General features: G+C 42.7%; 103 protein-coding genes. 15 read left to right on the top strand and 88 right to left on the bottom strand.

The window, feature by feature from the left end:
• The 23 genes from I2F76_RS07655 to I2F76_RS07545 all read right to left on the bottom strand — a co-directional run.
• On the bottom strand, positions 1 to 5,399 hold a 5,399-nt coding region (locus I2F76_RS07655; RefSeq protein ID WP_195487590.1), incomplete at its 3' end, for a CshA/CshB family fibrillar adhesin-related protein.
• A gap of 203 nt (positions 5,400 to 5,602) precedes the next feature.
• Positions 5,603 to 6,442, bottom strand: coding sequence for a thymidylate synthase (locus tag I2F76_RS07650; protein ID WP_195487589.1), 840 nt, complete (start codon positions 6,440 to 6,442; stop codon positions 5,603 to 5,605).
• Between the two features lie 78 nt (positions 6,443 to 6,520).
• Positions 6,521 to 7,480, bottom strand: a complete 960-nt coding sequence (locus I2F76_RS07645) for an ROK family glucokinase (protein ID WP_070665367.1) — start codon at positions 7,478 to 7,480, stop codon at positions 6,521 to 6,523.
• A gap of 86 nt (positions 7,481 to 7,566) precedes the next feature.
• Entirely contained in the window at positions 7,567 to 8,085 is a 519-nt protein-coding gene (locus I2F76_RS07640; protein WP_023918208.1) for a hypothetical protein, read from the bottom strand.
• A gap of 9 nt (positions 8,086 to 8,094) precedes the next feature.
• Positions 8,095 to 9,963, bottom strand: coding sequence for an ABC-F family ATP-binding cassette domain-containing protein (locus I2F76_RS07635; protein WP_195487588.1), 1,869 nt, complete (start codon positions 9,961 to 9,963; stop codon positions 8,095 to 8,097).
• Entirely contained in the window at positions 9,960 to 11,171 is a 1,212-nt protein-coding gene (locus I2F76_RS07630; RefSeq protein WP_195487587.1) for a CCA tRNA nucleotidyltransferase, read from the bottom strand. The genes I2F76_RS07635 and I2F76_RS07630 overlap by 4 nt, the downstream gene beginning before the upstream one ends.
• On the bottom strand, positions 11,168 to 11,935 hold the full coding sequence (gene dapB, locus I2F76_RS07625; RefSeq protein ID WP_195487586.1) for a 4-hydroxy-tetrahydrodipicolinate reductase: 768 nt from the start codon (positions 11,933 to 11,935) through the stop codon (positions 11,168 to 11,170). Before dapB ends, I2F76_RS07630 begins: the two co-directional genes overlap by 4 nt.
• 10 nt (positions 11,936 to 11,945) lie before the next feature.
• Positions 11,946 to 12,794 (bottom strand): DegV family protein, encoded by an 849-nt coding sequence (locus I2F76_RS07620; protein ID WP_003001611.1) that lies wholly within the window; start codon positions 12,792 to 12,794, stop codon positions 11,946 to 11,948.
• Between the two features lie 3 nt (positions 12,795 to 12,797).
• Complete coding sequence (locus I2F76_RS07615) at positions 12,798 to 13,172, bottom strand: DUF1149 family protein (RefSeq protein ID WP_003001888.1); 375 nt, start codon at positions 13,170 to 13,172, stop codon at positions 12,798 to 12,800.
• 130 nt (positions 13,173 to 13,302) lie between these two features.
• Positions 13,303 to 15,270 carry a PTS fructose transporter subunit IIABC gene (locus I2F76_RS07610; RefSeq protein WP_195487585.1) on the bottom strand — a complete coding sequence of 656 codons (1,968 nt, stop codon included), beginning with the start codon at positions 15,268 to 15,270 and terminating at the stop codon, positions 13,303 to 13,305.
• Positions 15,267 to 16,178, bottom strand: a complete 912-nt coding sequence (pfkB, locus tag I2F76_RS07605) for a 1-phosphofructokinase (RefSeq protein ID WP_195487584.1) — start codon at positions 16,176 to 16,178, stop codon at positions 15,267 to 15,269. Before pfkB ends, I2F76_RS07610 begins: the two co-directional genes overlap by 4 nt.
• Positions 16,175 to 16,918 carry a DeoR/GlpR family DNA-binding transcription regulator gene (locus I2F76_RS07600; protein ID WP_195487583.1) on the bottom strand — a complete coding sequence of 248 codons (744 nt, stop codon included), beginning with the start codon at positions 16,916 to 16,918 and terminating at the stop codon, positions 16,175 to 16,177. The genes pfkB and I2F76_RS07600 overlap by 4 nt, the downstream gene beginning before the upstream one ends.
• A 231-nt stretch (positions 16,919 to 17,149) precedes the next feature.
• On the bottom strand, positions 17,150 to 19,471 hold the full coding sequence (locus I2F76_RS07595) for a CAP domain-containing protein (protein ID WP_195487582.1): 2,322 nt from the start codon (positions 19,469 to 19,471) through the stop codon (positions 17,150 to 17,152).
• A gap of 416 nt (positions 19,472 to 19,887) precedes the next feature.
• Positions 19,888 to 20,604, bottom strand: a complete 717-nt coding sequence (gene trmD, locus I2F76_RS07590; RefSeq protein ID WP_049493041.1) for a tRNA (guanosine(37)-N1)-methyltransferase TrmD — start codon at positions 20,602 to 20,604, stop codon at positions 19,888 to 19,890.
• Entirely contained in the window at positions 20,594 to 21,112 is a 519-nt protein-coding gene (gene rimM, locus I2F76_RS07585) for a ribosome maturation factor RimM (protein ID WP_049514497.1), read from the bottom strand. Before rimM ends, trmD begins: the two co-directional genes overlap by 11 nt.
• A gap of 53 nt (positions 21,113 to 21,165) precedes the next feature.
• Entirely contained in the window at positions 21,166 to 21,498 is a 333-nt protein-coding gene (locus I2F76_RS07580; RefSeq protein WP_070505520.1) for a MazG nucleotide pyrophosphohydrolase domain-containing protein, read from the bottom strand.
• 42 nt (positions 21,499 to 21,540) lie between these two features.
• Positions 21,541 to 21,780, bottom strand: a complete 240-nt coding sequence (gene kphA, locus I2F76_RS07575) for an RNA-binding protein KphA (RefSeq protein WP_003001620.1) — start codon at positions 21,778 to 21,780, stop codon at positions 21,541 to 21,543.
• A gap of 19 nt (positions 21,781 to 21,799) precedes the next feature.
• On the bottom strand, positions 21,800 to 22,072 hold the full coding sequence (gene rpsP / locus I2F76_RS07570; RefSeq protein WP_123159150.1) for a 30S ribosomal protein S16: 273 nt from the start codon (positions 22,070 to 22,072) through the stop codon (positions 21,800 to 21,802).
• A 123-nt stretch (positions 22,073 to 22,195) separates the two neighbouring features.
• Positions 22,196 to 22,885: a YjjG family noncanonical pyrimidine nucleotidase gene (locus tag I2F76_RS07565; protein WP_195487581.1), complete on the bottom strand. Its 690-nt coding sequence runs from the start codon at positions 22,883 to 22,885 to the stop codon at positions 22,196 to 22,198.
• Positions 22,885 to 23,379 carry a YkgJ family cysteine cluster protein gene (locus I2F76_RS07560; protein ID WP_195487580.1) on the bottom strand — a complete coding sequence of 165 codons (495 nt, stop codon included), beginning with the start codon at positions 23,377 to 23,379 and terminating at the stop codon, positions 22,885 to 22,887. Before I2F76_RS07560 ends, I2F76_RS07565 begins: the two co-directional genes overlap by 1 nt.
• An 84-nt stretch (positions 23,380 to 23,463) precedes the next feature.
• The gene (locus tag I2F76_RS07555; protein WP_195487579.1) at positions 23,464 to 24,108 is read right to left on the bottom strand and encodes a hypothetical protein; all 645 of its coding nucleotides are present in this window, start codon (positions 24,106 to 24,108) and stop codon (positions 23,464 to 23,466) included.
• Between the two features lie 308 nt (positions 24,109 to 24,416).
• A complete protein-coding gene (lepA, locus tag I2F76_RS07550) occupies positions 24,417 to 26,243 on the bottom strand; it encodes a translation elongation factor 4 (RefSeq protein ID WP_195487578.1) in 1,827 nt (608 codons plus the stop codon).
• Positions 26,244 to 26,309: 66 nt separating this feature from the next.
• Positions 26,310 to 26,747 carry a GNAT family N-acetyltransferase gene (locus tag I2F76_RS07545; RefSeq protein ID WP_195487577.1) on the bottom strand — a complete coding sequence of 146 codons (438 nt, stop codon included), beginning with the start codon at positions 26,745 to 26,747 and terminating at the stop codon, positions 26,310 to 26,312.
• A 195-nt stretch (positions 26,748 to 26,942) separates the two neighbouring features.
• On the opposite strand from I2F76_RS07545, the gene I2F76_RS07540 reads away from it, so the two are divergent.
• The 3 genes from I2F76_RS07540 to pepT are packed head-to-tail and all read left to right on the top strand — an operon-like array spanning position 26,943 to position 29,739.
• Complete coding sequence (locus I2F76_RS07540; protein ID WP_195487576.1) at positions 26,943 to 27,698, top strand: LexA family transcriptional regulator; 756 nt, start codon at positions 26,943 to 26,945, stop codon at positions 27,696 to 27,698.
• Positions 27,695 to 28,516, top strand: coding sequence for a Cof-type HAD-IIB family hydrolase (locus tag I2F76_RS07535; RefSeq protein ID WP_195487575.1), 822 nt, complete (start codon positions 27,695 to 27,697; stop codon positions 28,514 to 28,516). The genes I2F76_RS07540 and I2F76_RS07535 overlap by 4 nt, the downstream gene beginning before the upstream one ends.
• 2 nt (positions 28,517 to 28,518) lie before the next feature.
• Positions 28,519 to 29,739, top strand: a complete 1,221-nt coding sequence (gene pepT / locus I2F76_RS07530; protein WP_195487574.1) for a peptidase T — start codon at positions 28,519 to 28,521, stop codon at positions 29,737 to 29,739.
• 36 nt (positions 29,740 to 29,775) lie between these two features.
• On the opposite strand, the gene I2F76_RS07525 is transcribed toward pepT, so the two are convergent.
• The 18 genes from I2F76_RS07525 to I2F76_RS07440 form a co-directional block, all read right to left on the bottom strand.
• A complete protein-coding gene (locus I2F76_RS07525; RefSeq protein WP_195487573.1) occupies positions 29,776 to 31,515 on the bottom strand; it encodes an ATP-grasp domain-containing protein in 1,740 nt (579 codons plus the stop codon).
• On the bottom strand, positions 31,512 to 32,603 hold the full coding sequence (locus I2F76_RS07520) for a carbamoyl phosphate synthase small subunit (protein ID WP_125826939.1): 1,092 nt from the start codon (positions 32,601 to 32,603) through the stop codon (positions 31,512 to 31,514). Before I2F76_RS07520 ends, I2F76_RS07525 begins: the two co-directional genes overlap by 4 nt.
• 124 nt (positions 32,604 to 32,727) lie before the next feature.
• The gene (locus I2F76_RS07515; RefSeq protein WP_003007497.1) at positions 32,728 to 33,651 is read right to left on the bottom strand and encodes an aspartate carbamoyltransferase catalytic subunit; all 924 of its coding nucleotides are present in this window, start codon (positions 33,649 to 33,651) and stop codon (positions 32,728 to 32,730) included.
• Positions 33,652 to 33,697: 46 nt separating this feature from the next.
• A complete protein-coding gene (gene pyrR / locus I2F76_RS07510; protein ID WP_049523388.1) occupies positions 33,698 to 34,216 on the bottom strand; it encodes a bifunctional pyr operon transcriptional regulator/uracil phosphoribosyltransferase PyrR in 519 nt (172 codons plus the stop codon).
• A 262-nt stretch (positions 34,217 to 34,478) separates the two neighbouring features.
• On the bottom strand, positions 34,479 to 35,114 hold the full coding sequence (locus I2F76_RS07505) for a Pr6Pr family membrane protein (protein WP_049523391.1): 636 nt from the start codon (positions 35,112 to 35,114) through the stop codon (positions 34,479 to 34,481).
• 44 nt (positions 35,115 to 35,158) lie between these two features.
• Positions 35,159 to 35,494, bottom strand: coding sequence for a zinc ribbon domain-containing protein YjdM (locus I2F76_RS07500; RefSeq protein WP_003016288.1), 336 nt, complete (start codon positions 35,492 to 35,494; stop codon positions 35,159 to 35,161).
• A gap of 128 nt (positions 35,495 to 35,622) precedes the next feature.
• On the bottom strand, positions 35,623 to 36,375 hold the full coding sequence (locus I2F76_RS07495) for an HAD family hydrolase (protein WP_195487572.1): 753 nt from the start codon (positions 36,373 to 36,375) through the stop codon (positions 35,623 to 35,625).
• A complete protein-coding gene (locus I2F76_RS07490; protein WP_003016342.1) occupies positions 36,350 to 36,754 on the bottom strand; it encodes a PaaI family thioesterase in 405 nt (134 codons plus the stop codon). The genes I2F76_RS07495 and I2F76_RS07490 overlap by 26 nt, the downstream gene beginning before the upstream one ends.
• Positions 36,755 to 36,837: 83 nt before the next feature.
• Complete coding sequence (locus I2F76_RS07485; protein WP_195487571.1) at positions 36,838 to 37,935, bottom strand: hypothetical protein; 1,098 nt, start codon at positions 37,933 to 37,935, stop codon at positions 36,838 to 36,840.
• Positions 37,936 to 37,938: 3 nt separating this feature from the next.
• Complete coding sequence (locus I2F76_RS07480) at positions 37,939 to 38,643, bottom strand: ABC transporter ATP-binding protein (RefSeq protein ID WP_195487570.1); 705 nt, start codon at positions 38,641 to 38,643, stop codon at positions 37,939 to 37,941.
• A gap of 306 nt (positions 38,644 to 38,949) precedes the next feature.
• Entirely contained in the window at positions 38,950 to 39,417 is a 468-nt protein-coding gene (locus I2F76_RS07475; protein WP_195487569.1) for an 8-oxo-dGTP diphosphatase, read from the bottom strand.
• A 26-nt stretch (positions 39,418 to 39,443) separates the two neighbouring features.
• Positions 39,444 to 39,875, bottom strand: a complete 432-nt coding sequence (locus tag I2F76_RS07470) for a hypothetical protein (protein ID WP_195487568.1) — start codon at positions 39,873 to 39,875, stop codon at positions 39,444 to 39,446.
• A gap of 498 nt (positions 39,876 to 40,373) precedes the next feature.
• Complete coding sequence (locus tag I2F76_RS07465; RefSeq protein WP_195487567.1) at positions 40,374 to 40,997, bottom strand: NAD(P)H-dependent oxidoreductase; 624 nt, start codon at positions 40,995 to 40,997, stop codon at positions 40,374 to 40,376.
• 93 nt (positions 40,998 to 41,090) lie between these two features.
• Positions 41,091 to 41,588, bottom strand: a complete 498-nt coding sequence (locus I2F76_RS07460; RefSeq protein ID WP_195487566.1) for a GNAT family N-acetyltransferase — start codon at positions 41,586 to 41,588, stop codon at positions 41,091 to 41,093.
• A 14-nt stretch (positions 41,589 to 41,602) separates the two neighbouring features.
• Positions 41,603 to 43,591, bottom strand: coding sequence for an excinuclease ABC subunit UvrB (gene uvrB / locus I2F76_RS07455; protein ID WP_195487565.1), 1,989 nt, complete (start codon positions 43,589 to 43,591; stop codon positions 41,603 to 41,605).
• A 288-nt stretch (positions 43,592 to 43,879) separates the two neighbouring features.
• On the bottom strand, positions 43,880 to 44,569 hold the full coding sequence (locus I2F76_RS07450) for a hypothetical protein (protein WP_195487564.1): 690 nt from the start codon (positions 44,567 to 44,569) through the stop codon (positions 43,880 to 43,882).
• The gene (locus I2F76_RS07445) at positions 44,550 to 45,362 is read right to left on the bottom strand and encodes a hypothetical protein (protein ID WP_195487563.1); all 813 of its coding nucleotides are present in this window, start codon (positions 45,360 to 45,362) and stop codon (positions 44,550 to 44,552) included. The genes I2F76_RS07450 and I2F76_RS07445 overlap by 20 nt, the downstream gene beginning before the upstream one ends.
• Position 45,363: 1 nt before the next feature.
• On the bottom strand, positions 45,364 to 46,074 hold the full coding sequence (locus I2F76_RS07440) for an ABC transporter ATP-binding protein (protein ID WP_195487562.1): 711 nt from the start codon (positions 46,072 to 46,074) through the stop codon (positions 45,364 to 45,366).
• Between the two features lie 158 nt (positions 46,075 to 46,232).
• On the opposite strand from I2F76_RS07440, the gene I2F76_RS07435 reads away from it, so the two are divergent.
• Positions 46,233 to 46,904 (top strand): response regulator transcription factor, encoded by a 672-nt coding sequence (locus I2F76_RS07435; RefSeq protein WP_195487561.1) that lies wholly within the window; start codon positions 46,233 to 46,235, stop codon positions 46,902 to 46,904.
• Positions 46,889 to 47,965 carry a sensor histidine kinase gene (locus I2F76_RS07430; protein WP_195487560.1) on the top strand — a complete coding sequence of 359 codons (1,077 nt, stop codon included), beginning with the start codon at positions 46,889 to 46,891 and terminating at the stop codon, positions 47,963 to 47,965. Before I2F76_RS07435 ends, I2F76_RS07430 begins: the two co-directional genes overlap by 16 nt.
• Before the next feature lie 102 nt (positions 47,966 to 48,067).
• On the opposite strand, the gene I2F76_RS07425 is transcribed toward I2F76_RS07430, so the two are convergent.
• Positions 48,068 to 49,006 carry a CPBP family intramembrane glutamic endopeptidase gene (locus tag I2F76_RS07425; RefSeq protein ID WP_195487559.1) on the bottom strand — a complete coding sequence of 313 codons (939 nt, stop codon included), beginning with the start codon at positions 49,004 to 49,006 and terminating at the stop codon, positions 48,068 to 48,070.
• A gap of 262 nt (positions 49,007 to 49,268) precedes the next feature.
• On the opposite strand from I2F76_RS07425, the gene I2F76_RS07420 reads away from it, so the two are divergent.
• Together I2F76_RS07420 and I2F76_RS07415 are read left to right on the top strand one after the other, a co-directional pair.
• Positions 49,269 to 51,452 (top strand): amino acid ABC transporter substrate-binding protein/permease, encoded by a 2,184-nt coding sequence (locus I2F76_RS07420; RefSeq protein WP_195487558.1) that lies wholly within the window; start codon positions 49,269 to 49,271, stop codon positions 51,450 to 51,452.
• Entirely contained in the window at positions 51,452 to 52,192 is a 741-nt protein-coding gene (locus tag I2F76_RS07415) for an amino acid ABC transporter ATP-binding protein (RefSeq protein WP_195487557.1), read from the top strand. The genes I2F76_RS07420 and I2F76_RS07415 overlap by 1 nt, the downstream gene beginning before the upstream one ends.
• A gap of 241 nt (positions 52,193 to 52,433) precedes the next feature.
• Here the strand turns inward: I2F76_RS07415 and I2F76_RS07410 are convergent, their stop codons facing one another.
• The 7 genes from I2F76_RS07410 to I2F76_RS07380 all read right to left on the bottom strand — a co-directional run bounded on the left by I2F76_RS07410 (position 52,434) and on the right by I2F76_RS07380 (position 61,183).
• Positions 52,434 to 54,176 (bottom strand): ABC transporter ATP-binding protein, encoded by a 1,743-nt coding sequence (locus I2F76_RS07410; RefSeq protein ID WP_195487556.1) that lies wholly within the window; start codon positions 54,174 to 54,176, stop codon positions 52,434 to 52,436.
• Complete coding sequence (locus tag I2F76_RS07405; RefSeq protein WP_195487555.1) at positions 54,173 to 55,900, bottom strand: ABC transporter ATP-binding protein; 1,728 nt, start codon at positions 55,898 to 55,900, stop codon at positions 54,173 to 54,175. The genes I2F76_RS07410 and I2F76_RS07405 overlap by 4 nt, the downstream gene beginning before the upstream one ends.
• 116 nt (positions 55,901 to 56,016) lie before the next feature.
• The gene (locus I2F76_RS07400) at positions 56,017 to 57,216 is read right to left on the bottom strand and encodes an MFS transporter (RefSeq protein ID WP_195487554.1); all 1,200 of its coding nucleotides are present in this window, start codon (positions 57,214 to 57,216) and stop codon (positions 56,017 to 56,019) included.
• A 78-nt stretch (positions 57,217 to 57,294) separates the two neighbouring features.
• Positions 57,295 to 58,011, bottom strand: a complete 717-nt coding sequence (locus tag I2F76_RS07395; RefSeq protein ID WP_195487553.1) for a DUF1003 domain-containing protein — start codon at positions 58,009 to 58,011, stop codon at positions 57,295 to 57,297.
• Positions 58,012 to 58,079: 68 nt separating this feature from the next.
• Positions 58,080 to 59,426 (bottom strand): asparagine--tRNA ligase, encoded by a 1,347-nt coding sequence (gene asnS / locus I2F76_RS07390; protein ID WP_195487552.1) that lies wholly within the window; start codon positions 59,424 to 59,426, stop codon positions 58,080 to 58,082.
• Between the two features lie 148 nt (positions 59,427 to 59,574).
• Positions 59,575 to 60,753, bottom strand: coding sequence for a pyridoxal phosphate-dependent aminotransferase (locus tag I2F76_RS07385; protein WP_003007583.1), 1,179 nt, complete (start codon positions 60,751 to 60,753; stop codon positions 59,575 to 59,577).
• Positions 60,754 to 60,769: 16 nt separating this feature from the next.
• The gene (locus I2F76_RS07380) at positions 60,770 to 61,183 is read right to left on the bottom strand and encodes a DUF5590 domain-containing protein (RefSeq protein WP_070675582.1); all 414 of its coding nucleotides are present in this window, start codon (positions 61,181 to 61,183) and stop codon (positions 60,770 to 60,772) included.
• Between the two features lie 291 nt (positions 61,184 to 61,474).
• Between I2F76_RS07380 and I2F76_RS07375 the strand changes: the two genes are divergently transcribed.
• The gene (locus I2F76_RS07375; RefSeq protein WP_003001765.1) at positions 61,475 to 61,921 is read left to right on the top strand and encodes a MarR family winged helix-turn-helix transcriptional regulator; all 447 of its coding nucleotides are present in this window, start codon (positions 61,475 to 61,477) and stop codon (positions 61,919 to 61,921) included.
• 118 nt (positions 61,922 to 62,039) lie between these two features.
• On the opposite strand, the gene yaaA is transcribed toward I2F76_RS07375, so the two are convergent.
• Positions 62,040 to 62,765, bottom strand: a complete 726-nt coding sequence (yaaA, locus tag I2F76_RS07370; protein WP_151191193.1) for a peroxide stress protein YaaA — start codon at positions 62,763 to 62,765, stop codon at positions 62,040 to 62,042.
• 66 nt (positions 62,766 to 62,831) lie between these two features.
• On the opposite strand from yaaA, the gene I2F76_RS07365 reads away from it, so the two are divergent.
• From I2F76_RS07365 to I2F76_RS07355, 3 genes are all read left to right on the top strand, one after another.
• The gene (locus I2F76_RS07365; protein ID WP_195487551.1) at positions 62,832 to 63,332 is read left to right on the top strand and encodes a DUF1836 domain-containing protein; all 501 of its coding nucleotides are present in this window, start codon (positions 62,832 to 62,834) and stop codon (positions 63,330 to 63,332) included.
• Positions 63,307 to 63,954 (top strand): PAQR family membrane homeostasis protein TrhA, encoded by a 648-nt coding sequence (gene trhA / locus I2F76_RS07360; protein ID WP_049498292.1) that lies wholly within the window; start codon positions 63,307 to 63,309, stop codon positions 63,952 to 63,954. The genes I2F76_RS07365 and trhA overlap by 26 nt, the downstream gene beginning before the upstream one ends.
• A 63-nt stretch (positions 63,955 to 64,017) precedes the next feature.
• Positions 64,018 to 65,322 (top strand): PLP-dependent aminotransferase family protein, encoded by a 1,305-nt coding sequence (locus I2F76_RS07355; protein ID WP_195487550.1) that lies wholly within the window; start codon positions 64,018 to 64,020, stop codon positions 65,320 to 65,322.
• Between the two features lie 17 nt (positions 65,323 to 65,339).
• Here I2F76_RS07355 and I2F76_RS07350 read toward each other — a convergent pair whose 3' ends face one another.
• The 14 genes from I2F76_RS07350 to I2F76_RS07285 all read right to left on the bottom strand — a co-directional run bounded on the left by I2F76_RS07350 (position 65,340) and on the right by I2F76_RS07285 (position 79,215).
• The gene (locus tag I2F76_RS07350; RefSeq protein ID WP_195487549.1) at positions 65,340 to 65,588 is read right to left on the bottom strand and encodes a hypothetical protein; all 249 of its coding nucleotides are present in this window, start codon (positions 65,586 to 65,588) and stop codon (positions 65,340 to 65,342) included.
• A gap of 92 nt (positions 65,589 to 65,680) precedes the next feature.
• A complete protein-coding gene (locus I2F76_RS07345) occupies positions 65,681 to 67,435 on the bottom strand; it encodes an ABC transporter ATP-binding protein (RefSeq protein WP_195487548.1) in 1,755 nt (584 codons plus the stop codon).
• Positions 67,422 to 69,176: an ABC transporter ATP-binding protein gene (locus tag I2F76_RS07340; protein WP_118397670.1), complete on the bottom strand. Its 1,755-nt coding sequence runs from the start codon at positions 69,174 to 69,176 to the stop codon at positions 67,422 to 67,424. The genes I2F76_RS07345 and I2F76_RS07340 overlap by 14 nt, the downstream gene beginning before the upstream one ends.
• A gap of 1 nt (position 69,177) precedes the next feature.
• Positions 69,178 to 69,843, bottom strand: a complete 666-nt coding sequence (locus tag I2F76_RS07335) for an MmcQ/YjbR family DNA-binding protein (protein WP_195487547.1) — start codon at positions 69,841 to 69,843, stop codon at positions 69,178 to 69,180.
• A gap of 103 nt (positions 69,844 to 69,946) precedes the next feature.
• Positions 69,947 to 70,582: a copper homeostasis protein CutC gene (locus I2F76_RS07330; protein WP_155198884.1), complete on the bottom strand. Its 636-nt coding sequence runs from the start codon at positions 70,580 to 70,582 to the stop codon at positions 69,947 to 69,949.
• Between the two features lie 21 nt (positions 70,583 to 70,603).
• Positions 70,604 to 71,206, bottom strand: a complete 603-nt coding sequence (locus I2F76_RS07325) for a hypothetical protein (RefSeq protein WP_195487546.1) — start codon at positions 71,204 to 71,206, stop codon at positions 70,604 to 70,606.
• A gap of 275 nt (positions 71,207 to 71,481) precedes the next feature.
• Positions 71,482 to 72,438 (bottom strand): ABC transporter permease, encoded by a 957-nt coding sequence (locus I2F76_RS07320; protein ID WP_021153355.1) that lies wholly within the window; start codon positions 72,436 to 72,438, stop codon positions 71,482 to 71,484.
• Positions 72,438 to 73,499: an ABC transporter permease gene (locus tag I2F76_RS07315; protein ID WP_195487545.1), complete on the bottom strand. Its 1,062-nt coding sequence runs from the start codon at positions 73,497 to 73,499 to the stop codon at positions 72,438 to 72,440. The genes I2F76_RS07320 and I2F76_RS07315 overlap by 1 nt, the downstream gene beginning before the upstream one ends.
• Entirely contained in the window at positions 73,492 to 75,027 is a 1,536-nt protein-coding gene (locus I2F76_RS07310; protein ID WP_195487544.1) for an ABC transporter ATP-binding protein, read from the bottom strand. The genes I2F76_RS07315 and I2F76_RS07310 overlap by 8 nt, the downstream gene beginning before the upstream one ends.
• 127 nt (positions 75,028 to 75,154) lie before the next feature.
• Positions 75,155 to 76,216: a BMP family lipoprotein gene (locus tag I2F76_RS07305; protein ID WP_195487543.1), complete on the bottom strand. Its 1,062-nt coding sequence runs from the start codon at positions 76,214 to 76,216 to the stop codon at positions 75,155 to 75,157.
• A gap of 75 nt (positions 76,217 to 76,291) precedes the next feature.
• Positions 76,292 to 76,681 carry a cytidine deaminase gene (locus I2F76_RS07300; RefSeq protein WP_003007631.1) on the bottom strand — a complete coding sequence of 130 codons (390 nt, stop codon included), beginning with the start codon at positions 76,679 to 76,681 and terminating at the stop codon, positions 76,292 to 76,294.
• A complete protein-coding gene (deoC, locus tag I2F76_RS07295) occupies positions 76,668 to 77,330 on the bottom strand; it encodes a deoxyribose-phosphate aldolase (RefSeq protein WP_049506548.1) in 663 nt (220 codons plus the stop codon). Before deoC ends, I2F76_RS07300 begins: the two co-directional genes overlap by 14 nt.
• 17 nt (positions 77,331 to 77,347) lie before the next feature.
• Positions 77,348 to 78,625 (bottom strand): pyrimidine-nucleoside phosphorylase, encoded by a 1,278-nt coding sequence (locus I2F76_RS07290; RefSeq protein ID WP_125826916.1) that lies wholly within the window; start codon positions 78,623 to 78,625, stop codon positions 77,348 to 77,350.
• On the bottom strand, positions 78,622 to 79,215 hold the full coding sequence (locus tag I2F76_RS07285) for a class I SAM-dependent methyltransferase (RefSeq protein ID WP_037615364.1): 594 nt from the start codon (positions 79,213 to 79,215) through the stop codon (positions 78,622 to 78,624). The genes I2F76_RS07290 and I2F76_RS07285 overlap by 4 nt, the downstream gene beginning before the upstream one ends.
• A 90-nt stretch (positions 79,216 to 79,305) precedes the next feature.
• On the opposite strand from I2F76_RS07285, the gene coaA reads away from it, so the two are divergent.
• From coaA to I2F76_RS07270, 3 genes are all read left to right on the top strand, one after another.
• A complete protein-coding gene (gene coaA / locus I2F76_RS07280; protein WP_003007638.1) occupies positions 79,306 to 80,226 on the top strand; it encodes a type I pantothenate kinase in 921 nt (306 codons plus the stop codon).
• A 96-nt stretch (positions 80,227 to 80,322) separates the two neighbouring features.
• A complete protein-coding gene (gene rpsT / locus I2F76_RS07275; RefSeq protein WP_003007640.1) occupies positions 80,323 to 80,571 on the top strand; it encodes a 30S ribosomal protein S20 in 249 nt (82 codons plus the stop codon).
• A gap of 66 nt (positions 80,572 to 80,637) precedes the next feature.
• Complete coding sequence (locus tag I2F76_RS07270) at positions 80,638 to 81,192, top strand: DNA topology modulation protein (protein WP_195487542.1); 555 nt, start codon at positions 80,638 to 80,640, stop codon at positions 81,190 to 81,192.
• Between the two features lie 88 nt (positions 81,193 to 81,280).
• Here the strand turns inward: I2F76_RS07270 and tnpA are convergent, their stop codons facing one another.
• From tnpA to hemW, 17 genes are all read right to left on the bottom strand, one after another.
• Positions 81,281 to 81,745, bottom strand: a complete 465-nt coding sequence (gene tnpA, locus I2F76_RS07265) for an IS200/IS605 family transposase (RefSeq protein WP_195487541.1) — start codon at positions 81,743 to 81,745, stop codon at positions 81,281 to 81,283.
• Positions 81,746 to 81,934: 189 nt separating this feature from the next.
• Positions 81,935 to 82,714 (bottom strand): LD-carboxypeptidase LdcB/DacB, encoded by a 780-nt coding sequence (gene ldcB / locus I2F76_RS07260; RefSeq protein ID WP_155169638.1) that lies wholly within the window; start codon positions 82,712 to 82,714, stop codon positions 81,935 to 81,937.
• Between the two features lie 10 nt (positions 82,715 to 82,724).
• Positions 82,725 to 84,512, bottom strand: coding sequence for a TcaA second domain-containing protein (locus I2F76_RS07255; RefSeq protein WP_176745944.1), 1,788 nt, complete (start codon positions 84,510 to 84,512; stop codon positions 82,725 to 82,727).
• Between the two features lie 66 nt (positions 84,513 to 84,578).
• Positions 84,579 to 85,805, bottom strand: a complete 1,227-nt coding sequence (locus tag I2F76_RS07250) for a DUF6574 domain-containing protein (protein ID WP_155172031.1) — start codon at positions 85,803 to 85,805, stop codon at positions 84,579 to 84,581.
• Positions 85,806 to 86,198: 393 nt separating this feature from the next.
• Entirely contained in the window at positions 86,199 to 86,483 is a 285-nt protein-coding gene (locus I2F76_RS07245; RefSeq protein WP_070449063.1) for a rhodanese-like domain-containing protein, read from the bottom strand.
• Between the two features lie 20 nt (positions 86,484 to 86,503).
• On the bottom strand, positions 86,504 to 86,995 hold the full coding sequence (locus I2F76_RS07240; RefSeq protein WP_045759543.1) for a prolyl-tRNA synthetase associated domain-containing protein: 492 nt from the start codon (positions 86,993 to 86,995) through the stop codon (positions 86,504 to 86,506).
• A gap of 12 nt (positions 86,996 to 87,007) precedes the next feature.
• Positions 87,008 to 87,592 carry a uracil-DNA glycosylase family protein gene (locus tag I2F76_RS07235; RefSeq protein ID WP_045759544.1) on the bottom strand — a complete coding sequence of 195 codons (585 nt, stop codon included), beginning with the start codon at positions 87,590 to 87,592 and terminating at the stop codon, positions 87,008 to 87,010.
• A 52-nt stretch (positions 87,593 to 87,644) separates the two neighbouring features.
• Positions 87,645 to 89,051 (bottom strand): dipeptidase PepV, encoded by a 1,407-nt coding sequence (gene pepV, locus I2F76_RS07230; RefSeq protein WP_031573670.1) that lies wholly within the window; start codon positions 89,049 to 89,051, stop codon positions 87,645 to 87,647.
• Positions 89,052 to 89,085: 34 nt separating this feature from the next.
• Positions 89,086 to 89,691 (bottom strand): nitroreductase family protein, encoded by a 606-nt coding sequence (locus I2F76_RS07225; protein ID WP_003001591.1) that lies wholly within the window; start codon positions 89,689 to 89,691, stop codon positions 89,086 to 89,088.
• Positions 89,692 to 89,839: 148 nt separating this feature from the next.
• A complete protein-coding gene (locus I2F76_RS07220; protein ID WP_045759546.1) occupies positions 89,840 to 90,682 on the bottom strand; it encodes a metallophosphoesterase family protein in 843 nt (280 codons plus the stop codon).
• Between the two features lie 10 nt (positions 90,683 to 90,692).
• Positions 90,693 to 92,528 (bottom strand): excinuclease ABC subunit UvrC, encoded by a 1,836-nt coding sequence (gene uvrC / locus I2F76_RS07215; protein WP_031573664.1) that lies wholly within the window; start codon positions 92,526 to 92,528, stop codon positions 90,693 to 90,695.
• Positions 92,529 to 92,729: 201 nt separating this feature from the next.
• Entirely contained in the window at positions 92,730 to 93,713 is a 984-nt protein-coding gene (locus I2F76_RS07210) for a CPBP family intramembrane glutamic endopeptidase (protein ID WP_049485450.1), read from the bottom strand.
• Positions 93,710 to 94,330: a TIGR01906 family membrane protein gene (locus I2F76_RS07205; protein ID WP_031573659.1), complete on the bottom strand. Its 621-nt coding sequence runs from the start codon at positions 94,328 to 94,330 to the stop codon at positions 93,710 to 93,712. The genes I2F76_RS07210 and I2F76_RS07205 overlap by 4 nt, the downstream gene beginning before the upstream one ends.
• A complete protein-coding gene (locus tag I2F76_RS07200; RefSeq protein WP_031573657.1) occupies positions 94,323 to 95,093 on the bottom strand; it encodes a TIGR01457 family HAD-type hydrolase in 771 nt (256 codons plus the stop codon). Before I2F76_RS07200 ends, I2F76_RS07205 begins: the two co-directional genes overlap by 8 nt.
• Positions 95,094 to 95,780, bottom strand: coding sequence for a hypothetical protein (locus tag I2F76_RS07195; RefSeq protein WP_195487540.1), 687 nt, complete (start codon positions 95,778 to 95,780; stop codon positions 95,094 to 95,096).
• Entirely contained in the window at positions 95,770 to 96,525 is a 756-nt protein-coding gene (locus I2F76_RS07190) for an acyl-ACP thioesterase domain-containing protein (protein ID WP_195487539.1), read from the bottom strand. The genes I2F76_RS07195 and I2F76_RS07190 overlap by 11 nt, the downstream gene beginning before the upstream one ends.
• A 3-nt stretch (positions 96,526 to 96,528) precedes the next feature.
• Positions 96,529 to 97,659: a radical SAM family heme chaperone HemW gene (hemW, locus tag I2F76_RS07185; RefSeq protein WP_070588909.1), complete on the bottom strand. Its 1,131-nt coding sequence runs from the start codon at positions 97,657 to 97,659 to the stop codon at positions 96,529 to 96,531.
• Positions 97,660 to 97,977: 318 nt separating this feature from the next.
• Between hemW and I2F76_RS07180 the strand changes: the two genes are divergently transcribed.
• Positions 97,978 to 99,501 carry an ATP-binding cassette domain-containing protein gene (locus tag I2F76_RS07180; RefSeq protein WP_195487538.1) on the top strand — a complete coding sequence of 508 codons (1,524 nt, stop codon included), beginning with the start codon at positions 97,978 to 97,980 and terminating at the stop codon, positions 99,499 to 99,501.
• 285 nt (positions 99,502 to 99,786) lie between these two features.
• Here the strand turns inward: I2F76_RS07180 and proC are convergent, their stop codons facing one another.
• The 7 genes from proC to I2F76_RS07145 all read right to left on the bottom strand — a co-directional run.
• The gene (gene proC, locus I2F76_RS07175) at positions 99,787 to 100,602 is read right to left on the bottom strand and encodes a pyrroline-5-carboxylate reductase (protein WP_070588907.1); all 816 of its coding nucleotides are present in this window, start codon (positions 100,600 to 100,602) and stop codon (positions 99,787 to 99,789) included.
• A gap of 3 nt (positions 100,603 to 100,605) precedes the next feature.
• Positions 100,606 to 101,853 (bottom strand): glutamate-5-semialdehyde dehydrogenase, encoded by a 1,248-nt coding sequence (locus I2F76_RS07170; RefSeq protein ID WP_031573643.1) that lies wholly within the window; start codon positions 101,851 to 101,853, stop codon positions 100,606 to 100,608.
• Between the two features lie 10 nt (positions 101,854 to 101,863).
• Complete coding sequence (proB, locus tag I2F76_RS07165) at positions 101,864 to 102,973, bottom strand: glutamate 5-kinase (RefSeq protein WP_031573640.1); 1,110 nt, start codon at positions 102,971 to 102,973, stop codon at positions 101,864 to 101,866.
• A gap of 73 nt (positions 102,974 to 103,046) precedes the next feature.
• Positions 103,047 to 103,937: an RluA family pseudouridine synthase gene (locus tag I2F76_RS07160; RefSeq protein ID WP_195487537.1), complete on the bottom strand. Its 891-nt coding sequence runs from the start codon at positions 103,935 to 103,937 to the stop codon at positions 103,047 to 103,049.
• Positions 103,927 to 104,388: a signal peptidase II gene (gene lspA, locus I2F76_RS07155; RefSeq protein ID WP_031573634.1), complete on the bottom strand. Its 462-nt coding sequence runs from the start codon at positions 104,386 to 104,388 to the stop codon at positions 103,927 to 103,929. Before lspA ends, I2F76_RS07160 begins: the two co-directional genes overlap by 11 nt.
• Before the next feature lie 3 nt (positions 104,389 to 104,391).
• Complete coding sequence (locus I2F76_RS07150) at positions 104,392 to 105,294, bottom strand: LysR family transcriptional regulator (protein ID WP_003001728.1); 903 nt, start codon at positions 105,292 to 105,294, stop codon at positions 104,392 to 104,394.
• Positions 105,295 to 105,421: 127 nt separating this feature from the next.
• Positions 105,422 to 106,285 (bottom strand): family 1 glycosylhydrolase (locus I2F76_RS07145; protein WP_195487536.1); only part of this gene is annotated, 864 nt, incomplete at its 5' end.

Here is a 106,285-nt window from a genome sequence, read left to right as displayed (position 1 = left end):
TTCATTGGCACACGGCTATCGCCTTCAGTAAATACAGGTTTGCCAGTTTGTGTAGCACCTTGGATATCTGTAGTTTCAACTGGTTTTGCAGTTGGAGTGACTGGAGTCACAGTTGGTGTATAAGTTGCAGAAGCTTTGGTTCCGTTCTTATCTTCGCGGACAACGGTCACGGCTGGTGCAGTTCCGACGAATGATTTTTCTGGTACAAATGTAACAGTACCGTCTGCTGCTACTGTGTAAGTACCCACACCGTCAACAGTCTTGGTTGTTGAACCATCATCGAAGGTTGCTGGAACGGCTTCATTGATAGCTACAGTTTTCTCAACACCATCAACAGTTACTGTTCCACCCTTGAATTCAGGTTTACCAGTTTGTGTAGCACCTTGAATATCTTCTGTTTCAGCTGGAGTTGCTGTCGGTGTGACAGGAACGATTTCAGGTGTGTAGGTTGTATCTACCTTGATACCGTTAGAACTTTCAGCTTGAACCTTGGCTGGTGTCACTGCACCAGTGTAAGATTTATCAGTCGGTGTGAAGGTCACTTGACCAGTTGTAGGATCGATTGAGTAAGTACCGATTTCAGTCGTACCATCAGCAGCATAAGCTGGTGTGCTTGTTACTTCATTGCCATCATTATCCAAAAGCGTGTAGCTATTATCTTTGATTGTAATAGCCTTATCTTCACCGTTGACTTGAACAGTTGTTCCAGCAAAGGTTGGTGTACCTGTTTGAGTCGCACCTTGGATATCTTTTGAAGTTGCAGGACTTGCTGTTGGAACAGCCGCTACAACTGTTGGTGTGTAACTTGCATCTGAAGTGATGGTTGCAGTCTTACCGTCTGCATTGGTAATTGTTGCAGTCGCTTGGACTTTCACACCAGTTGCAGTTCCGACAAAGTCTTTTTCAGGTGTGAAGGTTACTGCTCCTGTAGTAGGATCGATTGTGTAAGTTCCTTCACCTGCTACTGTTACAGTTGTTTCATCAGTCGGTTGACCTGTTGCAGGGTCAATCAATTTCTTACTTGTAATTTGAGCAGTTTCATCATCACTCAATGCAAATGTAGGAGTTTCTGTTTGAGGAACATTTTGAATGTCTTCAGAAACTTTATTTGTTGGAGTAAGGGTGACTGGATTTACAGTTGGTGTGTAAGTTGCAGAAGCTTTGCTTCCGTTCATGTCTTCACGAACAACGGTTACGGCTGGTGCAGTACCAGTAAAGCTTGGGTCTGGAACAAATGTAACAGTACCGTCTGCTGCTACTGTATAAGTACCAACGCCATCTACTGTCTTAGTAGTTGAGCCATCGTCAAATGTTGCAGCAACATCATCGTTCATTGGAACACGACTGTTACCTGCAGTAAATTCAGGTTTACCAGTTTGTGTAGCACCTTGAACACCTGTTGTTTCAGCTGGTGTTGCTGTTGGGGTTACTGGTGTTACGGTTGGTGTGTAAGTCGCTGAAGCCTTAGATCCATTCATGTCTTCACGAACAACCGTTACAGCTGGCGCAGTTCCGACAAATGATTTCTCAGGAACGAAGGTTACGGTTCCATCTGCAGCTACTGTGAAAGTACCTACACCGTCTACAGTCTTGGTTGTTGAACCATCTTCGAAAGTTGCTGGAACATTTTCATTGATGGCTACTGTCTTCTCAACCCCATCAATGGTTACTGTTCCACCCTTGAATTCAGGTTTACCTGTTTGAGTAGCACCTTGGATATCTTCTGTTTCAACTGGGGTTGCTGTCGGTGTTACAGGAACGATTTCAGGTGTGTAAGTTGTGTCCACCTTGATACCGTTTGAGCTTTCAGCTTGAACCTTGGCTGGTGTCACTGCACCAGTGTAAGATTTATCAGTCGGTGTGAAGGTTACTTGTCCAGTTGTAGGATCGATTGAGTAAGTACCGATTTCAGTCGTACCATCAGCAGCATAAGCTGGTGTCGTTGAAACTTCGTTACCATCTTTATCTAGCAATGTGTAGCTATTGTCTTTAATGGTAATAGCTTTATCTTCACCATTTACTTGAACAGTTGTACCAGCAAAGGTTGGTGTACCTGTTTGAGTCGCACCTTGAATATCTTTTGAAGTTGCAGGGTTTGCTGTTGGAACAGCCGCTACAACAGTTGGTGTGTAAGTTGCATCAGATGTGATGGTTGCTGTCTTACCGTTCGCATTGGTAATCGTTGCAGTCGCTTGAACTGTCACACCAGTTGCAGTACCAACGAAGTCTTTTTCAGGTGTGAAGGTCACCGCTCCTGTAGTTGGATCGATTGTATATGTACCTTCCCCTGCTACTGTCACCGTTGTTTCGTCAGTCGGTTGACCAGTTGCTGGATCCACCAATTTCTTGCTAGTGATTTCAGCAGTCTTGTCGTTACTCAAATCAAATGTTGGTGTTTGAGTTTGAGGAACGTTTTGAATATCCGTAGAAACCTTGTCTGTAGGAGTCACTGTGATAGGTGTTACAGTTGGTGTGTACTTAGCTGTCGCAGTCTTGAGGTATTCATCACGAACTGTACCATCTTTATCTCTTCCGACAGGAGCTGTCACTGATACGGTAACACCTTGAGCTGTACCTGTGAATCCTGGTTCTGGAACAAAGGTTACTTTACCAGTAGCATCATCAATGCTGTATGTTCCTTCACCTGCTACTGTTACAGAGGTTGCATTGGTTACTTGACCAGTCGCTGGGTCCACCAATTTAGCAGGGTATTCCAAGCTTGGAGTGACAGAGATCTTGTCGCCATTAGCATTCGTTGTAGTTGTGTTAAAGGTTGGTGTACCAGTTTGAGTCGCACCTTGGACATCTGTCGAAGTCTTATCTACCCCTTCAATATCCGTTGGTGTAACAGTTGGGATATAAAGACCGTCCATGGTATTCAAAACAGTATCTACATTGGCTTCATCAGCTGGGAATTTTGTTGACCAACCAGTATCGTAGCCATTGCTATCTGTACGACGGATAGAGATACCGTCAGCTGTTCCAAGGAAGTGATCTTCAGGAATGAACTCAACATCCACAGAAGTTCCGTTTGGAGTGATCTTGTACTTCCCTTGACCAGCTACAGCATAGTAGCCATCTGCGCCAGGTGTAACGACTTGCCCTGTACGGTTATCTATCATTTGTGGAGCTACTGTTTCATCAATTTTTGCTGGCTCAGTTAGGCTATAGCCTTGCAAACCACGAGCGGTAAAGGCTACAGTTGCAGTTTGCTTCGCACCTTGAAGGCCAGTTGTTTCTTTAAATTCCCCTTTTGGTGGGTGGGTGATTTGAGTCTTAAAGTCCTCCACTTCCCCTGAGAAGGCCATTCCTGTCGGGCTTTCAATTTGATCAGCATCCTTAGCAATCCGGACACGAACACCTAATTCATTGACACTAGGATCAATATAGGTTTTACTCTTTGTAAATCTTAACGTAGCCGTTCCATCTTGGGTAATGGTTGTTAAATCAGACCGTTCATCTTCATCGAAGGTTCCGTTTTGGTTGAAATCTACCCAACCATAGATGTTAGCTTTTTCTGCTCCATCCGTATGAGCTTCCACTGAAATGGTGTAATTACCTGGACGTGTCCGGTCCATCTTGATCAGCTCATTGGTTTTCCCTTTAAGATCACCTGGAAGCAATTGGTCGATGCCTTCATCCGCAGTGGTCGCCTTGTCATCACCAGTCCAATCAAGGGTATTGTTTTCATCCATATCGGGACTCAAGTGACCAAGATAAGGTTGGTTCACTTTCTTACCTGTAATTCCATCTACAGTTGCGATCGAATGAATCGCCTTACCGTATGATTCAGGCGCATCTCCTTCATCAAGTGGGAAGAATCCTAGCATAGCAGACTGTTTACCACCTGAAGCAATGTAAAGACCAATCTCAGAAGCCCCTTTGGTCATAACAAGAGGAACAGCAACATCAGCAGCAGAAATATTTGGCCCGAAGACTCCAGTTCCGAGGCCCCCAGTTATTAAATCAGCACTTCCATAATATTTCCAAGCAACTGCTTTTTTGTCTGGTCCGACTTGAGTACTATTACGAAGTTGATTAAGGTTAATACTGTAGAAATTTTTACCACTTATATTAGTAGTAGGTGAAGGTCCAAACAAGTTATCTGTATTTTGAGGAATATAAGGTACGGTATTTCCATTCTTTTTCCATTCCCCAATATGTTGCCAGCCTTCACCATTGGTGGTGAACATAACCAATTCACCAGGGTTAGCTGACTCGCCATCGGCCATCACAACGGCTGGTTTGACAGCTTTACCACGAAAGGTAGCGGAAACTTCAAACTGGATCCCGATGTTTCCACCATTCAAGGCCGCACTTATTGTTGTGGATTTTGTACCTGTATTAATCCCCTCTTTACGTATTTCTGTATAATTATTTTGAGGGTCAGCAACGATCATTGCCTCTTCACCATTGCTTATAGCTAACTTCGAAGCCAGTGAAGAAGTACCATTCACATAACCATTTTTAGCATTTGGATCATAGGTAGCTTTCTCTGCTTCTGTAGCTCCACGCTCTTCTAAGCGCTTTTTGTAGATTTCTGTCGCTTGGAAAGGTTTCAAAGATTTAACACTGATTTTTACTACATAACCAGGCATGATTTCCTTGGTATAGGTAGACCCAACTTGAAGAGCCAATTTTTCTTCTAAGTTCTCAGTTGGTTTAGCTTCACTTTTAGGAACTAATACTGTAGTAGTTCCTGTCCAGTTATCTACATCTCCAAAGTCCAGCCAAGAGATTTGACTAGCAAGGTCTGAAGCTTTTACATTTGTTGTAAAGCCAGGTTTTTCAACTTTTGGTGTTGAAGTTGCATCTTCAACATCATCCCCGATTAAGCTTGGATCATTGGCATCACCAAGGGCACGACGAGTACGACGTTTAGGACCAGAAGTTTCTGCTGTCACAGCAGGAGTTTCAGTAGCTGGTGCTTCGACACCTGCAGCCACTTCTTCTTTCTTATCTGCACTTGTTGAAGCTGCTTCTCCTGCCTTGTTTACTGGTGTAGTAGCTTCCAAGCTTGGTGTTTCAGAAGTAGCTGCAGCAGTTGATGTTGCTGATGCTGCTGTACTTGTGCTACTTGCTTCACTAGTTGAAGCAGGTGCTGTTGATGTTGCTGGTGCAGTAACAGCTGGGTTTGCTTCATACGTTGTCGCTGCTGTACTCGTTGTTGCAGCTGTTGATGCTGCTGAAGTTGCTGTGGCTGTTGAAGTTGCGGGTGCTTCTGACGCTGTTGCAACTGCTGCTACATTTTCACTTGTCGTATCTGTCTTTTCTTCTGCGGCTGCACTTGCGGCTGTCCCAACCATAACAAGTGTTCCCAATAGTACAGAGCAAACACCCACATTCAATTTACGAATTGAGAATCTGCTAATACGATCATTAAATAAGTCTTTCCCCATCTAATGGACCTCCATATTTATCTATAAATTAACATTCTTTTTAAAATTGTTTAGTTTTTACAAATCTTATCTATTTTAACAAAAACCGAACGATTTTCAAAACATATTGACTCAAAAATGAGTAAAAATTTTTAGCTAAAATTGTTTTAATTCTAAAAGGATTTTACCAATTGATCAAGGTATCAAAAAACCTTGATTTATTACTAAATGGCAAGATCGAACTTCAATTGTGGCTTCACTGGATCATAATCGACCAGTTCAAAATCTTCTGGTTTGATGTCAAAGAAATTGGTTCCATCTGGTACATTCAAAACCAAGTGTGGCCGACAATCTGAAGGCTCCCGACGGAGTAACTCTTCAGCCTGTTCAAATTGATTATCATAAATGTGAAGATTATTAATGAAGTAAAAGAACTTTCCGACCTTCCAGCCAAAGTGCTTGGCAATCATCATCTGTAGCGCTACATACTGCATGGCGTTGATATGGTGGGCCACCAACATATCATTAGAACGCTGGGTTAAGGTCGCATCTAGATAGATTTCTCCATCCACGCGACGCACGTCAAACATGGTTTGAAAAGCACATGGCAGAAGACCTTCTGTCTCTTCAAAGGCATCATAATCCCAAAGCGAGATAATATTGCGGCGATTCCAAGGATTGGCCTCTAATTGTTTGAGGATTTTATTGGTAAGGTCATGCTTTTTGACCACAGCACCATAGCGTTGACCGATGGTGCGACTATCCCCTACTTCCCAGTCATTCCAGTAGTGGACATTGTATTTATCTTCTAACAGGTCTAAGCTATTCGATTGATCCTGGTAGATCCAGAGCATCTCTTTGATGGCTGATTTAATCGCGATGGGACGAAGGGTCGTGATAGGAAACTCGCCTTTTGAGAGGTCAAACTCCATAAAGGCTCCTGTGATGTACTTGGAGTTGGCCGTTCTGCCATCCTTGTACTTAGGACGCGCCTGCTCTGACCAGACCCCTTCTTCCATGATTTTTCGAATATTTTCTTTAAAAATTGTATCTGCTTTTGTCATATCTCCTCCTTTAATCTACTATTGCCTTCATTATATCACAGGATAAAGAAAAAAGGAGAGGCAAATCTCCTTTTAATCTTATTGTAATACAAGAGATGCGGCACCAATGACACCAGCATCATTTCCCAAAGTAGCAAGCGCCAATTGAGTAGATTCACGTACTTGTGGGAATGAGTTTTCTTCAAAGACCTTGCGCACGCCATCCAAGAGGAAGTCTCCAGCCGCAGATACCCCACCACCGATAACGATCTTAGATGGGTTCAAGGTTGAACCAATATTGGCTGCAGCAAGTCCAAGGTAGCGTGAGAAGTTCTTATAAACGATCAAAGCAAGAGCGTCACCCTCTTTTGCTAGATCAAAGACCGTTTTAGCTGTCACTTCTTCACCATTGTCGATCAAGACTTTCAATTGAGAGTCCCCTTCGTACTCATCTGCATAACGACGAGTCAAGTTGACGATCCCAGTTGCTGAGGCAACCGTTTCAAGACAGCCTTTTTTACCACAGGTACATTGGATTGGATCATCAAAGTCAACCGTGATGTGACCAAGTTCCCCAGCAGCTCCACGCACACCGTGCAAGAGACGACCTTCAGCGACGATACCACCGCCAACACCTGTACCAAGTGTCATGAAGACAACATCTGGTTGGTTTTCACCAGCCCCTTTCCAACGTTCACCCAAAGCAGCAACGTTGGCATCGTTATCAATGAAGAATGGAATATGAAGGGCACTTTCGATTTTTTCTTTAACTGGTTGAAGGGTCTTCCAGTTCAAATTGTAGGCCCCAATAACTGTACCTTTTTCACGGTCAACAACACCAGGCGATCCCATTCCGATTCCTTGGAATTCAGAAGCATCAAGCCCAAGCATTTCCAAACGATGAGCGATCGATTCGATCATATCCTCTACAATATGACTTCCTTCATCCAAAATATTTGTTTTAATAGACCATTTTTCTTGAACTTCACCATCTAAAGTGAGGATAGCAAACTTGATGGAAGTTCCTCCAAGGTCAATACCGATAATTTTTTTAGACATCTGTAACTCCTTTCAAACTTGTAAACACTTACAGTTCTATTATATCAGACTTTCAGTTAAATGCAAAGGTTTGCACGTAACTTTTCTTAACTTTTTAGCAAGAGGCTGAAAGATTGAAGTCCTAGAAGCAGGAAAATCAAACCAATAATATTCAGGAGAATGACACTGATTGATAATGGACTAACAATTAAGAACAAGCCGATAAAGAGCTGCACCAAGGCAAAGAAAATATAGCGCTTGGAAAGCTCTTCAATCTTCTTGGAATAGAAGTTGGCTTTTCGGAAATTTAAAACGGAGCGATAGATCAGCCAAATCCCTAAGGTGACTGGGAAGACAATCGGTAAGGTCTTGTAGCCATATAGTAGCAAGTAAACCGCGAACACCAAGGCAACCATACTGTGAAAGAGCTGTTGCTGCTTGATAATACCTGACTGACGCAATCGGTAATAGCGTGAAAAACGTGAAAAAGAGATTAAAAAGAAGCCACAGGAGATCAACCAGCTAAAAGAGCCGATGTGCTCAATGGGATTAATAAACAAGACAATACCAATAATGGTAAACATAGTAGCTGAAATTCCAAGAGATATGCGATTCAATTGATTCATAGGGCCTCCTTATTCATCTAATTCACTTAGGTAATCATAACGATCATACTTTTCAAGTAGACGCTCGTTTTCCTGATCCAGTTCTTTTTGAAGGGCTGACAATTTGCCAAAGTCAGAGCCGTTTTCATTCATCTCCACTTCAATCTCTGCAATTCGATTTTCAATCGCTTCGATATCTGCCTCAATACTTGCCCACTCTTGCTTTTCCATGTAGCTCATGCGCTTCTTCTCTTCTTTTGGCTTGACAGGTTTCTCTTTTTCAACCTTGTGACTAGCCGTTACCTGGGCTGCTTCAAAGGCTTTTTCATCTAAATAATCCGTATAATTGCCAAAGAACTCACGAATGCCCCCATTTTCAAAAGCCAGGATCTTGCTAGCGACCTTATCCAGAAAATAACGGTCGTGACTAACGGTAATGACAGGACCACCAAAGTTTTGAAGGAAGTTTTCCAAAACCGTCAAGGTTGCGATATCTAAGTCATTGGTCGGCTCATCGAGGAGAAGCACATTGGGTTTTTCAATCAAGAGTTTTAAAAGAAAGAGGCGTTTCTTCTCCCCACCGGAGAGTTTTTCAATCAAGGTTCCGTGCATAGAGCGTGGGAAGAGAAATTGCTCCAAGAGATCTGCGATCGAAGTTGTTCCGACAGTCGTCTTCACTTCCTCGGCAACTTCCTGGAGGAAATTAATCACGCGCTTGCTCTCATCCAAACCTTCAATCTGTTGAGAGAAATAAGCCACTCGCACAGTTTCCCCAATGATAACTTGCCCTGACTGAGGCTGGAGTCGCTCAGCGATCAAATTGAGCAGGGTTGATTTTCCGACGCCATTATCCCCGACAATCCCGATGCGATCCTTGTTTTGCACCAAGAGGTTAAAGTCCTGTAAAATTGGTTTGTTTTCAAAAGCAAAACTCACATCTTTAAACTCGATGACTTTCTTACCGATCCGGCTGGTCTCAAAGTTCATCTCCAAATCCGTCTGGTTACTTTGACCAGACAAGTCTTGCTTGAGATCATGGAATCGATTGATCCGCGCTTGTTGCTTGGTCGCACGCGCCTGAGGTTGACGCCGCATCCAGGTCAACTCTTGCTTATAAAGTTGCTGCTTCTTATGAAGAAGGGCTGCATCACGCTCGTCTTGCTCAGCCTTTAAGCGGACATAATCCTGGTAGTTGCCCTGATACTCGATCAAGCCACCTCGATCCAACTCAAAGATCCGTGTCGAGATATTATCCAAGAAATAGCGATCGTGGGTAATGAAGAGCACGGTTTTCTTAGAGTTCTTCAAGAAATTGGTTAACCATTCGATGGTATCAATGTCCAGGTGGTTGGTCGGCTCATCTAGTAAGAGCAGGTCGTGGTGAGACAGCAAAACTTGGGCCAATTGCACCCGACGACGCAAGCCCCCAGATAGATCCCCAACTTTGGCGTTCAAATCTTCAATTCCAAGTTTGGAAAGAACCGTCTTGACCTGACTCTCGATTTCCCAAGCATTGAGCGAATCCATCTCCGCCATGACCTTTTCCAGACGTGCTTGGTTCTCTTCTCGGTAATCCGCCATCAAGAATTCGTAATCGCGAATCAGCTGCATTTCACGCAAATCACTAGACAGCACCGTATCCAGAACCGTCTTTTGATCATCAAAGTCAGGTTCCTGCGTCAAATAACCAATCGTATAATCACTCTTGGCAGAAAAAGGACTCACATCTCCATCAAAGCCAGAGCGACCCGACAACACATCTAACAGCGTGGTTTTTCCAGTCCCATTGACCCCGATCAATCCGATCCGATCCAAGTCGTGAATGATAAAGGAAATCTCACGAAAGACGGTCTTATCTCCGACAGATTTGGTTAATTTATCGACAATAAAATCGCTCATTTTTCCTCCTCTTTTGCTTGCTGGATATAGGCGATGATGGCCTCTTTCTCATTAGCCAGTTCCCCATCGACAATGGCATATTCAATTTTTGTCAACATCTCTCCCAAGTCTGGACCTGGTTGAAAACCATTTTCTTTGATCAGCATACCACCATTGACCACCACTTCATGCTTATCATGAATGGTCAAGCTATCATAGACACGCTCAATGGCCAAATAATCCACACTCAAGGCATACGCTTCCCGGAGCTCTTCAGCCACTAGCAACAAACGCTTCTCATACTTGTAGCAAGCACGCTTGTCTAGACTTCCATTTTCTCGGAGCTTTAGAATCTCCACGATCTGCTCCACCGTCTTGGCAAAGTCTCTAGACGTCTTCCATTTCTTAAAGAATTTTGGAATATCTTGAATCTCTAGTGCTAAGACCAAAGCAGCCCAGGCTTGCTCAGAAGTTGAAAAGGTATACTCCATCTCTATGTCAAACAAACGCTCGATCGCTTCTTTGCGATCCTTCATCTCTGGCAGATAGTGATAGGCTCCGCTTGCCAGCATAGCCTCCAAGCCCTGTCTCCAGAATGGAGAAAGCAAGAGTTTATCAAATTCGATGAAGGTGCGCTCTACTGAAATCTTCTCAAGTAAGGGAGCACACTCCTTCATAGCGTCAAAGGTTGCCTCTTCTAATTCAAAGCCAAGACTGGCTTGAAAACGAAATCCTCGCATGATCCGGAGTGCATCTTCGTTAAACCGTTCATGAGGAAACCCAACGGCCCGAAGGACCTTGTTTTCCAAATCTTCTAGTCCATGAAAGAGGTCAACAATTTCTCCTTTTTCATTTAAGGCAAAGGCATTAACCGTAAAATCACGACGCTTGAGGTCTTCTTCTAGCGAGCGTACAAAAGACACGGAGCTTGGACGGCGATAATCGACATAGACATCCTCTGTCCGGAAGGTCGTAATTTCATATTCTTGACCATTTTCAAGGACCAAGACGGTCCCGTGTTCGATACCGACATCTACTGTCCGATCAAAAATCGCCTTGGTCTCTTCTGGGTATGAGGAGGATGCGATATCGACATCGTGAATCGGACGATCCAAGAGGGCATCACGGACAGATCCCCCTACAAAATAGGCCTCAAAACCAGCTGCTTTAATCTTCTCTAATATTGGTAAAGCCTCCTGAAACTCAGAAGGCATCTTTTCTAATCTCATAGTAAGTGTTCCAAACCATAGACAAGCTCATGACGCTTGACAACTTCTTTAATCCCTAGATTTACTCCTGTCATGAAGGAAACACGATCATAGGAATCATGACGGAGAGTCAACCCTTCGCCTTGGCTGCCAAAAATCACCTCTTGGTGAGCGACTAGGCCAGGTAATCGAACCGAATGGATGCGCATCCCTTCAAACTCTGCCCCTCTTGCACCAGGAATCAACTCTTCTTCATCTGCTGCACCTTGCTGGATCTTCTCGCGCTTCTCAGAGATCAACTCAGCGGTCTTAATTGCTGTTCCACTCGGTGCATCTTTTTTCTTATCGTGGTGCAATTCGATAATTTCTACATTCGGGAAATACTTGGCTGCTTGCGCTGCAAATTGCATCAAGAGCACAGCTCCAATGGCAAAGTTCGGCGCGATCAAGCCACCCAAATCCTTTTCACGTGAAAGGTCTGTCAATTCTTGGATCTGCTCAGGAGTGAATCCAGTCGTTCCCACAACAGGCGCAAAGCCATTTTCAATTGCAAAGCGAGTATTCTCGTAAGCGACCTTGGGCATGGTAAAGTCCACCCAAACATCTGCCTCTAGACCCGCAACATCTTCTTTGCGGTTAAAGACAGGGACTCCTGCAACCTCTGTCTCATCAGTAAATGGATCGATCAAGCCGGCTAATTCTAGCTCAGGATCTTCAGAAACCATCTTATAGGCTGCTTGTCCCATTCTTCCCTTGAAACCTGCGATAATGACTTTAATGGACATAGAATTCTCCTTAAACGATAGGGATATACCCAACTGCTAAGCTATGGTCACCTAAGTGCGTCCCAATAACCCCTCCGAAGGTAGCAAAAGGAATGTCTCCTTCCACTCCTTCTTCGATGAGCAGTTGGCGAAGTGCTTCTGCTTTTTCAGGGACATTGGCATGGATGACAAAGACTTGGTAATGACCATCTGCGATATCTGATACAACAATCTCTACCAAGCGTTTCATGGCTTTCTTTTCCGTCCGGACTTTCTCAAAGACCTCAATCACGCCTTCATCATTAAAATGAAGAATAGGCTTGATGCTCAAGAGGTTCCCAAGAATAGCAGCCCCATTAGACAGACGGCCACCTTTAACCAAGTGGTTCAAATCATCCACCATGATATAGGCAGAGGTTCCATCAATCTGGTGTTGGACATTGGCAACAATTTCATCAAAGGAACGGCCTTCACCAGCCCATTTCAAGCAGTCTTCTGTCATCATTCCTAGAGGAGCACTGGTGATTTTTGAATCCGGAAATTCGACGGTCAAGCCTTCAAATTCGTCCTTCAAATATTGGATATTTTGGTAGAAACCAGAAATACCTGATGACAAGAAAAGACCGATAGCATGCGTATAGCCCTTAGCTGTCAAACCAGATAAGACTTCTTCTAACTCTGCCACACTCGGCTGGCTAGTCTTTGGCAATTCCTTAGAGGCAGCCATCTTTTGGTAGAACTCATCGTGTGTCAGGTTCTTCCCTTCAACATAAGACTCCCCATCGATATAGATCGGGATCTCTAAAATAAATAAGTCGTCGTGATGGAGCACGTCTTGCGTTAAATAGGCAGACGAATCCGTGATCACTGCTAATTTCATTGATTAAAACTCCAAATTAATACCCGGTAAATCGAGGGCAATTTCTGTGACTTCATAAGTCAAACGGTTGAGCATATTCAAGCAAGGGCGAGCCAATTCTTCCACTTCGTCTTTGCTGAATTCACTTGGTTCATTGACATAACGACCAAACAAGTGGTTGATTTGAGTAATGGTTCCACTGATCACAAAACCGTCAAAAACGATCATGTAGCTCAAGATGACAATCAAAGAAGTCGTGTTTTGTTCTTGATCACGATTGATCAATTGAAAGTTTACATCTACTTTTGTTTCAGGGATGCCATTTTCTTTTTCCCACTCAAAATTACGAGCATCATAGTGGTATTGGCTGACAAATTCTTTTTCACGTTGAATATCCATTTTTATTCTCCTAAAAATATGCGTTATGCTTATTATACCATAATTCAGCTTAAGATACCAACGCCGAATGAGGTGATTTTTTGCTAGTACAAGAAGAAAAGGTTGGGAGTCCCCAACCTTTTAATCATATTTAGTTTTTAGGTTTGCGAAGCAATCCGAACAAGATACCACTTACAACTGCACCGATCAATACGAACAAGATGTAAAGAAGTGGATTTGATGTTAGGGCGATAACGAAGATTCCTCCGTGAGGAGCCATGAGTTTCAAGCTTGCAAGACCAACAAGGGCACCTGTCAATGCTGAACCTGCGATGAAGCTTGGGATGGCACGAGCTGGGTCAGCTGCACCAAATGGAATGGCACCTTCTGTGATGAAAGAAAGACCCATAACAATGTTTGTCAAACCAGCATCGCGTTCTTCTTGTGTGAATTTATCTTTAAACAATACAGTTGCTACGAATACTGCCAATGGAGGAACCATACCAGCTGCCATAACAGCTGCCATAACAATAGAACCACCTGAAGCAACAGATTCAGCAAGTGTACCTGTAGCGAAGACATAAGCGGCTTTGTTAACTGGTCCACCCATATCTACAGCCATCATACCGCCGACGAGAAGTCCAAGAAGGACAGCTGAGCTACCTGACAAGCTTGAAAGGAAGTTGTTAAGACCAGTATTAATAGCAGCCATTGGAATATTGATGAGGAACATCAAGAATCCTGTCAAACCAACACCAAGCAATGGCAAGAGAAGGATTGAACGGATACCATCGAGTGAACGTGGAAGACCTGCAAGGGCTTTGCGAAGTAAGAGAACAATTCCACCTGCAAGGAAACCACCTACCAAAGCTCCAAGGAAACCTGATGATACGGCTGCTGGTAATTCACCTTTAGCAGCACCGTAGGCGATATTTCCAAATGCTGACCCTGAGCTAGCAATAGATCCAGCGATAAACCCTGCTACAAAACCAGGTTTTTCAGCGATTGAGAATCCAATGTAACCTGCAAGTACAGGAAGCATGAAGCCAAAGGCTACTCCACCAATTGTTTTAAATTGTGCTGCTAATACATGATAAGAACCAAGACTAGACAATTGATCTTGAGGCACACCCATAACTTGGTCAATCAAGAAGGCAAGGGCAATCAAGATACCACCACCGATAACGAATGGAAGCATTTGAGAAACCCCACTCATCAAGTGTTTGTAGAAAGCCCCACCCAAGCTCAATTTTTCTTGGCTAGCGCTAGCTTGTGCAGCATTTTCAGCGTGGAAGACATCTGCTTTGCCATCTAAGATGGTTTGGATCAATTCTTCTGTTTGACGAATACCAGCTGCGACTGGTTTAGAGATCAATTTTTTGCCATCGAAACGAGCGGTTTCAACTGCTTTATCTGCTGCAATGATGACCCCTTCAGCTTTGGCGATTTCTTCAGCAGTCAAGCGGTTGCCGACACCAGATGCACCGTTGGTTTCAACACGGACTGTAACACCCATTTCTTCCCCTTTTTTGATGAGGGCTTCTTCTGCCATATAAGTGTGGGCGATACCAGTTGTACATGCTGTTACAGCAACGATGAGAGGTTTATCAGATGAAGCTGCTTCTTTGACCGCTTCTGCTTTTTTCGCTTCTTCAGCTGCAGCCTCTTGCTCTTCTGCATCAAAGGCTGCGATCACTTGACCAGGAGTGCTTGCTTGGCGAAGTTTGTCCGCAAATCCTGGTTTCATCAAGTACTTAGACAATTCAGCAAGGGCTGCTAAGTGAGTGTCGTTTGCTCCTTCTGGAGCTGCGATCATGAAGAACAAGTCTGTTGGTTGACCATCAAGCGAAGCATAGTCCACACCCTTGTTTGATTTTGCAAACAAGACTGTAGCTTCTTTAACTGCTTCATTTTTGCTGTGGGGCATGGCAATTCCGTCACCCAAACCAGTTGAAGTTTGTGCTTCACGGTTCATGATTCCAGCCTTGAAGGTGTCAAAATCTGTCACCACACCATTGTCAATGAGCGATCGGACCATTTCATTGATCACGCCCTCTTTATCTGTTGCCTGAAGGTCAAACAACATCACGTTTTTATTTAAAACGTCTTGAATTTTCATAGTTTTTCTACCTCTACTTTTTCATAAGTTTCTTTTATATAGTCAGCTGTCGCCAAATCATCTGAGAAGGTGGTCGCTGTTCCACAAGCCACGCCCCATTTGAAGGCTTCGATGACATCTCCTGTTGTTGCGAGCTTCCCGGTGAAGCCTGCTACCATGGAATCTCCAGCCCCGACAGAGTTCTTCACTTGACCCTTGATTGGTTTTGCGAAGTAAGTTCCGCTTGGACTGACGAGGAGAGCACCATCACCCGCCATGGAAATAATGACGTTTTGTGCTCCTTTGGCTAAAATTTCTTTAGCATAGCGTTCAATTTCTGGCAATTCCGTCAAGGTAACGCCAAAAATAGCTCCCAACTCATGGTTGTTTGGCTTGACCAATTGGGGATTGAACTCTAAGGAATCAATCAAGGTTTGCCCTTCAAAGTCACAAACCACTTGCGCACCTGTCGCACGAGTTGCTGCGATCAATTGTTTGTAAATGGCATTTCCAAGTGAAGATGGGGCAGATCCTGCAAAGACTACCACATCATCTGCTGTTAAGCTCGATAAAATGCTGAGCAATTCTTGCAACTGAGCTTCCGTCACTTCTGGGCCATTCCCATTGATCTCTGTTTCCTCATCAGCTTTGATCTTGACATTGATCCGTGTATCTTGGTCCACTGTCACAAAGTTGGTTGAAATGGCTTCGCTAGTCAGTACGTCTTCAATGAAGCGTCCAGTGAAGCCACCGATAAATCCAGTCGCTGTGTTCTCGATATCGAGACGCTTCAAAACACGACTGACATTGATCCCTTTACCACCGGCGAATTTATCTTCTGAAGCCATCCGATTGACCGCTCCGGTCTCTACATGATCGAGACGGACAATATAGTCAATTGCTGGATTCAGTGTAACTGTATAAATCAAACCTCTATAACCTCCGTTTTTTCTTTTAAAACCTTTAATCGTTGCGGTTCACATTGATTGGTGATAATCATGGCTCGCTTGATCGGAGCCACTTTGACAAAAGACGTCACCCCAATTTTTGAATCATCCGCTAGGATATAGGTTTTTTTTGCATTTTCGATAATAGCACGCTTGACAGATCCTTCTTCCAGGTCTGGAGTGCTGTAAAATTCATCATCGATTCCATTCATTCCAAGAAAGGCCTTGTCAAAATTCAACTGACCGATTTGTTTGAGCGCGATCCCTCCGATACTAGCATCTGTAGAAGATTTTACCTTCCCACCGATGATGACCGTCGGAACATTTCGCTCGACCAACTTGGTCGCATGGTGAATCGAATTGGTCACCACAGTTACCGTTGGATTGACAATTTCTTGTACCAAGAGTTCATTAGTCGTCCCAGCATCGATAAAGATGACATCATGATCTTTGATCAACTCCGCTGCTTTTACCGCAATTTTTGACTTAACTTGAATGTTTTTGATAGATTTTTCTTTATTACTTTCTTCCTCTTGAAGAAAATGCAGGCTTTCCGCACCGCCGTGAACCCGGCGAAGTTTGCTTTCAGCTTCTAGCTCATCCAAGTCTCGCCGAACGGTTGATTCAGACGTTCCCAGCTCTTGTACAAGGGTTTCCAAGGAAACAAATTTTTCCTTTAATACCTTTTCGAGGATAAATTGTTTTCGTTCAGACTTGAGCATTTCTCCTCCTTTTGCAATCGATTACAAAAACCATTATACTCTTTCTTCAAAAAATGTCAACATTTTTTTATCAATTTCTATCACTTTCTTTCAAAAATTCCAAAAAAGTACAAAAAAAGAGCAGGAAAGAACTCATTTTGTTAAAAGAGTTCTTGTCCCACTCTCATAAATTTTCTTTTAAAGATTTTAAGCAATAAAGTGTCTAAGTATCCACTCTATTCTCAATATGTCTTAATCATTATTTGAAGATTGTTTCTTTTTCTTGAAACCAAACAATCCAGCAAGTAACCCAACGACTACACCTGTTGTTGCTGCTGCATATTTGGAAGAATCTGCACTTGCCACAGCTTGGCTGTTTTCTTTTTTGGGTTTGATTTCTTCTACTTTGGCTTCTTGTTTTGGAGCTGAAGTAGCTTTTGGTGCTTGTACCTGCGGACTATTGGTACTTGTTGGAAGGACTGTTGGTCTATCCGAAAAAGTGGTTGGATTGCTTGAGCGGATATCCATTGGCATATCTGCTGCTTCTAAAATAGCTGGATCCATTCGTGACGCAAGATCTTCATATTGAGAATTCAATAGTTCCACGACACTGTGATAAGATTGAAGAGTAGTGAATTCGGCTTCTAATTTTTCTTTTTTATTTTCTAAATTAGCCACCGCAGCTGATAAAACGGATTGGGCTTTGACCAATAATTCTGGAGCATTTTTAAAGTCAGAAAGACGTTTTTCAGCAGCAACCAAGCGTTCTTGCGCCGCCTTCAAGCCCTCATGCGCTTCTTGAACGACTTGGGCTTTTTCTGCTTCTTCTGCTTTTAAACCATCTAATTTCTCACGCGCAGCCGCTAACAAATCCTTCGCTTTTTGAAGGGCTGCTTCTTTTGGCTGGATAGCTGCTTCAATCCGACCTCGAGATACATCAAGAGTCGCCTTCGCCTTTTCAACCGCATGGTCCTTGCTAACAAGAAGAATTTTGTAATTTTGGATGGTCTTTTGGACATTGGCCATCTCTACTGCCACGTTTGAATTAGCATGGCGGGCATCTTCTAACTTGCCTTGCAGGATAATGATTTGAGACTCTTGATTGGCCTTGTCTAACTTGAGATTAGCGACTTCATCAGATTTCGCTTTCACATCTGATCTTGTCGTCGTTGCGCCAGCTCCCTGACGCAATTGGTAAGCGAGTGCACTGGTTGACACTGCTGAATGGACCGGACTATGTAAGAAAGCTGCTTCTGACATAGCATTGCTTGGGTCATAAGCGACTGATAAAGCTGTCGCTTTGTTGTCTACCATTTGGAGGTAGTGACCAACCTTCGCAAAGGCCTCAGCCCCAATTTTCATATAAATGTCATTGGCATCGATTTGTGTTTCGTCTGTTGGTAGACCATATTGAGCCGCTACTTCCTGATAAGCCGCTTTTTCATTGTACCAAAAGTCAACCGCACCAGCAGGTGAGAAGCCATAAGCGATGTTCTCGTTTGGCAAATACTTAAACATATGCCAGTTGGCTTTTTTGAAGTATTCCAACTGTACTTGACTGGCTGGAAGGGAATAGGGATCCAGTTCCAATTCAGGCAAGCCGGCATTGCGACGATAAGCGTTGATAGCATCAGCAATTTCAAGTGCTCGGAGGTTAGCTTGCAAGGATCCAGACTCTCCAACCGTTAAGCCGTCTTCTTCACGACCACGTTTGTAGAGGGCTAAAGCGCTCGCTGCAGCTTCATTGCCATTGTCTGCTAAGTGTTGCAAATAACCTTCATAAGTCGCTTGACTCAACTGAACTGGGCTATTGGCCGCTGCTTGTTCTAAGGCTGCCAATTCTGCTTCCTTGGTAGCGATGACCGCTTTCAAATCTGTTAGACGCGTTTGAGCCAGTTGAATGTCGTTCTCAATTTGAGCCACAGTATCTGAGCCAGTTTGCTGACTCGCTTGCAAGGTTGCAAGATGATTCTGAGATTCTCGGATACTTTGCTCGACTTGACTTTGCTCCAACAAAGCCTGGTTGAGTACATTCTCATCATTTGAAATCGGTGCTTTGGCTTGGTTCAATTCATTTTGTGCTACATCGACCAAAGATTCCTGAGCAGTAACCTGATTTTCCTGTTGACGAACAGCCTCTACGACTTGGTCATGAGCAGCTTCTGCTTCTCGAACCTTATTTTCTTCAATAGTCACATAGGCTTGAGCCACCTTGACGTCATTTTCTGCATTCTGAACTTGGGCATCCGAAGTCGTTGCGATGAGGTTTTCCGCATCCGTCACTTCTGCTTTCTTTTCTTCCAGTTCTTGTCCAGCAGCCTTGACTTCTGTTTGAGCATCGATCACTTTTTGCTCTTGGTAGTGGACATCTTTCACCACTTGGCCTTTTTGAGCTGTAATTTGCTTCAACTCATCGACTGTAATAGGCTTCTCAACCACCTCAGTGCTATTGGTTTCTGCATTTTCATTTTGCTTCACTTCTTCCGCACTAGCCTTATGATGAAACATTCCAGACAGTACCGTTGTCGCCGCAACTCCTGTCGTAAAAACCGATTTTCCTAATTTCTTTCCCATTAAACTCACCCCCAAAACTGAATCATTTTCTTGAAGTTTCTCTACCCCCTAGCATACCACATTTTGTTACCAATAACTAGTAGGTTTAAAAAGTTTTTTTCATAAAATTTTGAGGCAAAAGAAAAACAGCTAAGGCTGTTATAGAATGTAGACAAACTATTTTAAAGTAAAATAAGTTAAATGATTCTGTAAAAAAATTAAAATGAGTTTTAATTTTAATATCGATTCAGAGGAATACCGAAACTTTCCACTGTGAGAAAAGTGCCTGAAACAATAACGTTTCAGGCACTCGGAATTATTGAGACCTTAGGCTCAATAATTAGTCATGGAACTTCGTAGAAGTTCGCTGACGTCCGTACTCACCTAAGGAAAGTTTTTAATATGACTTTGTCTTCAATCTGAAACAGCTGACGCTGTTAGTCTTCTTGTTTAATTTGTTCCAACATCTTCACTTCTTCTGCTGTCAATTCGTAGTTTTCTAGCAGGTCAGGGCGACGCTCCAAGGTCTTTTTCAAACTCTGATAAAGGCGCCATTGACGGATATTTTCATGGTGCCCACTCATGAGAACATCTGGAACTGTCATTCCTCTGTATTCATAAGGCCGTGTGTATTGAGGGTATTCTAGAAGTCCAGAAGAGAAACTATCATCCTGGTGGCTAGACTCTTTGCCGATCACTTCTGGAATCAAGCGGACTGTCGCATCAATCATGGTCATGGCAGCAAGTTCCCCACCTGTCAGGACATAATCGCCAAGAGAAATCTCATCTGTCACCAAGGTCTTGATCCGCTCATCGTAGCCCTCATAGTGACCGCAGATAAAGATCAATTCATCTTCTTGAGCCAACTCTTCTGCGTAAGATTGATCAAAGGTCCGACCAGCAGGGTCCAGTAAGATCACGCGCGGATTCTTTTTCTCAATCGCATCAAAGGCATCAAAAATCGGTTGAGCTCGTAGAAGCATGCCTTGCCCGCCCCCATAGGGTTCATCATCCACATGGCGCGCCTTTTCCGCATTTTCACGGAAATTATGGTAGTTGATCTCGAGAAGACCCTTTTCACGGGCCTTTCCGACAATCGAGTGCTCCAAAGGCGAAAACATCTCTGGAAAGAGGGTTAAAATATCAATCTTCATCGTCTAACCCTTCTAAGATGTCCACATCCACTCGATTTCCTGGAATATCAATTTTGAGGACTACTGGTGGGATATAAGGCAAAAGAAGGTCTCGTTTGCCTTTACGTTTCACCACCCAGACATCATTGGCACCTGGTTGCAGGATCTCCTTGATCTGACCGATCAGTTGGTCATTTTCGTATACATCAAGGCCGATGATCTCATGGTAATAAAACTCGCCATCCTCCAAATCCGTCAAGTCTTCCTCAGCAACTTTGAGGCTAAAACCCTTGAACTTTTCGATAGCATTGATATGGTACATATCCTTAAACTTGATGATATCAAAGTTCTTGTGCTTGCGGTGACTAGCAATTGTCACCGTTTGGACAAAACGATCCTTTTCATCAAAGAGAGCCAACTCTGCTCCTTTTTTAAAGCGCTCTTCCGCAAAGTCTGTCACAGACAAGACCCGCATCTCTCCTTGTAAGCCTTGGGTATTGACAATTTTCCCAACATTAAAGTAATTCATGATTTCTCCAGTGTAGTTTATTCACTCTATTTTATCACGTTCAAGGGATTTTCTCAAATACTCTTTTCTGCTAGAAACTGCTCCAAATCCTTCTCGTGCTGGTATTTGACAGCTGCTGTTTTATCCTTTTCAAAGATGGTTTTAGTGAGATCGATGTCATTGATAGCTGCGATAGCGACTGTATAGTGAATGATATCAGCCAGTTCTTTGGCCAATTCCTCATTTGAGTCCTGAACCCCTTCTTTTCGTCCAGAACGACCATTTAAGACCTCGGCAACTTCCCCAACTTCTTCGACGAGCTTGATAAACAGACCTTCTTCCGTACGACTGTCTTTGTAATGTTCTTTTAAATAGGCTTGTAATTGCCGAATGGTCACTTCTTTCATAGCTTCTCCTTGTAACAAAAAAACGGGACAGAGTCCCGCCTTTTATTTTTCGTCAATAACGATTCTTACTTTTTTATCTTCAGTTGGGACAGAGTAGACAATCGTTCTTATCGCAGAAATGGTGCGACCTTTCCGACCGATCACTCGACCAACATCGCTAGGATCAAGGTCAAGGTGGTACTCCAAGAATTCAGGAGTATCTTCGATCTTGATGGTTAAGGCATCCGGTTGTGAAATCAAAGGTTTCACAATTGCAATAATAAGATTTTCAATCGTATCCATACATCAACCTACTTTTTGATTATTTTGAGAATTTAGAATCGTGGAATTTTTTCAAGACACCTTCTTTTGAAAGGATGTTGCGAACTGTATCTGAAGGTTGAGCTCCATTAGCCAACCATGCAAGAACGCGGTCTTCTTTCAAAGTTACTTGGTTTTCTTCAACAAGTGGATTGTAAGTTCCAACTGTTTCGATGAAACGACCATCACGTGGTGAACGTGAATCTGCTACGTTGATACGGTAGTAAGGTTTTTTCTTAGAACCCATACGAGTCAAACGAATTTTAACTGCCATTTTTATAAGTCTCTTTTCTATATTTTAATTTTCGGTGAAATAGACAAGCTATTTAGCACATGATCTATTATAACACATTTCATCAACCTGTCAAGAAAAAAACTTGACAGTGTTTAAAATTTTTTAATTAAGCAGTAAATCGGCGATTTCTTGATAGGTGCTAACTTCATAAGTTGGCACCACTTGGCTGGTATTTTCCTTGTGATCTGGATTATACCAGACGGTATCAATCCCCGCAGCATTTCCTCCTGCGATATCCGCCGTCAAGGAATCACCGATCATGAGGGTCTCTTCCTTGCTAAAACCTGGAATCAGTTGGCCAACTTTGTCCAAAAATGCAGGTTCTGGTTTCTGAGTATGAAGCTGCTCAGAGATAAAGACCTCTTTGAAATAAGAAGCAATTGTAGAATGAGCCAAGCGTCCTTCTTGAATGGCAGTCACTCCGTTCGTTGCACCATAGAGCTGGTAACCTGCTTTTTCAAGTCGAGCCAGTAAGTCCTCAGCACCGGGGAAAGACTGCCCTTGAAGACTGATGTAATCTTGGTAGTGAAGAGCCATCTCAGCCCCATCAACAGAAATCCCAAAGTGGGCAAACCCAATCGCAAACCGACTATCCACTAGTTCTTGCTTGGTCAATTTCTTTTGTTCCAAATCCTTCCAAAGACCTTGGTTCATGGGTTTGTAGTAATCCTTAAAGGCCTGTACATCTGGAAAATTCATGTCTTCTAACATCTGCGTCAAGGCTGTTTCTTCAGCAGATTCAAAGTCCAACAAGGTATGGTCCAAATCAAAAAGTAAAAATGTATATGCCATTACAAACGATCCTTCAATTTTTCTACAAATAAATAAGCTGCTGGGCAGGTGAGGGTATTCTTGGTGGTCAGATGGTTGATCTGATAAATCTTCTTGCGATCGGTGTGAGGGAATTCCCGACAAGCTTTTGGGCGTACATCATAAATGAAACAGAGATTGTCCCCACCAAGAAAGGGGCAAGGCATGGATTTAAAAACCTTGTCCCCATCTTCGTCAACTTGAAGAAATTCTGCCTCAAAGGCAGGAAGCTTCATCTTGAAATATTTGGCGATCCGCGTGATATCCGCTTCCTTAAAATCGGGCCCTAAGGTTTTGCAGCAATTAGCACAAGCCGTACAGTCGATTTCTTGGAAAACTTCATCGTGGATTTCCTGAGCTATTTTATCTAAATTCTTAGGTGGCTTCTTCTTGAGATTTGCCAATACCTTGCGGTGCTCCTTTTGCTTTTGGAGAGCTAACTGATGGTATTTTTCAATATCAATTTCCTGTGTCATCCTCTATTTCCTCTTCTAAACAATAGAAGCATTATACCACAAAGAACGTGAAAAAAGATAGATCCTGCGATCTATCTCACTTCATCAATCCGTTACAGCGCCTGTTCCATCTAGGCTCCAAGTGTTTTCGATGTATGGGATAAAGGTTTTCAAGGTTTCTGCATCCCCTTCAAAAGAAATGGTATAAACTTTTTCACCCTTCTGAAAAATCCAAGTAATCAAATATTGACCGGATTTCATGATGATTTGAAGCTGGTAGGCGTCCAGTCCTGCGACTTTAGTCCGCGCTCCCGTCATCTTCCCAACATCCTGGTTATCTTGCCACATTACAGCCAGTTTCTTGGCTAGAAATTCAGCATTAAACTCGATATCCGCAGGAACTTTGGCCTTTTCCCGCGTAAAGCTGTTCAAGGTGACAATATTATAGCCACTGCCATCTGTATATTGGACAGCTTCTGTCCCATCGATATCCGTGAACTTGATCCATTTACTTGGAATATCGATGTAACCATAATCTGCATTTCCAATCCGCTTGGTTTCTTGACTGGAAGTGGTTTTCTTTGTAGAAGAAGTATCCTTTGACGAAGAGCTGCTTGTTTGCTTTTCGACTTTACTGCTACTTTCTTTTGTAGAAGAAGCTGCTGTGTCCTTTTGAGTGGTGTGACTACAAGCCATGAGTGTGCAGGTAGAAAGAATCGTTAGTGATGCGGTCAATAATTTGTGTTTCATGCTCAACCTCCTTGAGAACGTTTTCTTTCTTCTAGTCTACCATGAAAGTGGGTATTTTAAAATAGGATAAGTGTCACATCTGATCCAACCTTTCTAATTCAGTCTATTTCTTTTGAACATAAAACAAAAGGCTGTGACAAAAGTCCTAGCCTCTCAATTATTTTTGGATTGTCGAGCAAGACGCAGTGGTTGAGTGGGCTCTAATACGCTGATTTCATCAGCTTTTACAGCCCTACTCAACTGTGCGGAGGTGGGACGACGAAATCGAATTCTAACGAATTACCGATTTCTGTCCCACTCTCTAAATGTTATTCTTCATCCATTGACAAGACAGATAAGAAGGCTTCCTGTGGTACTTCTACAGATCCGATGGACTTCATCCGTTTCTTACCAGCTTTTTGTTTTTCAAGAAGCTTGCGTTTCCGTGAGACGTCCCCACCATAACACTTGGCCAAGACGTTCTTACGAAGGGCCTTGATATCTGTACGGGCCACGATCTTATGACCGATGGCTGCTTGGATAGGCACTTCAAACTGTTGACGAGGGATAATCTTCTTGAGTTTCTCAACAATCAACTTACCACGCTCATAGGCAAAGTCCTTGTGAACGATAAAACTGAGGGCATCGACGGTATCGCCATTGAGAAGGATATCCATTTTAACCAATTTAGATGGACGGTATTCAGACAACTCATAGTCAAAGCTAGCATAGCCACGAGTAGAAGATTTCAATTTATCAAAGAAATCAAAGACAATTTCCGCCAGTGGGATTTGATAGATGACATTCACCCGATTTTCATCGATGTAGTCCATGGTCACAAAATCACCGCGTTTCCGTTGAGCCAATTCCATCACAGCCCCGACAAACTCTTGTGGCACCATGATTTGTGCTTTGACATACGGTTCTTCGATCGATGCGATCTTGGTTGGATCTGGAAACTCAGAAGGGTTTGAGACATCCAGTGCTTCTCCATCTGTCAAATTGACCTTGTAGATTACAGACGGCGCTGTCATGATCAAGTCAATGTTGAACTCGCGCTCCAAGCGCTCTTGGATAACGTCCATATGAAGAAGTCCCAAGAAACCACAACGGAAACCAAAACCAAGGGCTTGAGACGTTTCGGGTTCAAATTGAAGACTAGCGTCATTCAATTGCAATTTTTCCAAGGCTTCCCGAAGATCATTGTATTTGTTAGATTCAATTGGGTAAAGACCGGCAAAGACCATTGGATTCATTTGCTTGTATCCATGAAGTGGCTCACTTGCTGGATTGGTCGCTAGAGTCACCGTATCCCCGACGCGGGTATCCGCAACGGTCTTGATAGAGGCCGCAATATAGCCAACGTCTCCAGTAGCAAGAAAATCACGTCCAACTGCTTTAGGAGTAAAGATCCCAACTTCTGTGACATCAAAGGTCTTGCCATTGCTCATGAGCTGGATCTTATCGCCTGGTTTAACCATTCCATTGACCACTCGGACCTGAAGGATTACCCCACGATAGGCATCATAAACGGAGTCAAAGATCAAGGCTTGAAGAGGGGCTTCAACATCACCCGTCGGTGCTGGAACTTTCTCAACGATCTGCTCCAAAATCTCTTCAATCCCAATACCAGCCTTGGCAGAGGCTAGGACTGCCTCGCTAGCATCCAAGCCGATGACATCTTCTACTTCTGTGCGCACCCGTTCTGGATCTGCAGCTGGCAAGTCGATTTTATTGATAACTGGCAGGATTTCTAAATCATTGTCCAAAGCAAGGTAGACATTGGCTAGTGTCTGAGCTTCAATCCCTTGAGCGGCATCTACTACGAGAATGGCCCCCTCACAGGCAGCGAGCGACCGCGAAACCTCATAGGTAAAGTCCACATGTCCTGGTGTGTCAATCAAGTGGAAGATATAGGTTTCCCCATCTTTAGCCGTGTAGTTCAACTCGATGGCATTAAGCTTGATGGTAATCCCACGTTCCCGTTCCAGGTCCATGCTATCTAGGAGTTGGGCTTGCATCTCCCGACTAGACACGGTTTCGGTTTTTTCTAAGATTCGATCGGCCAAGGTTGACTTTCCATGGTCAATATGGGCGATGATCGAGAAGTTCCGAATCTTCTCTTGTCGTTTTTTTAATTCTTCAAAATTTGGCATAATCATCTTCCTAGTAAATTTAATCGTACTCTTCATTATAACAAAAAAGATAGGCCTTTGCCTATCTTAATTCATTATTTTCAAAAATCGCTTCTGCGTTTTGTTTCCCTCATATCCTATTCGTTCGTAAAAGTGATGAGCTTCTTTTCGATGAGATGCAGAATTTAAACGGATAAAAGCATAATGCTTGCTTTTGGCAAGTTCTTCAACTCGCTCCATCAATTGGCGACCGATCCCACGTCCTTGTGCAGATGGAAAAACCGCAAGACCCAAAATATTTAAACCAGCATCACTATAGAGGCTTTCATAGACTTCCGCTTCCACATAACCAAGAATATTTCCTGTTTGGTCCTCTTCATAAACAAAGCAAAAATGATCCGAATCTGGCGAATTAAATTTATCGATCTGAGCTGCCACTTTCTCAAGGGTTGAATCATACCCCAATGCTTGGTGACATAAATCTCTAATTTGACCTGCATCTTTGACTTGAACAGTACGAATCATAGCTCCACCTCCATGAACTCTTTGGTATAATCTTAGACCTTTTTCCTCAAAAAGTAAAGGAATATCTGATAAAATTTAGAAAGAAAATCCGATTTAGATCAAATTCATCTTTTTTCGCATTTCTCAGGGATTTCTATTTACTTTTTCGATTTAATTCATTATAATAGTAAGGGTAAATACAAGGAGGTGAGTACGTTGGCCAGAGGTCGTGGAAAAGCAAGCCCTCAAGACAAAGAGGCATTACGGATTATATCGGAAAAGATCAGAGAATTACTGAAAGAACAAGGAAAAAAGCAGATCGAATTATCTCGTATTACTGGAATTCCTGCAAGTACCTTGACTGGATATGTAAAAGGAACTTCTCTTCCCGTTCCCGAAAATTTAGAGAAGATTGCAGCCTTTTTCCAGGTAGCAGTTGCTGATATTGACCCTCGATTGCGCAATGATTTTGTGGTCATTGATTCAGAGATTGAACGATTATATAAACAGCTCGATGAAGGAAATCAAGAAAATCTTCTCTCTTATGGAAAAAGTCTCTTGACCCATCAAAAAGAAAGACAGAAGATTGAAAAGCAATACCACTCTTATTCTGTCTATGATTCTTTTGCAGCTTACCAAAATAAGAAGCAAGCTGATATCGTCTGGTTTGATCAAAAGATTCCTTACGATTTGGCTTTTTGGATTCATACAGATTCCCTCGAGCCTAAATACGAAAAAGGGGCTGTTGTGTTAATCAAGCAAACCTATTATGATCAGGCAGGGGCTATTTATGCCATTGATTTTGATGGACAAACGTTGATCAAACGGGTATTTCGTGAGGCCAACGGTATTCGACTGGTTTCCCTCAATAAGAAATATAGTGATCAAATCATTCCACTAGATGAGGAACCTGGGGTGATTGGAAAAGTGATTGATGGCTTTGTTCCTCTTGATTTGGAGGAAATCAAATGATTAAATTAATTGCGATTGACTTGGACGGAACTCTTTTGCATGAGGATAAGACTCTATCTAAAGGCAATATTGAAGCTCTTCACCGAGCCCATGAAGCCGGCTATGACATTGTGATCTGTACGGGGCGCCCCTTAGCAGGGGTACGGCCCATCTTTGAAGAGATTGGACTCCCTGATGGCAACTACTATATGATTATCAATAACGGGTGTACAACCTTGTCGACTCAGAATTGGGAAATCATTGGCAAGGAAGAATTGATCCTTGAGGACATGCACCGGTTGCAAGTTTTGACGGAAGATACAGACGTCCAGCTAACCTTATTTGATATGGATCACTACCTAGTGGTTGCACCTGAAGCCAGTGAACTTGTCACGATGGATGCGGGTATTGTTAATAGTAAACCGACACCTGTCTCAGAAGAAGATCTGCCCAACCTTGTTCCTATTTTTCAAGCCATGTATGTAGGAGATCCTTCTGCTATCGATGACTTCCAAGCTCAGAACGAGGCTGTATTAGAGGCCGATTTTAACACTGTACGTTCACAGGATATCTTATTTGAAATCCTTCCAAAAGGAGCGAGCAAGGCTTCTGCTCTTCAAGCATTAAGCCAAACATTAGGCTATAGCAGAGACCAGGTCATGGCTCTTGGAGATGCCAATAATGACCTTGAAATGCTACGTTTTGCTGGTTACAGCGTCGCTATGGGAAATGGTAATGCTGCTGTCAAGGAAATCGCTGACTTCATCACCCTGACTAATGATGAGGATGGCGTGGCCCATGCTATTCACAAATTAATTGAAACTGAAAAAGGAGAATGATCATGAAATACCCAAATTTGTTGGACCGTTTTATTACCTATGTAAAGGTTAACACACGTTCAGACGAAAATTCTACAACCACTCCAAGTACCCAATCACAAGTTGATTTTGCAACAAACGTCTTGATCCCTGAAATGAAACGCGTGGGTCTTCAAAACGTCTACTATTTGCCAAACGGCTATGCTATTGGGACACTTCCAGCTAATGATCCAAGCTTTACACGCAAGATTGGATTTATCTCTCACATGGATACCGCTGACTTCAATGCCGAAAATGTCAATCCACAAATCGTTGAGAATTATGATGGGGGTGTCATTGCCCTTGGTGACTCTGGTTTCACACTCGATCCAGCGGATTTTGCTCATTTGAACAACTACAAGGGACAAACCTTGATCACAACGGATGGTACTACTCTTCTGGGGGCAGACGATAAGTCAGGTATCGCTGAAATCATGACAGCTATTGAATACCTGACAGCTCATCCTGAAATCAAACATGGAGAAATCCGTGTCGGCTTTGGTCCAGATGAAGAAATTGGAGTCGGCGCAGATCAATTTGATGCAGAGGATTTTGACGTAGACTTTGCCTATACTGTCGATGGTGGTCCTCTTGGAGAGCTTCAATACGAAACCTTTTCAGCAGCTGGGGCTGAAATTACCTTCAAAGGACGCAATGTCCACCCAGGTACTGCCAAAGTTCAAATGATCAACGCTCTTCAATTGGCCATTGATTTCCATAACAAACTCCCTGAAGGAGCACGTCCAGAATTAACCGAAGGTTATGAAGGCTTCTACCACTTGATGAATATTGATGGAACTGTCGAGGAAGCAAGTGCCAGCTACATCATTCGGGACTTTGAAACTGAAAGCTTTGAGAAACGCAAAGACCTTATGAAATCTATTGCCGATCAGATGAATGCGGAGCTCGGTAGCGAACGCGTTCTCCTCACCCTCAAAGATCAGTATTACAACATGAAGCAAGTGATTGAAAAAGATATGACACCAATCACCCTTGCTAAGGAAGTCATGGAAGATCTTGGAATCACTCCAATCATTGAACCTATTCGCGGTGGTACAGATGGATCTAAAATTTCCTTTATGGGGATTCCAACACCAAATATCTTTGCCGGTGGTGAAAATATGCATGGTCGCTTTGAATACGTAAGCCTCCAAACCATGGAACGCGCAGTTGATACCATTATCGGTATTTTGACCAAAAAATAAGAAACAAAAAGGATTCGGATTGATTGTCCGGATCCTTTATTGTAGATTAGAAAGCTTGACAATTTCTTTGACCTGATCAATGGTCTGAATCAGGCGAAGGCTTGTCTCATTGATAGAAAGATAATAGACTTTATCTGCCAAAGATTCTGTAAAAGGACGATTCGTGAGTAAGATCACCTGTTGTCCTTTTTCTTTCAGCTCTTTCACCTGCTTTCTCACCTTTTGGTAAAAACGCTCATCGCAGATTTCTAGATCATCCACCAAGACACAAGCAGCGTCCAAACCCAATGATTCATTGGTTCCGTTTTGGGTCAGATAATAGGATGCGCCCGCTTTGACCTCATATAAGCCAGCTGATGGCTCAACCGGAAGGAAGGCTGGACCGGTTGCAACTTCTGCTTCTTTTTCCATTGCTACAAGATTGGCTAGGACCTGCAAATAGACAGGTGCTAATTTACTCAAATCCAAGAGTTCCTCAAACTCAAAACCACGTTTCAAAGCTTCTAAGATATAGAAGAGCCGGTGGGGCATATGACGAGCAATTTTCTGGATTAATTCATCATCGCTCATTTCTTCAGGAAAAACGGTCAGCAAGTACTTATCTTTAATGGTTTCTAGAGCTTGTTGATAAGCTTCATCGATTCTCTTCCCAAACCCATAAACTGCCCCATAAGAGTGAATTTGGGTATTGAGGCGGGCATTTTTAGCAGCATCAGAAAAAATCGGAATCTTAAAGAAGATATAGTCCAAACTCGGTTCGTAAACGGCCTTTAGATCTTTTAATAGGGGATGAGGCAAATGCTCGAGAGATCGCCCTAATTGTAGCTGTACTCCTTGCTCAAACAAGGAATAGCCCAAGCCCATAGAGGCCATCGAGATACTATCTGAAGCAAATGGATTAACTTCTAGGATATAAAAAGCATAGCTGGTCGGATCCAATGCAAACTTGATGGAAATAGCTCCTGTCAGTTTCAAATAGCGACTGATGTGGATTGCTGCTTCTCGAAGATTTTGAAACTCCCGGTCAGTCAGGGTGACCGCTGGCATAAATTGATAAGAGTCACTAGAGTGGATCCCGACAGGATCAATGCTTTCAATAGAGGCCGCCAAGTAATGATTGTCTTCGCGATCCCGCATGACCACAAAATCCAGTTCCTTAAAGCCATAGGTCGAAAATTCTAGCAAACACTGCTGACTTGGAGAGACGGCAAGTCCCGTTTCCACAGCTTCACACAAGTCATCTAGGTTATGGGCAATCTTTCGACCCTGACCTTGCTTGCTCGCTACCGGCCAGATCATAATGGGAAATTGAATGCCTTCAGAAAACTCAATGGCTTCTCGAACAGAACCAACCAGTGCGGAAGCGGGTACCTGATAGCCCAACTCTTGAAAGAGGCGTCGTTGATCCGCCTGCTGATAAAAGGTCCGGTAGCGTTGGAGGCTCGGTCCGATAATCCTAATCGATGCGTCTTTGAAAAATCCAGTTTCTTCCAAACGAAACAAGAGGTTCAAAATCTGTTTGTCCGCAAAGGCTAAGAGCAAGCGAGATCCAGTATAAGAAAGAAGAGTCGTCCTAAAAGCATCCAGCTTGAGCTTACTGACTACAACCTGTTCTCCAACTTCCTGTGTGATAGCATTTTCCTCGCCCAAGTAAAGGACAAGAGCATTCCCATCCTTGACATTGAGTTTTTGTGCTTCATTTACCGCAGCCAAAAGGCTAATATCCTGATAAGAATCTCCACACAGGAGAAGCAATTTCTGGTTTTGTTTCATCATTCCTTCTCCCTTCTACTTTCGTGAATTTTGGCATCAATCACCTCTAAAAATTCATCGTAAAAATAGAGATTTTCTCTTGGACCTGGGCTAGCATCTACTTGGAATTGAACCCCTAAAATTGGTTGGTAACGATGACGAAAAGCTTCAATACTATGGTCATTGACATTTTCATGTGTGACCAATAAATCATGGGGCAGACTGTCCCTCGCTATACTATACAAGTGATTTTGACTAGTTATCTCGATTTTTCCTGTCGCAATTTCACGCACAGGTATGTTCAAGCCGAAATGTCCGACTTCCATAGGGGCCAGCTCAGCGCCGTAAGCTTGTGCCAACAACTGAGCTCCCAAGCCCATACCCCAGATCGGAATCTGACCATTGAGCTTTTTGATCAAGCGGCAGAGTTTTTTCACCTGATGGGGATCGCCTGGCCCACTGGATAAAATAACCCCATCTGGTTGCTGCTCCATCAGTTCATCATAAGAGATATCATAGGGATAAACTGTCACATTACAATCCCTTTGGCTCAGCTGGCGTAAGACAGAGTGCTTGACCCCTAGATCAATCAAGGCAATGCTCTTTCCAAAACCAGGTACAGCATAGGCTGTTTTTGTCGAGACTTGACGCACTTGGTCTTTTGGAAGGACTGTCGCTCGCAACTGATCCAAGATATGCTCGATCGAATCCCCCTTGTTAATAACAGTTGCCTTCATCCGTCCATACTTGCGGACAATTTTTGCCACCTGGCGGGTATCAATCCCTACAATACCAGGGATTTTTTTTCGCTTCAAGAATTCATCCAAGGTCATCTGCTGCCGCCAATTGCTCGGCATCTCCACCAGATGCTGAACCACTACTGCCAGACAAGTGGGTGTAATGGATTCAGAATCATCCCGATTGATCCCTGCTGCGCCAATAACCGGGAAGGTAAAGGAGAGAATCTGGCCACTAAAAGCCTGATCCGTTAGCAATTCTTGATAACCTGTCATGGCTGTGGTAAAGACCAACTCACCAGTCACATATAGGTCTGCACCAAAGGCTTCTCCTTCAAATACAGTCCCATCCTCTAGGACCAATAATCGTTTCATCGAACCCCTCCCTTCTTTTACACTAATCCAATTTTATCATAGTTCCTCAAAAAAAGGAAAGTCAGATTCCATGTAGCTCTCTACTCTGTCCTCTTTCTTTCCTTTCAATAAATTGTCAGTTATCTTATTTTGCTCCGCGACCTTTAAGGACGGCTTCAATGATGGCCATACGGACAAAGACACCATTTGTCATTTGTTCTACGATACGTGATTTTGGTGCTTCTACCAAGTGGTCCGCAATTTCAACGTCACGGTTGACTGGTGCTGGGTGCATCAAGATCGCAGTATCTTTCATACGGTCATAACGTTCTTGTGTCAAACCGTGAAGACGGTGGTAGTTTTCTTTAGAGAAGAGTGATTCGTAATCATGACGTTCGTGTTGCACACGCAAGAACATCATCACATCTACTTCTTCAATGACTTCATCGATAGTGACGAAGGTTCCATAGTCTTCAAATTCCGCACTTCTCCATTCGTCTGGACCTGCAAAGTAGAGGGTTGCTCCCAAACGTTTCAAGATTTGCATATTTGATTTTGCCACACGTGAATGATCCAAGTCCCCAGCGATACAAACTTTCAAGCCATCAAAGTGACCGAATTCTTGGTAAATGGTCATCAAATCAAGCAAGCTTTGGCTTGGGTGTTGACCTGAACCGTCTCCACCATTGACGATAGAGGCTGTGATCGTTGGGCTTTCAACCAATTCTTTGTAGTAGTCCACTTCAGGATGACGGATGACACAGACATCTACTCCAAGAGCTGACATGGTCAAGATGGTATCGTAAAGTGTTTCCCCTTTGTTCACAGAGCTTGTCTTCACATCAAAGTCAAGGAGATCACATCCCAATTTCAACTCTGCCACTTCAAAGGCTTTGTGGGTACGAGTTGAAGGTTCAAAGAAAAGGTTTGAGATGATGTGTTGGTCTTCGTAGGATGCTTTAGCTCCGTTTTTGAACTCAATCCCACGTTTGATCAATGCCATTACTTCTTCATTGGTAAGAGTTTCCATTGAGACAAGGTTTTTAAGAGCGATTTGATTTTCAGACATGTTGATTCTCCTTTTATAATGTGAATGCAAATAGTTTACAATTTATTTAAGCTTCTCTGATGAGGACGCGGTCTTGACCGTCTAGCTCCACCATCTCGACAATGATTTCCTCTGACTTACTTGTCGGGATATTTTTCCCAACAAAGTCCGGACGAATCGGCAACTCCCGATGCCCACGGTCGACTAGAACCGCAAGACTCACTCGAGCAGGACGACCGTGACTGACCAAATTGTCAATGGCAGCGCGTATCGTGCGACCTGTATAGAGGACATCATCGATCAAAATGACTTCTCTATGAGCGATATCAACTGGTAAGACCGTTGTATCCTCAGTCGCCTTCATGTCATCTCGGAAAGGCTTGGTATCTAGTTCTGCTACAGGGACATCGATTTGTTCCAGCTGAGAGAGGCGTTCTTGGATCCGGCGAGCGATGTAAACACCACGCGTCTTGATCCCCACCAGCACAATCTGGCTCAAATCTTTGTTTCGTTCAATGATTTCGTAGGTGATCCGGGTAATGGCCCGTTTCATCGTCAAATCATCAACGACTTCTTTGGTTTTCATTCAGTCCTCCTTAATTGTAAAAGAAAAACCTCCTTTTTCAAGGAGGTTCAGCAAATGAATGGTCTAAGAGGATAGAGTCTCGCCCTATGGTCCTAGCCATTGTTTTTCACAGTCTCCTTGCCTGCCTCACGGGACAGGATTAAAGGATTTATTTAATTGAGATAACTATATCACAGTTTCAAACGACATGCAAGAAAAAACTCAACATTTTTCAAAAAAATTTAAAAACATGACTTTACGTCCGAATAATGTTCGGTTTTTACTAAGAAGCAGCCGATTTCCGCTTGATATTTTTCATCCCATAGAGCACATAGCCAGCTAAGAGGTAAGCGATAAAAATGATCACCACCCATTTGCCCACAAAGGCCCAGCCGTATTTATTAACATTGATAAAGAAATAGGCAAAGGGACTATCTTTTGCACCTGGAATCGGCCACTTCAAGACCAACCCATTGAGAAGGGCAAAGAGCATGTAAGCCAGTGGAATCGAGGTCCAAAGGAAGGGATCGAACTTACGGTATTGCTTGGCTTTATCAATCACTAGAGTATCAAAGAAGAACATCAAAGGAACGATGTAATGACAAAGGAAGTTTTCCAAACGATAAAACTTCTCTGGTGTCGCAAGAGGCGCCAACATAAAGTGGTAGATGACACAAGTGATCATAATGGACATGGTAACTGCGCCTTTCATGCGAAGGTAGCCCTGAGTCTGGGTCGAACGCCCTCGAAGCATGCGCCAAACCATGTCTCCCATAAAGAACATGACCAACATGTTAGATAAAATGGTGTAATAGAGCATCATGCCAAAGCCACCATGCTTGGTCAGTTGCAGATAAACGCCAAGTACACTCAAAATAAACAATAGAAAACGATAGCTAAATAATAGTTTGAATTTCATAGTATTCTCCTGAAAGAAAAGGGGCTAGGCCCTTATTCTCATCTTTAGATTTTCTTCACAAATTCTGATTTGAGTTTCATTGCACCAAAGCCATCAATCTTACAATCGATGTTGTGGTCTCCTTCCACGATACGGATGTTTTTCACGCGCGTACCTTGTTTCAAATCTTTCGGTGCACCCTTGACTTTTAAATCTTTGATCAATGTCACTGTATCGCCATCAGCCAATTTGTTTCCGTTGGCGTCAATCGCTACGACACCCTCTTCTTCTTCGACCTCAGCTGGGTTCCATTCATACGCACACTCTGGGCATACCAAGAGCGCTCCATCTTCATAGACGTATTCAGAGTTACATTTTGGACAGTTTGGTAAGTTATTCATTTTTATCTCCTTATTCAAATTAACTTTCATAGTATACCATGAAAGCGAAAATTTGACAAATCCTGCTCGACTGTAGCATTTTCAAGAAAAAAGGAGGCGACTTGGCCTCCCTACATAGATCATATTTTTCAATCTTCCTGCAATTCTTGAATATCTCGAATCACGCGCACGCCTGCTTGATTCTTCTCGCGCAGTTCAGTATCAGAGTATGGGAAGGTATTGATCAAGATACTCTCCATGCCGATACTTTGGGCCACAGCAACATCTGTTGTAAAGTCATTCCCCACTATAACCGTTTTCTCAGGGTTCAACTGGTGTTCTTTGATGACTTCCAAGAGGAACTCTGGCTGAGGTTTGCGAATACCTGCATCTGATGACAAGTAAATGGCATGGAAAAGTTCTCTCAAGCCTACTAAATCAATCTCAGGATTGGTAAAATCTGCTTGGGCATTGGATAAGAGGAAGATTCGGCAACCTGCAGCTTTCATATCCTCTAATACTTCTTTCGTATGAGGATAAAGCTCCAATCGCTTGCGAGAAAGGACACGGAAAGTCCGCGCAATCAAACGTCCCCACTCTTTGAGGTGGGCAACGCTATTCCCACTTGGATGACCTTCTAAATACAATTGTACAAAGATGACCGTCAGATCAATCTCTGGGTAGGCAACTTGTTTTTCCTTGGCGATTTCTGCTTCGGCTTGTTGCACCAACTCTTTATAGCGCAGGCGCAAACCTTCTCCTGTGTAGTTAGTCCCATAGGATTGGTAGATCTGGGCCATGGTATCCCATAAAATGGGACTCGACTCATCGGTTTCGATGTCGACTAAGGTTCCATAAAAATCAAAAATATAGTTTTTAAATGCGTACTTGTGCGGACTCATCTCTCACTCCCGTAACAAACATCGTAAAGGTTGCCTTGCAGACATTGGCCCCATCTTGATTGGTAATATCAACATCCACAACTCGAGTCGTCCGTCCACTGTGGACACATTCGCCATGGATGGTCAGGACATCACCCAGACGCCCTGCTTTCAAGTAATTGATTGAGGATTGCAAGGTCACCCCATCGACACCTTGAGAAACCACGACCAAACCACTGACTTGGTCACACAGGGTAAAGAGATAGCCTCCATGCGCATTTCCATAATAATTGAGCGATGATTCTACGACCTTGGTTGTCACCACTACATGGCCATCTCTCATCTTTTCGATTTCATAATTTTCAAATGCAGCAATTGCATCAAAGTGAAAATCTTTCATATACTTGCCACCTTTTCTAGCATCTTTTCAACTCCTCTATCATACTACAATTAAGGAGTAGATACAAGCGAAGGGGCAATTCCTTAGAAGCAGAAAAGGAGACTCCAACTGAGTAAGAAGACGATACTAGGCACAATATATTTTCTTGGGTGCTTCCAACATTCTCTCTTTAAATTCCATTTTCTTAAAGGGAAATAGATTTCAATCAGTAAGTGCAAAACAGCTTCCACTACTGCTAGAATCATCACTCCTAGTAAAAATAGGATCCCAAAGTCAGGCATGACCACCATTTTTAATAAAAGAGCAACAAATAGATTCACAGATAGGAAATAGGTCAGCAATACACGGTAATACATCAAGTAAAAGAACCGACTCTTAGGTAGGGACTTGACATGATCGATCAAATCTTTATCAGCGGAAATGAGGGTGGTTAATGGCGTATTGACAGAAGCAATTGTTAACAGGATGATGATTTTTAATGGAGCATCATAATCCTGTATCAAAATGAGAAAGAGGAAAATGAGAGTAAATACAAAATTGATGGAAAAATAACGCTCTTGAAACAAGGAAATCCAAAAATAATTGCCACTTCTTCTCTTTGCGACGAGCAACTGATCATGTTTTGAAATCGCGATCAAGTCCTCATTTTTAAAAATAAAGATAGCAACGAGGGCTGAAAGTAAGATCATATAGGACACTTGTTGGACCCATAAAGAAGATACTGAAAGAACAGTCGTTACAAAAATGAGCACTCCTCCTAGAAAACTAGTCCTGGTATTGAACTGGATAAAGATATAAAACACACTCAATACCACCAGTAAGGAAAGGAGGACGAGCTTAAAGGATTGTAGCAGATCTAACCTGACTCCTAAAAAGAGGATCAATAACAGCACGCGCTCTAGTAAATTGAGAAGAAAGGTTACCGCAAGAAAAGACCCTTTGAAATGATTGAGAGACAAAGGAAGTTGGTAGTAGGCCTGGACCCTGTCCATCGAAAAGTAGGAATAGAGCAATTGAAAAGTTGATAGAGCAGTAACAATAGCCGTACTGATCAGCAAGACTTGAAAGCTCGTAGAGAATTTTGCCCCAACAAGATGGTAATAAAGAGCAAAGGCTAAGGAAGTCAAGAACAAGAAGAGCCGATTTTTGGATACCAAATCTCTAAAAATTGCTAGTAGCATGCTCTACCCCCTCTGACGATTGACGTTCCGAAACCAATCTTCTAAATTTGATTCGATCGCGTCTAGGTGACCATCTTCAATAGAATAAGCTGTATCACAAACCCGAACGATACTCTCTGCGATATGCGAACTCATCAGAATAGAGCCTTCTTCTTTATACTGTAATAGTAAACCATATAGAAATTCTGTCGCATCAAAATCTAGGCCATCAAATGGTTCATCCAAAATAAGGAGGGGAGGTTTGAGATAAAAAGCTGTGATCAAGAAGACTTTCTTCTTATTTCCCGTTGACAAACTACCGATATCGGTGTTGAGAAATTCTTCAAAATGAAAGCCTGAAATCAAGTCCTGCAATACCTTTTCATCTCTCTTTCGATGATACAAACGACAGACAAAATTAAAATAGTGAACAAAATCCCAGTTTAAAAAACTGTTGTTTTCAGTAAAAACTGTATAGGTACGGCTCTTATAGAAATTCGTATGAAAAGAGGTCCCCTTGTCTTCTATGGTAACAGTCTCAACTGCATACTGCCGATGATCAAAGACACTACTTAAAGCTTTTAGCAAGGTTGTCTTCCCAGCTCCATTTCGACCAATCAACCCGACTACAGAATGATTGGGTACAAGCAAATTCACGTCTTTTATAATGGGCTTGTCTTTTTTATACCAAACATTTAGCCCCTTGATGTTTAAACACTCAGTCTTCATCGACCCACTCCTTTATAAAGGTAAGAAGCCCCAACTAAAAGCAACAGCAAAGCGTATAACCATTCCTTTTGAAAGGCAAAGACTAAGGCACCGATCAAGAAGCAAATTCCTATAAGGATTCTAAATTGTAATTTCATATCTTGCCTTCTTTCTATTCACAGTATGAAAGATTACAATTGTATTTTATGCTTATACTATAGTACTTTTTAAAAGCAGATTCAAGCACGAATGGAACATTCTCAATGTTTTAAGCAACATTTTATCTTTGAAGAGAAAAAAAGAACTAGATACCTCTAGTCCCTTTACTTAAAATCTTAATTTTTCCCAGCCATCGTCTGTCCGTTTGCGGTAATAGTACTCGGACAAATCCGGGTCTTCCATCACTTCCAGCAGAGGAAGCATGTCGTAGGACAAGTCCAACTTTTCTAAGTGGTCTTTCTCAACCCAAGAAACTTCTCCTTCTTCAGATGATCTGAGCTGGCCTGTAAATTCTGTCGCTTTGTAGCAAAAGACAATATAGCGGCCTCCCTCATCTGGCTCCCAGTCTTTGACTGCGACCAGTTTTGGATCTGCAATTGTCAGTCCTGTCTCTTCGTAGACTTCACGAATGACGGATTCTACAAGGCTTTCTCCTTCTTCGATATGGCCACCTGGAAAAGCATGGCCAGCCCAGTGAGTCTTTTCAGGTGAGCGGTATTGGAGGACTACTTTATTCGTTAAAGTGTCTTCAATCAGACATAGGTTTGTTAAAACAGTAGATGTTGCGCGTGACATATATTTCCTTTCTATGATATTGACAATTAATCAATATAAACTTTTTTCTTTATCTCTTTTTTCATCACAAAGGGATTTACCAGCTCATGGTATTCATCATAGGCATCCAAAAGAGAACCTCTCTGAAAGACAATTGACTTCTCTTTTAAATAATATTCCGAGTGAATCGTTACCGAACCGTGGCCATCGAAGCTAAAGAACAACTCAATGAAAAATACTAGGATCAGGCTAGCAAAGAGACTCAAAAGAACACTTACAAGATTCTTCCAATTTGGTGCATGTTTTCGATAGAAGCGATACCAGATGTGACATAGAATAGTCACAGCTCCTAGATACAACCAGGGATTCCAGAGGAGCGGCGTAAAGACATAACCATAGAAGTCCAAAAGGAAGTTAGCAAAAACAAAAAGCAACAAAATCAGATATAAGATCCGAAACAGGTTCCGATACTTTCTCATGTTGATCTCCCTTTCTTAGTAATTGGTTTAAGCTGGATCTCCTAAAGTAACATCAACAGAATATGATAACCTAACCGGAGCCAATGTTCTATAAGGGGCGCATCCGGATCACTTTTTTTGCTGTCTAAGAATAGACTTAGCGATAATAAAAGTAAGCTAAGTGCTATAACTATTTTAAGAACCAATCTCATACCACCAAGAGCTAAAGAAACTATTGAACCAATTAGTGGTAAAGGGGAAAATATAAATGCCACTATGCCGAAATAGATCTTAATCAATGATAAAACCAATAAACCATAAACAACAATCTTCGTAAAAAGAGAGACCCTTTTATCTTCTTTTTTCAGTTTTGAAATGAAATAGATGACATAGATTATATACATAAACAGCAACATATTTATTTCCCCTATTTCCCATGGATTTTAATTCTATTTTATCCAACATCCATTAAGAATACAACCACTTGCCTAGAAATGTCCAACAAAGACAAGGACAGGATCAGAGTTTCTTCACTTCTGCTGCTACCTTTTGGAGATGCTGTTCCCGCATGCTAGCGGTATTCACATCCCGGCCGACTTCTCCCAAGATACAGACGCGCTTGGTTTTAATCCCACAGTGGTTCAAGACGGCATTTTTCAAAACAGAGATACCATAACTATCAGGAATGTTGAGAGGGCCTGAAAAGATCTTGTACCACCAAGTTGGCGCCATGGAAGTCGCATAAATACTGGCCGTTTTCCCTTTGAGTAACTTCTTGAATTGCTTGCCTCTGAGGTAATTCCAGATAAAACTTCCCTTATCATTAGCCGAGTAGGCAATCCCCGGCGTAAAGACCCGGTCAATCCAACCTTTCAGAAGGCTCGGCATACTACTCCACCAGATGGGATAGACAAAGATCAGGTGATCCGCCCACTGGATCCATTCTTGAGAACGAAGGATAAAGGGATCTTCCTCCATCCGCTTTCGATAGCCATAGCGAAGAACCGGATCAAAGTCCTCATCATTGAGACTGATCACTTTAAGTTCATGGCGACCTGGGTCAATATTTTCTACAATGGTTTGAAAAATAGCCTGACAGTAACTTTCCTTATCCGGATGCCCATTGATGACTAGAATCTTCATTCGTCTTCTCCTTCATCTCTTTGGTTCATTCTATCTCTTTTATATTTTTACTTGATTAATTGATAATGGTTCAAAGATTGATAGATAGGTCCTTTAGGAATTTTTATTTGAAGAACATATCATCCGCAATTCCTTAACAGGTTTTCCAAGTTTAAGTATTTGTTCTTGGTCATCAAAAGTAAAACCCATTTTTTGATAGAAAGCAATGGCTCGCTTATTATCTTTCAATACCCATAAATAAATTTCAGAGAATTGATCAAGAGCAACAAATGCAGCATGCATTAACTGTTCACTCACACCTTTTCCATAGTAATCTTTTAAAACATATAAGGCAATGATTTCACCAGCTTGAATGGCCTCATCACGAAAATTTCCATAGCTGATAAACCCAACGACCTTCTTTCCATCCATCGCAATCAAGGTATTTTCTGGATACTGTTGACTAAAGAAACGACATCTATCTAATGTCATCGTCTCCTGAAATTCCGCGGGTAAAAGATCGTCATAAGCCTCTCTCCACGTTTGCCAATGAACGAGAGATTTTCCTTCTATCTCTTCAGGAGTTTCCATTGTTTTAATGATAATCTTCATTCGCTTTATCCTATCTAATCCAAAGCCTTGACTTCCAACATCATATCTCGGATTTGGGCTGCTAGTTCAAAGTCAAGCACTTCGACGGCTTCTTGCATTTGACCTTGCAGTTTCTTGACCAGTTCCTTGCGCTCTTGGCGGTTGAGACTGGTGATATCCACTTCCTTGTCCTCTTCCTTGGCCACAGCCTTGGTAACAGAAATGAGGTCACGGATTTCCTTCTTGATGGTTTGTGGTACAATGCCATGCTCTTCATTATAAGCCATCTGGATTTTCCGACGACGGGCTGTTTCATCGATGGCTTTTTGCATAGACTGGGTCATGGTGTCCGCATACATGATCACGTGACCCTCACTATTACGGGCTGCCCGTCCAATAGTCTGGATAAGCCCACGCTCGTTACGAAGGAAACCTTCCTTGTCCGCATCGAGAATGGCAACTAGACTAACTTCTGGTACGTCAATCCCTTCCCGAAGAAGGTTGATTCCGACCAAGACATCAAAAACGCCCAAACGCAAATCACGGATAATCTCCGTCCGCTCCAAAGTCTTAATGTCTGAGTGCATGTATTTGACCCTAACACCCATTTCTTTGAAGTAGTCGGTCAAGTCTTCTGCCATCTTCTTGGTCAAGGTGGTGACAAAGGTCCGCTCTCCACGTTCTACACGCGCATTGATTTCACCCAAGAGATCGTCCATTTGTCCCATGGTCGGACGCACTTCCACCTCAGGATCGAGTAGACCTGTCGGACGAATGATCTGCTCGATGACAGTATCGGTTTGTTCCATCTCATAGTCACCCGGTGTCGCAGACACATAGACAATCTGGTGGACATGGCTTTCAAACTCCTCACGACGCAGTGGCCGGTTATCCAAGGCAGATGGCAAACGGAAGCCATAGTTGACCAACATCTCCTTGCGCGAGCGGTCCCCATTGTACATGCCCTTGATCTGTCCCATGGTCATGTGACTTTCATCGATCATAATGAGAAAATCTTCTGGGAAGAAGTCAAGAAGGGTGTAGGGAGGCTCTCCTTCACTCCGGCCATCCATGTGACGGGAGTAGTTTTCGACGCCATTGGTGTAGCCCATCTCCCGTAGCATTTCAATATCATACTCGGTCCGTTGTTTTAGACGTTGGGCTTCTAAGAGCTTGCCTTCTTTTTCAAAGACTTTCAACTGCTCTTCTAGTTCCGCCTGAATCTTGGCAATGGCCACTTCCATATGGTCATCATTGGTCACGAAGTGAGTAGCTGGGAAAATGGCCAAGTGGTCCACATCTCCCAGAACTTGGCCTGTCAAAGCTTCAATCTCCCGAATCCGCTCAATCTCGTCCCCGAAAAACTCCACTCGGAAGGCATGTTCATCACGCGAAGCTGGGAAAATCTCGACCACATCTCCACGAACACGGAATTTCCCCCGTTGAAAGTCGATATCATTGCGCTCAAACTGGATATCCACCAGGTCATTGAGCAGTTTATCACGAGAAATCTCCAGACCTGGACGCAGACTCACCACGCTATCGGCATATTCCTTCGGCGAACCCAAACCATAAATACAAGAGACGGAAGCTACAACGATGACATCGTTACGCTCCAACAAAGCTGAGGTTGCGGAGTGACGAAGCTTGTCAATCTCATCATTGACCGAACTATCTTTTTCGATATAGGTATCGCTCGATGGCACATAGGCTTCTGGCTGGTAGTAATCGTAGTAAGAGACGAAATACTCAACCGCATTTTCAGGGAAAAATTCCTTAAACTCCCCATAGAGCTGACCTGCTAGCGTTTTATTGTGGGCGATGACCAGGGTCGGTTTATTGACCTGGGCAATGACCTGGCTCATGGTATAGGTCTTCCCCGTACCAGTTGCCCCCATCAAGATTTGGGCCTTTTCGCCACCTTCTATGTTATCCACCAACTGTTCAATGGCCTGCGGTTGGTCCCCAGACGGTTGGTATTTGGATACTAGTTTAAATTTGTTGTCTATTACTCGATTAATCATCTCTTTGTCCTCACATATATAGACCTTATTTTACCATAAATCACCAGAATTCTCTGAGATGAGGAATGAAGAGAGAAAACAACATGTTACAGAACGATCCATTAAATTGGTACATGAGCGAATTACAATCTAATTAATTGGACACTCATTAGCATAAAAACTAAACAAGACTCTCGCAATTACTTCGAAAGTCTTGTCTTTTATTCTAAAACCATGCAATACGTAATAAACATCAACGTCAATGACTTACAGAAGTAGCAAGTTTGCTCATCAGTATCTTTTTATTTACTACTTAACTTCTTGATTCCTTACCAAGAAGTAGAGTGTTGCACCGAGTGAACATACAAATCCAATAACGTAAATACAGAGTTGCAAATTGGAAGCACTACCTAATATGGTATCCGCAACAATATTATAAAATAGATAACTAGTCAATGGTTCCACTACTCTTTCTATGAATGGTTGTACCAAAATAGGAAATAGCAACAAAATAGCTAAACTCCCCATTGGACTTTTGAAAAAATAACTTAAGAAGTAAGATATTAAAAAGTATTGGATGGAGCCAATCAAATAGAAGCTGAAAATTTCTAAACTGACACCATTTTCGCTACTAAAAAAATGAAACCATATAAGCAGTACAATGAAATACAAGGTTGATTGTAGTACTACATCACATAACTCTACGAACAGGATCCGAATTGAACTTAAGATCCTTTTCCCACTTACCAAATAAACTAGTTTTGTTTCGTGTGATTGTAACTCAACAAATGCATTAACACACCCTATACTAACAGAGAGCATTGAGGCAAAAACAAGAGCTTGCTTTATAGATAATTGTACAACAGTATCATTGATTGAAACTGGTAACACACAGAAGAGACACACAAAACCTATCAAAAGTGACTGTATAGCTATCTGGTACTTTACGGGTTTTAAACTATATTTTTTGACGATAAGACTAAATAATATTCTTGCCATTCTTCCTCCTCATTCGAATCATTTCTACAACCATTATGAACACCAAGAACAAGATCCCTTCTACTACTATAAGTGTAAACCCGTACAATTGGCTCGTTTGAGTCCCTTCGATTCGGCCAAATGCAAATGACTTTGCTCCAATCAAAGGCAATAGATTTTCTATTTTAGAGGAAATTCCTCTTAGAATACCTGATAAGGTGATTACCAATAATAAAACGTCTGCAATTAATGCAGTCATTGATTTTTTCGTTACGATTACGAAAAGTAAAGCTAATAAAGTAAGAACGATTGCAAATATCATAACTCTTACCGTGACATCTAAAAACAATGTCAATTCTAAAAAATTCTTTAGAGTTGAATCTAGAAAAACGAATAAAATAACAGCGTTTACTATAGAAAATATTAAAGTAGAGAGTAACGATAGGACAATCGAACTTGCAATAAACCCAGTAAGACGAACTTTCCAGTTAGGAATCAATAACTGGCTAAAATAATCATCACCAAATTGATAATGGGTTGAATAAACAAGTGAAACAAGAATTGGCAAGAAAATGACACTTGCTTGGTAGGGTGAAGATAAGAGAGCATCCCTGACTGTATACACTGGATTCGATGATAACATAGATGGATCAAGGTTAACCGCTTGTCCATTTCCTTCTACTAAGGCATTTATCACCTGGATATTTTGAATTGTAAAAAATATGCTGACTCCCAAAATAAGAAAAAAAGTAACTTTAAAAGTTGGTAAACTACTATATTTATAAAGGTCACTAAAAAAGGAACGCTTCAACATATTATTCACCTTCTTTCCCTTCGAGTGCTTTAAAATATGCTTCCTCAAAAGAGCCAAACTGTTTCAAAATATCTTTTGTAGGAGCATCAATAACAATTTTGCCATTAGAAATACCAACCAAATGATCTACAGTTAATTCTAACTCACTCATATAATGACTTGTCATTAATACAGTTTTACCTTCATTGACAAAAGATTGTAAAAAATTACGTACCCAGCGAATTCCTTCTGGATCTAGTCCATTGATTGGTTCATCTAAAATTAAGATGTCAGGATTTGCTAATAAGGCTGTTGCTAAACCAAGACGTTGCTTCATTCCTAATGAATAGTCTTTTACTTTTTTATTTTTAGCTTCACTTAACCCCACCAACTCTAAACATTCGTTGCACCTATTTTTGTCAACGCCACAAGCCAAGCCAATCCACCGAAGATGCTGAAATCCTGTTCTAGTTGGATAAGGTTGACAACTATCTAGGAATGATCCAACAATACAAAAAGGATTATCTCCCAATTGAGAGTATTTTTTTCCATCGATCAACGCCATTCCCATTTGACTATTTTCTAAACCAAGTAAAATTCTAATTAAAGTTGATTTTCCAGATCCATTCGGTCCAATCAATCCAGTAATCTCACCTTTCTTGGCTTTGAAAGACACGTTTTGAAGGACAATTTTACTATTATATTCCTTATGTAGCTTTTGAATTGTTATCATTCATTCTTTTTCCTTTCTGACTTTTAGTGAAATTCCACCTTCACTTGGAGCAAGTATAACAGGAGAAAATCAGGAAATTCTCAGAATAATTATTTTTTTCATTTTCAACAAATTACATTCTAGATTTGCTATAATATGCTCATATAATTGGAGGAACTATGAAGTATAAAATTTTAGCCATTGACGATGATGAAAAAATCTTACGATTAATAGCGAATACATTAAAAGCGAACAACTTTCACGTGGAAACTCGTAAAAATATTGAGGAGATTAATATCTGTGACTTTACTGGATTCGATCTAATTTTACTTGACGTCATGATGCCTATTTCTGGTTTAGAAATCTGTCGTTCCATTCGTTCACAAATTACTACTCCAATCCTATTTCTAACTGCTAAAGATTTTGAAGAAGATTTACTAAAAGGAATACAAGCCGGAGCCGATGATTACATCACAAAACCATTCAGCATAAAGGAATTGATTGCAAGAATTCAAATGCATCTTCGTAGGGAAGAAAGATCTCACAACGCCTCTAAAGAAGAGATGGATTCAAATATAACTTTTTATCGAGATAGTCAAGAAGTTTATTATCAATCAAAGAGAATTTCATTGACCAAGAGAGAGTTTGATTTACTTTACCTTTTAGCAAAAAATGAAAACCGAATATTTAGCATAGAAGAACTTTACAATTATCTTTATCCTATAGACTCTGATGCACAACTACGATCCATCACTGAATACATCTATCAAATTAGACAAAAATTTAAGATTCATCAAATTGATCCCATCAAAACCGTTTGGGGAGGAGGATACAAATGGAAAAAGAATTGACAATCAAGCAACTCATTAAGCGTACCTACCTTAAAATCATTTGGCAATTTCTTCTATGTCTGATACTTTTTTACATAGTTCCAGCTCTTCTATCTTCTGTATCTGGAATTAATGAGAAAAATGCCAATCACTTTGCTTTATTTTTTAGCGTCAGTTCTTGGATATATCTTTGCATCATTTTAATTTTTATCATTGTAATAAATATTAGACAATTATTAACCAATATTCAAAAAGAAATGAACATGGTTTATCATAGTGGTCTATATTTCACCAAAAATGAACATCACCATTTGCAGATTAAAGAATTCATTGAAACAAACGATCTGATCGAAAAAATGCAATCTGAAATAAAAAATAGAATTCAAAATGAAAAAGATCAAAAAAAAGAACTCATGTTTCAAGTATCTAGCGCTGCACATGATCTTCGTAGCCCTCTAACTGTCATCAGAGGAAATGCTGAATTCTTACAATCCACTGAGCAAACACCTCAAACAATGGAATGTCTTAAAGACCTTGAGCAAGCAAGTATTCAGTTAAACGATTATTTTAACCACTTTATCCAATATTCCAAAACCTTTTACGACCATGATATTCAACTTGAAAATATATCGATTCAACAAGTAACTCATCAATTGAAGGAACATATCACTCCTTTACTCCCAAGAAATACACATTTTGTTTTTTCAAATACAGTAACTCCATCAACACAAATTGCCATTCATTCCAATTTATTTTTTCGAGCAATCACAAATATTATTAATAATGCAATACAACATCAAAAAGATAATGATGCAAAGATCCAGCTAACAATGTCACAAGAAAAAAATCGATTAGTTCTAACCATATGGAATAATCAATCTACTTTTTCAAAAAATGTATTACAACATGCTGGAAATCTTTTCTATAAAGAGGACCAAGCAAGAACACCCTCTCAAGAAAGTCACTTTGGACTTGGTTTATCTTTCGTGAAACGTGTCATGAAACTTCATAATGGAACGATGCATTTAGAAAATATTCATAATGGTGCACAAATCAAGCTAATCATTCCCATTATTATATAGAAAAAGCCGAACTCATCATTATGTGTTCGACTCAGAATGCAGACAAACGTCATTTTTGGTGTTTGTCTTTTTCATATATGACTTTCAGACATTACACAGAGGTTAGTCATCAAACTTTTCTTTCCTCTCCCCTAAGCGGTAGACAATCACGACGGATACTAGAAGAACCAGAGTTGTGATGATCGATCCTTCCGCTCCAAATGCTCCTCCGGTCAGCCAGTCAGGTCCTGACCCCATAGTAAAGCTGAAGATAGAGGCGTCTGCCCCCGTTCCACTGACTTGAAAACCAAGGAGATTGCCTTGTACATAGTTCCAGGTGCCGTGTTGGGCGACCACTAGCCAAATACTATCCGTATAGATAAAAAGCAGAGCAGCCAGCACCCCATCAAGGACAATATTCAGTAGAGATGTGAAGGTCACTCCTGAATTTCCCAGATGAAGAATGCCAAAGAGACTACTAGAAATCCCGATTGCTAAGGGAAGATTGGTTCTTGCAGCAATCCGAGTCAGGAGCCAACCCCGCGTCGCTACTTCTTCAGTCCCTCCTTGAAGGAGCCAAAATGGGAATAAACCTAGAATAAAGAGAATGGGTTCTAAACTTAATTCATTCAGCTCAAAAGTCCCGATTCCGCCCACTTGGTAGACAAGGGCAATCACACCCATTTGAAGAAGGGAAATCAAGATTCCCCAACCTAGATACTTGAGCCAGTTCTTTTTTACAAAACCTAAAGTTGATAAGGAATTCTTCTCTATTACTTTCACCCAAAAAATAAAGAGTAAGAGAATAAATACAAAACTGAAGAGCTCATAATAGAGAATATAATGGTAGAAAAACTCTTGAATACTTGCAACCCCATTTCCTGGTGAGAAGAACTCGGTTAAATAACCTATTGCAATGGAAAATGGTCCCACCAATTCACTACTGAGCCATAGTCCCCCTTCTATAAAGAAGGAAGCTAAAAACACGTAGAATAGTGTAGAAACGAAAACTGACACTGAAGTTTTCGTTTTGATACCCTGAATGATCAACCCTTTCTTCATCTAGTAACCTCCATTTATCTGATAGGTCCATTGTAGCAAAGAAAATCCAGACCTGCAACACCACCTCATGTTAGAAAACCTGACATCAAAGGTTGATTTTTCTTGCTAAACTGATACTTTTCTGATATAATAGCTTTTATAGAAAAACATAAGATCATTCATACTCTATTTGGTATGAATGTTTTGTTTTTTCAGGCCATCCTTTGGTCAATGCACTCATGGGTCAAACACCCAAAGAGAAATGAAGAAAAAGGAGACAGAAATGAAGAAAAAATTACTAGCCTATTTGCTTTTCTTATTTCCATTCGTTGCATTCGCTGGTCATGCTCATGCTGAGACGATCAAGGTCGTTTTCGACACAGCTTATGCACCATTTGAATTTAAAGATTCAGATCAAACCTATAAAGGAATTGACGTAGAAATCTTGGACAAGGTCGCTGAAATCAATGGCTGGGATTTAGATAAATCCTTCCCTGGATTTGATGCTGCAGTTAATGCTGTCCAAGCTGGTCAAGCGGATGCCATTATGGCCGGAATGACCAAAACAACTGAACGCGAAAAAGTCTTCACCATGTCTGATACTTACTACGATACAAAAGTTGTCATTGCGACGAAGAAAGCTGACAAAATCACGAAGTACAGCCAATTAAAAGGGAAGACCGTCGGTGTTAAAAACGGTACTGCAGCTCAACGCTTCCTCGATAAAAACAAGGACAAGTACGGCTACAAGATCAAGACTTTTGATACGGGTGATCTCATGTACAATAGTTTAACAGCTGGTGCAGTGGATGCAGTCATGGATGATCAACCCGTCATTCAATACGCCATCCAAAAGGGTCAGGACCTAGCTATCAATATGGACGGGGAAGCAGTCGGTGGCTTTGCCTTTGGTGTTAAAAAAGGTGGAAATCATGAAAAGTTGATCACTGAATTTAACAAGGCCCTCGCTCAAATGAAAGCTGATGGAACACTTGATGAGATCATCAAGAAATGGACCGGTGAAAGCCAATCAACTGCTAACAGTGCTGTTCCAACAACAACTACTCCTGCTGGTCAAAAAGCAACTCCCAAAAAATCAAAATATAGTATCTCAAGTGATTCTTCCTTTGCACCATTCGTTTTCCAGAATGGGAAAAATAAGTATACAGGGATCGATATGGACTTGATCAAGGCCATTGCCAAAGACCAAGGATTTACCATTGAAATTGATAACCCTGGATTTGACGCTGCGGTAAGTGATGTCCAATCTGGTCATGCGCAAGGAATGATCGCAGGGATGACCGTAACAGATGCTCGGAAAGAAACATTTGATTTTTCTGAACCATATTATACTGCTAACTCTATTCTTGCAGTCCAAAAGGATAGCAAGATTGATTCTTACGATGACCTAAAAGGTAAGACGGTCGGTGTTAAAAACGGAACTGCATCGCAGACCTTCCTTGAAAAGAATAAAAATAAATATGGCTACAAGATCAAAACATTCTCTGACGGGGCTTCTATGTATGATAGCTTGAACTCAGGTTCTGTCGCTGCGATTATGGATGACGAACCGGTGATCAAATACGCTATTAAACAAGGACGTAAATTCAAAACACCTATCGAAGGAACTCCAAGTGGTCAACTAGCATTTGCCGTTAAAAAAGGTGAAAATCCTGAATTGATCGAAATGTTCAATAACGGTCTTGCAAACTTGAAGAAAAATGGCCAATACCAAAAGATTCTCGATAAATATCTTAAGTCAGATAGCAAATCAAGTACTTCAAGTACAGCCGTAGATGAAACAACAATCTGGGGCTTGCTCCAAAACAACTACAAACAATTGCTAAGTGGTTTGGGTGTAACTCTTGCCCTTGCACTTCTCTCTTTCGCGATTGCTATGGTGATCGGTGTTATCTTTGGGATGTTTAGTGTTAGCCCTTATAAATGGCTCCGCTGGACAGCAGAAATCTTTGTCGATGTTATTCGTGGGATCCCACTGATGATCCTTGCTGCCTTCATCTTCTGGGGAGTTCCAAACTTGATTGAATCTGTCACAGGTCATCAATCCCCAATCAACGACTTTGTAGCAGGCACTATCGCCCTCTCCCTCAATGCTGCTGCTTACATCGCAGAAATTGTCCGCGGGGGGATTCAAGCTGTACCGATTGGACAGATGGAAGCCAGCCGAAGCCTTGGAATCTCTTATGGCAAGACCATGCGTAAGATCATCTTGCCACAAGCAACCAAACTCATGCTTCCAAACTTTGTGAACCAATTCGTCATTGCGCTGAAAGATACGACGATCGTTTCTGCGATCGGATTGGTAGAACTCTTCCAAACTGGTAAGATCATCATCGCTCGAAACTACCAAAGTTTCAAGATGTATGCGATCCTTGCCGTCTTCTACCTCGTGATTATCACCTTGCTAACACGATTTGCAAAAAAATTAGAAAAGAAGGTTAACTAATGGCTAAATTAAAAATTGATGTCCATGACCTCCACAAATACTATGGTAAAAATGAGGTCCTAAAAGGAATTTCAACAAAATTCTATGAAGGAGATGTGGTTTGTATTATCGGACCATCCGGTTCAGGTAAATCGACCTTCCTTCGTAGTCTCAATCTCCTCGAAGAAGTTACAAAAGGTCAAATTACAGTTAATGGATATGATCTAACCGATCCAAAAACTAATGTTGATCTAGTCCGTGAAAATATCGGGATGGTTTTCCAACACTTCAACCTCTTCCCTCACATGAGCGTCCTTGAAAATATTATGTTTGCGCCAGTAGAGCACAAACTGATGACCCGTGAAGAAGCTCAAAAAGTCGGGATGGAATTGTTGGAAAAAGTTGGTCTCGCAGATAAAGCAGATGCCAATCCAAACAGCCTTTCCGGTGGTCAAAAACAACGTGTGGCTATCGCACGTGGACTTGCCATGAATCCAGATATTATGCTCTTTGACGAACCTACTTCTGCCCTTGACCCTGAGATGGTTGGAGATGTATTGAACGTTATGAAAGAGTTGGCAGAGCAAGGCATGACCATGATCATCGTTACCCACGAGATGGGATTTGCCCGCCAAGTAGCCAACCGGGTTATCTTTACCGCAGACGGTGAATTCCTCGAAGACGGCAAACCAGACCAAATCTTCGACAACCCACAACACCCACGTTTGAAAGAATTCTTGGATAAGGTTCTAAACGTTTAAAAATAGTGGTTTTTGAAGCATCTAGCAATTTTGCTAGATGTTTTTTTAGACGAAAAAAGAGGCTGGGACAAAAGTCCTAGCCTCTCAATTATTTTTGGATTGTCGAGCAAGACGCAGTGGTTGAGTGGGCTCTACTACGCTGATTTCATCAGCTTTTACAGCCCTACCCAACTGTGCGGAGGTGGGACGACGAAATCGAATTCTAACGAATTACCGATTTCTGTCCCACTCTCTTTTCATTTTAACTAATCTGTTGCTGAGCAGTCTGCATCTTGTAGTAAACACCTTGCGCTTGCATTAGCTCTTCATGAGTGCCATGCTCAACTATATCACCATCCACCATGACAAGAATCATATCGGCATTTTGAATGGTCGACAAGCGGTGAGCAATGATAAAGCTGGTCCGTCCTTTCATTAGTTGATTAAAGGCATCTTGAATCAAGACCTCCGTCCGAGTATCGATGGAGGATGTCGCCTCATCCAAGATCAAAATCTTAGGAACTGAAAGGAAAACCCGCGCAATCGTTAAGAGTTGGCGTTGTCCTTGAGACAAAGACTCTCCAGCATCTGAAAGATAGGTATCGTACCCTTGTGGCAACTGCCGAATGAAGAAATCTGCATTGGCTGCATTGGCTGCTTCTATGACTTCTTCTCTAGTTGCATGTGGACGAGAAAAGGCAATATTTTCATGAATGGTCCCAACCTTGAGCCAGGTTTCTTGCAGAACCATACCAAACTGTTGGCGGTAAGAAGCACGGGTGTAGTCCGTAATTGGCACCCCATCAATCGTGATCTCTCCAGAATTAACAGGGTAGAAACGCATGAGCAGATTAATCAAGGTCGACTTTCCAGCTCCTGTAGGTCCTACAATGGCAACCTTACTGGCGGCTGGAACCTGAATGGTTAAATCTTTGATCAAGGTCCGCCCCAAATCATAGTCAAATGTGACGTGTTCAAAACCAATCGCTCCTTTGACATCCTGACTTTCCAGGACCTGATGACCCGTCTCTTCGACCTCAGCTTGATCCAAGACGCTGTACAAACGCTCTGCACAGGCAAGGGCACTTTGGAGTTCTGACAAGACGGAGGAGATGTCATTAAAGGGTTTGGTATATTGGTTGACATAATTGAGGAAGGTCACCAATTGACCGACAGTAAAGTGAGATCCCGAAATAATGCGTACAGCACCAAATCCAGCCACTACTGCATAAATCAAGGCATTCACAAAGCGAGTGGCAGGGTTGACAGTTGAAGAATAAAAGACAGCGGATTGGGAATAATTGGCATAGCTTTCATTCGTCCCCTTAAAAGCCTTACGGAATTGATCCTGAGCGTTAAAGGACTGGATCAAACTTTCCTGGGTCAAAGACTCTTCGATCAACTGAGTTTGAAGACCACGCGCCTTGGTTTGCGCTTGGAAAAGCGTATAGGAGCGCTTGGCAATGAAACGAGCAATCAACAGGGATAAAGGGGTCAAGACCAGAACCGCCACCATCATAAAGAAATCCAATTCCGCCATCGTCACGATAGTGACAAGAATGGTTAAGAGGCCAACAAAGAACTGGTTAAAGACCATCAGAAGACCACTATTGAGTTGCTCTACATCGGTCGTGAGGCGACTGACGAAGTCCCCGCTCCCTTGTTTATCTAGATAAGACAAGGGCAATCGGTGTACTTTTTCCATCACTTCTGCTCTTAGGCTTTGGCTAAACCGATAGACCAATTGATTATATAACAAGGGATTGATCCATTGGATCAAGGTATTGGCCACAATGACCAGAACCATTTGGATCAAAACGGGCCATAAGACTTTCATCCCTTGAGGATTAATGACCAAGTCAACCGCATGTCCAATCAGGATCGGTAACCAGACTGTTAAGGCCACTTGAGCGATGGTTCCGAGACTAGCTAGAATCAGGAGCCCGGGATGGTGAGCAAAATCTCTAAACAGACGTTTTACATAACTAGAACGTTTTTGACTCATGCTTCCTCCCTCCCGTGTTGTGAATAATGAATTTCTTGATAAATCTCATTGGTAGACAAAAGGAAATCGTGATTTCCCAGTCCTACTTGATGTCCCTTGTTCAAGACTAAAATCTGATCAGCAGACTTGAGACTATTGGTTCGTTGAGATACTAAGATCAAACTCGTATCACTCAATTCTTCTTTTATCGATTTTAAGAGACGTGCTTCCGTCAAATAATCCAAGGCAGAAGTTGAATCATCCAACATCAAGAAAGGAGCCTTCTTCAAAAGGGCACGCGCAATGGTCAACCGCTGACGTTGGCCACCTGAGAAATTTCGACCAAAGGCTTCCACTGGCTCATCGAGTTGTCCTTCTTTTTCACGGACAAAATCAGCCGCCTGAGCTGTTTCTAGGGCCCACCACAAATCATCATCCGATAGATTTTCTTCCATCCCTAGTAAGAGATTCGAGCGGATAGTCCCTCTAAAGAGCTCTGCCTTCTGTGGGACAACAGCTACCCACTCCCGCCACTCCTTGAGAGTTTTAGGAGAGTGACCTTGATGATGGAGGGCTAATTCCCCCTGACTCACGGCATACAAATGACTCAATAACTGAACCAGGGTGGATTTCCCAGATCCTGTACCACCGATAATTCCTAACATCTGTCCATGACCCAGATCAAAGGAAATATCTTCTAGAGCTGGGCTTGAAGCCGTTGGATAAGTGAAAGAAACTTTCTGGGCGCTGATCGCTTCTTGCTCTGTTGCAGTTTCTACTGGCAAAGCTTCAAGCAGGTCTTCTTCCTTCAAATCAAAAATCTCTTGGACACGCTTGGCAGAAATATAGCTGACATTTAAAGACGTGACCAGCATAGCCAGTTTGATCAATTCTGTTAAAATTTGTAATAAATAATTGACCAAAGCTACCAACATCCCTTGGGTTAAAAGACCAGCAGAGATATTCAATTGTCCTTGCCAAATGACACAAACCAAGGTCGTATTGACCACAAGGAAGGTCAAGGGACTCACCAAACTAGACCAGATACCAGCACGAATTTGCCAGATCTTATAGTCTTGATTAACTTCTTTAAATTCGTCCAATTCACTCACTTGCTGTCCAAAGGCCCGAATCACCCGCATCCCTTGAAATTGCTGACGCGTCACCGTGACCATTCGGTCTGTGATTTTCCGAATCTTGGCAAAAAGAGGATTGACAATCCGAGACATGATCACAATAATTAGGGTTAAAATCGCTACCATCCCCAAGAACCAAAGGGTTAATTTAGGACTGATGGTGAAGGCCATGATGATAGCTCCAAAGACAATAATCGGTGCCCTCAAAAAAAGCCGCAAGAAGAGATTGATCCCAACCTGGATTTGATAGGTATCAGAGGTAAGGCGTGTTACCAAACTAGAAGTACCGATCCTATCGCGCTTGTCCTTTGGAAGTGATAAGATCTTATCATACAAATCCTTGGTCATCTCGCGGGTAAAGCCGACTGCTGCCTTAGAAGAAAAATACTGGGCTGTAATAGCTACGACGACCCCAAAGCTCGCAAATAAAAACAAAACACCGACCGTCATCACCACTGCGCTCGTTTCCTTTTTCGGAATGACCTGATCGACTAAGTGGGCGATGATTAAGGGGACACACAATTCAAAAATAGCTTCTAAGAGCTTAAACACGGGCCCTAGAAAAGTTTCCCATAAATAGCCCTTAAAATACTTCAATAATGATTTCATACGACTCGATTCTTTTTTTAATGGATATACATATTTTACCACAAATTCTTAAGATGAAAAAACTCTCCCTGCAGAGCAGAGAGAGCTGAATACTGACCAGATGAAGGTCAGAAATCTTATTCCTTCTTTGGCACCTTGCTTAAGGTCTTACCCATTTTCCCCAATCCAATCATTAGTAGAGGGAAAGAGAATAGTGTTATCAGGCCTAGCACAAGAAAAACAGCTACAAAGCCACAAGTATCGATCAACCAACCAGTCAGTGGGAAAAACACGATCATAGATAAACTAAACATCATCGAATTGATACTCAGCATAGTTGCTCGTACACTGGATGGCAGATAAGCTTGTAAATCATTGTAGTAGATAGGTTGATAAACGGCATAAAGGGCATTGGTCAAGAGATAGACACTCAGATAGGCAAATGGAGTCTTTACACCTACCAAAAGCAAGGCCAACCCTGTTAGTGCAACCAGAATCGGAAAGACTTGATTACTATTCCATTTTTTCCCGATTTGACTGGCCAAATAAACCGCTAGGAGATTGAATCCACTACCAATCAACATGATAAGCGAAACTTGCCAACTAGCTAAGTCACTAATTTTCTGTTGGTAGTAATAATAAAACATACACATGATGGTCCCTACCAACTGATAGGTGAGCATCCAGTAAAACAAGACTGGTTTGTCCTGCCATTCTTGTTTCACTACCTCCAATATCCGCTTTAAGGTCAAATGATTTCTTTCATCACTCTTGCTCTCTGGCTCTTTCATGAGAAAGATCAAAAGAATGGAAAGCAAGGAAAGCCCAATAGCAATATAATAGGTCCAAGCCAATGCTCCGTGAATAAAAAAGCCTGCCACCACTGTACCTAAAGTTCGGGTGACTTCGGCCACACCAGACAAGAAGCTGGAAATCTGAAGATAACGGTCCTTTTGACCTGCTTCCACTGCTGAATCAAATAAGAAAGCGGTACTGGTCCCCGAGTCAAAATTATAAGACCAAGCATTGACCATCATAGCAATGGCATAGATCCAAAAATTCCCCTGACCAAATAAAATCAAGATAGAAGATCCAATACTGGACAAGCGAGCCAAATAAAGATTGGTCTTGTAGCTAAAGCGATCAGCCAACATACCAGATGGGATCTCACATAAAAGGCTCGTCCCATGAAAGATACTCTCTAATAAACCAATCTGAAGCAAAGAAAGGCCATTCTGAATAAAAAAGAGAATCCAAAAACTGGTGATTCCAAAATAAGATGTAAATTCCAGACCTGCTAGGAGTGAAATATTGCGTTTGTAAGTTCTTTTAAACATTGTTTTTCCTCTTTCAATAGATTATATAAGTGTTTCTAAAAGACTTACTTAGATTTGCCTACATCTTCTCCACCTCCTTCATTTTTCTTGATTCATTTCTTGACGCAGCTGGGCCACTTGATTAGACAAGGACACCAATAATTCGGTTTGCAACTTTTGAATTTCCAGTAAATCTGTCTGGTCTTGCTGCACCATATGATCAATCTTCGTATGCAGTAAGCGAATTTCTCTTTCCGACTCCATATTGACGTTAAAGTCATTTCGCGCTTGCAGGCGATCATAATCTGCTGCCCTGTTTTGGCTCATCATGATCAAAGGAGCTTGAATCGCCGCAATCGTAGAAAGTGCTAGATTGAGCAAGATGAAAGGATAAGGGTCAAAATTCCAGCCAAAGGGATGCAAGACATTGATCAACATCCAGATAGCCATCATCAGGATAAAACTAATAATAAAGGTCCAAGAACCACCGAAGCGTGCAACAGAATCAGCCACCCGCTGACCAAAAGTATAGCTGGCTGTCAAGCGGTCTTCAACGTTAAAGGGGCGCTCGCTTTCGGGCATGACACCTGTCACCTGCTGTTTAATGGCTTCGTTTTTATCATTTGCACGCTCAATAATCTGTCCAAGATAATCCATACAATATTGGCTCAAATTTTTATACGTGATAAAATCATCCATTTGACTTTCCGGGTAGGAGGTCTTGAGCATCTGTTGAATGCTATGGTCTAGATCTGCGATCAAAGACCCCTGACCATTCTCGTATTCTTTCCCATCAATGATGTCTATTTTCAGCATTGAAATTCCTTTCATAGTTTTTTGAAGCAGAGAAAAGTGAAAAACGCCTAATGGCGTTTTTACGTCTATTAAGGTTTAATACGGTGCAACATACGTGGGAACGGAATGGCTTCACGGATGTGTTTAGTACCAGCTGCGAAGGTTACCATACGCTCAATCCCAATACCAAATCCACCGTGTGGGACTGTACCGTATTTACGAAGGTCAAGGTAGAATTCATACTCTGTAAGATCCATGCCAAGAGATTCCATCTTCGCTACAAGGGCGTCGTAGTCTTCCTCACGCATAGATCCACCGATGATTTCTCCGTAGCCTTCTGGTGCGAGCAAGTCTGCACAAAGCACGCGGTCTGGGTTACCAGGAACTGGTTTCATATAGAAGGCCTTGATGTCAGCTGGATAGTTGATCACGAAGGTTGGCACACCAAAGTGGTTTGAAATCCATGTTTCATGTGGTGAACCGAAGTCGTCTCCATGTTCCAAATGCTCGTAATCTGCATCTTCATCGTTTTCATGCTCTTGCAAGAGATCAATCGCTTCATCATAAGTGATCCGTTTGAATGGTTCAGCAATGTAGCGTTTCAAGAGCTCAGTATCACGTTCCAATGTTTCCAAGGCTTGAGGAGCACGATCCAAAACGCCTTGAAGAAGAGCTTTGACATAAGCTTCTTGCAAGTCAAGTGACTCATCGTGGGTCAAGTATGAATACTCAGCATCCATCATCCAGAACTCTGTCAAGTGACGACGAGTCTTAGATTTTTCGGCACGGAATACTGGACCAAAGTCAAAGACGCGACCAAGGGCCATAGCACCAGCTTCAAGATAAAGCTGTCCTGATTGGCTCAAGTAGGCTGGTGTTCCAAAGTAGTCTGTTTCAAACAATTCAGTTGAATCTTCCGCCGCATTTCCTGAAAGAATTGGGCTATCAAACTTCATGAAGCCGTTCTTATCGAAGAACTCATAAGTTGCATAGATAATAGCATTACGAATTTGCATCACAGCAACTTGCTTGCGTGAACGAAGCCACAAATGGCGGTTGTCCATCAAGAAGTCTGTACCGTGTTCTTTTGGAGTGATTGGGTAATCTTGTGATTCACCGATCACTTCAATATCTGTGATATCGAGCTCATAACCAAATTTAGAACGCTCGTCTTCTTTAACAATCCCTGTTACAAAGACAGATGTTTCTTGGCTCAAGCGTTTGATGGTATCAAATTTTTCAAGACCCACTTCTTCTCCGAATTTTTCGATAAAGTTTGGTTTAAAAGCCACACCTTGGAAAAAGGCAGTCCCGTCACGCAATTGCAAGAAAGCAATTTTTCCTTTACCTGATTTGTTAGCCACCCAAGCACCGATGGTCACTTCTTGACCAACATAGTCTTTTACTTCGATGATAGTAATCCGTTTTGTCATCATTCATCTTCCTTTTCTCGTTAAACTTGTCCGAAGACATTATCTTCTTAATTGTATCATAAAAAGGCTTTCAGTGCTAGATTCTACCTGTGAAAACCAGATTTTTTTTAAAGAGAAAGATCCTCAGCTCATTACTAAGGATCTTGTAATTTTATTTTTCCATAAAAGCCTTGAGTCGGCGAACAGCCTCTTTCAGGGTGTCCAAATCTGTCGCATAAGACAAGCGAATATTTTCAGGGGCACCAAAGCCAGCTCCCGTTACTAAAGCAACCTCTGCTTCTTCTAAAATTGCAGTGGTAAATTCCGTCACATCCGTATAGCCCTTCATCTCCATGGCCTTCTTGACATTTGGGAAGAGATAGAAGGCTCCTTGAGGTTTGATGGCTTCAAAACCAGGTACTTCATTCAACAAAGGATAAATAGTATTCAAGCGTTCCTCAAAAGCTTGACGCATGATCTCAATAGAAGATTGGTCTCCTGTGAGGGCTTCGATTGCGGCATATTGGGAAACGGTTGTTAAGTTGGAAGTTGTTTGGCTGATCACCTTGGCCATAGCTCCGATAATCTCAGAATCTCCTACAGCAAAACCAACCCGCCAACCAGTCATAGCATAGGTTTTAGAAACTCCGTTAATCACGATGGTTTGCTTGCGAATCGCTTCTGATAAGCTAGAAATGGGCGTAAAGGTATTGCCATTGTAGACTAATCGCCCGTAGATATCGTCTGCCAAAATCAAGATATCATGCTCGACAGCCCAGTTTCCGATTGCTTCGAGTTCTTCTTTACTGTAGATCATTCCTGTTGGATTGGATGGCGAATTCAGCAAGACAACCTTGGTCTTGTCTGTCCGTGCTGCTTCCAATTGCTCTACCGTTGCCTTGAAGTGATTTTCTTCTGTTGTTTGGAAAGTAACAGGTGTGCCTTCTACCATCTTCACCTGGTCTACATAAGAAACCCAGCAAGGGGTTGGAATGATGACTTCATCACCTGGATTGATGACAGAAGTAAAGAAGGCATAGATGATAAACTTAGCACCAGTACCGACCACAACCTCATTTCGATTCACTGCATAGCCATAAAACTCTTTCATGTAGTCGCTAATGGCATCCTTCAATTCTGGAAGTCCAGATGCTACCGTATAAAAGCTAGCGCGACCATCCTCGATCGATGCGACTGCTGCTTCTTGAATATTTTTTGGAGTCGCAAAGTCAGGTTGACCCAGGGTCAAACTTAAGATATCACGACCTTCTGCTGCCAAAGCTTTGGCACGCGCATTTGCAGCCAAGGTCACACTTTCTTCCATTTCCAATACACGATTTGATAATTTCATATTTCCTCCTCAAATCTTAAAAAACACCGGTGACTTTTCCAGTCTTGAAATCCACCACATAATAAGAGCTCCCAGCCTTAACTTCCCAGATCGGTTTGCCTTTAAAGCGTCCAAAAATGACACGATCAATCGCGTCCTGACTCTTCTCTTTGACGACGGAAGCTGCCTCTTTGGAGCTAACTCCTTCTTTCAAAGGGTAGGTATAGACTGCTTCATCCGCCTGCGCCACCAAAACCGCTAGATCTTGCCCCTCTTGGTCCTTGCCAATAAAGGAAAGATAGGCTTCTTTGCCATGAAAGAAACTCTCCGTCTCAATGGTCGCAATCGAAGAGTGAGACAGAGCTATTTTTCTTGCTTGTGCCATTTGATCCTGCAAGCGATCAGAAGTTTTTTCAGCAAGAAATAGCCAAGAAAAAAGGACCGTCAACACTAAGATACAGATTCCTATTATATGTTGCCATATTATAAAAAGATTATTTTTCTGTTTCACTCCCTCATTATACACCAAAGCTACCTAGAATTCTATAGATTTTCAAGAAAGAATTGTTACTAATATTTCATACCTGTTACAATGTTTTAGTATAAAATTGTTTGATAAACAAAGTAAAATTAACATCTATGCTATCATTTGTTCATAGTTTAATAAATTTGTCACAATTTTGTAACTAATTTGAAAATAAAATTAAACGACAGAAATACTATTTATTGATAAAATATAGATATGGAAAATTTAAAGAGATTATTCAAAGAAGCAAACGTAGATTTAAAAACCATGATCGTCTTCCACAAGGCAGAACGATTGATCCGTGCGTCTGAGGCTCATATCTTTAAAAAGCACCAGTTGACACCAACTCAATTCTCTGTACTTGAAACCTTGTACAGCAAAGGCGATCTTCGCATTCAAGATCTGATTGATAGCATTCTTGCGACCTCTGGAAATATGACTGTGGTTATTCGCAATATGGTCCGCGATGGTTGGATTACACGCGAAACCGATCCAGAAGACCGCCGTGCTTATCTTGTATCTATTACAGATGCCGGTCGTAAAAAGATCGAAGAAGCTCTTCCAGATCATATCAAAAATATTCAACGCTTGATGCAAGTCTTTAATAGTGGTGAGCAAGCTGAGTTGACAGAACTCTTGAAGAAATTCAAACATATCGCCTAAGCCTACTGCTCAAGACGATTCTGACTCCAAAATCCTCTATTTTGGAGTTTTCATCGTGCATTCTCTTTATCTAATAGATCAAAAAAATATTCCTGACGCTTCTCAGGAATATTTTTATTTATTCTTTCACAAAGACCCATTCCTTCTCTTGCGATAAATCCTCACGATAAGAGAAACCTGCTACTTCTAATGATTTCAGATCTTCTAGATGGATGATTTCTTCCTTCATCATAGCTGTCACCATGGCCCCACGTGCTTTTTTTGAAATCGTCGAGTGAATCTTCAGGGTCCCACCACGATTCTCCATGAATTTGATCCGAATCATTCGCTCACGAATGGCTTTTGAAAAGACTTGTTCAAACTCAGAAGACAAAAGAGATAAGATCTGTTCTTCATCTTCTACTGCCCGATCATAGTCCTCTTTCCAGAGTACCTTTAGAGATTTTCCAGCTGGTTTTAGCTTCATCATAAAATCCAAGCGATGGGGAGCAATCCCTTCATAGGCTGGTAGCACACCATATAAAGCAGTCGTGATTAACAAATGCTCCTGCAGATAAGCCTGCTCTTTTTCGGATAAGTCTTGACGCTCGATACTACGATACATAAGGCCATCAAACAGTTCCAAAGAAGGATAGGTTTTAGCACTCCCAGCTAACAAAGCCTCAATTCTTTCTTTTTCTACTTGAGCTCTTTCCTCTGAGATCCCGTAAAAGGTCGCTAATTCTTCTAGGGAGAATGCCTTCAAAGCTTGGAGGATGGTTTTTGTGTTCTCTGACAAGGGTTGGGGCTCGACGATACGAGCCTGTTCGTTCAGTTCTTTGGCGGATGGAATTAATAGTTTCATAGGTCTATTGTACCATATTTTTCAAATTTTCTTGACAGGAGTTTTTATAAATGTTATTATCTAGTTATGAAAACTAGATTAAAGAAAGGTGAAGATTTCGTGTCCACTTTTTCCTATCCAACGTGGGAGCAACTACCTGAGCTAGATCTCTATCTCGATCAGGTCCTTCTTTATGTCAATAAAACCTGTGCACCTGTTCTCTCTTCTTCTGACAAGGGCTTGACGGCTGCCATGATCAACAATTACGTAAAACATGGCTATGTCGAAAAACCAGATAAGAAGAAATACCAGCGTAGACAGGTGGCTCGTTTGATCGCTATTACAACCTTAAAAACGGTCTTTTCTATTCAGGAGATCGCTTCTACCTTAAATTTCTTACAGGACCAGGCAAGCTCAGATCTTCTCTATAATAGCTTTGTTGCTTATCTCAATGAACAAAAAGAGCCGATTGCACCCATTATTCGCTCTGCCTGTCAGACCGTTCAACTTTATCTTGAAACCCTATCTTATATTCAACCAGTAAAAACAGAGGAAGAAACTAATGAACTACACCATGAAACTAAGTAAAAAATTATCCTTTGGAGAAGAGATCGCCAATAGCGTAACCCATGCTGTTGGAGCCCTCCTTATGCTCATCCTGCTTCCAATCTCAGCAGTCTATAGCTTTGAGCAACACGGTCTGCTCAGTGCTTTTGGGACTTCTATCTTTGTGATCAGTCTCTTTTTGATGTTTCTGTCTTCGACCGTCTACCATGCCATGTCTTACGATTCACCTCAAAAGTATGTGCTTCGTATTATCGATCATTCCATGATCTACATTGCGATCGCAGGAAGTTATACACCGGTTGTCCTTACCTTGATGAACAACTGGATGGGCTACAGCATTATCTTGATCCAATGGGGGACCACCATCTTTGGTATTCTCTACAAAATCTTTGCCAAAAAAGTCAATGAAAAGTTCAGTCTCGCTCTTTACTTGATCATGGGCTGGTTGGTCATCTTTATTATTCCCCAAATCGTTAGCCAAACCAATCCGATCTTCTGGGGTCTCATGCTCATGGGCGGCCTGTGCTACACAGTTGGAGCTGGCTTTTATGTTAAGAAAAAGCCTTACTTCCACATGATTTGGCACCTCTTCATCCTGGCAGCTTCTGCTCTTCAGTATTTAGCCATCGTTTACTTTATGTAATACTGCCACCACTCTTCGGAGTGGTTTTTTTGTGATTTTTTCTGTACAATAGTAAAAAACTGTATGGGGACAGTCAGGATGAAGACGAGCAAATACCAACAAATTATTCATGTTCTAAAAAAAGCCATTCAAGATGGCGAACTGGAGACTGGAGAGAAAATTCCTTCTGTTCGCCAGTTAGCCGGTCAATTTTCTTGTAGCAAGGACACAGTGCAACGAGCCTTGCTGGACTTGACTTACCAGCACTTCCTCTATGCTAAGCCTCAAAGTGGCTACTATGTTTTGGAGCAAGCACCTAATCGACATGAGGATCTTCCACTAAAATTAGAGAAGGACCGCAACCAGGCTTTTGAGGACTTCCGAACTTGTATCAATGAAACTTTGATTGGACGGGAGAATTATCTCTTTAATAACTTTTCGGACCAAGCAGGCTTACTCGAAGTACGCCAATCCATTCAAGGCTTATTGAAGGAAGAAAGTATTTATACGACTGCGGATCAGATTGTTTTGACTGCTGGTACTCAGCAGGCGCTCAATATCCTCAGCCAGATTGACTTTCCCAATAAAAAGTCTCAGATTTTGATCGAGCAACCGACTTATCATCGGATGAACCAACTCTTAGATTCGCAGCAACTTGCCTACCGTACCATTCAACGTAATTTAACGGGGATTGATCTCGAGGAACTTGAAGAGATTTTCAAAAGTGGCCATATCAAATTCTTCTATACGATCCCTCGTTTTCACTATCCGCTTGGTCATAGCTATTCGACCAAGCAGAAAGAAGCGATCTTGCAACTAGCTGACCAATATGATGTCTACCTTGTTGAGGACGACTATTTGGGAGATCTTGATGGCAGCAATGCTCCTTCTTTTCATTATTTGAATCAAAAGGACCGGGTCATCTATATCAAGTCTTTTTCGACCAATCTCTTTTCTGCTCTTCGCATCACTTCCATGATCCTTCCCCAAGACCTTCTTAAGCCGGTCTTAACCTATAAGACGATTCTGGACTATGATAGCAATCTGATCATGCAAAAGGCCTTGAGTCTCTACATTGATAACGGTATGTATCTGACCAATAAAAAGCGACTCCTAGGCAGAAAAAAAGAGGAAGAAGCCAGTCTAAAGACCTTGATGGCCCAATCTTCTCTTCTACCTCATCTGACCCTGACCCACGATGGGGTCCTAGTAGATCTTCATCAGGTTAAATCGCTTGCTGCCTTAAAACACAGTGGACTCCCGCTTGATTTCTTTGAAGCAGCCTACATCACTTCTTGTCCTTATCAACTCGCCAAGATCCAATCGGCAGATGTAGCCAATGTTTTACCAAAGCTGACGCCTTTTTTTGAAAGAGAAACCCTCGTATAGACTATACGAGGGTCTTCTTATTTCTTTAAGTGCTCATAGACAAGTTTGGCATTTTGAAGGCCAATCCGATAGTCGATGCGAATTAAGCGAATCGCTTCCATCTCTGGTTCTTTGAGGTACTTCTCTTTTTGTTCCTTGGGGATGCTACCTGGTTTTAGAAGATAATAGGTGAATTGATTTCTAACTTTAGTAAGCTCTACTTGAAGGGTGAAATAAAGTCCAAATAAGACAATAACAACTCCCATTAGGATGAGATCGTTTGACATGATTGTTGCTTCCTTTTTCTGTTCTTTTCTTTATTTTACAGCTTTCAAGCAAGAAAAACAAGGTTAAATTTGCATTTACCCCTTGTTTGTCCTTATTTCATCATACCAGCCTGGAGGTCATACATTTTCTTATACGTTCCTCCTAGAGCAATGAGTTGGTCGTGGTTGCCTGATTCGATAATTTTTCCTTTATCGAGAACATAGATGCAATCGGCATCTTGGATGGTAGAAAGGCGATGGGCAATGGCAATGGTTGTCCGCCCTTGGCGCATCTTCTTCAGAGAGTTTTGGATCATCTCTTCCGTCTCTTGGTCGATATTTGCAGTGGCCTCATCCAAAATGAGGATCTTAGGCTGGCCTGCAATGGTCCGGGCAAAAGCCAGAAGCTGACGCTGACCGGTCGACAAGGTAGAACCCCGCTCTGTTACCGGATGATCATAGCCACCAGGTAGACTCTCAATATAGTCTGCTACATCCACAAATGCAGCTGCTTGTCTGATTTCCTCATCTGTCAGTTCTTCATGGTACATCCGGATATTAGAAGCAATGGTTCCATGATAGAGGAAGGGTTCCTGCAACACTAAACCGATGGACTTGCGCAAGGCTTCCTGGCTGTAGTCCTTGATATCCTGTCCATCAATCAAGATCCGGCCACGATCAAATTCATAAAATCGCATGAAGAGATTAATAATAGAGGATTTACCAGAACCAGTATGACCAACAAAAGCGATGGTTTGTCCGTTTTTGACCTCAAAGGAGATCTCTTTTAGGACATCCCGTTTGCCATCATAAGAAAAAGATACATGCTCAAAACGAATATCTCCCCGCTCGATTTCTTTCAGGCTACCAGCTTGCTTGGGCTCATAGTCGTCTCGATCCATCATTTCAAATACACGACCAGCAGAAATGGTTGAGGTCTGCAAGGTTGCAAAATTTTGGGTGACATCAATCAAAGGCTGGAAAAGCTGGCTAACATACTGGATAAAGACATAGATAAGACCGGCTGTAAAGCCAGAGGACTGCCAATTTAGGCCGAAAAAGGTTAGAATAACCGCATAAGCCAGGACCTGTAACAAGGTCATAGCTGGCCTCAAAAAGAGGGAATTGACATCGACAGAACGATTGGCATAATCCAAATGCTCCCCATTAATCTGTTCGAATTCATCCGTCAAGCGCTTTTCTTGACGAAAGGCCTGCACGATCCGCATTCCTTCAATGGATTCCGATAATTTCACATTGATATCTGATAATTTTTGTCGGGTCATCTTGACCAAGCGATTGGATAACTTGCGATAGAGACGAATAGAAAACCAAATGATGGGAAGAAAAGGCAGAATCCAAATGGTCAAATGCCAGTCCAAGCTAAACATAGTTATCAGGGTGACTAGAAAGAGTAAAAAGGATGAAACTAGGCTTGAAAAGACCGTAGAAAACATATCTGCGACTGCCTGGGTATCATTGGTCACACGCGAAACAATCGAACCTGCTGCTGTCTGGTCATAAAAGGACATGCCCAGCCTTTGAAGATTTTGGAAAATATCTAAACGGATATCTCTTACGATAGAATTGGATACACGCGCAAAGGTTAACTGACTCAGATAAGTTGCCAGCACGCGCCCAATGAATAAGCCATAGTAGAGAATGAGAAACTGAAAAGCTGTCAGTACTGGAGAGCCGGCTTCTGTTGGATCCACTAGGTGGTCAATATACCAGCGAGCTGCAAGAGGGATCGCCGTCAATAACAGACTAGTTAGAAAGGTAAAGGCTAAGGCTAGGGCTGTTAACCATTTATAACGCCACATGTAAGTCAAGAGCCGCTTCATAACATGAGCTTCAGATGTTTTCATTCAGCTTTCCCTCCATTTCTTCTGATAATTGTTGGGCTTGGTAGGTTTCATAGTACCAACCTTTTTGAGCCATTAATTCCTCGTGATTTCCTCGCTCCTTGATCTGTCCATTCTCCATTACCAGAATCAAATCCGCATGAACGATCGCTGATAGGCGATGGGCTGTGATGATCGTTGTTTTCCCCTTGCGTTCCTGCTTCATATTTTCAATGATTTGGTGTTCTGTCTTAGCATCTACTGCAGACAGGGAGTCATCCAAGATCAAGATCTCAGGATTCATGACCAAAGCACGACTCATGGCAATCCGTTGCTTTTGCCCGCCAGAAAGAGAGACCCCTCTCTCTCCCAGCACTGTCTCCATCTGGTCTGGCATGGCCAGAATATCTTCATAGACTCCACAAGTTCTCAGAGCCTTCATCACCTCTTCTTCCTTGATCTGTGGATCTGAAAAAGCGACATTCTCGCGAATGGTCATGGCAAAGAGAATCTGATCTTGAGGGACGTAGCCGATCAAGCTTCGAAGATCTTCTAAGCGATAATGTTTGATGGAGATCCCATTTAGCAAGATAGCTCCCTGCTCCAAGTCATGCTCTCTGAGTAAGAGGCGCAATAAGGTGGTCTTTCCAGATCCAGTTGGCCCCACAATTCCAAGGGTTTGCCCTTTTTCTAAATGGAAGGCAACCTTCTCAAGGACAGGCTCTTTCTCATAGGCGAATTCTTCAATGTCATATTCCAGATCTCCGTTTTGAATGACTGTGACTGGTTGACTTGGATCATGGATATCAGGTGTTTCTGCTAAAAGTGTCTCAATCCGATCATAGGAGACGCTAGCACGCTGACTAATATTAAACAAGAAGCCCATAGCTTGAAGGGGCCAGACGAGCATATTGAGATAGGTAATAAAGGTTACGATTTGTCCAACCGTCAGGCTTCCTTCCTGAACAAATAGCCCGCCGAAGTAGAGCGTCAAAACATAGGAGAGACCGACAAAAAGAAGAGTAGTCGAATCAAACAAAGCATTGTAACCGGCTGAAGTCATATTTTTTGAAAAGACCATTTGATTGGTTTTTTCAAAAGCCTGAATCTCATCTGCCTGAAAGCCAAAGGATTTGGTCACTTTGACTCCTGATACTGATTCCTGGACAAAGTTGTTCAGCTCTGAGAAGCCTTCTTGGGCCTCTTTGAAGGCTTTGTGGTTTTTGCGGCCAATAGCTGACGTCACTACCACCATAACCGGTAGGGGCAAAATAGCTAAGAGCGTTAAGCGCCAATCAATCATGAAAAACATGCTGACTAGGGTCACCAAGGCTGTCACAGAAGCATCTACAGCAGACATAACACCGCCACCAGCAAACATAGTCACCGCATTGATATCATTAGTAGCATGGGCCATGAGATCCCCTGTCCGATAACGCTGATAAAAAGATGGAGACATGAGCGTAAATTGCTGAAACAAACGGTAACGCAAGATCCGAGCCAACTTATTAGCCGTTCCAAAAATATAGCGTCTCCAGACAAAACGAAGACCATACATGGCTAGAGCTGCGAGGACCAAAAGGGCGATATCCACAACTAACTGCCCCAGTGTCAGCCTTCTTTTATCGATCAAATCGATCACAAGTCCCATGATTCTTGGAGGAATGAGGTTTAAAAAACTAACCAAGATCAAGGACCCTATCCCGATCAAGTATCGCCTCTTCTCTAAATTAAAAAACCAAGATAATTTCCTCAACAGATTCATCTTATTTCCCCTTTTTGGTGAGTTGCCAGCTACTATCCACTAGAGCAAACAAGTCCTCATCAGAAATTGTTCCATCTAAGGGGATACTCACCCAATATTTTTTATTCATATGAAAAGCTGGATAAATCCCTTTCTGCTGGATGAAATGGGCTACCTGATCAGACTTGACATTCAAAACTTCTATTTTCCCAGACTTGCTAGCATCCAATTTTTTCCAATCAATGGTCATAAAGACACCATACCACTTGAGGGTGTCTCGGTGGCGAATGGCACCGGATTCCGGAGATCTCTCCCACAAATACTCAATCGTTCCCTGATAGTGTAGGGAGATATAGGCCATGAGACGCTTGGCTTGAGGATAAAGAAATTCTTCTACCTTAAAACAAGCTTGGCGGATTCTTGCAAGACTTTCCTGACAGGCTTCCCTGACTTGGCCAACGAAATTTCCTTGTAGCTGTTCCAGATGGATCTGGATATACTCATCCCCTGTATCCTGATCATAGACCTGAAAAGAAATCTTCTGGTCGCAGACACGGACCTTTAAGAGAAAAGTGTCCGATAAGACTGGGCACTGGTACTCATAGCCTGTCCCACTCTTTTCAAATCCATAAGCCAATCCCTTTTCTAGCTGAAAGGTGTATCGGTCAAAATAATGCTCTAAAAACATTTTCTCTCCCTTATTCATTTTTGCACTAGAAGAGGCTGGGAACGACGTCCCCAACCTTGATAACAGATCCAAAAAACTACTTCAAGCAGTGATCGTTTCTTTTTTAAAACACAATGCGTGTGCCATGCAGTTGACAAACGCCCAATTGCTCCAAAAAGAGCTGACGATTGTCAAGGGTCACACCTCCACCTGGCAGGATCTGAATCTTTCCCTTAGCCGCATCTAATAAACGATGATAGTGTGCAAAACGTTGCTCTAGTGGGTCACCTGGACTTCCAGCTCGTGTTAAAATGCGGGCTACACCCTGATCAGAAAGCCACTCAATCGCTTCTAGCTGATCTGTATGAGCTAACTCATCAAAGGCCATATGAAAGACCACCTCTGCCTCTCCACAGGCTGCTAGTAAAAGCTGCATGACCCTCTGGTCCAACTTTCGATCGCTCGTCAGCGCACCCAGCACAAAACAAGTAACCCCTATTTCTTTCGCAGCACGAATATCCGTCAGCATAGTTTCGACTTCCAGATCAGTGTAGACAAAATCGCCACCACGGGGCCGGATAATGACACATAGATCCACGGACTTCTCTCGTGTCAGTTTGATTGCTTCATTGATCACACCTATACTCGGTGTGGTCCCTCCTACTGCCAAGTTGTCGCACAGTTCAATGCGACCTGCCCCAGCAGCAATCGCCTTATCAATATAAGTTAAATTCTCTGCACAAAATTCAAAGACTAGCATGACAACTCCAATTACAAAGACTTAAAACAAGGATATACTAACGGTTACCTTCGCATTGCCATTTTCTACTCTCGCTTTTGAGATACTATAGCCCGCTTGAGGAATCTCAAGGGTGATTTGATCACCATTCACTGTGAAGCCGCCTCCATTTTGATTGGATTTATCCTTCAAATAGTTGAGAACCAAGAATTTTGGAATGGGCATTTTCCCTAATTTAGCACCGGTCACGGTCAAATTCATGACATTGTTTTCGACTTGACCAGTCATGGTTAAATCTAGATAGCTATCAACTGGCCCTAATGATACAGGAACTTTGACGTGAAGGTCATTGCCATCCATTCCTAGTGCCATCTTTTGATAGTCAGAATTGTCAAGGGCGGTTCCAGCACTTGTTTTTACGACCTGACTTAATTGTACAGAATTGAGACTTAGCTCAGTTGAGAGCCCTTCAGTGCTCACAGAAGCGTTTGAAACTGCATTTTGAGCCAGCTCAATCAAAGAACTCCCTGCCTGCACATTTCTCAGTTGCTCCCCATCAGGAATAGATCCAGGGACCAATAAAATCACTAATAAAATAAATAAAACGATCACCATGCCAATCAGGCGTCTTATCCACTTAAACATCTGCTCCTCCAATACATGAAAAGTTGTATTCTTATTGTACCCTAAATCTAAAGAAATTGCGACTAAGAGGGGCCTTTACAAAGCAAAAGAGAGCGTGGGACAGAAATCGGTAATTCGTTAGAATTCGATTTCGTCGTCCCACCTCCGCACAGTTGAGTAGGGCTGTAAAAGCTGATAAAATCAGCGTAGTAGAGCCCACTCAACCACTGCGTCTTACTCGACAATCCAAAAACAATTGAGAGGCTAGGACTTTTATCCCAACCTCTCTCTGTGCATTATTTAGATTTAATGTAGTTAACACCATCTGCTTTTGGTGCGACTGCTTGTCCGAAGAAGGCTGCCAAGACAACCATGGTCAAGACGTAAGGCGCAATTTGCAAGTAGATGGATGGAATCCCTTTAAGCAAAGGCAATTGATTCCCGATAACAGCCAAACTTTGTGAAGCTCCAAAGAAGAGACTAGCAAGCATGGCCCCGATTGGGTTCCATTTCCCGAAAATCATAGCCGCAAGGGCGATAAATCCAGGACCTACAATAGTAGTCACCGCGAAGTTAACAGAAACTGACTGAGCGTAAATGGCTCCTCCGATTCCTGCAAGGGCACCTGAGATCATCACTCCTAAGTAGCGCATTCTATATACATTGATTCCCAATGTATCTGCTGCTTGTGGGTGTTCACCAACTGAACGAAGACGCAATCCAAATTTCGTCTTGAACATGATAAACCAAGCAAAGAATGAAAAGAGAATCGCAACCCAGCCGATGATGCTGGCATTGTTGAAGAAAATATCTCCAATGACCGGAATTTTAGATAAGACTGGAATGGACGTTTTCCCGAAGGCAACTTTGATATTATCCGTTTGTCCCTTGTTATACATCGCTTTAACAAGAAAGACTGCCAATGGAGGTGCCATCAAGTTCAATACTGTACCTGAGACGATATGGTCAGCACGGAAATGAATGGTTGCCACCGCGTGGATCAAGGAGAAGAGTACTCCAATCCCTGCAGCAACGATCAAGGACAACCATGGTGTCAAACTTCCTAACTCAGGCTCAAAAGTCAAGTTAAAGATAATACCTGAGAAGGCTCCCATAACCATGATTCCTTCCAGACCAACGTTAACAACCCCAGCGTGCTCTGAGTATGCTCCTCCGATACTTGTGAAGATCAGCGGTGCCGCATACACAATCATAGAGGAAACAAGAATACTTAAAATCGTTACAATACTCATTAGTTTGCTCCTCCTTTTTTAGCTGAACGCATCGAGATCATCTTTTCGATAATGTAGTGGGCACATACGAAGAAGATAATAGATGCTGTCACAATTTGAACGACTTCTTCAGGGATGGCAGCTGGCTTCATACCAACTCCCCCAATTTGAAGTGCTCCAAATAAGAAGGCAGCAAATGGAATACCAATTGGTGAATTCATCGCAAGAAGGGCTACGGCCATTCCGTTAAATCCAACACTCATCGAGCTAGTTTGAACGTAAACATTTGAGTAAATCCCCAGACCTTCTACTACCCCACCGATACCAGCAAGAGCACCAGAAATGATCATAGAAAGGATAATGGTCCGTTTTGCAGACATCCCTGCATATTCCGCTGCATTCGCATTGAGACCAACGGCACGGATTTCAAACCCAAGTGTAGTTTTCTTCATCAAGAACCAGATGACCACCACTGCGATGATGGCAAAGAAGATCCCGATGTTCATTTGTGATTTGTCCGTCAAATTACGCAACCACTCCGTCTGGTAGACAGCGTTAGCTCCCACATCAATGGTTGAGTCCTTGTTTTCCATCAAGGAAGCTGGGAAGCTATGAATCAAGGCATTCCCACCATAGAGAACAATGTAGTTCATCATAATGGTGATGATGACCTCACTGGTTCCGAGATAGGCACGAAGGAAACCAGGAATCGCTCCAATAAATCCACCTGCGATAGCCGCAATCAAAACGGTCATCGGAATCATTAGTAAACGAGGCATATTGGGGAAAGAAAGGGCAAACCAAGTCGCCATGATCCATCCTGCAAAAGCCTGACCAGGAAGTCCAACGTTAAAGAAGCCGGCCCGGCTAGCTACTGAAAATCCAAGAGCAACTAAAATCAGTGGCCCCATGGCACGGGAAATATTTCCCCAACTCTTAATCGAACCAAAGGCTTTCTTAAACAGCAACTCATATCCCCAAAGGGCATCATAGCTGAAGGCCCACATAATAATGGCACCCAAGACCAATCCTAAAAGGACAGACACCAATGGAACGGCAATTTGTTTTAAATTCTTATTCATTTGATGCTCCTTCCTTTACTTGTCCTCCTGCCATGAGGATTCCAAGTTCTTGCTTATTCGTTGTTTCAGGGGTTACGATCCCTTGGATCTTCCCATCATGAATAACCGCAATACGGTCAGAAACATTCAAAATTTCATCTAATTCAAAGCTGACAACCAGAACGGCTTTTCCATTATCCCGTTCTTGAATCAAACGTTTGTGGATATATTCGATCGCTCCAACGTCCAATCCACGAGTTGGCTGGCTAACGATCAAAAGATCTGGATCGCGATCGATTTCCCGAGCGATAATGGCTTTTTGCTGGTTCCCTCCAGAGAGAGCCTTAGCAGGTACCACTTCACTGGCTGCACGAACGTCAAACTCTTCCATCAACTTCTTGGCATAAGAAGTAATATTTGGATAATTCAAAATACCATTCTTGCTAAGAGGTTCTTTATAATAGGTTTGAAGGGCAATGTTTTCAGAGATCATCATATCAAGGACTAAACCATCACGATGACGGTCTTCAGGGACGTGCCCTACCTTCATTTCTGTGATTTGACGTGGACGAAGTCCTACAACATCCTTGCCTTTAATCTTGATTGAACCAGATTTTACCTTCCGTAGACCTGTAATCGCTTGGATCAACTCAGACTGACCATTTCCGTCAATTCCTGCAATCCCGACGATTTCACCAGCACGAAGTTCCAGTGACAAATTCTTAACAGCTGGGATACCACGGTTTTCGTTGACAACCAAGTTTTCAATCGACAAGACGACTTCTTTTGGTTGAGAAGGACCTTTCTCCGTTTTAAAGGAAACAGAACGACCGACCATCATTTCGGCCAAGTCTTGGTTGGTAGCTCCACCAATCTCGACTGTCTCAATCGATTTACCACGACGGATAACCGTTACGCGGTCTGAAACAGCACGGATTTCATCCAACTTGTGCGTAATCAAGATAATAGACTTTCCTTCATTCGCCAAGTTCTTCATGATTGTCATCAATTCTTCGATTTCAGCTGGTGTCAACACCGCAGTTGGTTCATCGAAGATTAGGATGTCTGCTCCACGATAAAGCGTCTTTAAGATTTCCACACGTTGCTGCGCACCAACGGAAATATCCTCCACTTTAGCATTTGGATCCACTGCCAGGCCATATTTTTTAGACAAGTCAAGGATATCTTGACTGGCTTTCTTAAGATCTAAAACACCATGTTTAGTGGTTTCAGAACCAAGGATAATATTTTCAGCAACAGTGAAGGCTTCAACCAACATAAAGTGTTGGTGCACCATTCCAATTCCTAAAGAGGCTGCTTTTGAAGGTGAGTCTAGGTTAACAGTTTTTCCATTTACCACGATGTCTCCGCTTGTTGGTTCCAACAAACCAGCCAGCATATTCATCAGGGTAGATTTCCCTGCACCATTTTCTCCAAGAAGTGCATGGATTTCACCTTTGCGCAACTGAAGATTAATCTTGTCATTTGCTACAAAGTCACCAAATTTTTTGGTAATCTCACGCATTTCGATGACATATTCATGTGTCATGGGGTGTTTCCTTTCAAAATTTTTTATTTCAATAAAATCTGCTAGGCGACTAACAGATTTTATTGAGACAAAAATGTCTCATTTTAAAAGAAACGGCCCTTAAAGGGAGGGCCGCTCCAATCAAATATTATTTTTCAGGAACTTTAAGAGACCCATCAAGGATTTTAGCTTTAGCATCTTCGACAGCTTTTTTAGCATCCGCAGAAAGGTTGTCAGTTGTCAAATCAACTCCACCATCTTTCAAGCTATAAGTAATCACTTTACCGCCAGGGAATTTACCGTCAGCAGCTTTCTTAGCCAAGTCTTTTACAGATTCTCCAACTTTCTTCAAGCTTGAAGCCAATACAAAGTTAGATTTTTTACCATCTTTAGAAGTGTATTCACCTTCAGCTTTTTGGTCACGGTCAACACCAAGAACCCAAACTTTTTCGTCTTCATTTTTCTTCTCGTTCAAGTCTTTAGCTTCAGAGAAGACACCTGCACCAGTACCACCAGCTACTTGGTAGATAACGTCTGCACCTGCAGCGTATTGTGCAGCAGCAATTGTTTTACCTTTAGCAGAGTCACCGAATGAACCAGCGTAGTCTACTTGAACTTTGATAGATGGGTCAACAGATTTAACACCAGCTTCAAATCCAGCGCGGAAACGAGTGATAACTTCACTTTCCATACCACCTACAAAACCAACTTGTTTAGTTTTTGTAGTTTTCGCAGCAGCGATCCCAGCAAGGTAACCAGCTTCGTTATCGGCATAAACAGCAGATGCTACATTCTTTTGTCCTTCAATACGGTCATCGATGATGACGTAGTTCACATCTTCGTTGTCTTTTGCAGCTTTTTTAATAGAGTCGCTCAAGGCAAAACCAACACCAAAGATCAATTTGTAGTCGTTAGAAACAGCTTCATCAAGGTTTGTCGCATATTGAGATTGATCTGTTGATTGGAAGTAGTCAAATCCGTTCCCTTTAGAAAGACCGTTTTCTTTCCCCCAAGCTTGCAAACCTTCCCAAGCAGATTGGTTGAATGATTTGTCATCCACACCACCAGTATCGGTAACGATAGCAGCTTTCAAATCAGTTTTTGATTCTGAGTTTGCGCTATCTTTTTTAGACGCACGATTTCCACATGCTGCAAGTCCGATAGCAGCGACAGTTACTAGACCAAGGCCTAGCCATTGTTTCTTGTTCATTACTGAACCTCCTAAATTATTGTGCAACATTGTTGCGAAGTATTGAAAGGGTCAAAAGACCGCCTCACAGACCTATTAAGTCAGGTCTGTAAAGGAATATGGAAGTAATTCCTTGACCGTCATCACGACCGTCGATTTATCTTTAGATACTAAGGTTACAGGAAGGTCTGGCTCAAAAAATTCAGCCATGACCTGGCGACAAGCACCACATGGAGAGATGGGCTTTTCTGTTTGCCCGTAGATAATGAGCTCTTGAAACTCACGAGCTCCTTCAGAAACAGCTTTAAAAATGGCTGTCCGTTCTCCACAGTTGGTCAAACCAAAACTGGCATTTTCGATATTGACCCCTGTATAGATTTCTCCATCCTTCGTTAGCAGTACAGCTCCAATTGGGAAATGAGAGTAAGGCACATAGGCTTGTTGACTCACTTCAACTGCTAAGTCAATCAACTCAGTAGTCGCCATGAGCCACCTTACCTTCCATGATGGCTACACCAGAAGAAGTCCCGATACGGGTCGCACCAGCTTCGATAAAAGCAAGAGCATCTTCATAAGAGCGAGCACCACCAGAAGCTTTAACACCCATGTCGGGTCCAACAGTTTGACGCATTAAGTCAACATCTTCTACCGTTGCTCCTCCAGTTGAGAAGCCAGTTGAAGTCTTCACAAAGTCTGCGCCAGCTGACTTAGCAATTTGGCAAGCAACGATCTTTTCATCATCTGTTAAGAGACAAGTCTCAATGATGACTTTGACCAGCTTATCACCGCTCGCTTCGACTACCGCTTGGATATCTTCTTCAACTAGTGCTAAATTCTTAGACTTAAGAGCCCCAATATTAATGACCATGTCAATCTCATCGGCACCATTTTGAATCGCATTTTTTGTTTCACACGCTTTGACAAATGGTGTATTTGCTCCTAAAGGAAAACCAATGACGGTACAAACTTTAACGTCTGAATCGCGCAAGCCCTCAGCCGCAAAATTCACCCATGTCGGGTTCACACAGACACTCGCAAAATCATAAGCCTTGGCTTCTTCGATCAGCTTTTCGATCTGTTCTTGTTGCGCATCTGGTTTTAAAAGAGTGTGATCGATATATTTATTTAACTTCATACAATCTCCTGAGCTGCTTAAGATATTATTTCAATAATTTCTTTAACGCTTTCAGCCCTTTCTAGTATTTTAACATTTTTTTTGAATTCTGTAACTCTTTCTTGTGAATTTTTTTCATTCATGAAAATGCGGGCAATGCGTTCCCCTTTTTTGACGTGCTCTCCCACTTTTTTGTCAAACACAATCCCTGTTTCATAATCGAGGGGATCCGATTTAACAGCACGCCCAGCACCCAGACGCATAGCAAACAAACCAAACTCCATGGCAGGTAAAGCAGCAATGACGCCATCTTGGTCCGCTGTTACTTCAAGGACCTGATCCACTTTGACGGGACGATGCAAATCTTCTAAGTCTCCACCTTGAGCCACAACCATTTCTTCAAACTTCGCTAAAGCCTGACCATTGTTCAAGTGTTCATGGATGGCTTCAATCGATTGTTCTACATTGGCCAATTTCAACATGATTTGCGCTAATTCACAAATAAACTCCGTCACATCAGCTCGCCCTTGTCCTTTCAGAATATCCAGGGCTTCCAAAATCTCTAAACGATTGCCAATGCTAGTTCCCAAAGGTTGGCTCATATCTGTAATGACAGCGATGGTTTTCCGACCCACTGCATTTCCAAGATCCACCATGGTACGGGCTAAGCGACGAGCATCCTCAATATTCTTCATGAAGGCACCCTCGCCCACTGTCACATCCAAAAGAATGGCATCCGCACCAGCAGCAATTTTCTTACTCATGACGGAGCTAGCAATCAAAGGAATGGTATCCACTGTCGCTGTCACATCACGCAGAGCATACAAGAGTTTGTCTGCTTTTACAAGTTTGTCGGATTGACCAATGACCGATAAGCCGATCTCCTGCACCTGCTGGATAAATTCCTCTTGGGTCCGTTCAATCTGGAAACCTTTAATGGATTCCAACTTATCGATGGTCCCACCTGTGTGTCCTAAGCCACGACCACTCATTTTAGCAACCGGCACTTCGAAACTTGCAACCAATGGCACCAAGACCAAGGTTACCTTGTCTCCCACACCACCAGTTGAATGTTTGTCCACCTTGATCCCTGGAATAGCTGACAGATCAAACTGTTGCCCCGTTTGGACCATCTTCATGGTCATATGGGAGATTTCTTCCGTCGTCATCCCTTTAAAATAAACAGCCATAGCAAAAGCGGACATTTGGTAATCTGGAACCGTTCCAGCCACATAGCCCTCAATCAGCCATTCAATTTCTTCCTTGTTTAAGGCAAGACCATCTCTTTTTTTCTGAATGATATCTACTGCTCTCATGATTCTTTCTCACTTCTTAAAATATAATAGCCTTTGTCTTTTTTTACGGTCTCACAATTGCCAAACGTCTCTTCCATCTTGGCTTTCGCGCTGGGAGCTCCTTGTTTTTTCTGAATGACAATGGTCAAATCTCCACCTGGTTTCAAATGTTCAAAACTACCAGTGATCACTTGGTGAACCACTTTCTTACCAGCTCGGATCGGCGGATTACTGATCACATGGTCAAAGACCCCTTCTACTGCTTCATAGACATCCGAAGAAAAGATCTGTGCTTCCACGCCATTTCGGCTGGCATTTTTCTTAGCCAAGTCCAGCGCCCGCTCATTGACATCGACCATGGTCACTGCGACTCCCTGGGCTTTAGCCAGAGAGAGGCCGATCGGACCATAGCCACAGCCTACATCGAGGACACTTTCTCCTTCTTGAAAATCCAAGGTTGATAAGAGCACCTGGCTTCCATAGTCAATCATTTTTTTACTAAAGACGCCGGCGTCCGTATAGAAATTCATCTTTTGCCCCAATAAAACAACAGCCAGATCATGAATATCATGGGCTGCATCTGGGTTTACATCGAAATACATTTTACTCATAAGGTTATTTTATCATAATTCACTCCTTTTTTAAATCGTTTACATGACCTCTAAAAATTGGTATACTAAAGACTAAAATAGGAGTGACATATGGACAAAGAATTTCTACATTTTGAAAAAATTAATCGGGAAACCTGGCAAAATTTGCACCGCAAAACCACCCCACCTCTCTCTCAAACAGAGCTCAATTCTATTAAAAGTTTCAACGACCGCATCAACCTCCAGGATGTACGTGACGTCTACCTGCCTTTGACAAACCTGATTGGAATCTACAAGCGTTCCAAAGAAGATTTGGCCTTCTCAAAAGGTATTTTTCTTCAAAAAACGAGTGAACGCCAACCCTTTATCATTGGGGTTTCAGGGAGCGTTGCGGTTGGAAAATCTACCACTAGCCGTTTACTTCAAATCCTGCTGTCGCGAACCTTCGAAGGCTCGACAGTAGAATTGGTGACAACAGATGGCTTCCTCTATCCAAATGCTATCTTAAAAGAACAAGAGATCCTCAATCGAAAAGGATTTCCAGAAAGCTATGATATGGAATTGCTCCTTGATTTTCTTAATCAAATCAAAAACAACAAGAGCGTAGAAATCCCTGTCTATTCCCACGAAATATACGATATTGTCCCAGATGAGAAGCAAACCATTTTACCGGCTGATTTTGTCATTGTCGAAGGGATCAATGTCTTTCAAAATCCGCAAAATGACAGTCTCTATATGACCGATTTCTTTGATTTTTCTATCTATGTGGATGCCGCAGTTGATGATATCGAATCTTGGTATATCGATCGCTTCCAAAAACTCCTTGCATTAGCTCAGAATGATCCCAATAACTACTACTATCGATTTACAGAGCAACCCCTAGAAGAAGTTTTAAGCATGGCCCATCAGGTCTGGGAATCCATTAATTTAGTCAACTTGCAACATTACATTCAACCAACCCGTAACCGGGCTGATCTGATTCTCCATAAGGCAACCAACCATGAAATCGACGAAATTTATCTCAAACGCTAGAGAAAATGGCCTTTTACCGGTACTTTTTTAAGGAAAAGCTATTTTAGGCTTGTCAAATCATAACTTTTCATATATAATGAGATAGTTAGATTATCAATGGAGGTGAATAACTTGGCAAACATTAAATCAGCTATCAAACGCGCTGAATTGAACGTTAAACAAAACGAAAAAAACTCAGCTCAAAAATCAGCTATGCGTACTGCAATCAAAGCTTTTGAAGCAAACCCATCTGAAGAACTTTACCGCGCTGCTAGCTCAGCTATCGATAAAGCAGAAACTAAAGGTTTGATCCACAAGAACAAAGCTAGCCGTGATAAAGCACGTCTTGCAGCGAAACTTGGTTAATCAAGAACAGCATAAAAATCAAGCTCTCCGGAGCTTTTTTTGTTCCTAAATTTTTGAGAGGTGCTTATGAAAATTGTTATTATCGGCTATTCTGGATCTGGAAAATCTACCTTGGCTGGAGCCTTATCTCGCTACTACTCCATCCCCAAGCTTCATATGGATACCCTCCAATTTCAACCCGGCTGGATAGACAGTGACCGGGATTGGATGGAGGGACAGATGAAACAGTTTCTTAGCCAACATAAAGACTGGGTCATTGATGGAAATTATTGTTGGTGTTGCTATGAGGAAAGAATGGAGCAAGCAGACCACATTATCTTTCTCAATTTCTCTCGTTGGAACTGCCTCTATAGAGCCTGGAAACGATTCCGTCGTTATAAGGGACGCGTTCGCGAGAGTATGGCAGCAGGCTGCCCTGAACGCTTTGACTGGGAATTCATCCGTTGGATCCTTTGGGACGGTCGAACTAAGAAGGCCAAAGAAAGGTATCGAAATATCCGTTCTACCTATCCCGATAAATTCATCTCTCTCAAGAATCAAAAAGAGCTGGATGCATTTCTAAAAACAATCATGACCACCCGTCAAACGGGTGGTTTGTACCAGGGCTATAAGCCCAGATAACTAGCCAGCGCCTAAAGCCGCTGGCTTTCACTTTGTTCAAGCCTTATTGCATTTGACTCGTCACAAGCCTCTCAAAGAGGCATATGTACTACTTGCCACTATCCCTAAAGGGATCTTCATATTCTTTTACACTCAACTTATCTAAAGCAATATCTTTTCGCTCTTGTTCCTGAATGTATTTCTTTATTGTGGCTTCATTGAGGCCAACTGTACTTACATAATATCCCTCTGCCCAAAAATGTCGATTCCCAAACTTATATTTCAGATTGGCGTGTTTATCGAACATCATTAGAGCACTTTTACCTTTTAGATAACCCATGAAACTTGCAACACTAATTCTAGGTGGAATGCTTACCAACATATGAACATGATCTGGCATTAAATGACCTTCGATAATCTCAACACCTTTATAACTACATAATTTATGGAATATTTCTCCCAAACTACTTCGATATTGATTATAGATCACTTTTCGTCTATACTTAGGGGTGAACACAATGTGATATTTACACATCCATTTTGTGTGTGATAAACTATGTGCTTTTTGAGCCATATTTTTCTCCTTTCGCTTTACAATTGGCTTGAACACCTTAATTGTATCGCGTTTGGAGTTTTTTTGGTATAACCTTCGATGCGCACCCGCATAGCGGGTGGTTTTTTTGTCTCGCACCTAACGGAGCGAGACGGACTGAAAGTCACATAATACAATAAAAAAGGTTGGGATTGATATCCCAACCTTTTCTTATTTATCAACGTAATCTCCGCCAGTGAAGCCATAGTATTCTTCCAGACTCAAGCCTGAGTCCGCGATATCTTGTGCTTCTTTTCCGATATAGCGGAGATGCCAGCTTTCTGGCATGTAGCCTGTCACTTTTTCTTTTCCTTCTTGGTAACGAACCACAAAGCCATATTTAGCGGCATTCTTGAGCAACCACTTACTTGGTCCAGGTTCTGTCACCAGATTACCACTGGTATCGATCAAATCAAAGGTCAAACCTGTCTGGTGTTCACTATAACCCGGTCTTGCGGAATAACGATCGGCGGCTTCCTGACCATCTTGATTGACATAGTTTTGATAGAGGTCAACTTGGGTATCGTAGCTACGAAAACCACTATATTGGTCACTGATCGGATAACCTTCTGCCTGCATAGCTGCAATCAATTCATGAAGGGCTGAAACAGCTTCAGGATCTTCCCCTGGGTTAAAGTCAGGTGACAAGGGATAATGTTTGTTGGCGATCATCACCTCACCATATTTCCCTTTGACACTATAGTAAGAACCATTGTAGCTGACACCAGAGTCCACTTTCACATCTGACTTACCAGCTTTTGACGACTCTTCTTTTCCTGTCTCTTTTGATGGATCCTTTGCTGAAGACATTTCTTTGGAAGACTTGGTTTGCGTTTGTTTGCTTTCTTCTTTTGCAGAAGATTTAGAACTAGTGGATTGAGATTGGGAGCAAGCTGTCAGGGTTAACAAGGCAACTGTCACCAACGTTAATTTGGAAAATCTTGCTTTCATGGGGAATCTCCTATGATTCTTTTGTTACGACAATATCCGTGATCACATAACTTGCACCTACTTTTTTCAAGGTGTAAGTCTTGTACTTGCGGTTTTGTGAATCTGGATGACTATCTGTATAATGCACGGTAAAGTCTTCATAAGTCTTGATGGTCACCACACCGTTTTCTTCAGTGACACTTTGAATATCCAAAGCTCCTGGAGTATAGTAGTCAATTTTAGCCTTTCGAACGCCATCACCCGTTGTGAATTCAACCATGTCTTTGTAGGCTTGACTTTGTGTGTCATAGTATTTAGAGTAAGTGTTATTTCGATTTGAAACTGAGCTAAAGACAGCGTCGCGGTACTCTTTCAAGAACTCTTCTGCCAAGGTTCGATTTTGTTCTTCTTTGGCTGCTTGCGCTTTCTTAGCATCTTGAGCACTCTTGATGCGTTTTAAAGTATCTTTGGCTAGTTTGAGTTCGATCGGATCGTTTTCACCCTCTTCAATCGTCACCTTAGCCTTTTCAGTTGTGTAGGTTTCCCCATTCATATTGAAGACGGCGTGCACTTCAATTTCTTGATAAGGGATGCTGTCTACTTCAAAGGTCGTGCTCGTTCCGACTTCTTTACCGTTGACCACCACCTTCACATCCGTTGGGTTTTCCACTTCATCTGGGAACTCAACTTCTAAATTGCGTTTTTCAGAATTCAACTGCAATTCTAAGTTGTTCTTCGTTGCTTTTTTAGGATTGAGATGGATCTTAGAAGTGACATTTCCGACCTCTGTTTTAGCAGTCAATTCCATTTCTTTTGTATTGTAATGGAAAGAACCAAGGTCTGTCACTGCATCTTTCTTCAAGGTCACTGTTTTATTGGCTGCCACTTTGAGTTTGGCTTGGTCCAAATTGGTCTTGACCTTGACTTGCACTGGATAGCTAGCCACACGGTATTCTTGGAAGATTCCAAATTTCTTGTCCGCCTTTTCCAAACCAAAGATCTTGTTACCAGATTTATCCGTATAGCTGCCTTCTCCACCATTATCAATGATCTTGTTCAACTCTGTGCCGATATCGACCCCTTGATCTTCCATGCTAGTGATCAAGCTTTCGGCTTCATCCTTTGTCCATTTATCGTTCTCGGTTGAAAGCAGATCTGCTGCTTCACGATAATCCTTTGTATCTACTGCCTTGATGAATTTATCTGCAGTCACTTCGACACGTGTTGTAGACTGGAAGTAAAAGAAGGCTGCTACCAAAGCGATTACAAGAACAGCAAGGGCAGAAATAATCCCAATTTTCTTCTTAGAAAGTTTCTTCCCACTCTTCGTTTTAGGAGCCTTTGGTTTTTTCTGAGCTGGACTTGCCTCTGTGAAGGTTGATCCCTCAAAGACCTGCGTTTGCTCAGTAGCAAGTGGAGCCGCATACTCTTGAGTCGGCTGTTGAGGGACATACTCCTGTGTTTCTTCAGTTGAATCTGGGTTCGCAAATTCTGATTCAGGCACAGGTCCTACAAAAAACTCAAAGTTTTGACTTTTAGCCAAGGTAAATTCTTCCGCACTTGGCTTGCGGCCATAGGTTTCTTCAAAATGTTGCAACCAAGCCTGACGAGCTGCTAGAAGTGGATCGACATTCTTCACTTCTTCAACTGGTTCAACCACTGATTCCTCAACAGGAGCGACTTCCTCAGCTGGGACATTTCCTGCGATAGACTGAATTTTTTTCAAATCAAATCCACAGGCTTTCCCAGCCATAAACTCTTCTGGTGACGGTTTGCGACCGATCACTTTTTCAAATAATTCAACCCATTTCTTTTGCATGGATCTCTTCTCCCTCATTATAAAATAGGGAAAGTGGGTATTCCCACCTTCCTTTTTGTGATATGTTTAGTATCCAAAATTACCCAAGTCTCCAAAATTTGGAGTATTTGGAATAGATCCCATAATAGCTTGTTCCAAAATTTGACGATCCAAGTAAACAACAAGTCCTGCAAAGACAATTAAAATCGCAATGGATGCTACAAGCAATATGAATTTATCTGCTTTAAATTTTGTGTTGTTCAAGGCTTGGTATACTACATACAAGGTTCCAACTGTATACAAGAAGAAGATCAAGAAGTTAAGGAATCCATAGAATTCATAAGCTTTTACAAGTCCAACTAAGAAAGCAAATAGAGAAATAGGCAAGGTGTAAACAGACAAACGTCCAAACTCTTCAAATGAACGGCCGTATGAATATTCTTTATCTTGAAGAACGACACGACGGACAAAGAAACCTGCTACCTGGAAGGTATAGATATTGAAAAAAGCCATGATCAAGATGATCAGAAAGGCACGGAAATCTGCACCATAACCACCTGTAGCTCCACTAGCTGTGAAGAAAGTGCCCAAGGTCAAGACAAAAGCAGTCAAGACATACTGTAAAATTCCGTTAAGAGCTTTTGGATTTTCTACAGCTGTTGGACGTTTCAAAGCTGAAAGGAACCAATTCCAGTAACCACCAACGGCTACACCAAATTGACTTGGTTGGGCAGGATAAGGTTGTCCTGGTTGACCTTGGTAAGGAGCTTGTTGATAAGCTGCTTGAGTCGGTTGTTGGTAGGCTTGCTGTGGAGCTTGTTGGAAAGCAGGTCCATTCGCTGGAGCAACTTGAGGAGCCGGTTCTTGAACTGGAGCTGCAACTGGTTCTTCTGCAGGAGCAGCTGGCGCTGCGACAAACTCTGGAGCTTGTGGAGCTGCTACTGGTTCTTCAACAGGGGCAGTTGGTGCTGCTGGTGCTGCTGGCGCTGCGACAAATTCTGGAGCTTGTGGAGCTGCTACTGGTTCTTCAACAGGTGCAGTTGGCGCTGCAACAAACTCTGGGGCTTGTGGAGCTGCTACTGGTTCTTCAACAGGGGCAGTTGGCGCTGCAACAAACTCTGGGGCTTGTGGAGCTGCTACTGGTTCTTCAACAGGGGCAGTTGGTGCTGCGACAAATTCTGGAGCTTGTGGGGTTTCTGGAACCACTACTTCTTCTTGAAATTCTCCTGCAGCCAGTGCTTGAGCAATTTCTTCTGCACTAGCAGAACGACCATTTACGGCTTCGAAATAATCCAGCCAATCTTGTTTTGACATAATGAATCTCCTTAACTATTGTTTATACTAGGGTATTATACAAAATTTCTGAACCATTTTCAATGAAAGACTGGAAAATCCCTGCAAGATCTTTTGAAAAACATACAAATTCTACTCATTTTTAGAAATTAGTAAAGAAAAAGAGGCTGGGCAAAAACTGTCCAGCCTTTGATGTTTGATAGGAATAAGTGCAAGACGCAGTGGTTGATTGGCATCTTTGTTCGCCTTTTAAGCTCCAAAGATGACCTAATGAGGGAAACAAAGTTTCCTTTATCCACAACCTTCAACAGTCTCCCAGACTGTTGAAGCTATGCGGAGGTGGGAAGATTGAAAAGGTTTGGGGAACCTTTTCAACTTTTTTTATTTTAAGGAGTTCTTTCCCACTCCCGTTTCTTAGGATTCAAATGCATCCATGCCACCTTGGACGTTGGTCACATCATAGCCTTGCTCTTCCAAAAATTGGCAAGCACGTGCTGATCGTCGACCAGACTTGCAGATGACATAATAGGGATGATCCTTCTCTAATTCCTGGTAGCGATCTGCTAACTCAGATAAGGGAAGAAGACGAACTCCGTCTAAGTGAAGGGCATCATATTCCTCCTGCTCGCGTACATCAAGAACGTGTAAGTCTCCTTTTTGATAAGCTTGGTAAAAGCTTGAAAATGGAATTTCTTTCATGATTTCTCCTATCAGGTATGTTATGGGAGGGTTAGAATTTCATAATGAAAGCCAACAGCCTCTAAAAATCGTAACAAGTCTTGGGTTTTAATAAAGATCGTCTTTTCATTGGTATTGGGATGGAAAGTCATGATCTCCTCTGACACAATGTCTTTATCGAAATAGACTCGAATATCTTTTTCTCCATTGTTCAATAAACCAAATGGAGAAACCGTACCTGCCGGTAATTGCATTTTTTCAGCTAAAGAATCTGCTGAAGCCATGCGGATCCGGTTGGCTTCCACTTGCTCTTTGAAATCCTCCATATCCAATGGTTTCTGGTCGTCCATGATGAGCAGATAGAATTGGGTTTTCTTCTTATTGGTCAAAAACATGGACTTGGTCCGAACAGCTTCTAAGCCTTCAATGTAAGAATCGGCCTGCTCAGTTGTGAATGCAGGTGGGTGTTCCACCACGTCAAATGAAATGCCTAACTCGTCTAATTTCTCTTTAACTTGTTGATAAGGATCCATCGTCGCTCTCCTTTATTTTTGAATGATCTCTTGTACTAAGGTTTGCAATTCTGGAACCACCTCTGCCTCAAACCAAGGATTTTTAGCCATCCAGATTTGATTGCGAGGGGAAGGGTGAACGAGTGGAAAATAGGTTGGCAAATAATCTTTAAAATGGTGAACCCGTTCGGTTACCTTGCCACTAACCTTTTCATGAAGGTAGTATGCTTGGGCATATTGTCCAATTAAGAGGGTTAACTCAATATCCGGACACTCCTTGAGAAGTTGAGGGTGCCACTTTTCCGCAAATCCTTTGCGAGGTGGAAGGTCACCAGATTTCCCATGCCCTGGGAAATAAAAGTCCATGGGGATGACCGCAAACAAACCAGAATTATAAAAGGTGTCTTCGTCAACTCCTAACCATTCGCGCAGGCGGTCACCACTCTTATCCTTCCAGTAAATACCAGCTTCTTCCGTCTTCATCCCTGGAGCTTGTCCGATAATATTGATACGAGCTGTCTTTGGGGCTGCAAAGAGGGGCTCTATCCCTTTCTCTGTATATTCTTTATTTTGAGGATCTGCCATAATGGCTTGTTTAATGCTTTCAATCGTTGACATAAGTCCTCCTTCTATGGAAAAACTCAGCCAGAAAAACTGGCCGAGTAGTGGATTATTTGATTAGTTCATAGATGGCTTCTGCGTAAATAGCTGCTGCACGATAGAGATCTTCAACATCTGCGAACTCATTAGCTTGGTGCATAGTATTGACATAGTCTGGGAACATAGCACCAAAGGCAACGCCACGTTTCAAGAGACGACCAAAGGTACCACCACCGATCACTTGTTCATGTCCTTTGAGGCCAGTTTGTTTTTCGTAAACACGCAAGAGGGTGGATACCAATTCATCATCCATCGGAACATAGTGAGGTGTGTGACCATGGGCTGACAAGCTTACTGTAGCCACTCCTTCGATCTTTTCAAGGATAGCTTTGATAGTTTCAGGATCTGTACCTTGAGGGTAACGGATATTGAGGGCAATAGTGTTGTCTGCTTGGCTGTCATCAAAATGGAAGACACCTGCATTCATACTCAATGGTCCCATTTTGGCATCTGTATGGGCAATTCCTAATTTTTCACCTGCAAAATCTTCGTGAAGAAGTGAAGCTGTCACATGAAGGTAAGCCTTAGCAGCACCACCAAAATCAAATTGGTTCAACAAGAGAGCCAAGTAGGTTGCACCATTGATCCCATCTTCAGGAGTTGATCCATGAGCAGATTTCCCGACAATCGTAACGGTATAGGTTTTTTCGTCAACAGTTGAGATTTCATACTTGAGCTGGTGTTCCTTGGCAAAGGCATCTAAGAGGCCAGCAAGATCTGGTAGTTGTCCAGAAACGACTGCAGTCGCTGACTCTGGTACCATGTTTTCACGAAGGCCGCCTGTAAAGCTATGAAGATGGGCACTTCCTGTGTTGTCATTTCCAAAATGAAGGTACTCAGTGATGTTTCCTTTTTCCCCATTGATGATTGGGAATTCCGCATCTGGTGAGAAGCCAAAATCTGGCTCAGGAAGTCCGACGTGTTTGAAATAGTAATCCATGTCGCCCCAGCCTGATTCTTCATCCGTACCGACAACAAAGCGCACGCGCTTAGAAACAGGGAGTCCTAGGTCTTTAATGATCTTCAAACCATAGTAGCAGGCCATTGTAGGCCCTTTATCATCAGACGAACCACGCGCATAGAGCTTGCCATCGATAATTTCTGGTTTGTAGGGATCCGTCTTCCAACCACTACCTGCAGGCACGACGTCCATATGAGCAAAGATCCCAAGCTCTTCTTCTCCTTCACCAAAGGTAAAGTGACCGGCATAATTATCGACATTCTTGGTTTCATAGCCATCACGTTTGGCAATTTCCAAGAATTTTTCAAGAGCTTTTACAGGACCAGGTCCAAAAGGATGCTCTGCATCTGCCTTGCTGTCATCGCGTTCAGAATTGATTTCCAAGAGGCTGTATAAGTCAGCCATCATCTCATCGCGACGTTTTTCTACTTCTGCTTTAAAGTCAACTGTTGTCATGAATTCCTCCTCGATCTTCTATTTGCTAATTGGCTTAGCGTTTATCAATGATTTCGTCTACTGGTAAGCGATAGCTTGGCTCTACTTTTTCAGCCGCATAGCCAACCGTAATCAAGACTTCCGGACGGAAACGCTCTTCGATATCCAAGACTTCATTGATTTTCGATTTATCAAATCCCAAGATAATATTGGTTCCAATGCCTTGGTCTGTCAAAGCAAGTACCAAGTTCATGGCCACAAGACCAGCATTCAAAGCCAAGTAATCACTTGTTTGTTGGGCATCATAGCGCGCAAATTCAGCAGGAAGATTTTGCATAAAGTATTGCAACTGTTCGTCTGTGAAGTTTTTCACCCCACCGACACGCGCAATCTTGCGAGCCCGTTTTTGCAAATCAGTATCTGTAAAGAGGGCGATGGTCACAGGTGCTTCCATGACTTGATCGTAGTTTGCACCATAGGCTAATTTTGCCAATTCAGCATTTTTTTGACGAACGACCACAAATTTCCAAGGCTGGCTATTGTGGGCACTAGGGGCCAAGGTTGCGATCTCAATAGCAGTCCGTACATCCTTTGGATCGACCGGTTGGTCAGTGAAATGCTTGATCGCATGGCGTTTTTTATTGAGCTCTAGAAATTTCATAAGCTTCTTCCTTTTCTATTTCTGTTACCTCTATTTTAACACAAAATGAAAGAGCTTGCAGGGTTTTACAGCCTAAGATTGTGAAAAAAGAAGCAGACATTTTGAAGATCCGCTTCTTTGTTATAGGTTGAATACATAAGAGACCCATCTATGATTCATTAGAAAGATTGAAATAGGCAGCTACTTCTTTGGCATAACCGTATTTCTCAATTAAGCTAGTTAGAAGCTCGATGTTATGGCCCCGATAGTTATCCTCGCGTCTCAATTCTTCGTACATCTCAATAAAGGGGAGGCCCTTGTCCTTGGCATCTTGGAGCTCTGCTTCATAGTCATAGGCCACCTTACGAAATTGCAGGTTGGTCACCCCATCTGCTTCGACATCGATTAGCGCATACTGAGCTCTGTGGTTTTGAATTGGTTCCCAGTCAAAATAAGGCATGCCAATAGTCCCCGGATTGAGGATCTGCTGACCCTGGCTGCCATAGCGAAGCAACTGCTTGTGGACATGACCGTAGATCGCCAGATCCGTCTGGTCATCCAGCAATTGGTCAAAGTTCTCCGTCGCATTAGCTGGACGCAAATCCCCACCATAATTCTTTTCTGGCAAATTGTGGGTCAGTGAAAAGCGAATGCCATTGACCTCCTTCTTCTCTACCAATGGAAGGGATCGAAGCCAATCAATTCGCTTAGGATCCAGTCCTTCCATAAGGTACTGAGTGAGGCGAAGGAGTTGGATCTCCTGCGGATCCTCAAGTCCGTACTCGCCATCCAAGGCTTCTAAGAGACAATCGTCCCAATTTCCCCGAACAGCCGCTGTGATCGGAATCGCATCCAGCAACTCAAAAAGGTCATCTCTTCCAGGCCCAGGAAGCAAAATGTCCCCTAAAAGCCAGTATTCTGTCGCGCCTTGAGCACGCGCATCCCCAATCACTGCCTCCAGGGCTGTCGTATCTCCGTGGATATCAGATAAAATAGCGATTCGATGGTTCATTTTAAACTCCTTATGATTGGTATGATTCAGAATCCTCCGCAACTTCCATCAAGGGACTTGCTTCTTCTTGCTTTCCTTGATGGAGCTTGGCTTGCACTGCCTCCGCGACTGCTCGTGGGATGCCAACCGTGACAATCTCATCTACAGTAGCTTCTTTGATCTTGGTCAGCGACTTGAAGTGCTTCATCAGCAATTGCTTGCGTTTTGGTCCCAAGCCTTCGATCCCATCCAGCTGGGAGGAGAAGGAATTCTTAGACCGAAGCTGGCGGTGGAAGGTGATGGCGAAACGGTGGACCTCATCCTGGATCCGTTGGAGGAGGAAAAATTCCTGTGAGGTGCGCGAAAGTTCAATAATTTGGAGAGGATCGCCAAAGAGCAATTCATGGGTCTGGTGCTTGTCATTCTTTTGTAGGCCTGCAATGGGAATATCCAGCCCTAACTCTTCTTGGATCACCTGTTTAGCGATATTAACCTGGCCCTGACCACCATCGATAACGATCAGATCAGGTGGCGTCAGGCCATCCCGCATAACCCGGCTGTAGCGTCTGCGAATGACCTCCCGCATGCTGGCATAGTCATCTGGTCCGACGACGGTCTTGATCTTGTACTTGCGGTAGTCCTTTTTGCTTGGCTTCCCATTGACAAAGACCACCATGGCTGAAACTGGACTGGTCCCCATGATGTTGGAGTTGTCAAAGGACTCAATGCGCACAGGAGTTGGAATTTGCAGGAGTTTTCCAAGATTTTCAATGGCACCTTGGGTCTTTTCCATGGATTTTTCAAGAAGATTGAACTTCTGCTCCAGACTGACACGCGCATTCTTGATGGCCAGATTGACCAACTGCTTCTTCTCCCCACGCTGGGGCTTGAGGACCTTGGTATCCACTAGGGCCTTGACCGCTTCCTCATCGATATCTTGAGGGATCAGGATTTCATTGGGGATCAGGTGAGATTTCTCCTGGTAAAACTGCCCCACATAGGTCAAGAAATCCTCGTCCGGATCATTGTAGTAGGGAAAGAGGTTGACGTCACGCTCGATCAGCTTGCCCTGACGGACAAAGAAGACCTGCACACACATCCAGCCCTTGTCCACGTAGTAGCCAAAGACATCCCGGTTCTGCAAATCCTTAGCCATGACCCGCTGTTTGGTCCGCAGGGTCCCGATGGCCTGGATCAGATCGCGGTACTCGGCTGCCCGCTCAAATTCCATGTTTTGCGCAGCAGTATTCATCTTGAGCTTGAGCTCATCGATAATCTTATCATCCTGCCCCTTGAGGAAATCAGAAACCTCCTGGGCCATGCCCTTGAAATAGGACTCGTCCTTGTGGCATACTGTGTGGGCCATACATTGCCCTAAATGGTAGTAAAAGCAGACCTTGGAAGGCGGATTGGTACACTTGCGGAATGGGAAAATCCGATCCAAAAGCCTCTTGATCTCATTGGCCGCTCCCACATCTGGATAGGGACCAAAATAGAGACCACCATCCTTTTTGACCTGGCGCGTGATGATGAGGCGCGGATAACGCTCATTGGTAATCTTGATGAAGGGATAGGACTTGTCGTCCTTGAGCATGATATTGTACTTGGGCTTGTTCTCCTTGATCAGGTTGATCTCAAGAAGCAAGGCCTCAATATTGGACTCGGTGACGATAAATTCAAAATCCACAATCTCAGATACCAGCGCTTCCGTCTTAGTATCATGGCTCCCTCTGAAATAGGACCTCACCCGATTGCGAAGATTTTTGGCCTTACCCACATAGATGATGGTTCCGTTCTTGTCTTTGTGAATGTAACAGCCCGGGCTCGTCGGCAAGAGCTCGAGCTTGGATTTAATCAAGTTATTCATACTCTCTATTATAGCAAAAAAGAGAGGGGTTAGCCTCTCTCTAGTATGTTTGTATTATTGTTATCCACCTTCACCAAGTAAAAAATAATTATTAAATAGTATATCAGACCCTCATCCTCACTCCTTCATCTTCACTTGCCCTTTTTCATAGCAAAAAAGAGGGATCTAAAAGGATCCCCTTTTACTAGCAATCGATAAACTTTATCCTTTGAGATTAGCCATCTGGAAGATCGGAATCACATAAGGAACAATAGACATCAGGATAGTAAATAACACGAAGAACCAGAACCAGAAGGAAGCGAGGGCACGCTGGAAAACTCCCGGTTGAGGTTTATTGGCTTGAATATAAGCCTTGATAGCTGGCCATTTAGTCGCAAGAACCACTATCATCACAATGGAACCAATGGCTAAAACACCGATTTGGAGCCAATTCGCTAGTCCCTCGTCCACATGATAGGCCACATAATGCAAGCCTTGGGAAATGACAAAGTTATTAAAAATGTGATAGAAAATAGCCCACCAGATATTGTATTCAAAGGCAATGTAGCCGAAACCTAGACCGATGATACTTGCGAAAAAGAGCTGGTCAAAATTGGCATGAAAGAGTCCAAACAAGATAGCCGTCATGACAATGGCAAAAATCTTCCCATACCGTTCCAAGCCTCGCAAGCCTGCCCCACGGAAGAAGAATTCCTCTGTGATAGGACCAAAAAATCCAGCATACAAGAGCATGGTCCATGATCGCTCAATCGTATCACCTAGATCGGGTGTTGGAGAATGAAGGCCAATGGTCTCAAACATGCGCTCAATCACTTGTGTCATCACAGATGAAAAGACTTGAGAAAAGCCAAGAAAGGCGAGAAGAATAAAGAAGACTGAAAGAGTCATCTTACGTCCCTTGTGCTTAAGATCATATTTATAAAGGGCCTTCTTGCGATAGGCATTAAAGAGAAAGAGTCCAATGGAAATAGAGATAAGATAGGGAATACCTGCCCAAACATTCAGGGCATTGAGTTTCTCCGTTACTTGACTCGGATCTTTTCTGAGAGAGCCTGCTATGGTCAATCCAAGGAGGACTTCCCACAGGACTGTTACTAAGGTCATTACCAAGAGATAAATAGCAAGTGTCCCGGAATACCTTCCTATATCTTTTTTAGGGTCTAATAATCGGTTGTATTGGTTCATTTCTTCCTCCTAGAAAATAGATAAAAACTCGCACACATTCCTTCGTATAAGACAAAGAAAATCAAAAAGGCATGCATAAAGTAGTCTTCTGGTAATGCAAGAATAATCGAATCCACGCGCGGATCAAAGAGCCAAGTATTGTCCCCAGCAAATAAGACCTGATGAAAGAGCGTAAAGAATTGATCAAAGCCAATCATAACAGCCACCACTGCAAGCACTACTGGTAAAACCATCATCCAAAAGAAGAGACTACGGTACAAGGCCAAGTAGCCTTTTTTGACAACTGTCCGCATAAACTGGATAAAACCAGGGAGTGTCACCACGAAAACGACTGTCACTAAGTGAAATAGGTACTTGACGGCCTCAAAATGGTGCAGTCCATTTTTTGAAGAGGGGAATTGAGGCATCTTCAACACCCATTGAAACGGATTGGTCAAATAGTTCATCAAAACATTAAAATTCTTCATGATGACAGATGCCGAAAAACCAGTCCGACTTTGAATCCCCAACCAATGAATCTCCATGGGATAGAGGGCCCAAGCGAGAGCAATGGTGAGAAGGATTGCAGCTGACAAGATAAAGAAAAATAGGTTAATTGATTTCAAACTTTTAAGCATCAAAATCCCACTCCGCTAGACTGGCAACAACATGTGTCGGTGCAATTGGTAAGGTTGGCACTTCTTCTGGTTTGGTAAAACCTGTCGTTACCAAAAGGGTTGGAATCCCATTGTCAATACCCGCACGAATATCTGTTAAATAATTGTCCCCAACCATAACCACTTCTTCTCTTGCAAGCCCCAGGTGTTCAATGGCCTTATCCATAATGATGGCCTTTGGTTTGCCAATGATCACAGGCTCGACCCGTGTCGCTGCTTCAACAAGGGCAATCAGAGATCCTGCACCCGGCAACAAGCCACGCTCAGTTGGGATATTGAGGTCAGGGTTGGTCCCGATAAAGTGAGCTCCCTTTTGAATCGCCAAGGTCGCAATAGCAAACTTCTCATAATCCACTTGCCAATCCAGTCCAATCACCACATAATCAGGTGCTTCTTCATCGATGATATAGCCAGCTTCTTCAATAGCATCTTTGAGCCCTGCTTCTCCGATCACATAGACTTTTTTGCCCAAGTTTTGGTCATTCATGTAGTCAATGGTCGCAAGGGTAGCTGTATAGATGGTCGACACAGGGGTTTCAATATTGAAGTGATTCGCCAGCATATCCCGAACAGTCTCTGGTGTGCGGGTTGTGTTATTGGTGACAAAGAGATAGGGAATCTCACGCGCCTGCAATTCATGAACAAAGGCTTCCCCTTCAGGAATCCGTGATTTTCCTTTGTAAATGGTGCCATCCAAATCAATTAAATAGCCCTTGTAGTGCATTTATTCTTCCCTTTCTGTTTCCGCTTTTTCATGCAACTTCTCTGTATCGACTCGTCCACCAGACCCATACAAGAGCAAGGCTCCAGCATAGAGGACAAATTGTAAAATCAACCCTGTAAAATTGATTCCTTGACTTCCTGATTGGGTAAACAAGAAGGAAGCCACCATGAGGATCACAATGGTCAATAAGAGACCAATGACCGTCGCTTGGTCAACACTGATTTGATAAACCGTGCGTTTGGTGCTCCGGTTCCGGCCGTCTGACTTGGTTTCTGGTTGCAAATTCTCCACAAAATCAGTCACCAAGGTCGCAGCAAGGCTGACTGTTGTGCTAAAGAGCACGCCTTGAGACAAACGATGATAGAAATTAGACCAGAAAGAGCCTGATTGGCTGGTAATGCCGACCGAAAAGATCACGACAGGTAAGAGAAAGGCCAAGGTGAAATGGATCCAGACCCGATACCAACGTACATCTTCTTTCAAGAAACGGCTAAAACTCTCTAAATTCAAACGGTAGCGGAAAAATTTATAAATTTCCTCTACCAGGATGATGCCCAAAGCACAAAGAGTCAAGAGCCAATCTCCCAACATGTACAAAGGGTTCTTTTGACGCTTGGCATAGGCCACAACCCGTTTTTGATAGCTTTCAAGTTCCTGTTTTTTATTTTTTAATCTTCTACTTTCCATAAATCCAACCCTTTTCTTCTACTTCTTCCCACTCAATTTCAGCTTGGGCATTGATCTGACCATCTGAAGTAATTTGGTGCTGAGTTTTCAAGCCCTCTTGTTCATATTGAGAGGTAATGACGCCTCCTGCCAGCACTTCTTTGACATATTTTAGATGAACTTTTTTAGGGACATGATGGGTCAAGAAGTCTGCTCCCATCACCTCAAAAACCCAGTCCAAGTACTTGCTATTGTTGACATGTCCGTTCATATCCAAGTCGTAAAACCGAACCCGGTATTCTTGTTCCACGCCGCCTTCTAATTCTTTGAAACGGGGACCACGGAGCATGGTTTTTGAAAACTCTGAGTCAAAGGCATCCGTGATTTCGCTCATGACAGGATGGACCTTGCGTGTATCACGATCCATCAAGACAAAAGTCGCCACCATCTCAATGATGATATTTCCCGCTTCGTCCTTGATATTAAAGGCCCGGTAGCAGAACAGGCGATTGTGACTCTTGGCATAGGTTTCGATGGTGATCTTCTCATCAAAAACTGGGAGACGATCGATCTTCATATTGTAATCCGTGATAATCCAGACTAGATTGTAATTCTCTAAAATGTACATATCACTCATGCCCAGCTCAATCGATTGCATGCCTGATACCTGTAAAGACAGCAAGATCAATTGCGGAATTTTTATAAATCCATTGACATCGCTCATATCAAAAGGAATTTTCATGCTGTATTCAAATGTTTTTGCCATCTTCTACTCCAAAATAAACTTCTCTGCTACAGTGTCTCCTAAAAAGAGACCTTTCTTGGTCATGCGAACAATGTCCTTGTCAGGCACCAAGAGTCCCTGCTGGGTCAATTCCTCAACCACTGATCCATATTGTTGGTCAAAATTCACACCAAATTTTTCTTCAAAACGCTTCTTGGAAACGCCTGTTTTCTTACGTAGTCCTAGAAACATCTCTTCTTCCATCATTTCTGTCTGAGTCAGATGCTCTTCTTGGACACGCGCATTTCCCTCTTCGACAGCTTGCATATAGTGACGAATGGGGCCATGATTCTTGTAGCGAATCCCATCGACATAGCCGGATGCTCCAGCTCCCAGACCATAATACTCAGCATTGTCCCAATACATGAGATTGTGTCGACTTTCAAAACCAGGCTTGGAGAAATTAGAAATTTCGTAATGCTCAAAGCCCGCTCGCTCCAACTCCTGAATAATGTATTCAAACATCTCTGCTTCCAACTCCTCTTTTGGTAGAGGAAGCTTGCCCCGTCTCATGCGATTCATAAAGACTGTGTGATTCTCCAGAATCAAGCTATAAAGACTCATGTGGGGAATGTCAAGGGCACGAGCCTTAGCAACATTCTCTTTGACCTGGTCCATGGTTTGTGTCGGAAGCGCATAGATGAGGTCGATCGAAATATTGTCAAAACCAGCCAGCTTCAGACGGTCGATATTGTCATAAATGTCCTGCTCTTGGTGACTTCGACCAATCTTCTTGAGCAAGCGATTATCAAAGGTCTGCACGCCCAATGAAACCCGATTAACTGGCGAATCCTTCAAGACCGCAATCTTATCCGGATCCAAATCACCAGGATTGGCCTCGATCGTCAGCTCTTCCATCTGAGACAGATCAAGCGACTTGGTCAGTTCCTTGAGCAGATAGGCTAGCTGATCTGCAGATAAGGCTGTCGGTGTCCCACCCCCAATATAGAGAGTCCGTAAGTGTGTGATTTCTTCCCGACGAAATTCTTGGATCAAATGATCCAAATAAGCATCGACTGGTTGGTTCTTAATAAAGACCTTCGAAAAATCACAATAAAAACAAATCTGGGTACAAAATGGGATGTGGACATAAGCGGACGTTGGTTTTGTATGCATACCCTTAATTATACCATAAAATCCCCCCGAGTCCGAAAAGAAAAGAGAATAAGAAGCCAGGAATTCCTTGACAAGAAGGAATAAAAGGAATAGAATAAATCTAATCATATTCGGAGGTAAGGAGATATGAACAACTAAGTTTCGTTAAATAAGATACTTTATTTAGTGGACTGCTTGTTCTATCTCTTTTTGTGTACCCTCTCGCCTATTCTCCAACCATTTGTTGGCTAAATAAGGTCTTTTTCTGCTTGGGTTCCACATGAATACAGCTCTACTAAATAGGTAGAGCTGTTTTTTGTCCCAGTAGAAAGGAATCTTATGCTAAAACTATCCCACCTCACCATTCGCCATACAAAAGATTTACGCGATCTGGTTCGAGATCTTTCCCTGACCATTCATGAAGGAGAAAAAGTTGCTATTATTGGCGAAGAAGGGAATGGAAAATCTTCCTTACTTCAGGTCCTTATGTCCCCAAAATCTCTACCAGATTATCTGACCATAGAAGGAGAAATCACCACTTCCTTTCACTCCTATGCCTATATTCCCCAAACTTTACCGGAAGCTTTGAAGGGAAAAACCTTGGAAGAATATTCTTTTGGAGAGGACGAGCTAGACTATGCCTCCCTTTACAGACTGGCAGATCAATTGCATTTTAATAGCGAGCGCTTTGCAAGCGATCAAGCTATCGGAAGTCTATCTGGAGGAGAAGCCCTCAAAGTCCAACTGCTTCACGAACTTTGTTGTCCTCATGAATTACTATTTTTAGATGAACCTTCAAATGATCTGGATTTGGAGACCTTGGACTGGCTCCAGCAGATGATCCAAACGAGCCCCCAAACCATCATATTTATTTCCCATCATGAGGATTTTTTGACTCAGACGGCGGATACCATCATTCACCTCAGACAGATCAAACACCGCAAGGAGGCTGAAACCATCGTAGAGCACCTAGGCTATCAAGACTACAGTAGCCAGAAGGAACAACAATTTAAGCAACAGTCTCAGCAAGCGGCCAACGATCAACGAGCTTACCAAAAAACAATGGAGAAGCACCGTCGTGTCCGCCAGCAAGTCGAAACCTCCTTACGAAATACCAAAGATAGCACTGCTGGACGTCTCCTGGCAAAGAAAATGAAGTCCCTCCTCTCACAAGAAAAGCGCTACGAGCGAGAATTCCAATCCATGACTTCCCAACCCTATGATGAGGAAATCATCAATCTGCATTTCCCTCCCCTCACTCCCTTGTCTCCTCAAAAACGTGTCCTTCTCTTAGATCAGGAAGAGCTTGCAATTGGTGATCGTGTCCTAGTCAAGAACCTCTCCCTCACACTTCAAGGGCAAGATAAGATAGGGATTATCGGTTCCAACGGTGTAGGGAAATCCACTTTTCTAAAAATGATCTGGGAGATCTTACGGAAGAATGAAAATATCCGCACTGCCTATATGCCTCAAGATTACACTGAACGCCTTCCTTTGACTCAAACACCGGTTCAATTTCTACAGCATTCAGGCGATCGCGAAGAAATCAACACCATTCAATTGCATTTAGCCTCCCTCAACTTTACTTATTCTGAAATGCACCATCCGATCTCTGAACTTTCCGGTGGCCAGCAAGGCAAACTCTTTCTCCTTCAATTAGTGCTTACAAGTCCCCAGTTTCTGCTCTTGGACGAGCCTACTCGCAATTTTTCCCCCACTTCCCAACCAGAAATTCGTCGCCTATTCGCAGACTACCCAGGCGGACTGGTTACAGTATCCCACGATCGGACCTTCCTCAAAGAAGTCTGCCAAAAAATCTATCGTCTGACGGAAAATGGCTTCGTAGAGGTAGAGTCGTTCTAACGTAAAAAAGATTGGCTAAAACCAATCTTTTACATTGAAAATAAAGTCCCCTTAGAAACTTTCCTTAGGTGAGAACGGACGTCAGCGAACTTCTTCGAAGTTCCATGACTAATTATTGAGCCTAAGGTCTCAATAATTCCGAATGCCTGAAACCATTAAGTTTCAGGCACTTTTCTCACGGTGGAAAGTTTCAATAGAGGATTGGATAATTCTTGATTTGTTAGATTTGTATAAAAGAACAGTTCGTCACTGTTCTACAAGCTTGGTTTTGACCAATTATTTTATCTAATTTCGCCCTTCCTCTTGTCCCATTTCTTGGGTGCGTTTGTAGGCCGCTTCCACACCTGCAATAATGTCGCCCCGTAAACCGACTTGTTCTAAGCGGTTGACTCCTGCGATGGTAGAGCCACCTGGGCTACAAACTGCATCTCGCAAGTTGGCTGGGTGCTCGCCTGTCTCTAAGACCATTTGACTGGCTCCTTGGAAGGTCTGGGCAGCCATCTGTAAGGCTTGCTCTCGTGTAAGTCCTAAGCCTACTCCTGCATCTGCCATGGCTTCAATCATCTGATAGACAAAGGCTGGTCCACAGCCTGCGACAGCCGTTGCAGGATCCATTAATTTTTCCTCGATCTCGTAGAGAGCCCCTGCTCCTGCTAAGAGCTGCTTGACCTGGGCTATCTGCTGGTCTGTCACTATTTGAGAGCGGGCCAGACTGATAACACCTTGACCAATGGCCACAGGCGTATTGGGCATGATGCGAATTAGCCCTAGCTGGCCGTTCTGGATCACGTCAGCCATCTTTTCTAATTCCAGGCCTGCAGCCATGGAAACCAGCAAGAGATTAGAGCGTTGGGCCAAGATGCCTTGATACTCTTCTAAAAGAGGGCAAATCTGATAGGGTTTGACCCCTAAAAAAATCACTTCAGCCTCTTGAAAGACTTGTTCAAGATTAGACGCCGTTCCCCCATACTGGCTGATAAACTCTTGTACCTTTTGAGGAGAACGATTGACCAAGAGCAGGTCTTGCGCGTCCACTTCCTTTGCGACTGCTTTGGCTAAACTAGCCCCCATGTTTCCAAGACCGATAAATGCAACTTTCATTTCTTACCTCACTTGACCATTTCCAATGACAATATACTTGTAACTGGTCATTTCCCGTAGTCCCATCGGTCCACGCGCATGGAGTTTTTGGGTCGAGATCCCCATTTCACAACCTAGGCCAAACTGACCCCCATCTGTAAAGCGTGTAGAAGCATTGACATAAACGGTTGCTGAATCTACTTGCTTGGTGAAATAAGCCGCTGTCTCAGAATTTTCTGTCACAATGGCATCCGAATGATGGGTGCTATGCGCTTCAATGTGGTTCGTCGCTTCCTCAACTCCATCAACGACCTTGACTGCTAAAATATAATCTAAAAATTCGGTATCAAAATCCAGTTCCTGTGCTGCTGTTCCAGAAATGATAGCCTGTGCTTGCTCATCTAGGCGCAACTCAACGGATCTTTCTCGTGCTTCCACTAAACGCTCTTTGACCAAAGGCAAGAAATCAGACGCGATCGCTTGATCCACCAACAAGACCTCCATGGCATTGCAGACGGATGGGCGACTGGTCTTAGCATTTTCAATAATGGCGAGGGCTTTCTGGAAATCAGCCTCCTTGTCCACATAGACATGGACGATCCCAGTTCCTGTCTCGATCACGGGGACAATGGCATTTTCAACCACCGCTTGGATCAAGCCAGCACCACCACGCGGAATGAGCAAATCCAGATAGCCCTTAGCCTTCATCAACGCAAGGCTAGAAGCTCGACTCGTATCTTGGATCAGTTGGAGAAGATCTGGATTCAGTCCGGCTTCTTCCAATCCAGCCTTGAGGGCTGTCACGATCGCTTGAGCAGAATGAAAGGCATCCTTTCCAGTACGAAGGACCACTGCATTTCCACTCTTGATGGCAAGTGCTGCAGCGTCCGACGTCACATTTGGTCGACTTTCATAAATGATGCCAATAACACCCATGGCGACTCGAACTTTCTGGATTTCAAGACCATTTTCCAAGACTTCAGTATCCAGCACTTCCCCAATCGGATCTGGCAGGTCTATTAAAGCACGAATTCCTTGTGCCATCCCTACAATCCGCTCTTGATCAAGAAAGAGGCGATCCAGCATGACTTCAGAAATCTTCCCGCGTGCCGCTTCCATATCGATTTGATTGGCTACTAAAATGGCTTCCGTCGCTTTCAAAAGCTGGCTAGCCATAGCCTCCAAGGCTTGATTTTTAAGAGCGGTACTGGCTGTATTGATGCTTTTCTTAGCTGATCTCGCTAAGGCTAATTGTTCTTGTGTTGTTCCCATACGTTTTCCTCTAGAATTCTGTAAAGAGTAGGTCAATCTCGGGAGTTACCGAGATCCAATCATCCCGGTGGATGAGGATTCCCTTAGCTTTTTTAGACTGGAGCATATCACGCACAGCTGATTGGCCGAGACGGACCTTGCCTTTTCCTAGTAATTGACCAGTCTCTTGATGATAGACGCTGACGATATCGTGATAAGAAAAATCTCCTTCTGCCTTGGTCACACCAGAAATCAATAGACTCTTTCCATGATCCAACAGGGCTTGCGCTGCTCCAGCATCCACCCAAACAGCACCTTTGCTTTCTGCATAAAAGGCTAGCCATTGCTTCTGGGTTTTTAAGCCCTTGTCCTCTGCAAGGAAGTAACTGCCATCTGCTTGCTCTTCCGCTGCTTCGATCAAGGCATCAGACTTGAGAGACGAGCAAATATAGACAGGAACCCCTGACTCGGTCGCAAGGGTCGCTGCCTTGAGTTTGGTCAGCATACCGCCAGTCCCATTGCTACTGCCAGCACCACCCGCCATCTCGATCATCTCGCGAGAAATGTGTTCGATTCGATCCAAGCGCTTAGCTGTTGGATCCTGAGAAGGATTGGCTGTATAGAGACCATCGACATCTGTCAACAGCACCAAAAGATCAGCTTGAACCATGGCTGCAACCTGCGCACTCAAGGTATCATTGTCTCCTACTTTTAACTCAGCAATCGAGACCGTATCGTTTTCATTGATAATCGGGATGGCCCCACGATTAAGCAAGACAGAAAGGGCCTGGTGGGCATTCTTATAGCGACGCTGATCCGCAAAGTCATCCTGGGTCAACAAAATCTGCGCAGAAACAATGTTGCGTAAGAGCAGGTTAGCTGTATATTCTTCCATCAGTAAGCCTTGCCCAACTGCCGCAGAAGCTTGCTTGTCTGCCACCTTGGTCGGCCGTTTTTTAAAACCAAGGGCACCAAACCCAGCAGCAACTGCCCCTGATGAGACCAAGATCAACTCATGACCTGATTCATGTAAGAGAGCCAACTGCTGCGTAATGACCTTGACCTTCTGTCTGGAGAGTGTCCCATCGGGATTGGTCAAAGACGAGGTCCCTACTTTAAAGACGATTCGTTTTGCTTTCATCGCTATGATTCTTTCTAATACTATTTATTTCGTATGTAATGAAAGTGACTGAATCTCCATTCAGCCATCTTCACTATCCTTTTCGAAGGTCTTCCAGCGTTTTCTCAAAGATCGCTGGCACTTCTGCTGTAAATTCCAAGGTCTCGCCTGTGCTAGGGTGGGTAAAACCGAGTGTTCGCGCATGAAGAAACTGTCCTTGTCCTTTAAGTGTCTTCTTAGGACCATAAGCAGGATCTCCAGCTACTGGATGGCCAATATAGGCCATGTGCACCCGAATTTGGTGGGTCCGACCAGTCTCCAGTTGCAACTCTACCAAGGTGTAATTTCCAAAGCGTTCCAAGACCTGAAAACGGGTCACTGCAGGTTTTCCTTTAGCCGTCACCGCTTGTTTTTTCCGGTCCTTTTCACTGCGACCAATTGGTGCTTCAATCATCCCTCGATCGTTCGGAAGATTGCCATGGACAATGGCCCAATACTTCCGGAGAGATTTTTTGTCTTTTAGTTCCTCTGCTAAGGCGACGTGAGCTTGGTCATTTTTTGCGACCATCAAGAGGCCTGACGTGTCTTTATCAATCCGATGAACGATCCCTGGACGCAATTCCCCATTGATCCCTGAAATGTCTTTGACATGGTATAAGAGCGCATTGACCAATGTCCCACTGGTATGACCCGCACTTGGGTGAACAACCATGCCTTGAGGTTTATTGACCACCACAACATCTTGGTCCTCATAGACGATGTCTAAGGGCAAATCTTCTGCTTCATAGCTGACCTCTTCCACTTCTGGGACTTCATACTGGATGATATCCCCTTCTTTGACCGTGTACTTGGCTTTTTTCACAGTCCCATTGACCAGAACTTTCCCTTCTTTGATCTGCTCATTGGCCACAGCTCGTGACAAGGGAGTCAAATCCGCCAAAGCCTTATCCAGTCGCGCACCGGCTACTTCGATTTTAATTTCCATGCGTTTCCTCTTTCAACATCAGGATCAGGAGCAAGAAAACTCCAACTGTCAAATAACTATCTGCTACATTAAAAATGGCAAAATTCATAAAATCCAAGTGGAACATATCGACTACAAATCCTTGACGCAGGCGGTCAATAAAATTCCCCAACCCACCTGCAATGATCAAGGTCAAGCCAATTACCATCCATAGCGATCCTTTGAGGTGCTTATAGAGATAGTAAAAGGCACCCGCCATCACTACGAGGGTGATGAGGGTAAAGAACCATTGCTGATTTTCAAGAAGCGAAAAAGCTGCACCTGTATTTTGAAGATAGGTCAGGCTGACCACATGGGGAATAAAAGACTTAACGACACCCAGTGGAATGTTCTTGACTACATACCATTTGACCAACTGATCCAGTAGGACCAATAGCACAATTGCTACTGGAACCATTATTTTTCTCTTCATTTCTTACCTCTTTTGATCAAAATACTCTACCATGACCTCGACAAACTTCTCTGCTACAGGGGAGAGATCCATCTCTTCGCGTTTGACATAGACCATTTTATTGTCCAAGTTGTCTTCTAAAGGAATCACGGTAATACCATTCACTGACTGGCTATCTAAAAAGCCTGATCCTGTCGCATAAGCATCTGTCCGCTCCAAGATCCCATTCAAGGTGGCCCGGTCGGTTACATTGAACATTTGGGAGCTCGAACTGGTATCGACAAAATTCTCTGAATAATAGAGGTACTCATCTTTTTCTTGGGTAAAGCGAACAGTTGGCAATTGAGCTAGATCTTCCATGACCAGTTTTTTCTTCTTAGCCAGAGGGTGTCCCTTGCGAAGGTAAATATGAGTCTGAAAAGGAATCAAATCCACCACTTCAAGTCCTAATTTATCAACCCGTTGCATAATTCCCTTGGTATTTTGACGGTTGAGATAAATAATCCCCAACTCACTATGCCCTTGAGCCACTTCATCCAAAATTTGGACCGTCGTTGACTCAAAGATGCGGAAGTTTTTATTTTCCGGATAGCGGATCGAGAATTCCGTCATCAATGGTGGCAAGAAGTCATAGTGTTGACTAGAAATAGAGAATTCTTTCTTCTCTTCTTCAGGACTGGCATATTGATTTTGAAAAATATCAAACCCCTTAACCACGTCCTGCGCTTTTTCATAAAATTCCATTCCCCGACGGGTCAAAAATGTCCCCGAACTAGTTCGACGAAAAATTTTAAAGCCCAGTTCCTTTTCCAGATCGCGTACTGAAATAGACAAGCTCGGCTGACTCACATACATTTTTTCAGCAGCCTCACGAAAAGTACCACTATTGGCAATCGCCACTACATATCGTAATTGTTGTATATTCATTCTATTTTCCTTATTACAGTATCGATCTATTATACCATAAATTAGGGGCTGAAAGAAGAGATGCGTTTAAGAGACCTTCATCAAGTGAAAATAAAAAAACTGGAACTAAAACAGTTCCAGTTGATACTTATTCAATCACTTGAGTTTCAGCTACTTTCTTGTACCAATGAGCCGATTTCTTCGGATAGCGCTCTTGGGTTTCAAAGTCTACATAGAAGAGACCATAGCGTTTTTCATAACCATTAGACCAAGAGAAGACGTCCATAAGAGACCAGATGAAGTATCCTTTGACGTTTGCACCATCAGCAATCGCATCCGACAAGACTTCCAAGTGTTGTTTCACATAATCAATCCGGCCATCGTCATAAACCGTATTGTCCACAAACTCATCTTTGTATCCAAGTCCGTTTTCAGTGATGTAGATCTTCTTGTAATTTGGATAATCTTTCTTGACACGCATGATTTGATCATACAAACCTTGAGGGTAGATGATCCAGTCCCAGTCAGTACGAGGTACATAGTCAGGAGCTACACGACGTCCAACACCTTTGATTTGGTATTTAGAGCTTCCTTTTTCCCCTTTACCATTATGAATGATTTCTGTTTCGCCATCAAAGGCTTCCATCCAATCACTCATGTAGTAGTTAATTCCAAGGAAGTCGTTCAAATCTTTAGCTGCTTCAAGTGCTGCAAAGTCTTCGTCCCGAAGATCCAGACTACCACCATTAACTGAAAGAATGTGGTTTACCCCTTCCATGGTTGCATCTGAATAGTGTCCGAGGTAAGTCGCATCCAAGATAAACTTGTTGTGGATGATATCTTCCAACTCAGCAGCACGTACGTCTGCAGGATTTTTAGGATCCAATGGATACTTAGTTGGAAGTGCGTGAACAACCCCGATTTCACCTTTATAACCTTTGTCTTTGTACAATTTCACAGCACGTGCATGAGAAACCATCATATTGTGGTGAGATTGGAAGACTTTGGCAAG

Source organism: Streptococcus parasanguinis, assembly GCF_015557775.1.
Taxonomy (GTDB): domain Bacteria; phylum Bacillota; class Bacilli; order Lactobacillales; family Streptococcaceae; genus Streptococcus; species Streptococcus parasanguinis_AA.
This window is presented reverse-complemented; position numbering and strand designations above follow the sequence as displayed.

Coding starts and splice junctions, on each gene's coding strand:
- I2F76_RS07650 (WP_195487589.1), bottom strand. CDS start 6,442: ATGACAAAAGCAGATACAATTTTTAAAGAAAATATTCGAAAAATCATG.
- I2F76_RS07645 (WP_070665367.1), bottom strand. CDS start 7,480: ATGTCTAAAAAAATTATCGGTATTGACCTTGGAGGAACTTCCATCAAG.
- I2F76_RS07640 (WP_023918208.1), bottom strand. CDS start 8,085: ATGAATCAATTGAATCGCATATCTCTTGGAATTTCAGCTACTATGTTT.
- I2F76_RS07635 (WP_195487588.1), bottom strand. CDS start 9,963: ATGAGCGATTTTATTGTCGATAAATTAACCAAATCTGTCGGAGATAAG.
- I2F76_RS07630 (WP_195487587.1), bottom strand. CDS start 11,171: ATGAGATTAGAAAAGATGCCTTCTGAGTTTCAGGAGGCTTTACCAATA.
- dapB (WP_195487586.1), bottom strand. CDS start 11,935: ATGTCCATTAAAGTCATTATCGCAGGTTTCAAGGGAAGAATGGGACAA.
- I2F76_RS07620 (WP_003001611.1), bottom strand. CDS start 12,794: ATGAAATTAGCAGTGATCACGGATTCGTCTGCCTATTTAACGCAAGAC.
- I2F76_RS07615 (WP_003001888.1), bottom strand. CDS start 13,172: ATGGATATTCAACGTGAAAAAGAATTTGTCAGCCAATACCACTATGAT.
- I2F76_RS07610 (WP_195487585.1), bottom strand. CDS start 15,270: ATGAAAATTCAAGACGTTTTAAATAAAAACGTGATGTTGTTTGACCTT.
- I2F76_RS07600 (WP_195487583.1), bottom strand. CDS start 16,918: ATGCTCAAGTCTGAACGAAAACAATTTATCCTCGAAAAGGTATTAAAG.
- I2F76_RS07595 (WP_195487582.1), bottom strand. CDS start 19,471: ATGGGAAAGAAATTAGGAAAATCGGTTTTTACGACAGGAGTTGCGGCG.
- trmD (WP_049493041.1), bottom strand. CDS start 20,604: ATGAAGATTGATATTTTAACCCTCTTTCCAGAGATGTTTTCGCCTTTG.
- rimM (WP_049514497.1), bottom strand. CDS start 21,112: ATGAATTACTTTAATGTTGGGAAAATTGTCAATACCCAAGGCTTACAA.
- I2F76_RS07580 (WP_070505520.1), bottom strand. CDS start 21,498: ATGAAAGAAGTGACCATTCGGCAATTACAAGCCTATTTAAAAGAACAT.
- kphA (WP_003001620.1), bottom strand. CDS start 21,780: ATGGATACGATTGAAAATCTTATTATTGCAATTGTGAAACCTTTGATT.
- rpsP (WP_123159150.1), bottom strand. CDS start 22,072: ATGGCAGTTAAAATTCGTTTGACTCGTATGGGTTCTAAGAAAAAACCT.
- I2F76_RS07565 (WP_195487581.1), bottom strand. CDS start 22,885: ATGGCATATACATTTTTACTTTTTGATTTGGACCATACCTTGTTGGAC.
- I2F76_RS07560 (WP_195487580.1), bottom strand. CDS start 23,379: ATGACACAGGAAATTGATATTGAAAAATACCATCAGTTAGCTCTCCAA.
- I2F76_RS07555 (WP_195487579.1), bottom strand. CDS start 24,108: ATGAAACACAAATTATTGACCGCATCACTAACGATTCTTTCTACCTGC.
- lepA (WP_195487578.1), bottom strand. CDS start 26,243: ATGCCAAATTTTGAAGAATTAAAAAAACGACAAGAGAAGATTCGGAAC.
- I2F76_RS07545 (WP_195487577.1), bottom strand. CDS start 26,747: ATGATTCGTACTGTTCAAGTCAAAGATGCAGGTCAAATTAGAGATTTA.
- I2F76_RS07535 (WP_195487575.1), top strand. CDS start 27,695: ATGATTAAATTAATTGCGATTGACTTGGACGGAACTCTTTTGCATGAG.
- pepT (WP_195487574.1), top strand. CDS start 28,519: ATGAAATACCCAAATTTGTTGGACCGTTTTATTACCTATGTAAAGGTT.
- I2F76_RS07525 (WP_195487573.1), bottom strand. CDS start 31,515: ATGATGAAACAAAACCAGAAATTGCTTCTCCTGTGTGGAGATTCTTAT.
- I2F76_RS07520 (WP_125826939.1), bottom strand. CDS start 32,603: ATGAAACGATTATTGGTCCTAGAGGATGGGACTGTATTTGAAGGAGAA.
- I2F76_RS07515 (WP_003007497.1), bottom strand. CDS start 33,651: ATGTCTGAAAATCAAATCGCTCTTAAAAACCTTGTCTCAATGGAAACT.
- pyrR (WP_049523388.1), bottom strand. CDS start 34,216: ATGAAAACCAAAGAAGTCGTTGATGATTTGACGATGAAACGGGCCATT.
- I2F76_RS07505 (WP_049523391.1), bottom strand. CDS start 35,114: ATGAAATTCAAACTATTATTTAGCTATCGTTTTCTATTGTTTATTTTG.
- I2F76_RS07500 (WP_003016288.1), bottom strand. CDS start 35,494: ATGAATAACTTACCAAACTGTCCAAAATGTAACTCTGAATACGTCTAT.
- I2F76_RS07495 (WP_195487572.1), bottom strand. CDS start 36,375: ATGAGTCCGCACAAGTACGCATTTAAAAACTATATTTTTGATTTTTAT.
- I2F76_RS07490 (WP_003016342.1), bottom strand. CDS start 36,754: ATGAAAGATTTTCACTTTGATGCAATTGCTGCATTTGAAAATTATGAA.
- I2F76_RS07485 (WP_195487571.1), bottom strand. CDS start 37,935: ATGCTACTAGCAATTTTTAGAGATTTGGTATCCAAAAATCGGCTCTTC.
- I2F76_RS07480 (WP_195487570.1), bottom strand. CDS start 38,643: ATGAAGACTGAGTGTTTAAACATCAAGGGGCTAAATGTTTGGTATAAA.
- I2F76_RS07475 (WP_195487569.1), bottom strand. CDS start 39,417: ATGTCACGCGCAACATCTACTGTTTTAACAAACCTATGTCTGATTGAA.
- I2F76_RS07470 (WP_195487568.1), bottom strand. CDS start 39,875: ATGAGAAAGTATCGGAACCTGTTTCGGATCTTATATCTGATTTTGTTG.
- I2F76_RS07465 (WP_195487567.1), bottom strand. CDS start 40,997: ATGAAGATTCTAGTCATCAATGGGCATCCGGATAAGGAAAGTTACTGT.
- I2F76_RS07460 (WP_195487566.1), bottom strand. CDS start 41,588: ATGAAGATTATCATTAAAACAATGGAAACTCCTGAAGAGATAGAAGGA.
- uvrB (WP_195487565.1), bottom strand. CDS start 43,591: ATGATTAATCGAGTAATAGACAACAAATTTAAACTAGTATCCAAATAC.
- I2F76_RS07450 (WP_195487564.1), bottom strand. CDS start 44,569: ATGGCAAGAATATTATTTAGTCTTATCGTCAAAAAATATAGTTTAAAA.
- I2F76_RS07445 (WP_195487563.1), bottom strand. CDS start 45,362: ATGTTGAAGCGTTCCTTTTTTAGTGACCTTTATAAATATAGTAGTTTA.
- I2F76_RS07440 (WP_195487562.1), bottom strand. CDS start 46,074: ATGATAACAATTCAAAAGCTACATAAGGAATATAATAGTAAAATTGTC.
- I2F76_RS07435 (WP_195487561.1), top strand. CDS start 46,233: ATGAAGTATAAAATTTTAGCCATTGACGATGATGAAAAAATCTTACGA.
- I2F76_RS07430 (WP_195487560.1), top strand. CDS start 46,889: ATGGAAAAAGAATTGACAATCAAGCAACTCATTAAGCGTACCTACCTT.
- I2F76_RS07425 (WP_195487559.1), bottom strand. CDS start 49,006: ATGAAGAAAGGGTTGATCATTCAGGGTATCAAAACGAAAACTTCAGTG.
- I2F76_RS07420 (WP_195487558.1), top strand. CDS start 49,269: ATGAAGAAAAAATTACTAGCCTATTTGCTTTTCTTATTTCCATTCGTT.
- I2F76_RS07415 (WP_195487557.1), top strand. CDS start 51,452: ATGGCTAAATTAAAAATTGATGTCCATGACCTCCACAAATACTATGGT.
- I2F76_RS07410 (WP_195487556.1), bottom strand. CDS start 54,176: ATGAGTCAAAAACGTTCTAGTTATGTAAAACGTCTGTTTAGAGATTTT.
- I2F76_RS07405 (WP_195487555.1), bottom strand. CDS start 55,900: ATGAAATCATTATTGAAGTATTTTAAGGGCTATTTATGGGAAACTTTT.
- I2F76_RS07400 (WP_195487554.1), bottom strand. CDS start 57,216: ATGTTTAAAAGAACTTACAAACGCAATATTTCACTCCTAGCAGGTCTG.
- I2F76_RS07395 (WP_195487553.1), bottom strand. CDS start 58,011: ATGCTGAAAATAGACATCATTGATGGGAAAGAATACGAGAATGGTCAG.
- asnS (WP_195487552.1), bottom strand. CDS start 59,426: ATGATGACAAAACGGATTACTATCATCGAAGTAAAAGACTATGTTGGT.
- I2F76_RS07385 (WP_003007583.1), bottom strand. CDS start 60,753: ATGAAATTATCAAATCGTGTATTGGAAATGGAAGAAAGTGTGACCTTG.
- I2F76_RS07375 (WP_003001765.1), top strand. CDS start 61,475: ATGGAAAATTTAAAGAGATTATTCAAAGAAGCAAACGTAGATTTAAAA.
- yaaA (WP_151191193.1), bottom strand. CDS start 62,765: ATGAAACTATTAATTCCATCCGCCAAAGAACTGAACGAACAGGCTCGT.
- I2F76_RS07365 (WP_195487551.1), top strand. CDS start 62,832: ATGAAAACTAGATTAAAGAAAGGTGAAGATTTCGTGTCCACTTTTTCC.
- trhA (WP_049498292.1), top strand. CDS start 63,307: ATGAACTACACCATGAAACTAAGTAAAAAATTATCCTTTGGAGAAGAG.
- I2F76_RS07355 (WP_195487550.1), top strand. CDS start 64,018: ATGGGGACAGTCAGGATGAAGACGAGCAAATACCAACAAATTATTCAT.
- I2F76_RS07350 (WP_195487549.1), bottom strand. CDS start 65,588: ATGTCAAACGATCTCATCCTAATGGGAGTTGTTATTGTCTTATTTGGA.
- I2F76_RS07345 (WP_195487548.1), bottom strand. CDS start 67,435: ATGAAAACATCTGAAGCTCATGTTATGAAGCGGCTCTTGACTTACATG.
- I2F76_RS07340 (WP_118397670.1), bottom strand. CDS start 69,176: ATGAATCTGTTGAGGAAATTATCTTGGTTTTTTAATTTAGAGAAGAGG.
- I2F76_RS07335 (WP_195487547.1), bottom strand. CDS start 69,843: ATGTTTTTAGAGCATTATTTTGACCGATACACCTTTCAGCTAGAAAAG.
- I2F76_RS07330 (WP_155198884.1), bottom strand. CDS start 70,582: ATGCTAGTCTTTGAATTTTGTGCAGAGAATTTAACTTATATTGATAAG.
- I2F76_RS07325 (WP_195487546.1), bottom strand. CDS start 71,206: ATGTTTAAGTGGATAAGACGCCTGATTGGCATGGTGATCGTTTTATTT.
- I2F76_RS07320 (WP_021153355.1), bottom strand. CDS start 72,438: ATGAGTATTGTAACGATTTTAAGTATTCTTGTTTCCTCTATGATTGTG.
- I2F76_RS07315 (WP_195487545.1), bottom strand. CDS start 73,499: ATGAATAAGAATTTAAAACAAATTGCCGTTCCATTGGTGTCTGTCCTT.
- I2F76_RS07310 (WP_195487544.1), bottom strand. CDS start 75,027: ATGACACATGAATATGTCATCGAAATGCGTGAGATTACCAAAAAATTT.
- I2F76_RS07305 (WP_195487543.1), bottom strand. CDS start 76,216: ATGAACAAGAAACAATGGCTAGGCCTTGGTCTAGTAACTGTCGCTGCT.
- I2F76_RS07300 (WP_003007631.1), bottom strand. CDS start 76,681: ATGGCGACTACTGAGTTGATTGACTTAGCAGTTGAAGTGAGTCAACAA.
- deoC (WP_049506548.1), bottom strand. CDS start 77,330: ATGAAGTTAAATAAATATATCGATCACACTCTTTTAAAACCAGATGCG.
- I2F76_RS07290 (WP_125826916.1), bottom strand. CDS start 78,625: ATGAGAGCAGTAGATATCATTCAGAAAAAAAGAGATGGTCTTGCCTTA.
- I2F76_RS07285 (WP_037615364.1), bottom strand. CDS start 79,215: ATGAGTAAAATGTATTTCGATGTAAACCCAGATGCAGCCCATGATATT.
- coaA (WP_003007638.1), top strand. CDS start 79,306: ATGGACAAAGAATTTCTACATTTTGAAAAAATTAATCGGGAAACCTGG.
- rpsT (WP_003007640.1), top strand. CDS start 80,323: ATGGAGGTGAATAACTTGGCAAACATTAAATCAGCTATCAAACGCGCT.
- I2F76_RS07270 (WP_195487542.1), top strand. CDS start 80,638: ATGAAAATTGTTATTATCGGCTATTCTGGATCTGGAAAATCTACCTTG.
- tnpA (WP_195487541.1), bottom strand. CDS start 81,745: ATGGCTCAAAAAGCACATAGTTTATCACACACAAAATGGATGTGTAAA.
- ldcB (WP_155169638.1), bottom strand. CDS start 82,714: ATGAAAGCAAGATTTTCCAAATTAACGTTGGTGACAGTTGCCTTGTTA.
- I2F76_RS07255 (WP_176745944.1), bottom strand. CDS start 84,512: ATGCAAAAGAAATGGGTTGAATTATTTGAAAAAGTGATCGGTCGCAAA.
- I2F76_RS07250 (WP_155172031.1), bottom strand. CDS start 85,805: ATGTCAAAACAAGATTGGCTGGATTATTTCGAAGCCGTAAATGGTCGT.
- I2F76_RS07245 (WP_070449063.1), bottom strand. CDS start 86,483: ATGAAAGAAATTCCATTTTCAAGCTTTTACCAAGCTTATCAAAAAGGA.
- I2F76_RS07240 (WP_045759543.1), bottom strand. CDS start 86,995: ATGGATCCTTATCAACAAGTTAAAGAGAAATTAGACGAGTTAGGCATT.
- I2F76_RS07235 (WP_045759544.1), bottom strand. CDS start 87,592: ATGTCAACGATTGAAAGCATTAAACAAGCCATTATGGCAGATCCTCAA.
- pepV (WP_031573670.1), bottom strand. CDS start 89,051: ATGACAACAGTTGACTTTAAAGCAGAAGTAGAAAAACGTCGCGATGAG.
- I2F76_RS07225 (WP_003001591.1), bottom strand. CDS start 89,691: ATGAAATTTCTAGAGCTCAATAAAAAACGCCATGCGATCAAGCATTTC.
- I2F76_RS07220 (WP_045759546.1), bottom strand. CDS start 90,682: ATGAACCATCGAATCGCTATTTTATCTGATATCCACGGAGATACGACA.
- uvrC (WP_031573664.1), bottom strand. CDS start 92,528: ATGAATAACTTGATTAAATCCAAGCTCGAGCTCTTGCCGACGAGCCCG.
- I2F76_RS07210 (WP_049485450.1), bottom strand. CDS start 93,713: ATGAACCAATACAACCGATTATTAGACCCTAAAAAAGATATAGGAAGG.
- I2F76_RS07205 (WP_031573659.1), bottom strand. CDS start 94,330: ATGCTTAAAAGTTTGAAATCAATTAACCTATTTTTCTTTATCTTGTCA.
- I2F76_RS07200 (WP_031573657.1), bottom strand. CDS start 95,093: ATGCACTACAAGGGCTATTTAATTGATTTGGATGGCACCATTTACAAA.
- I2F76_RS07195 (WP_195487540.1), bottom strand. CDS start 95,780: ATGGAAAGTAGAAGATTAAAAAATAAAAAACAGGAACTTGAAAGCTAT.
- I2F76_RS07190 (WP_195487539.1), bottom strand. CDS start 96,525: ATGGCAAAAACATTTGAATACAGCATGAAAATTCCTTTTGATATGAGC.
- hemW (WP_070588909.1), bottom strand. CDS start 97,659: ATGCATACAAAACCAACGTCCGCTTATGTCCACATCCCATTTTGTACC.
- I2F76_RS07180 (WP_195487538.1), top strand. CDS start 97,978: ATGCTAAAACTATCCCACCTCACCATTCGCCATACAAAAGATTTACGC.
- proC (WP_070588907.1), bottom strand. CDS start 100,602: ATGAAAGTTGCATTTATCGGTCTTGGAAACATGGGGGCTAGTTTAGCC.
- I2F76_RS07170 (WP_031573643.1), bottom strand. CDS start 101,853: ATGGGAACAACACAAGAACAATTAGCCTTAGCGAGATCAGCTAAGAAA.
- proB (WP_031573640.1), bottom strand. CDS start 102,973: ATGAAAGCAAAACGAATCGTCTTTAAAGTAGGGACCTCGTCTTTGACC.
- I2F76_RS07160 (WP_195487537.1), bottom strand. CDS start 103,937: ATGGAAATTAAAATCGAAGTAGCCGGTGCGCGACTGGATAAGGCTTTG.
- lspA (WP_031573634.1), bottom strand. CDS start 104,388: ATGAAGAGAAAAATAATGGTTCCAGTAGCAATTGTGCTATTGGTCCTA.
- I2F76_RS07150 (WP_003001728.1), bottom strand. CDS start 105,294: ATGAATATACAACAATTACGATATGTAGTGGCGATTGCCAATAGTGGT.